This is a genomic window from Sphingopyxis indica, assembly GCF_032879645.1.
GTDB classification, from domain to species: Bacteria; Pseudomonadota; Alphaproteobacteria; order Sphingomonadales; family Sphingomonadaceae; genus Sphingopyxis; species Sphingopyxis indica.
On sequence record NZ_CP076394.1, the window covers coordinates 3831639 to 3941395 of the forward strand.

General features: G+C 63.9%; 121 protein-coding genes and 6 pseudogenes (2 of these 127 cut by a window edge). 64 read left to right on the forward strand and 63 right to left on the reverse strand.

The window, feature by feature from the left end; all coding sequences use genetic code 11:
* Nucleotides 1-478, forward strand: the 3' portion of a protein-coding gene (locus KNJ79_RS18020; protein ID WP_317152102.1) for an iron-containing alcohol dehydrogenase. 542 nt of this gene lie to the left of the window's left edge; the window shows 478 of its 1020 coding nt (coding positions 543-1020); the start codon falls outside the window, past its left edge; its stop codon occupies nt 476-478.
* A 51-nt stretch (nt 479-529) separates the two neighbouring features.
* Here KNJ79_RS18020 and KNJ79_RS18025 read toward each other — a convergent pair whose 3' ends face one another.
* On the reverse strand, nt 530-1378 hold the full coding sequence (locus KNJ79_RS18025) for a dioxygenase family protein (protein WP_317152103.1): 849 nt from the start codon (nt 1376-1378) through the stop codon (nt 530-532).
* A 69-nt stretch (nt 1379-1447) separates the two neighbouring features.
* On the reverse strand, nt 1448-2497 hold the full coding sequence (locus tag KNJ79_RS18030; protein WP_317152104.1) for a maleylacetate reductase: 1050 nt from the start codon (nt 2495-2497) through the stop codon (nt 1448-1450).
* Between the two features lie 177 nt (nt 2498-2674).
* On the opposite strand from KNJ79_RS18030, the gene KNJ79_RS18035 reads away from it, so the two are divergent.
* From KNJ79_RS18035 to pcaF, 3 genes are read left to right on the forward strand one after another with little or no spacing between them, the layout of a single operon-like run.
* Entirely contained in the window at nt 2675-3382 is a 708-nt protein-coding gene (locus KNJ79_RS18035) for a CoA transferase subunit A (protein WP_317152105.1), read from the forward strand.
* Nucleotides 3382-4041 (forward strand): 3-oxoacid CoA-transferase subunit B, encoded by a 660-nt coding sequence (locus tag KNJ79_RS18040; protein WP_317153948.1) that lies wholly within the window; start codon nt 3382-3384, stop codon nt 4039-4041. The genes KNJ79_RS18035 and KNJ79_RS18040 overlap by 1 nt, the downstream gene beginning before the upstream one ends.
* On the forward strand, nt 4038-5240 hold the full coding sequence (pcaF, locus tag KNJ79_RS18045) for a 3-oxoadipyl-CoA thiolase (protein ID WP_317152106.1): 1203 nt from the start codon (nt 4038-4040) through the stop codon (nt 5238-5240). The genes KNJ79_RS18040 and pcaF overlap by 4 nt, the downstream gene beginning before the upstream one ends.
* 6 nt (nt 5241-5246) lie before the next feature.
* Here the strand turns inward: pcaF and KNJ79_RS18050 are convergent, their stop codons facing one another.
* Both KNJ79_RS18050 and KNJ79_RS18055 read right to left on the reverse strand, forming a co-directional pair.
* The gene (locus tag KNJ79_RS18050) at nt 5247-6035 is read right to left on the reverse strand and encodes an IclR family transcriptional regulator domain-containing protein (protein WP_317152107.1); all 789 of its coding nucleotides are present in this window, start codon (nt 6033-6035) and stop codon (nt 5247-5249) included.
* 161 nt (nt 6036-6196) lie between these two features.
* Complete coding sequence (locus KNJ79_RS18055) at nt 6197-7171, reverse strand: glutathione S-transferase family protein (RefSeq protein WP_021319994.1); 975 nt, start codon at nt 7169-7171, stop codon at nt 6197-6199.
* A gap of 234 nt (nt 7172-7405) precedes the next feature.
* Between KNJ79_RS18055 and KNJ79_RS18060 the strand changes: the two genes are divergently transcribed.
* Nucleotides 7406-7828, forward strand: a complete 423-nt coding sequence (locus KNJ79_RS18060; RefSeq protein WP_317152108.1) for an OsmC family protein — start codon at nt 7406-7408, stop codon at nt 7826-7828.
* A 189-nt stretch (nt 7829-8017) separates the two neighbouring features.
* On the opposite strand, the gene KNJ79_RS18065 is transcribed toward KNJ79_RS18060, so the two are convergent.
* Nucleotides 8018-9106: an aromatic ring-hydroxylating dioxygenase subunit alpha gene (locus KNJ79_RS18065; protein ID WP_317152109.1), complete on the reverse strand. Its 1089-nt coding sequence runs from the start codon at nt 9104-9106 to the stop codon at nt 8018-8020.
* A gap of 9 nt (nt 9107-9115) precedes the next feature.
* Nucleotides 9116-9349 carry a TonB-dependent receptor gene (locus KNJ79_RS18070; RefSeq protein ID WP_317152110.1) on the reverse strand — a complete coding sequence of 78 codons (234 nt, stop codon included), beginning with the start codon at nt 9347-9349 and terminating at the stop codon, nt 9116-9118.
* A 28-nt stretch (nt 9350-9377) separates the two neighbouring features.
* On the opposite strand from KNJ79_RS18070, the gene KNJ79_RS18075 reads away from it, so the two are divergent.
* The 3 genes and pseudogenes from KNJ79_RS18075 to KNJ79_RS18085 all read left to right on the forward strand — a co-directional run bounded on the left by KNJ79_RS18075 (nt 9378) and on the right by KNJ79_RS18085 (nt 11874).
* Nucleotides 9378-10142, forward strand: coding sequence for an IS6-like element IS6100 family transposase (locus tag KNJ79_RS18075; protein WP_001389365.1), 765 nt, complete (start codon nt 9378-9380; stop codon nt 10140-10142).
* Between the two features lie 56 nt (nt 10143-10198).
* Nucleotides 10199-11329, forward strand: a pseudogene (gene groL, locus KNJ79_RS18080) (chaperonin GroEL); the annotation flags it as partial.
* A 188-nt stretch (nt 11330-11517) separates the two neighbouring features.
* The gene (locus KNJ79_RS18085) at nt 11518-11874 is read left to right on the forward strand and encodes a SpoIIAA family protein (protein ID WP_317152111.1); all 357 of its coding nucleotides are present in this window, start codon (nt 11518-11520) and stop codon (nt 11872-11874) included.
* A 46-nt stretch (nt 11875-11920) separates the two neighbouring features.
* Here KNJ79_RS18085 and KNJ79_RS18090 read toward each other — a convergent pair whose 3' ends face one another.
* Nucleotides 11921-12385, reverse strand: coding sequence for a hypothetical protein (locus tag KNJ79_RS18090; RefSeq protein ID WP_020818489.1), 465 nt, complete (start codon nt 12383-12385; stop codon nt 11921-11923).
* 99 nt (nt 12386-12484) lie between these two features.
* Between KNJ79_RS18090 and KNJ79_RS18095 the strand changes: the two genes are divergently transcribed.
* Nucleotides 12485-12691 (forward strand): hypothetical protein, encoded by a 207-nt coding sequence (locus tag KNJ79_RS18095; protein WP_020818490.1) that lies wholly within the window; start codon nt 12485-12487, stop codon nt 12689-12691.
* Between the two features lie 6 nt (nt 12692-12697).
* On the opposite strand, the gene KNJ79_RS18100 is transcribed toward KNJ79_RS18095, so the two are convergent.
* The 19 genes from KNJ79_RS18100 to KNJ79_RS18190 form a co-directional block, all read right to left on the reverse strand.
* Nucleotides 12698-15499, reverse strand: a complete 2802-nt coding sequence (locus tag KNJ79_RS18100; RefSeq protein WP_020818491.1) for a conjugal transfer protein TraG N-terminal domain-containing protein — start codon at nt 15497-15499, stop codon at nt 12698-12700.
* Between the two features lie 16 nt (nt 15500-15515).
* Nucleotides 15516-16982: a conjugal transfer protein TraH gene (locus tag KNJ79_RS18105; RefSeq protein ID WP_020818492.1), complete on the reverse strand. Its 1467-nt coding sequence runs from the start codon at nt 16980-16982 to the stop codon at nt 15516-15518.
* Nucleotides 16982-17803: a conjugal transfer protein TraF gene (locus KNJ79_RS18110; RefSeq protein WP_025160430.1), complete on the reverse strand. Its 822-nt coding sequence runs from the start codon at nt 17801-17803 to the stop codon at nt 16982-16984. The genes KNJ79_RS18105 and KNJ79_RS18110 overlap by 1 nt, the downstream gene beginning before the upstream one ends.
* A gap of 145 nt (nt 17804-17948) precedes the next feature.
* A complete protein-coding gene (locus tag KNJ79_RS18115) occupies nt 17949-19763 on the reverse strand; it encodes a conjugal transfer protein TraN (RefSeq protein ID WP_029986356.1) in 1815 nt (604 codons plus the stop codon).
* A gap of 17 nt (nt 19764-19780) precedes the next feature.
* On the reverse strand, nt 19781-20527 hold the full coding sequence (trbC, locus tag KNJ79_RS18120; RefSeq protein ID WP_020818495.1) for a type-F conjugative transfer system pilin assembly protein TrbC: 747 nt from the start codon (nt 20525-20527) through the stop codon (nt 19781-19783).
* An 11-nt stretch (nt 20528-20538) separates the two neighbouring features.
* Nucleotides 20539-21561, reverse strand: a complete 1023-nt coding sequence (gene traU, locus KNJ79_RS18125; protein ID WP_020818496.1) for a conjugal transfer pilus assembly protein TraU — start codon at nt 21559-21561, stop codon at nt 20539-20541.
* Nucleotides 21558-21827 (reverse strand): hypothetical protein, encoded by a 270-nt coding sequence (locus KNJ79_RS18130; protein WP_020818497.1) that lies wholly within the window; start codon nt 21825-21827, stop codon nt 21558-21560. Before KNJ79_RS18130 ends, traU begins: the two co-directional genes overlap by 4 nt.
* Nucleotides 21827-22432, reverse strand: coding sequence for a type-F conjugative transfer system protein TraW (gene traW / locus KNJ79_RS18135; protein WP_021223066.1), 606 nt, complete (start codon nt 22430-22432; stop codon nt 21827-21829). Before traW ends, KNJ79_RS18130 begins: the two co-directional genes overlap by 1 nt.
* Nucleotides 22433-22479: 47 nt before the next feature.
* On the reverse strand, nt 22480-23016 hold the full coding sequence (locus tag KNJ79_RS18140; RefSeq protein ID WP_020818499.1) for a S26 family signal peptidase: 537 nt from the start codon (nt 23014-23016) through the stop codon (nt 22480-22482).
* Nucleotides 22997-23650 carry a type-F conjugative transfer system protein TrbI gene (locus KNJ79_RS18145; RefSeq protein ID WP_020818500.1) on the reverse strand — a complete coding sequence of 218 codons (654 nt, stop codon included), beginning with the start codon at nt 23648-23650 and terminating at the stop codon, nt 22997-22999. The genes KNJ79_RS18140 and KNJ79_RS18145 overlap by 20 nt, the downstream gene beginning before the upstream one ends.
* On the reverse strand, nt 23643-24002 hold the full coding sequence (locus tag KNJ79_RS18150; protein WP_020818501.1) for a hypothetical protein: 360 nt from the start codon (nt 24000-24002) through the stop codon (nt 23643-23645). The genes KNJ79_RS18145 and KNJ79_RS18150 overlap by 8 nt, the downstream gene beginning before the upstream one ends.
* 3 nt (nt 24003-24005) lie before the next feature.
* Nucleotides 24006-26597, reverse strand: a complete 2592-nt coding sequence (gene traC / locus KNJ79_RS18155) for a type IV secretion system protein TraC (RefSeq protein WP_020818502.1) — start codon at nt 26595-26597, stop codon at nt 24006-24008.
* A gap of 1 nt (nt 26598) precedes the next feature.
* The gene (locus KNJ79_RS18160; RefSeq protein ID WP_048574957.1) at nt 26599-27579 is read right to left on the reverse strand and encodes a TraV family lipoprotein; all 981 of its coding nucleotides are present in this window, start codon (nt 27577-27579) and stop codon (nt 26599-26601) included.
* Nucleotides 27576-28448, reverse strand: a complete 873-nt coding sequence (locus KNJ79_RS18165) for a DsbC family protein (protein WP_020818504.1) — start codon at nt 28446-28448, stop codon at nt 27576-27578. The genes KNJ79_RS18160 and KNJ79_RS18165 overlap by 4 nt, the downstream gene beginning before the upstream one ends.
* Entirely contained in the window at nt 28435-29760 is a 1326-nt protein-coding gene (locus KNJ79_RS18170; RefSeq protein ID WP_020818505.1) for a TraB/VirB10 family protein, read from the reverse strand. Before KNJ79_RS18170 ends, KNJ79_RS18165 begins: the two co-directional genes overlap by 14 nt.
* Before the next feature lie 4 nt (nt 29761-29764).
* On the reverse strand, nt 29765-30565 hold the full coding sequence (locus KNJ79_RS18175; protein WP_021223067.1) for a type-F conjugative transfer system secretin TraK: 801 nt from the start codon (nt 30563-30565) through the stop codon (nt 29765-29767).
* Complete coding sequence (locus tag KNJ79_RS18180) at nt 30562-31128, reverse strand: type IV conjugative transfer system protein TraE (protein WP_020818507.1); 567 nt, start codon at nt 31126-31128, stop codon at nt 30562-30564. The genes KNJ79_RS18175 and KNJ79_RS18180 overlap by 4 nt, the downstream gene beginning before the upstream one ends.
* A 1-nt stretch (nt 31129) precedes the next feature.
* Nucleotides 31130-31420, reverse strand: a complete 291-nt coding sequence (traL, locus tag KNJ79_RS18185) for a type IV conjugative transfer system protein TraL (protein ID WP_020818508.1) — start codon at nt 31418-31420, stop codon at nt 31130-31132.
* Nucleotides 31421-31478: 58 nt separating this feature from the next.
* Nucleotides 31479-31799 carry a hypothetical protein gene (locus KNJ79_RS18190; protein ID WP_020818509.1) on the reverse strand — a complete coding sequence of 107 codons (321 nt, stop codon included), beginning with the start codon at nt 31797-31799 and terminating at the stop codon, nt 31479-31481.
* Nucleotides 31800-32148: 349 nt separating this feature from the next.
* Between KNJ79_RS18190 and KNJ79_RS18195 the strand changes: the two genes are divergently transcribed.
* Both KNJ79_RS18195 and KNJ79_RS18200 read left to right on the forward strand, forming a co-directional pair.
* A complete protein-coding gene (locus KNJ79_RS18195) occupies nt 32149-32598 on the forward strand; it encodes a hypothetical protein (RefSeq protein ID WP_020818510.1) in 450 nt (149 codons plus the stop codon).
* A gap of 167 nt (nt 32599-32765) precedes the next feature.
* The gene (locus KNJ79_RS18200; RefSeq protein ID WP_020818511.1) at nt 32766-33260 is read left to right on the forward strand and encodes a helix-turn-helix domain-containing protein; all 495 of its coding nucleotides are present in this window, start codon (nt 32766-32768) and stop codon (nt 33258-33260) included.
* A gap of 40 nt (nt 33261-33300) precedes the next feature.
* On the opposite strand, the gene KNJ79_RS18205 is transcribed toward KNJ79_RS18200, so the two are convergent.
* Entirely contained in the window at nt 33301-34254 is a 954-nt protein-coding gene (locus KNJ79_RS18205; RefSeq protein ID WP_021223069.1) for a lytic transglycosylase domain-containing protein, read from the reverse strand.
* A 110-nt stretch (nt 34255-34364) separates the two neighbouring features.
* Here KNJ79_RS18205 and KNJ79_RS18210 point away from each other — a divergent pair, with 110 nt between their 5' ends.
* From KNJ79_RS18210 to KNJ79_RS18255, 10 genes and pseudogenes are all read left to right on the forward strand, one after another.
* A complete protein-coding gene (locus tag KNJ79_RS18210) occupies nt 34365-35660 on the forward strand; it encodes a hypothetical protein (RefSeq protein WP_020818513.1) in 1296 nt (431 codons plus the stop codon).
* Nucleotides 35661-35733: 73 nt separating this feature from the next.
* Nucleotides 35734-36285, forward strand: a complete 552-nt coding sequence (locus KNJ79_RS18215; RefSeq protein WP_020818514.1) for a hypothetical protein — start codon at nt 35734-35736, stop codon at nt 36283-36285.
* Nucleotides 36286-36569: 284 nt separating this feature from the next.
* Nucleotides 36570-36641 (forward strand): annotated as a pseudogene (locus KNJ79_RS22575) (hypothetical protein); the annotation flags it as partial.
* 283 nt (nt 36642-36924) lie between these two features.
* The gene (locus KNJ79_RS18225) at nt 36925-37188 is read left to right on the forward strand and encodes a type II toxin-antitoxin system RelB/DinJ family antitoxin (RefSeq protein WP_021224639.1); all 264 of its coding nucleotides are present in this window, start codon (nt 36925-36927) and stop codon (nt 37186-37188) included.
* Nucleotides 37175-37456, forward strand: a complete 282-nt coding sequence (locus KNJ79_RS18230) for a type II toxin-antitoxin system YafQ family toxin (protein WP_020818517.1) — start codon at nt 37175-37177, stop codon at nt 37454-37456. Before KNJ79_RS18225 ends, KNJ79_RS18230 begins: the two co-directional genes overlap by 14 nt.
* Before the next feature lie 31 nt (nt 37457-37487).
* The gene (locus KNJ79_RS18235; RefSeq protein WP_020818518.1) at nt 37488-37670 is read left to right on the forward strand and encodes a hypothetical protein; all 183 of its coding nucleotides are present in this window, start codon (nt 37488-37490) and stop codon (nt 37668-37670) included.
* Nucleotides 37667-38035 (forward strand): DUF7673 family protein, encoded by a 369-nt coding sequence (locus KNJ79_RS18240; RefSeq protein ID WP_020818519.1) that lies wholly within the window; start codon nt 37667-37669, stop codon nt 38033-38035. Before KNJ79_RS18235 ends, KNJ79_RS18240 begins: the two co-directional genes overlap by 4 nt.
* A gap of 37 nt (nt 38036-38072) precedes the next feature.
* A complete protein-coding gene (locus tag KNJ79_RS18245; protein ID WP_020818520.1) occupies nt 38073-38444 on the forward strand; it encodes an antitoxin PaaA2 family protein in 372 nt (123 codons plus the stop codon).
* Nucleotides 38441-38701: a hypothetical protein gene (locus KNJ79_RS18250; protein ID WP_020818521.1), complete on the forward strand. Its 261-nt coding sequence runs from the start codon at nt 38441-38443 to the stop codon at nt 38699-38701. Before KNJ79_RS18245 ends, KNJ79_RS18250 begins: the two co-directional genes overlap by 4 nt.
* Nucleotides 38698-39671: pseudogene (locus tag KNJ79_RS18255) on the forward strand (tyrosine-type recombinase/integrase). Before KNJ79_RS18250 ends, KNJ79_RS18255 begins: the two are co-directional and overlap by 4 nt.
* 10 nt (nt 39672-39681) lie before the next feature.
* On the opposite strand, the gene KNJ79_RS18260 reads toward KNJ79_RS18255, so the two are convergent.
* The 6 genes and pseudogenes from KNJ79_RS18260 to KNJ79_RS18285 form a co-directional block, all read right to left on the reverse strand.
* Nucleotides 39682-40131, reverse strand: a complete 450-nt coding sequence (locus tag KNJ79_RS18260) for a hypothetical protein (protein ID WP_021224259.1) — start codon at nt 40129-40131, stop codon at nt 39682-39684.
* Nucleotides 40132-40637: 506 nt separating this feature from the next.
* Nucleotides 40638-40871 (reverse strand): annotated as a pseudogene (locus KNJ79_RS18265) (Tn3 family transposase); the annotation flags it as partial.
* Nucleotides 40872-41099: 228 nt separating this feature from the next.
* Entirely contained in the window at nt 41100-41669 is a 570-nt protein-coding gene (locus tag KNJ79_RS18270; protein WP_062121710.1) for a hypothetical protein, read from the reverse strand.
* Nucleotides 41670-41769: 100 nt separating this feature from the next.
* The gene (locus tag KNJ79_RS18275; protein ID WP_007685991.1) at nt 41770-42747 is read right to left on the reverse strand and encodes an ExeA family protein; all 978 of its coding nucleotides are present in this window, start codon (nt 42745-42747) and stop codon (nt 41770-41772) included.
* Nucleotides 42747-44399, reverse strand: coding sequence for an IS481 family transposase (locus KNJ79_RS18280; protein ID WP_007685992.1), 1653 nt, complete (start codon nt 44397-44399; stop codon nt 42747-42749). Before KNJ79_RS18280 ends, KNJ79_RS18275 begins: the two co-directional genes overlap by 1 nt.
* Entirely contained in the window at nt 44392-44988 is a 597-nt protein-coding gene (locus KNJ79_RS18285; protein WP_007685993.1) for a recombinase family protein, read from the reverse strand. Before KNJ79_RS18285 ends, KNJ79_RS18280 begins: the two co-directional genes overlap by 8 nt.
* 165 nt (nt 44989-45153) lie before the next feature.
* Here KNJ79_RS18285 and KNJ79_RS18290 point away from each other — a divergent pair, with 165 nt between their 5' ends.
* Complete coding sequence (locus KNJ79_RS18290) at nt 45154-45846, forward strand: hypothetical protein (protein WP_007685994.1); 693 nt, start codon at nt 45154-45156, stop codon at nt 45844-45846.
* Nucleotides 45847-46559: 713 nt separating this feature from the next.
* Here KNJ79_RS18290 and KNJ79_RS18295 read toward each other — a convergent pair.
* Nucleotides 46560-47324, reverse strand: a complete 765-nt coding sequence (locus tag KNJ79_RS18295) for an IS6-like element IS6100 family transposase (protein WP_001389365.1) — start codon at nt 47322-47324, stop codon at nt 46560-46562.
* An 80-nt stretch (nt 47325-47404) separates the two neighbouring features.
* Here KNJ79_RS18295 and KNJ79_RS18300 point away from each other — a divergent pair, with 80 nt between their 5' ends.
* Genes KNJ79_RS18300 through KNJ79_RS18310 form a run of 3 tightly spaced genes read left to right on the forward strand, consistent with a single transcriptional unit; the run spans nt 47405 to nt 49802 of the window.
* Entirely contained in the window at nt 47405-47590 is a 186-nt protein-coding gene (locus KNJ79_RS18300; protein ID WP_317152112.1) for a hypothetical protein, read from the forward strand.
* Nucleotides 47587-48900 carry an MFS transporter gene (locus KNJ79_RS18305; RefSeq protein ID WP_317152113.1) on the forward strand — a complete coding sequence of 438 codons (1314 nt, stop codon included), beginning with the start codon at nt 47587-47589 and terminating at the stop codon, nt 48898-48900. Before KNJ79_RS18300 ends, KNJ79_RS18305 begins: the two co-directional genes overlap by 4 nt.
* Nucleotides 48897-49802: a peptidylprolyl isomerase gene (locus tag KNJ79_RS18310; protein WP_317152114.1), complete on the forward strand. Its 906-nt coding sequence runs from the start codon at nt 48897-48899 to the stop codon at nt 49800-49802. Before KNJ79_RS18305 ends, KNJ79_RS18310 begins: the two co-directional genes overlap by 4 nt.
* A gap of 85 nt (nt 49803-49887) precedes the next feature.
* Here KNJ79_RS18310 and pcaDC read toward each other — a convergent pair whose 3' ends face one another.
* The 9 genes from pcaDC to KNJ79_RS18355 all read right to left on the reverse strand — a co-directional run bounded on the left by pcaDC (nt 49888) and on the right by KNJ79_RS18355 (nt 58932).
* Nucleotides 49888-51069 (reverse strand): bifunctional 3-oxoadipate enol-lactonase/4-carboxymuconolactone decarboxylase PcaDC, encoded by a 1182-nt coding sequence (gene pcaDC / locus KNJ79_RS18315; RefSeq protein ID WP_317152115.1) that lies wholly within the window; start codon nt 51067-51069, stop codon nt 49888-49890.
* Nucleotides 51070-51071: 2 nt separating this feature from the next.
* Complete coding sequence (locus KNJ79_RS18320) at nt 51072-52172, reverse strand: lyase family protein (RefSeq protein ID WP_317152116.1); 1101 nt, start codon at nt 52170-52172, stop codon at nt 51072-51074.
* 38 nt (nt 52173-52210) lie between these two features.
* Nucleotides 52211-52912, reverse strand: a complete 702-nt coding sequence (gene pcaG, locus KNJ79_RS18325; RefSeq protein WP_317152117.1) for a protocatechuate 3,4-dioxygenase subunit alpha — start codon at nt 52910-52912, stop codon at nt 52211-52213.
* On the reverse strand, nt 52902-53615 hold the full coding sequence (gene pcaH / locus KNJ79_RS18330; RefSeq protein WP_317152118.1) for a protocatechuate 3,4-dioxygenase subunit beta: 714 nt from the start codon (nt 53613-53615) through the stop codon (nt 52902-52904). Before pcaH ends, pcaG begins: the two co-directional genes overlap by 11 nt.
* Nucleotides 53612-53773, reverse strand: a complete 162-nt coding sequence (locus tag KNJ79_RS18335) for a hypothetical protein (RefSeq protein ID WP_317152119.1) — start codon at nt 53771-53773, stop codon at nt 53612-53614. The genes pcaH and KNJ79_RS18335 overlap by 4 nt, the downstream gene beginning before the upstream one ends.
* Nucleotides 53770-54813, reverse strand: a complete 1044-nt coding sequence (gene dmpG, locus KNJ79_RS18340) for a 4-hydroxy-2-oxovalerate aldolase (RefSeq protein ID WP_317152120.1) — start codon at nt 54811-54813, stop codon at nt 53770-53772. Before dmpG ends, KNJ79_RS18335 begins: the two co-directional genes overlap by 4 nt.
* The gene (locus KNJ79_RS18345; RefSeq protein WP_317152121.1) at nt 54810-55763 is read right to left on the reverse strand and encodes an acetaldehyde dehydrogenase (acetylating); all 954 of its coding nucleotides are present in this window, start codon (nt 55761-55763) and stop codon (nt 54810-54812) included. The genes dmpG and KNJ79_RS18345 overlap by 4 nt, the downstream gene beginning before the upstream one ends.
* Nucleotides 55764-55779: 16 nt before the next feature.
* Complete coding sequence (locus KNJ79_RS18350) at nt 55780-56565, reverse strand: 2-keto-4-pentenoate hydratase (RefSeq protein ID WP_317152122.1); 786 nt, start codon at nt 56563-56565, stop codon at nt 55780-55782.
* Between the two features lie 81 nt (nt 56566-56646).
* A complete protein-coding gene (locus tag KNJ79_RS18355; RefSeq protein WP_317152123.1) occupies nt 56647-58932 on the reverse strand; it encodes a TonB-dependent receptor in 2286 nt (761 codons plus the stop codon).
* A 316-nt stretch (nt 58933-59248) separates the two neighbouring features.
* Here KNJ79_RS18355 and KNJ79_RS18360 point away from each other — a divergent pair, with 316 nt between their 5' ends.
* The 5 genes from KNJ79_RS18360 to istB all read left to right on the forward strand — a co-directional run bounded on the left by KNJ79_RS18360 (nt 59249) and on the right by istB (nt 66088).
* On the forward strand, nt 59249-60043 hold the full coding sequence (locus KNJ79_RS18360) for a GntR family transcriptional regulator (RefSeq protein WP_317152124.1): 795 nt from the start codon (nt 59249-59251) through the stop codon (nt 60041-60043).
* Nucleotides 60044-60245: 202 nt separating this feature from the next.
* The gene (locus KNJ79_RS18365) at nt 60246-62339 is read left to right on the forward strand and encodes a hydantoinase/oxoprolinase family protein (RefSeq protein ID WP_317152125.1); all 2094 of its coding nucleotides are present in this window, start codon (nt 60246-60248) and stop codon (nt 62337-62339) included.
* Nucleotides 62340-62353: 14 nt separating this feature from the next.
* On the forward strand, nt 62354-63754 hold the full coding sequence (locus KNJ79_RS18370; RefSeq protein WP_317153949.1) for a hydantoinase B/oxoprolinase family protein: 1401 nt from the start codon (nt 62354-62356) through the stop codon (nt 63752-63754).
* A 76-nt stretch (nt 63755-63830) separates the two neighbouring features.
* A complete protein-coding gene (gene istA, locus KNJ79_RS18375; protein WP_031294232.1) occupies nt 63831-65324 on the forward strand; it encodes an IS21 family transposase in 1494 nt (497 codons plus the stop codon).
* Nucleotides 65321-66088 carry an IS21-like element ISSsp5 family helper ATPase IstB gene (gene istB / locus KNJ79_RS18380; protein ID WP_007686288.1) on the forward strand — a complete coding sequence of 256 codons (768 nt, stop codon included), beginning with the start codon at nt 65321-65323 and terminating at the stop codon, nt 66086-66088. The genes istA and istB overlap by 4 nt, the downstream gene beginning before the upstream one ends.
* A gap of 3 nt (nt 66089-66091) precedes the next feature.
* On the opposite strand, the gene KNJ79_RS18385 is transcribed toward istB, so the two are convergent.
* The 3 genes from KNJ79_RS18385 to KNJ79_RS18395 are packed head-to-tail and all read right to left on the reverse strand — an operon-like array spanning nt 66092 to nt 68712.
* Nucleotides 66092-67342, reverse strand: coding sequence for a TadE/TadG family type IV pilus assembly protein (locus KNJ79_RS18385; protein WP_317152126.1), 1251 nt, complete (start codon nt 67340-67342; stop codon nt 66092-66094).
* 21 nt (nt 67343-67363) lie between these two features.
* Complete coding sequence (locus KNJ79_RS18390; RefSeq protein ID WP_317152127.1) at nt 67364-67975, reverse strand: TadE/TadG family type IV pilus assembly protein; 612 nt, start codon at nt 67973-67975, stop codon at nt 67364-67366.
* On the reverse strand, nt 67969-68712 hold the full coding sequence (locus tag KNJ79_RS18395) for a TadE/TadG family type IV pilus assembly protein (RefSeq protein ID WP_317152128.1): 744 nt from the start codon (nt 68710-68712) through the stop codon (nt 67969-67971). The genes KNJ79_RS18390 and KNJ79_RS18395 overlap by 7 nt, the downstream gene beginning before the upstream one ends.
* 604 nt (nt 68713-69316) lie before the next feature.
* Here KNJ79_RS18395 and KNJ79_RS18400 point away from each other — a divergent pair.
* Complete coding sequence (locus KNJ79_RS18400; protein ID WP_317152129.1) at nt 69317-69595, forward strand: hypothetical protein; 279 nt, start codon at nt 69317-69319, stop codon at nt 69593-69595.
* Here KNJ79_RS18400 and KNJ79_RS18405 read toward each other — a convergent pair.
* The 5 genes from KNJ79_RS18405 to KNJ79_RS18425 all read right to left on the reverse strand — a co-directional run bounded on the left by KNJ79_RS18405 (nt 69586) and on the right by KNJ79_RS18425 (nt 74572).
* Nucleotides 69586-70038: an RES family NAD+ phosphorylase gene (locus KNJ79_RS18405; RefSeq protein ID WP_317152130.1), complete on the reverse strand. Its 453-nt coding sequence runs from the start codon at nt 70036-70038 to the stop codon at nt 69586-69588. The genes KNJ79_RS18400 and KNJ79_RS18405 overlap by 10 nt on opposite strands.
* A gap of 50 nt (nt 70039-70088) precedes the next feature.
* Nucleotides 70089-71177: a PIN domain-containing protein gene (locus KNJ79_RS18410; RefSeq protein ID WP_317152131.1), complete on the reverse strand. Its 1089-nt coding sequence runs from the start codon at nt 71175-71177 to the stop codon at nt 70089-70091.
* 72 nt (nt 71178-71249) lie between these two features.
* Entirely contained in the window at nt 71250-72668 is a 1419-nt protein-coding gene (locus KNJ79_RS18415) for an MFS transporter (protein WP_317152132.1), read from the reverse strand.
* A 58-nt stretch (nt 72669-72726) separates the two neighbouring features.
* The gene (locus KNJ79_RS18420) at nt 72727-74037 is read right to left on the reverse strand and encodes a hypothetical protein (protein WP_317152133.1); all 1311 of its coding nucleotides are present in this window, start codon (nt 74035-74037) and stop codon (nt 72727-72729) included.
* A 202-nt stretch (nt 74038-74239) separates the two neighbouring features.
* On the reverse strand, nt 74240-74572 hold the full coding sequence (locus KNJ79_RS18425) for a GNAT family N-acetyltransferase (protein WP_317152134.1): 333 nt from the start codon (nt 74570-74572) through the stop codon (nt 74240-74242).
* Nucleotides 74573-74766: 194 nt separating this feature from the next.
* Between KNJ79_RS18425 and KNJ79_RS18430 the strand changes: the two genes are divergently transcribed.
* Nucleotides 74767-75210 carry a PaaI family thioesterase gene (locus tag KNJ79_RS18430; RefSeq protein WP_317152135.1) on the forward strand — a complete coding sequence of 148 codons (444 nt, stop codon included), beginning with the start codon at nt 74767-74769 and terminating at the stop codon, nt 75208-75210.
* A gap of 11 nt (nt 75211-75221) precedes the next feature.
* On the opposite strand, the gene KNJ79_RS18435 is transcribed toward KNJ79_RS18430, so the two are convergent.
* Nucleotides 75222-76244: an LLM class flavin-dependent oxidoreductase gene (locus tag KNJ79_RS18435; RefSeq protein ID WP_317152136.1), complete on the reverse strand. Its 1023-nt coding sequence runs from the start codon at nt 76242-76244 to the stop codon at nt 75222-75224.
* A 194-nt stretch (nt 76245-76438) separates the two neighbouring features.
* On the opposite strand from KNJ79_RS18435, the gene KNJ79_RS18440 reads away from it, so the two are divergent.
* A complete protein-coding gene (locus KNJ79_RS18440; RefSeq protein WP_317152137.1) occupies nt 76439-77065 on the forward strand; it encodes a hypothetical protein in 627 nt (208 codons plus the stop codon).
* Between the two features lie 27 nt (nt 77066-77092).
* Here KNJ79_RS18440 and KNJ79_RS18445 read toward each other — a convergent pair whose 3' ends face one another.
* On the reverse strand, nt 77093-77605 hold the full coding sequence (locus KNJ79_RS18445; RefSeq protein ID WP_317152138.1) for a hypothetical protein: 513 nt from the start codon (nt 77603-77605) through the stop codon (nt 77093-77095).
* A 213-nt stretch (nt 77606-77818) separates the two neighbouring features.
* Between KNJ79_RS18445 and KNJ79_RS18450 the strand changes: the two genes are divergently transcribed.
* Nucleotides 77819-78874 (forward strand): hypothetical protein, encoded by a 1056-nt coding sequence (locus tag KNJ79_RS18450; protein ID WP_317152139.1) that lies wholly within the window; start codon nt 77819-77821, stop codon nt 78872-78874.
* An 87-nt stretch (nt 78875-78961) separates the two neighbouring features.
* Here KNJ79_RS18450 and KNJ79_RS18455 read toward each other — a convergent pair whose 3' ends face one another.
* The gene (locus KNJ79_RS18455) at nt 78962-79615 is read right to left on the reverse strand and encodes an HPP family protein (protein ID WP_317152140.1); all 654 of its coding nucleotides are present in this window, start codon (nt 79613-79615) and stop codon (nt 78962-78964) included.
* Between the two features lie 88 nt (nt 79616-79703).
* Nucleotides 79704-80666, reverse strand: coding sequence for a ring-cleaving dioxygenase (locus tag KNJ79_RS18460; RefSeq protein WP_317152141.1), 963 nt, complete (start codon nt 80664-80666; stop codon nt 79704-79706).
* A 216-nt stretch (nt 80667-80882) separates the two neighbouring features.
* Between KNJ79_RS18460 and KNJ79_RS18465 the strand changes: the two genes are divergently transcribed.
* On the forward strand, nt 80883-81521 hold the full coding sequence (locus tag KNJ79_RS18465) for a LysR family transcriptional regulator (RefSeq protein WP_317152142.1): 639 nt from the start codon (nt 80883-80885) through the stop codon (nt 81519-81521).
* Between the two features lie 8 nt (nt 81522-81529).
* Here the strand turns inward: KNJ79_RS18465 and KNJ79_RS18470 are convergent.
* Nucleotides 81530-82132 (reverse strand): annotated as a pseudogene (locus KNJ79_RS18470) (IS6-like element IS6100 family transposase); the annotation flags it as partial.
* 28 nt (nt 82133-82160) lie between these two features.
* Between KNJ79_RS18470 and KNJ79_RS18475 the strand changes: the two are divergent.
* A pseudogene (locus KNJ79_RS18475) lies at nt 82161-82673 on the forward strand (M23 family metallopeptidase); the annotation flags it as partial.
* Nucleotide 82674: 1 nt separating this feature from the next.
* Nucleotides 82675-83079 (forward strand): bactofilin family protein, encoded by a 405-nt coding sequence (locus KNJ79_RS18480; protein ID WP_317152143.1) that lies wholly within the window; start codon nt 82675-82677, stop codon nt 83077-83079.
* On the opposite strand, the gene KNJ79_RS18485 is transcribed toward KNJ79_RS18480, so the two are convergent.
* Nucleotides 83076-83681 (reverse strand): alpha/beta fold hydrolase, encoded by a 606-nt coding sequence (locus tag KNJ79_RS18485; RefSeq protein WP_317152144.1) that lies wholly within the window; start codon nt 83679-83681, stop codon nt 83076-83078. The genes KNJ79_RS18480 and KNJ79_RS18485 overlap by 4 nt on opposite strands.
* Nucleotides 83682-83698: 17 nt before the next feature.
* Nucleotides 83699-85207 carry a YifB family Mg chelatase-like AAA ATPase gene (locus tag KNJ79_RS18490; protein WP_317152145.1) on the reverse strand — a complete coding sequence of 503 codons (1509 nt, stop codon included), beginning with the start codon at nt 85205-85207 and terminating at the stop codon, nt 83699-83701.
* 224 nt (nt 85208-85431) lie between these two features.
* On the opposite strand from KNJ79_RS18490, the gene KNJ79_RS18495 reads away from it, so the two are divergent.
* The 22 genes from KNJ79_RS18495 (at nt 85432) to KNJ79_RS18600 (ending at nt 99381) form a co-directional block, all read left to right on the forward strand.
* The gene (locus KNJ79_RS18495; protein ID WP_089215795.1) at nt 85432-86103 is read left to right on the forward strand and encodes a TetR/AcrR family transcriptional regulator; all 672 of its coding nucleotides are present in this window, start codon (nt 85432-85434) and stop codon (nt 86101-86103) included.
* 28 nt (nt 86104-86131) lie between these two features.
* Nucleotides 86132-86572 carry a VOC family protein gene (locus KNJ79_RS18500; protein WP_212541913.1) on the forward strand — a complete coding sequence of 147 codons (441 nt, stop codon included), beginning with the start codon at nt 86132-86134 and terminating at the stop codon, nt 86570-86572.
* Nucleotides 86573-86596: 24 nt separating this feature from the next.
* Nucleotides 86597-87007, forward strand: a complete 411-nt coding sequence (locus KNJ79_RS18505) for a DoxX family protein (RefSeq protein ID WP_317152146.1) — start codon at nt 86597-86599, stop codon at nt 87005-87007.
* Nucleotides 87008-87038: 31 nt separating this feature from the next.
* Nucleotides 87039-87707, forward strand: coding sequence for a glutathione S-transferase family protein (locus tag KNJ79_RS18510; RefSeq protein WP_317152147.1), 669 nt, complete (start codon nt 87039-87041; stop codon nt 87705-87707).
* A gap of 217 nt (nt 87708-87924) precedes the next feature.
* Complete coding sequence (locus tag KNJ79_RS18515) at nt 87925-88644, forward strand: DUF1428 domain-containing protein (protein ID WP_317152148.1); 720 nt, start codon at nt 87925-87927, stop codon at nt 88642-88644.
* Between the two features lie 155 nt (nt 88645-88799).
* Nucleotides 88800-89534 (forward strand): DUF899 family protein, encoded by a 735-nt coding sequence (locus KNJ79_RS18520; protein WP_317152149.1) that lies wholly within the window; start codon nt 88800-88802, stop codon nt 89532-89534.
* Nucleotides 89531-90085 carry a GFA family protein gene (locus KNJ79_RS18525; RefSeq protein ID WP_317152150.1) on the forward strand — a complete coding sequence of 185 codons (555 nt, stop codon included), beginning with the start codon at nt 89531-89533 and terminating at the stop codon, nt 90083-90085. Before KNJ79_RS18520 ends, KNJ79_RS18525 begins: the two co-directional genes overlap by 4 nt.
* Nucleotides 90082-90387 carry a DUF6958 family protein gene (locus KNJ79_RS18530; RefSeq protein ID WP_089215802.1) on the forward strand — a complete coding sequence of 102 codons (306 nt, stop codon included), beginning with the start codon at nt 90082-90084 and terminating at the stop codon, nt 90385-90387. The genes KNJ79_RS18525 and KNJ79_RS18530 overlap by 4 nt, the downstream gene beginning before the upstream one ends.
* Nucleotides 90388-90416: 29 nt before the next feature.
* Nucleotides 90417-91235 (forward strand): VOC family protein, encoded by an 819-nt coding sequence (locus KNJ79_RS18535; RefSeq protein WP_245836679.1) that lies wholly within the window; start codon nt 90417-90419, stop codon nt 91233-91235.
* A gap of 54 nt (nt 91236-91289) precedes the next feature.
* Nucleotides 91290-91712, forward strand: coding sequence for a VOC family protein (locus tag KNJ79_RS18540; protein ID WP_089215803.1), 423 nt, complete (start codon nt 91290-91292; stop codon nt 91710-91712).
* Nucleotides 91712-92197, forward strand: a complete 486-nt coding sequence (locus KNJ79_RS18545; RefSeq protein ID WP_394357184.1) for a VOC family protein — start codon at nt 91712-91714, stop codon at nt 92195-92197. Before KNJ79_RS18540 ends, KNJ79_RS18545 begins: the two co-directional genes overlap by 1 nt.
* A 2-nt stretch (nt 92198-92199) precedes the next feature.
* On the forward strand, nt 92200-92655 hold the full coding sequence (locus KNJ79_RS18550; RefSeq protein WP_245836681.1) for a hypothetical protein: 456 nt from the start codon (nt 92200-92202) through the stop codon (nt 92653-92655).
* Nucleotides 92652-93308, forward strand: a complete 657-nt coding sequence (locus KNJ79_RS18555; protein WP_317152152.1) for a glutathione S-transferase family protein — start codon at nt 92652-92654, stop codon at nt 93306-93308. Before KNJ79_RS18550 ends, KNJ79_RS18555 begins: the two co-directional genes overlap by 4 nt.
* A gap of 74 nt (nt 93309-93382) precedes the next feature.
* Nucleotides 93383-94117, forward strand: coding sequence for an alpha/beta hydrolase (locus tag KNJ79_RS18560; RefSeq protein WP_317152153.1), 735 nt, complete (start codon nt 93383-93385; stop codon nt 94115-94117).
* Nucleotides 94118-94293: 176 nt separating this feature from the next.
* Nucleotides 94294-94602: a hypothetical protein gene (locus tag KNJ79_RS18565; RefSeq protein WP_089215807.1), complete on the forward strand. Its 309-nt coding sequence runs from the start codon at nt 94294-94296 to the stop codon at nt 94600-94602.
* Between the two features lie 101 nt (nt 94603-94703).
* Nucleotides 94704-94838, forward strand: a complete 135-nt coding sequence (gene rpmH, locus KNJ79_RS18570; protein ID WP_003046693.1) for a 50S ribosomal protein L34 — start codon at nt 94704-94706, stop codon at nt 94836-94838.
* Nucleotides 94839-94858: 20 nt separating this feature from the next.
* Entirely contained in the window at nt 94859-95197 is a 339-nt protein-coding gene (gene rnpA / locus KNJ79_RS18575; RefSeq protein WP_317152154.1) for a ribonuclease P protein component, read from the forward strand.
* Between the two features lie 157 nt (nt 95198-95354).
* A complete protein-coding gene (gene yidD, locus KNJ79_RS18580) occupies nt 95355-95567 on the forward strand; it encodes a membrane protein insertion efficiency factor YidD (protein ID WP_089215809.1) in 213 nt (70 codons plus the stop codon).
* 45 nt (nt 95568-95612) lie between these two features.
* Nucleotides 95613-97361: a membrane protein insertase YidC gene (yidC, locus tag KNJ79_RS18585; protein ID WP_317152155.1), complete on the forward strand. Its 1749-nt coding sequence runs from the start codon at nt 95613-95615 to the stop codon at nt 97359-97361.
* A gap of 109 nt (nt 97362-97470) precedes the next feature.
* On the forward strand, nt 97471-98118 hold the full coding sequence (gene yihA, locus KNJ79_RS18590) for a ribosome biogenesis GTP-binding protein YihA/YsxC (protein ID WP_317152156.1): 648 nt from the start codon (nt 97471-97473) through the stop codon (nt 98116-98118).
* A 156-nt stretch (nt 98119-98274) separates the two neighbouring features.
* Nucleotides 98275-98946 (forward strand): glutathione S-transferase family protein, encoded by a 672-nt coding sequence (locus KNJ79_RS18595; RefSeq protein ID WP_317152157.1) that lies wholly within the window; start codon nt 98275-98277, stop codon nt 98944-98946.
* A gap of 60 nt (nt 98947-99006) precedes the next feature.
* Entirely contained in the window at nt 99007-99381 is a 375-nt protein-coding gene (locus tag KNJ79_RS18600) for a hypothetical protein (protein WP_317152158.1), read from the forward strand.
* A 21-nt stretch (nt 99382-99402) separates the two neighbouring features.
* Here the strand turns inward: KNJ79_RS18600 and KNJ79_RS18605 are convergent, their stop codons facing one another.
* Complete coding sequence (locus KNJ79_RS18605; protein ID WP_317152159.1) at nt 99403-99870, reverse strand: cupin domain-containing protein; 468 nt, start codon at nt 99868-99870, stop codon at nt 99403-99405.
* A gap of 188 nt (nt 99871-100058) precedes the next feature.
* On the opposite strand from KNJ79_RS18605, the gene dapE reads away from it, so the two are divergent.
* Nucleotides 100059-101189 (forward strand): succinyl-diaminopimelate desuccinylase, encoded by a 1131-nt coding sequence (gene dapE / locus KNJ79_RS18610; RefSeq protein ID WP_317152160.1) that lies wholly within the window; start codon nt 100059-100061, stop codon nt 101187-101189.
* Between the two features lie 221 nt (nt 101190-101410).
* On the opposite strand, the gene KNJ79_RS18615 is transcribed toward dapE, so the two are convergent.
* The 3 genes from KNJ79_RS18615 to KNJ79_RS18625 form a co-directional block, all read right to left on the reverse strand.
* Nucleotides 101411-101983 carry a Smr/MutS family protein gene (locus KNJ79_RS18615; protein ID WP_317152161.1) on the reverse strand — a complete coding sequence of 191 codons (573 nt, stop codon included), beginning with the start codon at nt 101981-101983 and terminating at the stop codon, nt 101411-101413.
* Nucleotides 101984-101990: 7 nt separating this feature from the next.
* A complete protein-coding gene (gene mltA, locus KNJ79_RS18620) occupies nt 101991-103184 on the reverse strand; it encodes a murein transglycosylase A (protein ID WP_317152162.1) in 1194 nt (397 codons plus the stop codon).
* Between the two features lie 364 nt (nt 103185-103548).
* Entirely contained in the window at nt 103549-104187 is a 639-nt protein-coding gene (locus tag KNJ79_RS18625) for a Tim44/TimA family putative adaptor protein (RefSeq protein WP_317152163.1), read from the reverse strand.
* A gap of 286 nt (nt 104188-104473) precedes the next feature.
* Between KNJ79_RS18625 and secB the strand changes: the two genes are divergently transcribed.
* The 4 genes from secB (at nt 104474) to KNJ79_RS18645 (ending at nt 108566) form a co-directional block, all read left to right on the forward strand.
* Nucleotides 104474-104989 (forward strand): protein-export chaperone SecB, encoded by a 516-nt coding sequence (gene secB, locus KNJ79_RS18630; protein ID WP_317152164.1) that lies wholly within the window; start codon nt 104474-104476, stop codon nt 104987-104989.
* Between the two features lie 144 nt (nt 104990-105133).
* Nucleotides 105134-106726, forward strand: coding sequence for a murein biosynthesis integral membrane protein MurJ (murJ, locus tag KNJ79_RS18635; RefSeq protein WP_317152165.1), 1593 nt, complete (start codon nt 105134-105136; stop codon nt 106724-106726).
* Nucleotides 106727-106729: 3 nt separating this feature from the next.
* The gene (trpS, locus tag KNJ79_RS18640) at nt 106730-107746 is read left to right on the forward strand and encodes a tryptophan--tRNA ligase (protein WP_317152166.1); all 1017 of its coding nucleotides are present in this window, start codon (nt 106730-106732) and stop codon (nt 107744-107746) included.
* 130 nt (nt 107747-107876) lie between these two features.
* Entirely contained in the window at nt 107877-108566 is a 690-nt protein-coding gene (locus KNJ79_RS18645) for a DUF4136 domain-containing protein (protein ID WP_089215821.1), read from the forward strand.
* 195 nt (nt 108567-108761) lie between these two features.
* Here the strand turns inward: KNJ79_RS18645 and dnaA are convergent, their stop codons facing one another.
* Nucleotides 108762-109757, reverse strand: partial view of a chromosomal replication initiator protein DnaA gene (dnaA, locus tag KNJ79_RS18650; RefSeq protein WP_317152167.1) — the 3' portion only. The gene runs 363 nt beyond the window's last position; 996 of the gene's 1359 nt are visible here — the last part of the coding sequence; its start codon lies beyond the right edge, outside the window — the gene reads right to left on this strand; its stop codon occupies nt 108762-108764.

Below are 109757 nucleotides of genomic sequence, written 5' to 3' on the forward strand. Positions count from 1 at the left end.
GATCGGCATGAGGGTCCTTTTCGAGAACCTCCCCGTCGCCGTAAGGAACCCCACTTCCATCGCCGCTCGCGAGCAGCTCTGTTATGCCGCCTTCCTTGGAGGACACCTGGTAGCGATCGCGGGGATCGGCCTGCACCACAAGATCTGCCACCTTATTGGCGGCGTTACGCACATCAGTCACGGCGACAACAACAGCGTCGTATTGCCCCATGTCGTCGCGCTCAATGCGCCCTACCTCGGCCGCGAAGGGGCAATCCTGTACGAGCTCTTCGGTGAGCACCCTGGTTCCGGCCTCCGCGCATGGGCCATCGAACTCGGCGCGCCGTCGGCGCTCGCCTTGCTTGGCTTGCGCGAGGATGTGCTTCCGATGATCGTGGACCCGGTACTCGCCCACCCACCTGCCAACCCGGCGCCGCTCGATCGCGATGTTGTCACACGACTCGTCGAGGGCATACGGGCGGGCAAGATTCTCGTCTGACGACACCTTCCGTCGCCCGCGCCGCTTAGGCGTTCCTATCGCCCATGGAACTCACGAGGGGCGGTGCGGCACCGCCAATGCGAAGTCGTAGTCAATTCTGAACTCGCCGGGAGCAACACGTTCCGGCGACGCGATCAGGTCCGGTTTTACGCCGAAGACGGCATCGCTTTCGAGCCATTCGTCGCCGGCGATAAAGAGGTGCGTCACCAGCGTCTCGTAGCCCGGCGCGCTGATCATGAAATGAATATGAGCGGGTCGGTTGGGATGTCGACCAAGCGCGTCGAGAAGATCACCAACCGGTCCATCAACGGGAATGCCATAGCTCACCGGCATGACGGATGAGAACGCATAGGTCCCGTCAGCGCTGGTGATGAAGCTGGCGCGAAGATGTCCTTCGGGCTGCGACGGATCCTGGACATCGTAGAGTCCGGTTGGCGAGGTCTGCCAGACTTCAACAAGAGCACCTTCGATTGGTGCTCCGATGCTGTCGAGGATGCGCCCTTCGACCCGAACCGCATCGCCCTCTTCGTCACGCTTCAGGATCGACGCGCCCTTGGGAAGTACGTCCTGCCGGCCAGAATAAAAAGGCCCGAACACCGTGGACGGCGTCCCTGCCCCCTCGCCACCGTCGTCATGGTTGATCGCGTCGACCAGCATGGAGACGCCCAGCACATCCGACAGAAGGATGAACTCCTGTCGCTTGCCCGTGCACATGTGCCCAGTGCGGGTCAGAAACTCGATCGCTTGCTCCCACTCGCGGGTCGTAATTTTCGCTTCACGGGTCGCATCGTGCAGATGGGGGATGACGACGGAGAGGATCTCGGCAAGCCGTTTGTTGGGCGCATCCTTCATTCGCGCGAGCGCGTCTTCGGTGAGCTCGGGAAAAATGCGGTCGGTCACGATAATCCTCTCCAAAGTCACGGGGCTCCGCCGGGGCGGGCTCTAATGATCTGCGGCGCTGCCGGCCCCTCAAGCCGGGCGTTCGCCCGCCCACGCCCTGGCGATGAGCGCGCGAATTCCCTCCCGCTCAAGCGGGCGTGGGTTCCAATAGGCATTCTCGAGTGCCGCGGTCGTCACTGTTTCGATGTCGGCCTCCGCCATTCCCAGGTCACGCAGGCCCGCCGGCGCCTTGATTGCCCTTCCGAGATCGAAAAGGCGCTGCGCCGGATCGCCGCGCAGGATCCTCTCGAGTCGAGCTCCGACGTCAGGGATCGCCGGCAAATTATAGGCGAGCGCATGGGGCAGCACGATCGTGTGTGTTGTTGCGTGCGGCAGGTTCAGCGCGCCGCCCAATGTGTGGCAAAGCTTGTGATGAAGCGCCATTCCGACGGACCCAAGGACCGTCCCGCATAGCCAGGCCCCTTCCAGCGCTCTCTCACGCGCGGGAATATCGAGCGGATTTTCGATGATCGGAGGAAGCGCCTCTGCCAGAAGCCCGATCGCCCGTTCCGCGAGAACCGTCATCACCGGATTACCGTCGCGTGCATACATGCCTTCGACCGCATGCGCGATTGCGTTCACGCCGCTTGTTCCGGTTATGTCGGCTGGAAGGCCGAGCGTAAGGTCGACATCGTAGAGAACCTTTTCGGGCAGCACCGCAAGATCGCGCAGCGTGGTCTTGCGCCCATTCTCGGTCTGCCCAAGCACCGGCGTCATTTCTGAACCCGCATAGGTCGTGGGTATGGCGAGCTGCGGAAGATCGGTTCGAAGCGCCAGCGCCTTGGCAAGACCAATAGTCGACCCGCCGCCGAACGCGATCAGGCTGTCAATCGCTTCGCTCTTCACCAGCTCCAACGCCTGTTCAGTAACATTGGTCGGCGTGTGCATCGTCGCGCCATCGAAATGGGCTACGATCGCCTCGACCCCGGCAAGAGCCGTCCGCGCATCGTCTGCCTGGTTCGGCGTCGTGACGAGCAGGGCGCGCTTGCCCCCTAGCTCGCCGATCAGCTGCGCGGTTTGCGCAATCGAGCCGCGGCCGAAAATCACATGTGCCGGCAGGCCATTGTAGATAAATCCCATTTCGATGACCTCTCCAAGAGCGATGGTTTTCTAGCGATCCCTGACCTCGCTGTGTCAGCTTCGATCGAGCACTCAGTCACGGGGGCCGCGATTCGACATTGACTCGTTGAGCTGCAGCTATACCATAACCGATGTTCGATTCAACTAGCCGATAATCGGTCATTCGGAGAGACGGCCTTGACCAAGATCTATGAAGACCCGCGGGCCGCGCTGGAGGGCTTCCTCTTCGACGGCATGACGATCATGTCCGGTGGTTTTGGCCTTTCGGGTAATCCGGAAAGTCTCATTCCAGAGATCAAGGCGGCCGGGGTCCGCGACCTTACCGTCATCTCCAATAATGCCGGCGCTGACGGTTTTGGCCTGTGGATGCTGCTCGAAACGCGCCAGATCAGGAAAATGATCTCTTCCTATGTCGGCGAGAACAAACTTTTCGAGCAACAATATCTAAGCGGCGACCTCGAACTCGAACTGACGCCCCAAGGAACGCTGGCGGAGCGCATTCGCGCTGGCGGTGCGGGAATCCCTGCCTTCTACACCCGGACCGGAGTTGGGACGGTGGTGGCCGAAGGCAAGCCTGTCGAGGAATTCGACGGGGTGCTCTATGTTCGCGAGCGCTGGCTGCGCGCTGACCTCTCGCTCGTCAAGGCATGGCGGGCCGATCCTGAAGGCAACCTCCAGTTCCGCAAGACCGCGCGCAATTTCAATCCTGTCATGGCGACCGCGGGCAAGGCGACCGTGGTCGAAGTGGAGGAAATCGTCGAGGCGGGCGTCATCAGTGCGGACTGCGTTCACACGCCAGGCATCTACGTCGATCGTATTGTCAAAAGCACCATCAATGAGAAGCGCATCGAGAAGCTGACCGAGCGCGCCCGGGAGACCGCATGATGACCGGATGGACACGCGACCAGATGGCGCAGCGCGCCGCGCTGGAACTTCAGGACGGCTACTACGTCAACCTTGGCATCGGCATTCCAACGCTGGTCGCCAACTACATCCCTGACGGCGTCCACGTCACGTTGCAGAGCGAGAACGGGATGCTGGGCATGGGGCCCTTCCCCTATGTCGGGGAAGCCGATCCCGATCTCATCAACGCCGGCAAGCAGACCATCACGGAGCTGCCGACCTCGAGCTATTTCTCCTCGGCCGACAGCTTTGCGATGATCCGGGGCGGCCATATCGACATGGCGATCCTGGGGGCGATGGAGGTCGCAGCGAACGGCGATCTCGCCAATTGGACGATCCCGGGGAAGATGGTGAAGGGAATGGGCGGCGCCATGGACCTTGTCGCCGGCGTTCAAAGAGTGGTCGTCGTGATGGATCACACCAACAAGGCGGGCGAATCCAAGCTTCTGGAGCGCTGCGAGCTTCCGCTCACCGGCCAGGGCGTCGTCGATCTCGTCATTACCGACCTTTGCGTCCTCAAATGCGATCGGGAGGCGGGACGCTTCGTACTTGTCGAACTCGCACCCGGCATCACAGCCGGCTATGTGATCGAGCGCACCGGCGCACCTGTCGTCACCGAAACCGCGGGACAAGCCGCGTGAGCGCCGCCTTCATCTGCGACGCGGTCCGCACGCCGATCGGCCGCTATGGCGGCGCGCTCGCGGCCGTCCGTCCCGACGACCTTGCGGCGATCGCGATCCGCGAACTGGCCGGCCGCCATGCGCGACTCGATCTTCAGGCGATTGACGAGGTGATCCTCGGGAGCGCCAATCAGGCGGGCGAGGATAATCGGAATGTCGCCCGGATGAGCACGCTGCTCGCAGGTCTCCCGTCCGCTGTCCCCGGCGTCACGGTCAACCGCCTCTGCGCGAGCGGCGCGGAAGCCGTCGGCGCCGCGGCGCGGGCGATCGCGGCAGGGGAAGCCGGCCTCGTCATCGCCGGCGGGGTCGAGAGCATGTCGCGCGCGCCACTTGTCATGGGGAAGGCCGAAAGCGCCTGGCAGCGTAGCGCGCAGATCGAGGACAGCACGATCGGCTGGCGCTTCGTCAACCCGGCGATGCGCGCCGCCTACGGCGTCGATACAATGCCCGAGACCGCGGAGAATGTGGCGCAGGAGCACCCTGTCAGCCGGGAGGATCAGGATGCGTTCGCGCTGCGGAGCCAGCAGCGCACTGCGGCAGCGCAGGAGGCGGGCTATTTCGCGGAGGAGATCGTGCCTGTCACGATCAAGGGGCGCAAGGGCGACATCGTCGTCGCGCGCGATGAACATCCTCGCCCCGAAACCACGCCGGACGACCTTGCGAGGCTGAGACCGATCGTCCGCCCGGACGGGACCGTCACCGCCGGAAATGCGTCCGGCGTGAATGACGGCGCGGCGGCCCTGATCGTCGCGGGCGAGAGCGCCGCTGCCCGAAACGGTCTTGCCCCGCGCGCGCGGATCCTCGGCATGGCGAGCGCGGGGGTCCTGCCGCGCGTCATGGGCCTTGGCCCCGTTCCCGCGACGCGCAAATTGCTCGACCGGCTCAAGCTGTCGACCGATGATTTCGATGTGATCGAGCTCAACGAGGCCTTCGCCAGCCAGGTCATCGCGTCGCTTCGCACGCTCGGGGTCGACCCGCACGATGCGCGCGTCAACCCGAATGGCGGCGCGATCGCGCTCGGGCATCCGCTGGGGATGAGCGGCGCGCGACTGATGATGACCGCTGTCCACGCCCTCGAAAGACGAAATGGGCGCCGCGCGCTGATCACGATGTGCATCGGCGTCGGGCAGGGACTTGCGCTCGCCGTTGAGCGCGTCTGAGGACAATCAGGGCGCTAGCCGCGACAATTTGACAGCGCCGGCGCGCAGGACTGGCAAGAAAGTATCAAGGAGTTCGTCGGCCGACCGGTCGAATGCATTCGTCCCGGCATTGAGCGCGGCCACGGTCACGCCCGACTTGTCGACGACCGGTACCGCGATGGAGCGCAGTCCAAGCTCAAGCTCCTGGTCGACCACCGCATAACCCTGCCGCGCGACCGCGGTAATCTCCTTCAGGAGCTCCCCGCGGTCGGTCTGGGTATTCGGTGTCAGCGCGGCAAGGCAGGAAGGGACGAGCGCCTCACGCTGCTCCACCGGCAGTGAAGCGAGCAGAACGCGCCCCATGGACGTACACCAGGCCGGAAGACGGCTCCCCACATGCAGGCTGACGGCCATGATGCGCGACTGCGACGCGCGTGCCGCATAAATGATCTCGTCCCCTTCGAGGACACCGAGCGAGCAGGACTCGCTCAATTCGTCGCGCAGCTCCTCGAGGATCGGTTGCGCGATCGCCGGAAGGGATCGATCAGAGAGGAAGGCGTCGGCCAGCCTCAGCACACGTGGGCGCGGCCGGTAGGACTTCTCCTGCTGCTCCAGGTAGCCAAGCTGCACCAGTGTGTGCAGGCAGCGGACGACGACCGATCTGGGAAGCTGCGTGTGCTCTGTAAGGCGGCTGATGGTCTGATCCGACCCATGATCGGAAAAGGCCTCGAGCACGGCGAGCCCCCGCGCGAGCGATTGCATGAACTGTGGGTCGCTGCCTCCGTCGGGGAGCCTGGGAGTGCTGAGCATGGACATGGGCACAGACTATCGTCTTCGCCCAGCCAAGTGAAGGCCGTGTCGGTCAAAATATCCGGTAATCGGTCATCTCTCGCCCGCAGCAACCGTGCAACGCTACGCTTGCCCGTTCAGTTCATGAGAGGTTGCTTTCTTCCTATTTTTGACGGCCAACAGCAGGATCAGCCGCCGCGCCCATGCGGGGCGTCGAAATCAAGCACCGGGCCTGCAGGCACAATCCCGTGGGGATTTATCGACCGATGGCTCTCATAATAGTGCCGCTTGATATGCTCGAAATCGACCGTCTCGCGCACGCCGGGCCACTGATAGAGTTCGCGCGTGTAGCCCCACAGGTTGGGATAATCGATGATACGGCGCAGGTTGCACTTGAAGTGGCCGACATAGACGGGATCGAAGCGCACGAGTGTCGGAAACAGCCGCCAATCGGCTTCCGTGACGCTATCCCCGACAAGGTAGCGTTGCCGGGAGAGACGTTCCTCGAGCCAGTCCAGCGTCTCGAAGAGCGGGAACACCGCTTCCTCATATGCCTCTTGCGTGGTCGCGAAGCCGGACTTGTAAACCCCGTTGTTGAGGGTGTCGTAGATACGCGCGTTCAGGAGATCAATTTCGGCACGGTGTGCCTCGGGGTAATAGTCTCCTGGCGTAGCCCCGACACCGTCGAACGCAGTATTGAACATCCGGATGATTTCGGAGGACTCATTGCTCACAATCGTTCCACGATCGCGATCCCAAAGGATCGGGACGGTGAACCGGCCTTCATAGCCCGGTGCCGCTGCCTGATAGAGGTCGTATATGCGCCGGGCGCCATTGACCGTGTCGGGCACGACGCCCTCGCCTGGCTCGAACGTCCAGCCTTCCATTCCCATGAACCAATGGGTGATCGACATGGAGATCATCCCGTCGAGACCCTTCAGGTGCCGGTAGATGCGCGTCCGATGCGCCCAGGGACAGGCGGCCGAGATATAGAGATGATAGCGGCCGGCTTCGGCTTTAAAGCCGCCCTCGCCGCTCGGTCCTGGCGAACCGTCCGCCGTGATCCAGTTGCGAAATGCTGCGTCTCGCCGGACGAACCGGCCGCGCACGTCCTTCGCCCCATATTCATGAGCCTTAAGGCGGCCATCGGTCGTCGAAACCATCGTCTTGTCTCCTTGGCGGGTTTGCACCTCGCGCCAACTGCGCCGCCAGGCAGCGACATGGTGCTCGGCCCACGGATGGCAACCGACAATAACATCTCAGTGGCAGTCTCGACCGTTTCTCTGTCGCGAACACGGAGTTCGACAAGCGCCTCCATATAGATGTGTCTGCCAACGATGCGGGCGTGCAATGATCAGTGCTAACCAGGATCCAACTATCGAGCGTCTCCAGGACAAATGTCGAAACTCACGACCACCGCCATAGCGTCCGAGACGGGAGGCCTTCCATTCGCCGTCCGGATCTCGGTTGAGGGGCATATCTTTGCCGGAGACGAGCCGATCGAGGCAGGCGGAACCGGTCTTGGCCCGTCGCCCTATCAGCTGCTTACCTCCGCACTAGCGGAGTGCACGGCGATGACAGTTCGATGGTTCGCTCGCCAGCACGACGTTCCATTGGACCATGTAAGCGTCGAGGTCGTGCACAGCCGGGAAAAGGTCGAAGGCCGTGCTGGGCTGGTCGACACTTTCAACAAGACCATCAAAATCAAGGGCGACGCGCTAACCGAGGACCAACTCCAGCGCCTTCACGATGTCGCCTCCAAATGCCCGGTTCAGCGCACACTGGAAACTGGCTCGATCATCGTGACCAGACCTGGCTAAGAGCTTTCACCTGCTGACCGATGCTCATGAAGCTGCAGCGACATCGCACGTCGTCAATCCGCAGACCGATCCCATAGCCGCTGTTTCGTGAAGGCAGCGGACGGCAGCCTGGGGCTCGAGCGACCCCTCCCGGACCCCCCTCCGGATTGTTCGAGCCTCATTTTTTCAGCGCCCCAGAGGCCTCAATCGTCAGCGCGACGTGAGGGCTCCAACCCCATTTTCGTCGACGGGCCCCTCGGGTATCTCGCTCCGGGCTTCGGCCTTCAGCAACTTTTTAAGAATGGTCCGCGCACGGTTTGGCGCAAGATCGATCTCGAACAGCGCTGGCCGCATATCGTAGAGATCCTGATCGCCGAGCGCGACTTGCTGCGCCATCACCATCGGGGCGTCCTCGCCGACGAAGGCCATTTCGATGGCTCCTTCCCAGATCCGATCGACCGTCTCATCGTCTGTCTTCCAGTCGCGTGTCACACCCCAGAAATAGTGCGTGCTGGTTTCTGTCTCCGGCGTGAGGTTATGCGACACGAGCGCCCCGACTCCCGCGCTTCTGGGTTGGCCGGACGGTGTAATCCCGACATCGAGGAGCATCAGCGACGGCGCGGTCCAGCGCATTTCGAGCCAATGATCCACCGGACCCTCATGGTCGGGCATCTGCGCCCCCCATGCCGGCGGCGCGGCGCCGTCGGGGCACCAGCGGTCGGACCGGACCGTCAGACCATCGACATGGACGGCATGCTCGCCGCGCGCGATCGCCTCGCTAGCGAGCGTCGTCGGGTGCAGGAATTCGACATGGCTGAGGTCTAGGAGATTGTCATTGATGAGCCGGTAATTGGCTCCCATCGAAACAACCCCCTTCACGAGCCTCCGGTCGGGCGCGACGTGGCACTGAAAATCGGGAATGAGATCGGGGTCGGCGAGCTCGGCGTCGCCCATCCAGATCCATAATGCCGCATAGCGCTCGACGACCGGAAAGGTGCGGGCGACCGCGTGACTCGGGATCCGGGTACCCGCGTGCGGGTTGTGGACGCATGTCCCCGTCCGGTCGAAGCCGAGCCCGTGGTAAGGGCAATGGATTTGATCGCCAACCTGCCTTCCCTGGTGGAGCGGCGCGTAGCGGTGGGGACACCGATCCGCGAGGGCATTGACGCTGCCATCCTCGTAGCGGAGGAAGACGACCGGCTCGGCGAGGATCGTGCGCGCCATGGGGCGCCCGAACGCAACCTCGTCGGACCAGGCGCCCACGTACCAGCAGTTGCGGAGCAGCGAGGTTTTGATCACCCCCCCCTCCTAGAAGTTCCGGCGAACGGTCAGATACCATTCGCGCGGCCGCGCATAGGTTCCGTCGACAAAGCCGGTCGCCGGAAGGTCGGAGAATCCCCCGACGAGATAATGGCGGTTGGTGAGATTGGTGACGCCGAGGGCCACGCGCCATTTTTCGCTCGGGTCGACATAGGTGAGGTTCGCGTTCAGAAGATGATATCCCGGCTGGGCTCTGTTGCAAAAATCGTGAAGCTTGAGCATGCTTGGCGGAGATTGGACGGACGGAACGATGACGGATTTCAAGTGGCGCCATTTCCAGGGTGATGTGATCCTGTGGGCGGTGCGCTGGTATTGTCGCTATCCGATCAGCTATCGCGACCTTGAGGAAATGCTGGCGGAACGCGGCATTTCGGTCGACCATACGACGATCTATCGCTGGGTCCAGTGCTACGCCCCGGAGATGGAGAAGCGGCTGCGCTGGTTCTGGCGGCGTGGCTTTGATCCGAGCTGGCGCCTGGATGAAACCTACGTCAAGGTGCGGGGCAAGTGGACCTACCTGTACCGGGCAGTCGACAAGCGGGGCGACACGATCGATTTCTACCTGTCGCCGACCCGCAGCGCCAAGGCAGCGAAGCGGTTCCTGGGCAAGGCCCTGCGAGGCCTGAAGCACTGGGAAAAGCCTGCCACGCTCAATACCGACAAAGCGCCGAGCTATGGTGCAGCGATCACCGAATTGAAGCGCGAAGGAAAGCTGGACCGGGAGACGGCCCACCGGCAGGTGAAGTATCTCAATAACGTGATCGAGGCCGATCACGGAAAGCTCAAGATACTGATCAAGCCGGTGCGCGGTTTCAAATCGATCCCCACGGCCTATGCCACGATCAAGGGATTCGAAGTCATGCGAGCCCTGCGCAAAGGACAGGCTCGCCCCTGGTGCCTGCAGCCCGGCATCAGGGGCGAGGTGCGCCTTGTGGAGAGAGCTTTTGGCATTGGGCCCTCGGCGCTGACGGAGGCCATGGGCATGCTCAACCACCATTTCGCAGCAGCCGCCTGATCGGCGCAGAGCGACAGCCTACCTCTGACTGCCGCCAATCTTTGCAACAGAGCCCTGAAGCCATGGAGAAGGTCGGCAATGAGGGCGTCATCACAGTCGAGGAGGCGAAGAGCCTCGCGACCGAGCTCGAAACGGTCGAGGGCATGCAGTTCGATCGCGGCTATCTCTCGCCCTATTTCGTGACCAACGCCGAGAAGCTCAAGGTCGAGCTCGAGGACCCCTATATTCTCATCCACGAGAAGAAGCTGTCCAACCTGCAGGCCCTCATTCCGCTGCTGGAGCAGGTGGTTCAGTCGGGCCGGCCGCTTCTCATTATCGCCGAGGACGTCGAAGGCGAGGCGCTGGCCACGCTCGTCGTCAACAAGCTCCGCGGTGGGCTCAAGGTCGCGGCCGTCAAGGCGCCTGGCTTCGGCGATCGCCGCAAAGCGATGCTCGAGGATATCGCAATCCTCACCGCCGGCAATGTGGTCAGCGAGGAACTCGGCACGAAGCTGGAAAACGTAACGCTGGGGATGCTCGGCCGCGCCAAGAAGATCATCATCGACAAGGACAACACCACCGTCGTCGATGGCGCAGGCGCACGCTCGGACATCGATGCCCGGGTCGCGCAGATCCGTGCTCAGATCGAGACCACGACCAGCGACTATGACCGCGAAAAGCTGCAGGAGCGCGTAGCCAAGCTAGCAGGCGGCGTCGCGGTCATTCGCGTCGGCGGTGCGACCGAAGTCGAGGTCAAGGAAAAGAAGGATCGTGTCGATGACGCGCTCCACGCCACTCGCGCCGCGGTCGAGGAAGGCATCCTGCCGGGCGGCGGCATCGCTCTGCTCCGCGCGCTGAAGGCACTCGACGGTCTCAAGGCGGCCAACGACGACCAGCAGTCCGGCATCGACATCGTCAGGCGGGCTCTGCGCTCGCCGGCGCGGCAGATCGCCGACAATGCGGGCGAGGACGGCGCCTTCATCGTGGGCAAGCTTCTGGAAAGCAGCGACTACAACTGGGGCTTCAACGCCGCCACCGGCGAATATGAAGACCTGGTGAAGTCGGGCGTCATCGATCCGGCCAAGGTCGTGCGTACCGCCCTCCAGGACGCCGCCTCGGTCGCCTCGCTGCTCATCACTACCGAGGCGCTCGTGGCCGAGCTTCCAAAGGAAGATAAGGCCGCGCCGATGCCGGCGATGGATTACTGACCTCCTGGGCGGGAGGGCATGGCCTTCCCGCCCTTGCTCGCACATCTCTCGAATGCAAGCGGGCCTGCTACATCGACTATCTCCCATTTCTGACCGGACCGGAATCAGGGTAGCTTCGGTCGAGAAATTTCGTAGGATGGTGCTGGCAGGAGATCAGAATGCACGAGTTTATCGACAGTTCGGACGACGTGCTCGCCCTCGCAGTCTCAGGCAAGATCACCGGCTCGGATCTTGACGCGATCATGACCCGATTGGACAGCGCGATGGCGCGACACGAAAAGGTGCATATGTTCGTTGAGACGCGGACGATCGACGGCATCGAATTGTCGGGCTTGCCCGCTTACACCGCCCGGGCAATGCCCCTCTTCGGGAAGCTCAACCGCTTCGGACGCGTTGCCATCGTTGCAGATCAGGCCTGGATTCGCTTGGCCAGCCGCCTTGAAAGCGCAATTCTCCCGTTCATCAGCTACCGCGTGTTCGAGCCCGATCAGCGCGCCGAGGCACTCGCCTGGGTTGACCCTGCGAAGACGCAAAGCGGGGCCTGAACACGAGCTGCAGCACTGAGATCGGCCGCTTGGTCCACGATCCCTGCTATCTTGACGCGGGGCGATCAAGCACCGGACATCCCCTCGCAGCCTCGCGATGGATCGCGGCAACCATGGCATTTTGGCGGTCGCTTCTCTCCCGCTGAAAGCGGTCAACCGCCGCTTGCCGCGCCCGAGCCTCATCAACTGTGAGATCCGTCTTTCCCAGATCCGGCAATTCGCTTCCGGCTTTCGCGCTCTGCGCGCGATACCATTGAACGAATTCCTGGGTGAGCTCGGGCGAAAACGCCCCGCCGTGCCGCTCGGCATAAGCAGCCTCCGCTTCGATCGCAGAGGCCATATCCCGGAGTTTCATCGCCGCCGCCTGTGCCTTGGCGGCGCACTCCCGTGGTGGCAGCGCACTCTCCTTTGCCGTCGCAAGGCCACCTTGGGCCAGGAGGGCGCTACCGGCAATGACAACTGCCATCCATTTCATCTCGAACCCCCTCCGCGCAACCTTGCGTTTGACCATTCCTAATCGGGCAAAGCGGCGCGCCGTATGGCCGTTCGGACAGTGCCGCCCCTTGTGAACAAAGATTGAACATGCTAGTGAACTTCCTGGGAGTTCACCATGCGAACCGTGAAATTCGACATCGAAACCTATAATAGGACCAAGGCTTCGGGCACGCCGGTCTGCACGCATGTTGACGAGGAATATTGCGAAATAGGGACGGCTGTCGATCACGATGGCAATCCTACGCTCGGCGGTCGCATCGGCTATGCATTGGCCTATCTGCTCATGGCTGGCTGCGTCGGCTATTTCGTCCTGTTCGTCTAAAGCTCCTCATTCTCGCAGCTTGGGATCATGGAAGAAGCCATGGTCCCTGCCCCGGTTTACCTCGCTTTGAACATCGACCGCGCCTTGGATGCGTTGACCGCGCATGGATTGGGCAGCCTCACGCGTCAGGTCGATATCCGCCCTGCCCTCTTCGATTATGTCCGCTGCCGTCGATGACTGGCCGCCTCCGGGACCGGCCGGCACTCCGGCTAGCCCGCGAGGCTGGTAGGCCGCCCGAACGTCGGCAGCGCTATCGACGGAGGGATGGTGCACATCGACGAGATCGGGCGCATGGAGCCTGCCCTCGATCTCGGACCGGATCGACGCCTGCTTTTCGTCCATCCAGCGCGTGATCATCTCCTGCCGAACCGCTCGCTGCTGATCGGTCAAGTCGGTCGCCCAGAGCTCCGGCGCGTCGAGCCCCGGATTTGCGACCTGCTGGTGGCGATACCATTGGGCGAGATCCTGACTCAGGTTCTCGCTCAATTGCATTCCATGCGTCTCCGCATAGCTCGCGTCGCGCGAGAGCTGCTGCGACAGCTCATCGAGCCGTCGCGCGGTTTCCGAATAGGATTTCGCCAGAGCCAGGGAATCTTCGGTGCTGACCGACGACGAATCCGTCCTTGAGCCACGGGCGAAGACACCGCTCCGAGCATAGGTGCCTTCCGACGTCGAAGCGCCGCTACCGTTCGCATGCTCGTCACGAACCCCGCTTGACGAGGTGTTGCCGCTCTCACTGCTCCGAGAATCGTCCGTCGTCCAATTCATGGTGTCCATCTGGCTACCCGACTTGGACACATTGATTCCGAGCCCCGGCAGCCCGCGCCCACCCGAGCCTCCGTTGCCGCCACCGCGGCGGCCGCCAAGGCCGGCCGAAAGTGCTCCACCGATCTGATCGGATATCTGCGCTTGGCGATCGTGCCGCCCCGAAACGCGCTCGCTTTGCGAAATCGTCGATCGCTCTTCCAGGCCCTGGGTACTGCTGCCCGTGCGCCGATCGAACTGCTCTACAGAGGCATTCGCCTGATTGCCGCTGCTCGATTCCCAACCCCGCGTATGCTCGGTTGAGCTTCCGAACGTGCTGCGGTTCGCATGGGTCGCGGTCAGAATCTCGTTGGCGGCATTCTCATAGGCACGCGCCTGGCGATGCGCCTCGCTGGCCATTTCGCGCCATTCAGCGACCGATCCCGATGTCATCGTCGGCGTGAACCCAAGGCGCGAGATGGCCGCGGATGTATCATATACCTCCTGGCCGTTGCCGAACCCCGTCACCATGGCGCCATTGTCCTGACGCCACCCGAAGCTGGCGCCGCCGCCCATATAGGTGGGCGCCGTCGACCATTGATCGGCCTGCCGCATGTTCGACGTGGCATTCGCCCAGCTCACGTTGCCATACGAATAGTTGCCGGTCGTCTGTTCCAGCGCCGCCGCTTCCGCAGCGTTCTGCGCCGGCGCGAGCATGGACATGGAATGCCCGGCAATCGACATCGCGCCGCGCGCGAGGCCTGCCGCGAGAAAGGGCACGCTCATAAGCATGAAGCCAGCGATCGTGGCGGTCTCGCCATTCACCGCCCCGATCCCCGCATAGCTTGCGAGCGTAACGCCGCCTTCCGCGACGCCTGTCGCTGCCGACGTCGCCCGCGTCATGCAGATCATGTGAAGGATGACGTAAAGCGGCCCCCATGCGGCGAGATAGAAGAACCCTGTCACATAGCCCTTCAGCGTCGAGACGCCCGTCTGAGGCATCAGGAAGAGCGGGAAAACGACCGGGAACATGGCGAAGAAGACCACCGTCAGCACGATGTTCAAAATCGGAACCCATGCCATCGCCTGCTGAGCGATCGAATTATAGGTGTTGCGCGCCTGAATGTCGGCACGGGTCTGCGCGAAGGTGTCGATCTCTGCGGCGCCCGTCCCGCCGGACATCGAATTTCGGGCCTGCATGAAAGCATTGATTGCTGTGTTCTGGCGCATCACCTCAGCAAAGTTGTTGCTCGTGCCCGTGAAGGCCGCACTGACGATGGGAACGTCGTGTTTGAGCTTGTCCGCCGCCAGAGCGTTGCTGAGCTTGGGATAGACCTCCTTGCCCCAAAGAGGCGCGTTGGCCTCGATCATTGGACCCCATTGCGCGTCGAGCGCCTGGTACGCCTGCCGGCAAGTGATGATGAAGCTGTTAACCGTTCCGTCACCTTGTCGCTCAAGCCATTGCTGCGATCGGGCTTCCGAGCCCGGCCCGACCGCAGCCCAGAGATCGGGCGCCTTCGCAAGATTGGTCAGCGACTTCTGATAAAGCATCACATCGCCGAACAGGCAGTTCTTGAAATGGTTTTCGAGGTTGGTCGAGAACTCCGCATCGCGAATGATGAAGTTGCGCGTCGCATCGAACAGTCGCGCGCCATACACCATGCCGTTCGTCGAGTAGTTGAGCTCGCTCGGCATGACGAAGACGGTCTCGGCCGTCCGCGTCAGCCAATCGCCCACCTGTGTCGTGAAGCTCGCAAGCACCCCCAATCCCATCGGTACATTGTCGACCGTCGATGGCGTCAGGCCCGGGTTGATGCGATCCGTTACCTTGATGTCCACCGTCGGGACCATCAGGCAAAGATAAATGGCCGTCGCTTGCAGGAACCAGTTCAGCCACGCCTTATAGTTGAGCGTGAAGGCCACCACGAGCAGCGAATAGATGAGGCCCATGACCATGACGACGCGGATGAGCGAGCGATAGCCACCGCCTCCCGACCACGCCGCGACTGCGTTGAAGATGTTTACGAGATACTCGCCGCCACCAACCGTGAAGACCTCAAGCATCGGTCTGCCCCCGCGCCTAGTTCAGACCCTGTGCGTTGAGGCCGCGCGAAAAGTTCAGCGCGGCCGCCATACCGGGCGTCATGGAATTCTGGAGCGTCGATTCCAGCATAATGCTTCGGTTGATGATCTGCATCGTCACCTGGAGCTTGTTGTTCAGCCGGACGTCCCGTTGGCTGAATTTCGCCCGGGTAGACGCGATTTGCTGTTTCCACTGCGTCGCGGTCTCTTGATCGAAGGTCTGATAATGAACCTTCGCCTGCTCGACCCGGTCGAGCATATTGTCGAGCATCGCCGAAAGCAGGTCGACGGCGACGATCTCGGACAGCGTCTCGATCTCGCCTTCCGTCAACGCATAATGCGCATAGGCCTGAACTCCCAGGATCTTATAGATCGGAACCGTGGCGAGGTTGAGGAGCTGCTTCTCGGCGGCGTCCAGCGGAGTATCGGAGCGGATCTTGTCGCTCATCGACCTGATCATCGTGGCGATCCGCGGCCGCAGCGCGGACGAAGCGGGGACGGAGAGCGTCTGCTCCCCCACATCGTAGCAATTCTCGTCGTTGCACTTCAGTATCTTGACGGGCGGCGCGTCGGCCGTGCCATCGAGCAACGCAGTGACGACCGCTTCTTCGGCAGGTCCGAACATCACGACCTTCCCGCCCACGCTCGGATCGGTCGACGGCGTGGTCACGACCGTTCCCACCAGCGTCATGATATATTCGGAGAATGTCTTGTCGAATGCGCCGAACTTCGCCGATTTCTTAAGGGCCTCCCATGTGTAGTTATGCGGTTCTCCGACCAGCTGGTCTTTCATCGACGCGTCTGTGTTTCCCGCGATGGTCGAATCCCGCCTGTTGCCGTTGTTGCAACCCTGGCGGGCTGCCGCCCAGTCCGAGAATACGCCCTGGCTGTTGCCGACGGCTTCGCAGATCGTCGCGCGCGTGGTCTCCATCTGCGGCCAGATTCCGCCGACCAGCGCCTGCGCCGTCTCGCAGCTCGAGATGTTCATCTGATTGAGGAGCTGCGCCTTCTGGCTGAACTCGTCCATCACCTTGCCGATCTCCGGCGAAACAGAATCGATGGCGAGCTTGAAGGCAAAGCCGAGCGCATTGTTGGCGGTCGCCTTCAGCATCGCGATGATCTCGCTGGCATTGATGAAGGAGAAGCTCCCACTGAAGAGGTCGATACCTCCACATCCCGCACGCGCGCTCGGAAGCTGAAGATTGAACGGCTGGACGCTTTTCTGCGGGAAGCGGGTCCAGACATTACCCAGCGAGTAATAGCCCGCCGATTGACCCTGAAACGCCGATGGGCCGGTGACGTTCGCCGCGCCGCCCACGTCCGAAAAGAAGCTGTTCATCTCGGAGGCGACGTCGGCCCGGGCGGTCCCGGTGCACGCGAGATTGGCCATAGCCAATATTCCCGCCCAGGCAGCGGACGAGCGAAGCACACGGCCGATCAAGCCGCGACGGCGAACCTGTTCCATCAGAAGTCGCTCCCCACCTTGGTGTTCGTCAGCGCGAAAATGCGATCCATGATCTCGTCGGCGCTGAGAATCCCATATCCCACCGGAATCGTGCGTTTGGTGACGGTGTCGAACAGTACGAGCGCCGGCGTCTCGTTACCCGGGACGCCCATGCGCGCGCGCTGGCCCGCATCGACGACATAATTTGGAAAATCGCGGCTCGGCCCGCCGTCCATCGAAACCGCCATCACCGCCATGCCGTGACTGTCGGCCACCGATCGCAGGATCGGTGAAAACAGGTCGCATGCGCCGCAGCTCTGCGCATAAAAGTAGAAGAGCCCGTAGCGTTGGCTAAGGTTCGCCATAACCGCATCGCGATCGGCGCGCCGGTTATCGAGCCAGGCTCGCTTGCCCACCGTCGAAACAGGCCGCTGCAGCGTGTAGTCGAGATCGGGGTTCTGCCACAGCGCGCGCTGCCAGGTGTCTGAGAAGGTCGAAGCACGGTCGAGCTGCTCGCGCTGAAATCGGACGTAAGCGATGACATTTTCCTCGGTCGGATCGAGGATCGCCCGTGCCTTGAGCTCGTCGAGCTGGCGGGTGATGGCGGACATGCGCTCGACCGCGCTCGACGGGACCGGGACGGCTTGCTTCTCCGGCTCCGTCGCTCGCGGCTTGCTGCAATAGAACCATTGACCGAGCCTGCGTTCTGCACAGTAAAAGTCATCGCCGGCATCGGCCCGCTCGACGCCATCCGACGCTCCATCGCGCGGCTGGGCCGCCGCGGGAACAGCCAGGCCAGCGAGCGAAAGCGCCAGAAGCGGCGCCGCCATGATTGGATGCATGGACAAACTTCCTTTCTGATAGATGCTCTCACCCACGAGCCTCATGCGCGGGAGGGAACGGGAAAGGTCGGCCGCGGCGGAGACGTCCGTAGGCGCCGCGCCGGTCGATTCCACCGAAACGCTGCGCATCGCGTCCTTGACCATGCTATTTGCCGTGCAGGTCATAGTACCCCTGAATTTTCAGCTGGATCTGGGTCATCGTCTCGACTTCGTCCGGAAGCCGCGCGGCATCGACGAACTCGGCATAGACCTCGGTGAAATCCATGAGGGAAAGGTCGAGCCTGGCGAATTCCTCGATCGTAAAGCCAAGGCACTGCTCCTTCTTGGGAGCGCCCCAGGGCTTGCTGAGCTGAATTCGTCCCTGCTCCTGCAGGATGCGGCTGAGCTTGCTTTCAAAGCAGCAATAGGCCGTTCGCCGGGTCTTGCAGATTCCGAGAAAGCTCGACGAACAGTAAGTGCCGACCTTGTGGCAGAAGCCCATACGATCCTTGATGTCGAGCTTCATCTCGTCCTGAGAGCATGCGAAGAGCGCGAGGAACGGCGTGGCGAGGGCCGCGATCGCGCCTGGGCCGCCGGCAAGCGCGGCTGCGCCCGCGCCCACGCTCAACAAGCCGGACACCTTGCCGGCACAGCAGTTGATCAGCCCGAATACCGGCTTGTGGCAGGTCTCTCGCGTGCCCTGGAAAACCGTGAAGTTGTTCTCGTCGAACTCCTTGCCGGCCTGGTCGATGGAGTGAAGAGCGACCAGCGCATCCTTGAACTCGGTCGACGCCTCGCGCACGATCGGCTCGCAGTCGCCATTGATGCAATAGACGTCGTCTCCGCAGATATATTGCGGTGCATCGGTCACCGCGCTGCCGGGTGTCGGGCAGCGGTAGACCCGCTCCTCAACCTTGCAGGCGCCATCCCGCTCCTCGTCGAGGCATTCGGTGCGCAGAAAGGAGCAGCTTCCGTTCGCTTCTAGATCGCCGCAATCGTTTGCCGGCGTGAAGCGATGACACACATAGTCGCGTTTCCACGCCCAGCAGGCTTGCGTCACCGGAACGCCGTCGATGATCCGCGTTTCAGGTCCTTCCGTGCAAACATCCCCGCCAGGCTGCAACGAACACATCTCATCGCCGGCAAGACTGCCGCAGCTGTCGACCCTTCTTGTTACGACAGTGCTCGTGCTGCCCTTTGCATGCCACGACGCCCCGGTGAGCGGGCTGACGCTGAGCGCGACCGGCAAATCCGCCGTGCATTCATATTCCGTCGCATAATAATCATCGCAATATTTGTTGTCAGGCCAGGGCCAGCCATAGTCGCGATGGGCAGCGCAGGCCTGTTTCCGAACGCCTGTCGGCTTGCAGACTCCTGAGGAAATATGAGGGGCAATGGCGGCATAGCGCGCGAACGGGGTTCCATATGCGCTGTCGGGCACCACATAGTATTTGTAGCTATCGACGGTTTGCACCTCGGGCACCATGCGGATGGTGCAGGTCTCGGGCCTGTCCTCGACCTTGGTGCCGCTGTTGCAGGTCGCCTCGTAATAGCCCTCAGATCCTGAGCCCGGCGGGAGCGGGACGCACGAGCCGGAGCTGCCCCCCATGCTCTCCCCGGCGAGGTAGGCCGATGGATCATTCTCGACGGTCGTGGCGCGAGCGGTTGTCTCGAGGATCTCGGAATTGCTGAACGTCGGCCGTGTCCGGTCCGCGTCCGTGGTGATGCGATACTGCTCGTTCGACGCCTTTGTCGCCGCGGCTTCCGCTTCCATTCTTTCCGGATCGTCGAAATAGGCGCCTTGCGGCAGCGCCGTGCCGCCATAGCCCGGCACCGCTTCCGCGCGGGCATTGTCGGTCGGCACCAGCGTCGTATCCTGCCGTTTCTCATTGGCGAGCGAGCGCCCTTCCTGGCGGGCCTCCTCGACCGACATCTGGGCAGAAGCGGGGGAGGCGGCGGCAAGACCCGCGATAAGCAGCATCAGCGAGAAGCGGACGCTCACGGCAACGCTCTCCTTAGATTGGAGAGACCCACCGCCGCCACGCGCGCGCCCGGACCGTTGCCCTCGGCGAACGACGACAGCGCATATTCGACGGTCACATTGCCGATCATCCGGTCGTGAGGCGGGACCTTGGTTCGGCATGAAAAGCCGGCGCAAAGGTCGAAATCCGATGAGACCGCGACGTAGGTCGGCACCGCCTGTACGTCGAAGGCGCGGAACAGTCTCGGGTCGATGCCGATGTTGGCGAAATCGTCCTCCCGGTCGACGATCTTGCCCAGAGCCTGCGAGAACTCCTTCATCGAATTGTTCGGAAAGCCGCGGAAAACGACGACGCCCCCTGCCCTCGCCGTGTCCTCGATAAGCTGGCGAAGCGCCTTGGGGGGCATCGAGAGGCTGGCGAACGCGATGAGCTGCGGCGCCTCCCCGCCGCCGACTTTGGCGTTCGTCGCAGCACCCTGCACGATTTCATCGAAGTCGACAGCCCCTGCAGGTCCTTTCGGCAGATCCGTCGCCGCGACGCGCCGCATGTTTTCCATGCCGCTGTCACGAACGGTAACCGCCTCTTCCCGAAACGCGTCACCGCGGTCCTTGATCTGATCGACGAACGCCTCGGCATCCGCCTGAAGGTCCGCCGATCGCTTCTTGATGGCCTGAACATCGATGCCATCGACGGTCTGGGCCAGGAGAGCGGTCATGCTGGCGGCTGCGACGAGGCCAACGGCGCCCAAGATGAGAAGTCGCATCGCTCCCTCCTTCACAGCACGCAGCAGTTGCGCTTGCGCCAGACCAGATAGCCCATGTCCTCGCCCCCCGCGGGATAGGCACGACCGGCATCCGGCGGCATTGTCGAAGCTCCGATCGCCGAGCAGGCGAAGCGCCCGCTCACCGTCGGAATCGGATTGGTCATCTGAAACCGGTACTGCTGTTTGCGCATGACTGGCATGAGGTACTTCTTGCACAGCCCTTCCGAGCCCATCGTGCCCCAGGCGAGCGCCTGCCGGTGCATCTTGTAGGCAAAGCGCGACAATGCGAGCCGCGAGGACTGGACATGGCCGATCGACGCCGGGATGTTCCCGTTCAGGGGATACATGGACCCCTGACAACCTGCGCACCAGAATAGCTGGTCGAGCGGCAGGTTCACCGTGCCGGCGACGCAGTCGCCCGCACAGGCTGCCTTGGCGAGCGGATTTGCGAAAATGATCGCTTCGGGGTTGATGAGCGCCGCAAGCGAGTCATCCTGCCAGAGCGGATCGACCTCGGTCATATAGGCGATGTCGAAGCTCGCCTGCTCGAAGCAGACGAAATCCGTAAGGATCTCCATCCAGTAGAGCAGCGGATAGACATACCAATGCACATGCCATTTGGCCGTGCTCTGCGACCTGCCGCCGACCATCGAAGGGCCGGCCAGATAGCCCTGACCGATATCGAAGCCCGGAGCGATGCGCACTCCGCCAAGATTGGGAAAACACCAGGGCTTCATGGTGACGTCCGCCAGGCGGGCAGGCTCCCAGAAGCCCACGGAAATGCCGATGCGCGGTAGAGGATCTGCACAGGCGCATATGGGAGACGCCGGGTTCTTCGTGTCGGGTCGGCCGCTCGGCCAGATCTTCAATCCGCCCACCGACAGCGGAAACAGGCATGACCAGCAGACGTCGGTAATCGGGTTGACGAACTTCCCATTGCAGGTGGGACCGGCAGCCTCGGCGCGTGGCGCCAGCATGATGGCGAACAGGACGACGAGAAACGTGCCGAAAATCGGTCGAAGTCCGCGCATCATTCTCTCTCCGCCAGTTGATCGAGATACGCCGCGTCGGCGCGCCGCTTCGCCCGAAGGTAAAGGACCGTGACCACGAGCGCTGTGGCGAGCAGCACGGCGATCAAACAGGGCGCGGCTCGGCCGATGCGACCGCGCAGCTGGTCGAGAAGAGTCACTGCGCCGGCCAGGGTGACGCAGAGAGCGAGCCAGGACAGGCGCATGGTCCTTAGCCTCGCCGTCTCGGGCGCCGCCATCGGCGTTCGGAGCATGTCGAGCCACAGCGCCATCAGCCGGACTTCCCTGGCTTCAGCACGATCTCGGAAACGCGCATCGTCCTGCCGTTTTGGCTGACCACCGCAGGCGTATGCTCGATCCCGAACGTTGCAGTGAGCTTGCCTTCCTGGTCGAAATAGAAGCGCCGCTTCTTCGCCGTCATCGCATCGATCGGCGAACCGTTGACGAAGATGATCTTGGCCTTGAGATCCGTATAGCGCGAGGTCGCCCACGCGAGTTGCGTCGCATCGTCGCCGTCGACGAAGACGAGGTCCTGCTTTATCTCGACGAAATCGAGCGGATTGATGCGATGACCGGCACCCGCAATCAGATTACCCTTCTGGTCCCGAATGTCGCGCTCGATCGCGATGGTCGGATCATAATCCCAGCTTCGCGCCATGCGCGCCGGAGTGATCCCGTCGACAGGCTTGGGCCGGCGAACTCTCTGTTCGACCCTTCTGGCAAACTGCTCGTTCATGCGGGCAAGCTCGCCGCTGCCCTCCGCCCGCCGCAGCCGCGCCTCGATCGTCGCCAGCAGATCCGGCTCGATGATGGGAAAGACCTGGCCGACATGGCCATAATCCCTGGCTTCGCCAGGGATAGGGCCGATGAGGAGCATGGCCGCCGCGAATGAAGCGATGCCGGCACCGCTTGTCAGAACAGCTTTCACAGGATCGGCTCCCCGGTTCCGATGACTTGCCGGCCGCAAACAAAGCCGATCTCGGCATAGCGACTGTCGAAGCCGTCCTTGTGCGGCGTCGCCGCGAAATAGCAGCCTGGGGGCACGACCCCCGTCGCACCGGGCACAAGGCGTTCGCCCGCCTTGGTGAAGGGCTTCATGCGAACAGTCGGAACGCCGTTGATCGTTACCGTCATGCCGTCATGCGCGATCACGTCTCCCGCGACAGCATAGACCTTCTTTCCAAACATCCTTGGCCTGGCGCCAAAATGGCGGCGCAACAGCGCGCTCGCCGGCGGATCGAAAAATATGAACTCTCCCTTGGCAGGCAGGCGGCCCCGCTCGATGAGGAAGGCCCAGTTCGGCAGGGAGTCCGTCGTATTGACGAGGAAAAGGTGGTCGTCGCTCCAATCTGCCAGCCCTGTCAGGGCAACGCTTCCGCCGACGAAGGCGCCAAGCAGAAGCCAAAGCTTCGGGTTCGGTCGCCAGCCCCGCTTCGCCGCGTCATTGACCGCCGCTGCCATCGGGACCTCCAAAGGTTGAAACGGTGGCAGCCGGCGGCTCGTACTGGGGCGCTGACGCGGCCGGCGCCCCGGGCATCATAGGCGCCGGTGCCATGGGATCCGGGTATCCGACCGGCGCCGCGGGCTGCGCCGTCATGGGCTGCTGCGGCTGTGCCGCGAGCATGGCCTGCTGCTCGAGCTGCTGAAGCTCCAGAGCCGATGCTTGCTTCGGCCGAGCAACGCCGGATGCATAGACCGCCTCCTTCAGCTTGTCGGTGATGTCGGGGACATTCTTCGTGAGAACGGCTTCCCCGACGAGCACGATCTCACCGCCCGAGCTTCGCCGCTCGAGCTCCTTGTCCAGCGATGCCATGAACTTGCGCATCTCCGCCTCGACTTGCGCCGGCGGAGAGGTGGAGCGCGCTTGTGCCTGGACATACTCGCCGACGATCGAGGACAGCCGCGCGGAAACGATCCGCTCCTGCTTGGGCGTGATCAGCGCCTTTGTGACCCACATCCCCCATATCAGGACACCAATGACCAGAAGGCCCGCGACGATCTGAACGGACGAGAAGCCCGCGAAAATTGCGCGCTTCGCTGCGGCCGCCGGTTGGGGCGCAGGGGACGGCAGGTCGAGCTCGGTCTGTTCAGCCATGATCAGCTTTTCCTTCGGGCAGGGCCGCAGGCACGATCTTCTCGCGGCGCAGAACGATCAGTCCGGCGGCAATCAGGAGATGTGCGGCGATGAAGATGTTCTTGAATGACGCGATGCGGTCAGGAGACGCGGCGACGTAGCGGGCCGTCAAATTGTTGAGCTGGTGCATGAGCCCATCGAGCGAGAAACCCCCGAGCGCCACGAAGAAGAGCGCGAACAGCCCCCAGGTCAGCAAGAGCGTCGATGCCGTGAAGCCGATCAAGTGCAGATAGAAATGGAGCAAGCTCCGCAGGGCGGGCTGTCGCCCGACCGCGATGTCCGCGCCATTCCTCCTGTGCGCTGCGGCATCCATGGCCTACTCCGCCGCCTCGGCAACGTCGACTTGCTCGTGCGACGCCCACTTTTCCGGATTGCCGGGGAAGGCGACCCGTTCGATCGCCTCATCCATGCTTAGCCCTCGCGCGACCAGCGCCTCGATCGCCGCGTAGATAGCCGGGCTCGACGAATAGACGGTGGCCGAGAACGGATCGAGCACCAGCCTGCCGACGGCCAGGGTCTCGGGGCCCTTGATAAGGATGTCGGAATATTCGCGGCCGTTGATCTTCAAGGACCGCAGCAGCGCGTCGGTATAGTCGTCCATCTCAAAGCGGTCGTGCTTCTTGAAGTCCGCGATTGTCTCGGGCTTCTGCTGGAGAATGACGAACCAGTCGGAGTTCTCCAGCGCCGCGACGGACCCGGCCGACTTATAGTAATCGTTCAGGGACTGCGTCGCCGTCACCAGCGCCGCGCCATATTTCCGGCAGGTGCGAGCATAGGTCTCGATGAAATCGGCCATCGCACCGCCGCGCAGCATCTGCCACGCTTCATCCAGAAGCAGCGCCTTCGGGACCGAACGATCGACTTTGCGCATCATCTGCTGCGACATGAACATGATCGCGGTCAGCACGACGCTGCGCAGTTCCTCGCGGGATGAAAGGTCGGAGAGCTCGAACACCGTGAGCTGCGCCGACAGTTCGAACGATACCTCGCCCTGGAAAAATCGCCCGTACGTCCCTGCCGACGAAAAGGGGCGCATGGCGATGCCAAGATCCATGGCAAGGCCATTTCCGGTGGCTTCGAGCGCAGCGATCACGTCGTCGATCGAGCCCTGGCGTCCCTTTTCGCTCCAGACGCTGTTAACGGCCCCGTCGATGAGGCCACGCTCGGTATCGTTCAGCCGGTCGATGTGGCGCGACATCTGGTTCACGATGGCTTTGAGCATCGCCATGCAGTCGAGCAGGTAATCCTCGTCGCTGCGGGCCAGCTCCTCATCGATCATGCTGAAGGGGTTGAGGCAGAAGCCGGACGACATCGTAAATTCGACGAACGCGCCGCCCTGGAGCTTGGCGGAGTGCTCGAAGGAGCGACCGTCGTCGATCACGACGACGCGCGCGCCGGCACCGCAAAGGGAGGCACAGAGCTCCTGCAGCGTCACGGATTTGCCCGACCCCGATTTGCCGAAGACGGCGACATTGTGGTTGCCCGCCGCATTCTCGAACGGACTCCAGAAGAAGGGTTGTCCACGCCGACCGATGAGCATGAGATGCGGCACCTGGCCGCCGAGATACTCGCCCTGGATCGGGGCCAGGTTCGCCGCCGTTGTCGTGAGCAATGTGCGCATCCGCTTCATGCGCTCGAGGTCGCGTGCAAGCCCGTTCGCCATTGTCATGGGCATGGCGCACAAAAGGCCCATCACCTGCAGGTACCGATCGTCGAGCAGGTCCCAGCCCGCTGCGCGATAAACCGATTTGAGCACGCGTTCGTTGGCGTCCCCCCTGCCCTTCGGCGAGAAGGAGGTCACGCTGAAGAAGACACGCACCAGCTTGCGCCCCTGGCGCAGCTCGTCGTTGACGTAACGCCATTCCTGGCTTTGCTCGCGCAGCTGCGGCAGGAAGCGCGCCGACTTGGAGTCCGCAAGGCTCGTGGTGCGCATGAACTTGAAGCTCGCCTTGTTCGACGATGCCAGCGGATCGGGGAACTCGACGCACAGATTTGTCGCGACCGGACATGGCATCCTGAGCTTGTCGGTGAACATGTCGCCAATGAGCCGGGCGACATCCCACGGCGCCCAGCGGCTCGGCAGGTTCCGGACCGAGAATGAGCGAACGTCGAAGACGTCCGGCAGAATCTCACCGATCTCGGGCGCCTCGTCCACCGTCGCCCCGGTTGGCCGAAATCGCTCGGTTCTGAGCAGCATGCGATCGGGCTCGATGTGAAGCTCCACATCCCGGCGCACCGCCTGGTCCGCAATCGGATCGAGCGGATTGTAGTTGACGACGTCCTCCCCCGCCGCAGTGGTCGGCGAGGTTATGTCGTCGATCCACCCGATGAGGTCGGTCGGATCCATCTTGCGGGCCGGCACATTGATCGATGCGAGGGCCGAGATCAGACCGTCCATCACCGCCACGATTTCCTCGACAGACACGCTCGAGGATTCCGGGGTCGAGTAGGAGATCGCCACACGGTGGTTCCGCAGCGAGAATGGCGCATCCGCGGAGAGCGAGCGCCACACCCCGTCGGTCAGGAAGTCGATGCGGTGCTTCGCCATGCGCTCGTAGACGCCGCGAGCCGAGTAGCGCGGAAGATACCAGCGCGAGAGACGCTCGGACACGCGCGGACTCATCCACTGGTGGAATTGCAGGCATCCCGGCGCGGGGATCGCTTCGGAAAGGAACTGGGTGAGGATCTCCCCTGTCCGTTCGTCTGCACCGATCAAGGGAGCTGCCTCGATCACAAAGCCCCGCGACGCGCTGTTGTAGAACACGCCCGTCTTTGCGTCGAAGCTGCGATAAGGGAGCCAGTCGGCCAGCATGGGCACGCCAAGCTCCGGCCGATCCGCATCGGGACGCTGGCTGTCGCCGAGGATCCCTGAAAGAAGGCTCTCGAAGAAGCCGCCCTTCCCCGCCATCTCAATGATCCTCCGGCACTGAGGCGGGGAAGTCCGCGGCGCGAACGGTCGGCGCAGATAGGTTCGGCTTCGAGGCGACGGGAGTGCCATCAGCGGCGGCATCACGCGCATCCTTCGCAGCGGACCCGGCAATCTGCCGATAGGCGGGATCGCTTTTCACCCGTTCGACGGCCTTTTCGCCCGCCGCAGAGATCGTCGTCGGCGGCGCCGCAGAAGCCGCCGGCTCCCTCGCATGGCCGCCCGCCGGCGCCCCAGAGGGGGACAAGGGCGCCGGCGAGGCGGTTACGGATGGTGCGTGGGCAACACCATCCGCGGGGGCTGCGGCTGCTGGGCTTTTTTGCTTTTGCGCGAGCCGCGCGGCGACATCCGCCTTGATTGTCTCGAGCGGGTCGCCTCTCCTCGCACGCGCGGCAGCGACGGCATCGGGATCCGGCGCAGCAGGATCCCCAACACCAGGCGACCCACCCGGCGGGTCGACGCGGTCGACGGCATCGGCCAGACTCTCCGGGACCCCTAGCGCGTAGTCCAGACGCGCATTGGATGGGACGGTCTGCGCAAGGCTCTGCTGCCATTCACCGCTCGCGACGACCGCATGTATGGCGCTTTTCTCATGCAGGCGGCCGCGCTCGTCGATGTAGGGCTGGAAGACGATCCTGAGCACCTTCTCGCGCGTCCGGGCTGGATCGGCGGGGACAGTGGCGGCGGTCCGCCTCGATGAGCCAAGACGGCTCCGATCCCTGGTGGAACGCGGGGCAGCGTCAGCCGGAAGCGCGACCCCTTCAGCTGCATCTGCCGTAATCATGGCAAGCGCGCGGTCATCGATCGTTGCGCTCGGCGCGCAGACGCCATCAGGAGCAGCGCAGGAAAAGTCGCCGCGCACATTTCCGCCGAGCGCTGCGCAACCTCCAAGCGCAAGAGCGGTCGAAAGCAGCAGCGGCGCGCCGAGACGGCGCCAGGGGCTATGCAACGCAGCGTTTCTCATGACCGCGCCTCCCGAAGCCATGCTTCAAGGAAAGCCCGGGGGCGATATCCTTCGATCATCGCGCCATCGCTACGCACGATGACGGGAGTGCCATTGAGGCCGTTCCGCTGCGCGAAGGCCTCGTTCGCATCGAGGCCGGCCGTGTTGCACGAAGCCTCGCCCTTTATCGGCTGCCCGGCATAGGCGGCATGGAGCGCAGCCTCGCGGTTCTTGGCGCAGTAAACCCGGTCGGCGAGATCCCGGCTTCCCAGCACCGAGATCGGCCGCTCGACCACGCGCACGTTCATGTCCTTGAGAACGCCAGTCAGCGCCCGGCAATAGCCGCAGCGAAAATCCGAAAAGACCGTGACGGTCGGGCCCGCCGGATTCCCCCAGACGATCGCGCCATCCTTCGGCAGGCTCGAGAGCGAAAGCGTTCGCGCCTTGGCGGGACTTGCCGGCCGCTCGAGCCGTGCAGGTGCTGCCGCCAGCTGCTGGCCCGCCTCCTCCTCGCCGCCGGCGGCAAGCGCGTTTGCCCGCGCGGAGGAGCCGACCAGCATGTCGGGGTTCATCTCGAGCAGGCGCGCCGCCGTTATGTCCTGACGGGTCTGCATGTCATAGACGCGCCCGATCACCAGATAGCGGGCGCTGGTGTCGACATAGAATAGGTTCTCGCCCGCGGTGATCTCGCACAGGCCCGCAATTTTGCCGCAGTCGATCGCACTCACGGCAGTCTTGGGTAACCGCGCCTTCAGGAGCGCCTGCACCTGGCTTTCGGCGCTGCCCACATCTGCGGCCAGCGCGATGCCCGCGACGCTCAGGGCCGCGCCGGTCGCAACCAGAAGGCGCGATCGCCGAGTGAGCGAGCGGACACGATCAATTGCGGACATAGACACCCTCCAAGAAAACAATTTCGACATCGATCCCGGTCGGCATTTCGATCACCGGCTGATATTGCTCGGCGCGCTCGATCAGATATTTCGACACCATGTCGCCCGACTGCGCGACGCCTTCGCCAAAGCCGCCTTCGAGGATTTCGCCCGTCGAAAGCTTGTCGCGCTGCCCGTTCGTGGTGATGTTCGTTCCCTGGAACACGCTGTTGGCATTCGCGGAGAAGCCGCGGCCGAAGCCGCCGGCGAGCCCGGCCAGGAACGCCTGGGTGACGAGCGAGCCCTCGCGGGACACCACCCTTCCCCGCACGCCGGTCTTGCCGCCGAAGGCAATGAATCCCTTCACCTCCGACACGGCGTAGCGGCCGCCCGGCTGCGGGCAGGTCATCTTTTGCAGCTTGACGTAGACTTTCTCGCTCGAAAGATCGCCGCGCGCCGCGCCGTTGATGAGACAGCCTTCGATCTTGGTCGTAAGCAGCCGGCCGTTCTGATAGACCGAACGCGCGGGCCCCGTAACGCGGAGCACCACCGGAAGCGGGTCGGTCTGGCTGTTCACGCCGGCGCTCGCGTCGACGCCGACGATCACCTTCGCCCTCGCGAAGCTGTTCGGCGGCAAATAATTGACGCTGTCCGTGTAGGTGGTGTTGCCTTTGGCGACCCGCGTGGCGTTCCCCGTCTCCGCCGTGTTGAAGCTGACAAGCTTCACCTCGCTTGCGGTGCCCACCGGTCCGCGCGCCGCGGCGCCTGGGGCACCGTCGGGACGCTGGTAAGCCTGCGGTCCGTTCGGGCCGTAGAGCGCCGCCGGGCCGGGCGCGGGCGGCGTGGCGGCCGGGCGCGCATTGATCTGCCGCCGCAGCTGCTCGTTCTCGGCTTGATAGGCCGACAGCACGCGCTGGCCGTCGGCCTGCATTGCCTGGTTCTGGCCCTTGAGCGCCTCCACCTGGGCGGTCAGCATCTCCAGCCGGCGGTTCTGGCCGTCGATCGACTTCAACTGATTTTCGGTGGACTGGAAGCGGTTCTCCGAGAGCGCCATCCACTCCTGCTGCGAGAGATTGCGGTTCACCAGGTCCTTGGTCGAAACGGTGACCTCGCTCGTGCCGTCGTCGGCGAGCTTGTCGCCCTTCTCATCGCCGCTGAAGATCCAGAACGAGGAGAGGATCAGGCCGGCGCCCGCCACCCCGGCCAGCAGCAGGCGCTGCTTGCGGCGAACGGCTTCGTTCGCGGTGAGATCGCTGGCGACAGGAGATACGCCCTCGTCCGAAGCCCCATCAAGAGCGGGACGCTTGCGATTCAGGAAATCGAATAATGCCATGTCCTCACCTTCCGTTCTGGGACACGAGGTAGGCGGTGGTGACCTTGCCCGGAGCGAGCTTGCTCTCGGCGATCGACACGGCCAGGGCGCTCGCTGGAGCGACCATCGCTTCGGTCAGCTCGACCTCTGACGGACCCTTGTTCTCGATGCGCAGGACCTTGCCGCTGAGCTCCGAACCGCGATATTCCGCGATCATCTGCACCTTGAGGGTGCCAACATAGACCGGCCGCAAGGCGCGCTGGCGCATCTCGTAGCCGTCGGCGACCGCATTCGAATACATCGCCTGCACCAGCTCGACCGCGGCATCGTGGGTCCCGAGCCTCTCGGCCGGACCGTTCTCCGCTGCGCGTTCGTTTGCGATCGCCGGATTGGAGACGAAGACCTGGGCGGCCTGGTCGCCGCCGATCCGGCAGACGAACTTGTAGACATAGCCGCGCTTGCTCGTGGCGAAGAAGGAGAGCGCCGGGCGGGCAAATCCGTCGGGAACGGACAGGTAGATGTCGCCGCGGACCGGCTCGTTGACGACCGAGAAGTCATCGGTCGGATTGCCGGTGGAGATCTTGGAGACCGACGCGAACTCGTCTTCGACCAGGCTGATACGCGTCAGGTCCTTGGCGGACGCCTGGCAGTCGACCTGGCTGCTGTCCGCCGCCATGATGGTCTGATCGGCCCAGGCGGGCTGCGCGCTCAGCAGAACGGCAATGCCTATCAGCGCAGCGCCCGTGCAACGGCTCAGATGACAGTTGACGCGCGAGAGGAAGGCGGTGCCCGCAGCGGCACTGCCGACGACATAGACGGACATCATTGATCCTTCCCCTGCTCGGCCGTCACCATGCCGAAGCCGATCAGCTTCAGGGACAGGCCGGAATATTCCCAGTCGTACCGAAAGGTCCGCCGCTCGTTCGAGATGACCCGATTGCCGACGATCGTATGCAGACTGCCCGTCACCTCCGAGCGCAGCCCCTTCGTGTCGAGCTCCATCTTTTCGATCGTGAAGAACTGCGAAATCGAAGATCCACGCTGTTCGTTCACGATCTTGAGCAGGTCCGCCTTGACCTTGCCCTGGGAGGCCGGCGCCGTGATATCGAGCACCGCGTTCATCCAGTATTCGAGGTTCTGCGGGCTGCGATTGAGGGTGAGCACCACCGTGTCGCGCGTGATCATCTCGAGATATTCGCGGCTGACCCCGGCGGAGCTTACCGTGACCGGCGATCGCAGGATCGGCTGCAGCACGATTTCGCGGTCCCGCGACACCGTGAAGATAAGCAGCAGGATCGTCAGTGCGCAGAGGCCGACGGCGACGATCGCGAGCAGATTCCGCTGCCGCAAGACCCGCTGGCTGTGCGAATGGCTGTAGGAAAGTTCCATATCACCCCGCCATCAATCGAAGGTACGAGGGTGGCGTGGCTCTCAGACCGGTGAAGCCGGCCGGAAGAAACCAGTAGGCCAGATGGAGAAGCCATGACGTCGCCCGGCCTGCCTTCGCTTTTCTGAGACCCCACCAGCCCGCACCCGAAAGCAACATGCCGATGAGGATGTGCTGAGACAGAATCCCCCAGACGAAGGGGATGACCATCGCCAGGAACTCATCCAGGGTCCACAGCCCGATCAGCTCGGGATCATCCAGATGAGTCGGGATGACGTACTTATCCGCCGCCATTGCACCACCCTCTCCTTGGGTCGGTCAAAGCTGCTACTTCGCCCGACCGCAGGAATGATCAGATCGTCGCGGTGACCGTCGACGTGACGATGGGAATGCCCGTGCCGGCGCCGACGCCGACACCGACCGGGATGGCGATCTGGCCCATGGAGAAGCGACCGGAGGCGAGCGCGACGATGCCGCCCGCGAGCGAAAGCACCGTGATGATCTTGCCGCCCGAGCCCTCGAGGAAATCGGTGAACTTGTTGAGCGCCGTGTCGAAGGTCGTGTCGGCGCCGGCGAATGCCGGACCGGCGAACCAGAAGGAGGCGAACAGGAGGGCGGCGATCACGACGATCGCCAACTCTGCGCGCCCGGTCTCTTTCAGGACTGACTGCATGTTGGGTTCCCTTCAATTGGAGACGCGACGAGAACCGCGCCCAGGGAAAGCTGACCAACCCGCGGCCGGGTCGTCACGGGCAGCCGGGGTGACGGGGGAAGAATCTTTCGCCGATCGAGGCCCTGCCCCCGAACGCCGGGCGGCCTGCCCGCTCATTCGGGGCATGGCGCCCCGGATTACGGGGCAGACTGGCCCGGAATGCGGGACAACTTGCCCCGGAAATTGCGGCGCTGGTGGCGTCCCGGTAGACTCGGGGCTACGACTCAGCAGATATTAACCATCGAGACTCCAGGCTCCGTCGCAGTAGTCAGCGCCATGCTGCCTTTCAGGAAGAAGGATTCATCTCGACGTGGGGACGACGGCCGCCGAACACGAAGGCTTTGTGCTCGATGTCTCCGGATATCTCTTTCGGCTGACCACCGAGTGCCTGCGCCTATTCTCCAATGAGACGAACGAGCATCAGACGCTCGTATCGCTGGTCGCGGCGCGGCTCGCCGAACCGGGTGCCGCGGGCAGGCATGAAGTGCGCACGATGCGCGAGCATTTCGCGGCGATTCCGACCCATGGCGACGTGAAAATCCGGCTTCCGCTCTCTGATGCGAATGCCCAGGCGCTTGAGGAAATGCGGCAGGCTCTCGGCCGCCGCCTCGACACCACACTGACGATCGGCGACGCGCTTTCGGCGCTGCTGTTCGACTATGTCGTCGAGCTCAAGACCTCGCAGATACTGGACCGGTTGTCGCTTGAGCAGCGCCTTGACGGGGGCGAACCGGGGCGCACGAGCACGCGGCTAAACTAGGAAATCGCCCGATCTTCGCGAGCTATATCGCGGTATCTGCGCTGGAATATTGCGCTCACTCTGGCTCCAACGACGCTTGCAAAGCGGGATTCACCGTGTTTGCCTTGTCCCCTAACGGGGAGGTTCGGGGGCTAATGTCGTCTCGCGCCACAGCTGGATCATAGTTCGTGCTCGAGCCGGATGACGAAACGATCCTGCGCGATTTCGTACCGCTCATTCGGTGCATGATGGACCGAAAGGACATCCCGCAACGCAAGCTCGCCGCCCTCACCGGCATCAGCAAGACGCGCCTGGGACTGCTGCTGCACAGCGACCCCACGAAGCGGTCGCCCATGACTGTGGACGAGCTTCAGATCATCCTGCACGCGCTCGGAACCGACATCGTCGCGGCCTATGTGCGCATCAAGGCAAGCGGGACGATCCCGCAGCCCCTGATCGAGCGCCATGACGTGCTCTTCACAATGATCTGCGACGCATTCGTCGACATGCCGGAAGGCCTGATCGTTCTGCTCGAAGAACTCGAAGGCATCGATGGCTCGGAAGTCCGCCCGGAATGGGCGGTGCCGGTCAGGCGAGCCGTCGTCCGGAAACTGCTGGACGAGGTGAGCGCCAAGCTGGCCCGCCGTGCACGCCTGGCCGAGAGCGATGACTTCCGGATCTAGCCCGACCGGATTCGGCGCCGGGCCCTTCCCCGCCGCGCTCCTAGAAGAGCGAGACGCTCGCGACGCGCGCGGGCGGCACCGACCGAGGCGGGAAGACGCTTGCGGTCTGGCGCGGCAGCACGGTTGCTTGCCGGTAGACGCCGCTCAAGCGCGCCCAGTTCATGAGGACATTGTCGACATAGGCCTGCGTCTCGGCGATGCGCGGCACGAGCCCGCCACGGACGCGGCCAGGCCCGGCATTGTATGCGGCAAGCGCCAGATGATAATGGCCGAACCTGTCGAGTTGCTGGCGAAGATATCTCGCTCCGCCGCGCAGATTATCCTCGACGCTATAGCGGTTCACTCCCAGCGAGGCAGCCGTCCCGGGCATCAGCTGGGTCAGGCCGAAGGCGTTCTTGGGCGACAGCGCATCGGTGCGATAGCGGCTTTCGCGAATGATCATCGCATCGAACAACCCGACCGGAATGCCGTATTCGCACGCGATCCCGCTCATCAGCTGATAATAGCTGGCGCGCCTGCTCTCAGCGTCCGCCCTCAAGAATCCTGTCGGCCGATAGGGAAGGACGCCGCAGCCTGGCTCGAAGCGATTGGCCGCGAAATCGAAGCTCGCGCCGCCGCGCATCCACGCAGGAACGGGGATGGCAGGCGCCGGCGGCAACCATTCGGCGGAGGCGGCCGAGCCTTCACTCCCGGCGCTTCCGCTTGCTGCCTGCTCGAGCGCAACGCCGCTGTTCGTGAAGCTGTTCGCCATCTGGAATTCCACCCACCGGCGGCTGAGGTCATGCACCCGAAAGTCCGGCGGACGGGCACCGGTCGACACCGGGTTGGGCACGCTCGGGGGTTCGGCGGCTGCATCCGGCCGGCTCTCCGGCCCGGGCGCGGTCATCGTGATGAGCTGCACTCTGCGCGCGGGCTTGGCCTCTTTCCCCTGGGCTGCCGCGCCCCCCGACACGACCAGCGCCACAATGCCGAAACCGATCCCCAACGCCCTCATTGCACCCTCCCTGCTACCGAAACAGGCCAAGGGAAGATCAGCGGCCGCCGGGTTGTCAATCCGCGTGCCCGAGCAGTGTCAGCCTCAAAAATCAAGATCAGGAGGCGCCGATGTGGCTGATCCCGCGCAATACGGACGGGACCCGCGCAGGGAGAATTGCGCTTCCCGCGCCCGTCCGAGAGGCTCTCGTCCGCTGGTATGTCGGACAGGGTTCGCGCGCCGACGAGGAAGCGGGGATCATGCTTGTCCAGCAGGCGCGCATCGGCGAGAGGTGGATCGCCTGCGACTGTTTGTCGGCCGACGCTCCGCCCCCGATCCTGACGCCGGCGTTCCTGTCGGAAGCAGAAACCTACTATCTGCGCCGTCTCACCAGCGTTAACCGTCCCGAACACAGGGCGGACTGCCCGTTCTTCCGCGATCAGGCCACCAACCGGCTGAGCGAAGTGCGAACGCAGGAGAGCCCGGCCGATCCGCCGACCGGCTATTTCGAGGTGCTGCGCCCGGCGCCCGAGAAGCTGGCGCAGCGTCCCGAAGAGGAAAGCAGCGACGACAGAACGCGCCAGGCCTCGGTGCCAAGGCTCGCCCGATTGCTCTGGCGTCTTATCAACCTCTCCGGTCTCAATCGTACGCTCTGCCTCTCCGACGAGAACCCGGAACATTCGATCAGCGACGAGTTCAAGACGCTGGCCATCGCGGCGCAGCGCGTCGAAATCGCACCGGGCATCGAGCTCGGCCGTGCCCTCTGGACGCATGCACAGGCGCTCCACAGCAAGCGCATCTATGCCCGCTTGCGCGAGCTCTCCCGAGTCTGGCCGCCCGGGCATGCGCCCCAGGGCTTCCTCGCGCTCTTCACGCAGAAGTTCGAAGGTTCGACGATCCATGTCGCCGGGAGCGATCCTGTCGTGCTGGCGAACCGCGTCCAGTCCCCCTCGATCCGCGGGAACACGATCAAGGGCCCCTATCTGACGATCGTCGTGGCGGGCCAATATCCCGAAGCGCATGGCTATGCGCCGCTTCGCGGCTATGCCCAGCCGATCTACTCGGGAAAGCGCTTCATCCCTGTCGATTCCGAGTTCGAGCGCGCGGTGCTGCGTGACCTGCTGCGGCTGCGCTGGTCCTTCGATCGCGCAGGGCTCGACCTTCTCCTCGAAAAGCCCGTGTTCGACACGCTCACGCCAATCGGATCATGCCGCCCGGATTTTCTGTTGGAAGCGCGCTCGCGCAGCACCGGCGAAACGCGGGAGATCATCGTCGAGGCAATGGGATCCACCGATGAAACCTATCTCGCCGCGAAAGCCGTGACCCACCCCCGCATGCAGCAGATCGCCCCGGTTCTGTGCGTCTCTCCGGACGACGTGGAAGAGGCGCGGATCGCGCCGCTCGTGCGGAAGGCGTTCGGCTTGTGACCGGCCCCTCTCGTTCCGTTTCGAGAGAGCGGCCTCGGACCGATGGCGCCTGCCGCTTTCTCATCGCCCGTTCATGGCATTCTGTCTGGAGGATAACGCTGTGCAGGACCGGTCCGCCGATTATGCGGCGCTCGCCGCTCACCTCAATCCCGACGATCCTGGCGACGGCGCCCGCCAGATCGATGCCACCATCATCGCCTATCAGCGTGCCCGATGCCGGCCCGGCAACCACGGACAGCTCGTGCGGCACCTCGGCATGCTGCTCATGCTGATCGCTGAAACGATCGCCGTGTTTCATGGGATGCTATGGCTCGAGCCGACCGCGCTCGCGCCCTATTTGGGCTTCATCCTAGAGGTTCCGCTTTGGACCGCGGCTCCTGTTGCGGCCATAGCCATCTGGCTCGCCTTTTTCCTGTCCTACCGCATCGAAGAGAAATCTGGTCAGGAGCTGCCGGAGCCGCCCGCCGCGATCCGCGACTGGCTCGAGGCGCACGACCATCGCCACGGAATTGCCTGGTGGCACGAGACGAGATGGCCTTGGCCCAAGCTGCGCGCCCACCGGCGCGAAATATTCGGCTATGTGATCTGGCGCAGAACGCCTCTGCCCTTGCGAGCTGCACCTTGAGGGTTGGCGGGCGTCGGCAGCTTAGGGAAGGGGCGCGGAGAGTGGCGCAAAGCTATCACCCTCGGTGGGCACGAATTCCGCAAACGTGCTCGCCTTCTGGGAATGTGGTCCGAAAAGCATCCGAAATCCCCGGCCCTAACATCCTGACGAAGCCTGACAGCGGACATAGCCAGACTGACGCGGACACATCGAACTCGCCGTCGCGGTCGACGCTAGAATTGGTCGGCGCAGCCCAGATAAGGTAGCTTAGCGCAAGGTATGCCTGGTGCTACGGAGGTCGCGCTATGGTGGCGCCAACATCAATCATACTCGATGACGCCCTTAAGGGGCGCGTCCAGCACCTGGCCGAAGTGCGTCGACGCAGCTCGCATTGGATCATGCGCGAAGCCATCGCACAGTATGTCGAACGTGAGGAAAAGCGCGAGGCATTCCGCCAGGACGCCATACGGGTGTGGGACGAATATCAGCAGACGGGCCTGCATCTGACGCTTGAGGAAGCCGATGCCTGGTTGGCGAAGCTCGAAGCCGGCGAGGACGCCTCTCAATGTCAGGGTGCGATGCAGCAACCGGATTCACCTCTAGCAATTTCACCCAAAGTGTATTACACTGAAATACAGATTTCAGATGCAGGAGTTTATCATGGCGGCAAGCCGTATGGTGCAGGCTCGCGTTCCTGGCGACATTCAGGATGCGGCCAGTCAGGTTATTCGGGCTTCGGGCCTGACGGTCAGCGACGTGGTGCGCGTGTTGATGACCCGGATCGCGCAGGACAAGGAGATTCCGGCGGCGCTGTTCCAGCCCAACGCGGAAACGCTGGCCGCCTTCGCCGAGGTCGAGCGCGGCGGCCTCGAGCGGTTTGCGTCCGTGGATGCGCTGTTCGCCGATCTTCATGCGGACGATTGAGCGCACCACGGCGTTTCGCCGGGACTTCAAGCGCGAGGCGAAAGGGCCGCGCCGCAATGTGCTGGATACCGATTTGCGGCGGATTATCGAGGCGCTGGCTACGGATGCGCCGCTGGAAGCGCGGCACCGGGATCATGCCTTGACCGGCAACTGGAAGGACTATCGGGACTGCCATGTAAAGCCCGACCTGGTGTTGATCTACCGGCTCATTGACGATGACCGGCTGATCCTCGCCCGTCTCGGCTCCCATTCGCAGCTCGATCTGTAGGCAGATGGCTTGCCGCCGATATGGAGGCCCTATGACCGATGAACTACCCGACAATCCGCCGATGGACGAAGCGTTCATGGCTGGCATGAGGCCATCCCGGCGTGGGCGCAGCGCCGAGCTGCTGACTATCGCCGACCGCGCCGCGGCGCATGTGAAGCGTCCCTATGTTGACCATGCCGAATTGCTCTACGACGAAAACGGGTTACCGAAATGATCCCCGGCACTTCGGCCACGACACCCCCGCAGCGCCGCCCAGTCATTCTGCACGTCAGCTTCGATGAGGCCGGCGCGGCGATCGGCCGCTTGCTCGCCATCGCCATGCCGCCGACGCGCGCGGCCGAGACCGGCGCATCATGGAAGGTCGCGGATTTTCTCCTGGCCTGGTGGAACGGCGACGAGTGCGGGCATTTCCCGATCATCCACTTGTGCAACGTCGATGCCGTTATTGCCGAGGATATGCTTACGATCATGGCCTATCTGGCGCAGGAGTCGACGACCTACGCCGATGCCTGGGGCTACCGCGACGCGATGGGCGACCTTTGGGTGCGCTATCGTGGCGACCCGGCCGAGGCCGTTTAAACGTGCCGGAGATCCACCGCCATCAATGGGAGGCGATATGACCGACGACGAGCTTCTGGACGACAACGCGGCCGAGCGCGCCCAAGCGGCGGCGCTGCGCGACCAGGCCCGCGCCGGGGGCTTGCGCTTCGAGGCGTATCTTACCAAAGATCAGGCCGACTGGCTGTTGGAGCAGATCGAACGGGGCAGGTTTGCCGATCCTTCCGAGGCGGTGTTCCTGACCGTCCAGAACTTCATCGAAATGGAGCCGCACGGCGATCTACGCGACGAGTTGCTGCGGCGTCGTATTCAGGCCGCGATAGATGATCCGCGGCCGGGGATTCCGCACGAAGAAGTCTGCGCCAAAATAGAGCAATGGATCGCCAAGCCGCGTCCCGAACCGGCGCGGTGGCAGAGGGCGGCGCAATGACCGCGCCCTCCCCTGCCCGGTTCAGCGCCGAGGACCGCGCCGTGCTGCTGGCCGTGAAAGGCGTCGGCCCCACGGTTCTTGAGCGCCTGGAAACGCTTGGCATCGCCAGCATGGAAGCCCTGGCGTGCCAGGGCGCGGACGAGGTGTGCCGGCGCATCGCGGCGATGCTGGGCGCAAGCTGCTGGTCGAACAGTCCGATGGCGCGCGGCGCGATCGAGCGGGCGATCGACGCGGCCCGCCAGGAGCGCGCGCGATGAATCAGCTCGCCCCCCTGGCCTCGCCTGCATCGTCGCTGCGCTGGCGCTGCCGGCGTTGATCGCGGCGGCCGACGAGCGCGCGCAGCTTCGATTCCTTGAGTTCTTCGCCGTTGCGATCCGCAATCCCCACACGCGCCGCGCCTATATGCGCGCGGCGGGCGAGTTCCTGGCCTGGTGTGAGGCGCGCGGTGTCGCCTCGCTCGCCCAGGTGCAGCCGCTCCACTTCGCGGACTGGATCGAGGCGCTAGGCGGCGAGCTGGCCCCGCCCAGCGTCAAGCAGCAGCTCGCCGGCGTGCGCCGCCTGTTCGACTGGCTGGTGACAGGCCAGGCCGTGCCGGTGAACCCCGCCGCGTCGGTGCGCGGGCCGGCGCACAGCGCGCGGCGCGGCAAGACGCCCGTTCTCGCCCCCGACGAGGCGCGCCAGATACTCGACACCATAGACGTTGCCACCCATGCCGGCTTGCGCGACCGCGCGCTTATCGGCCTCATGGTCTATAGCTTCGCGCGGATCGGCGCGGCCGTCGCCATGACCGTTGACGATGCTTTCGTCCAGAACCGCCGCCTATGGGTCCGCCTGCACGAAAAGGGCGGCAAGCGGCACGAAATGCCGTGCCACCACAACCTTGAGGAATATCTGCTCGCCTATATCGACGGCTGCGGCTTGCGCGAGCGCGCCAGGGGGCCGCTGTTCCGCACGATCGCGCGCGGCACTAAGCGCCTAAGCGATGCCCCCCTCGCCCAAGCCAATGCTTTCTTGATGGTGCGCCGCCGCGCGACCGCGGCGGGCATCGGCACCGCGATCGGCAACCACTCGTTCCGCGCGACCGGCATCACGACCTATTTGAAGAACGGCGGCACCTTGGAGACGGCCGCGACTATGGCGAACCACAGCTCCACCCGCACGACGCAGCTCTACCACCGGCGATCCGATGACGTGACGCTGGACGAAGTGGAGCGGGTGTTGATTTGAGCCGGCAGGATCAGGCGTGGCGGCTGATATTCGCGCCGTGGTCGCCTTGCATCATCTGCATGGCGCTCTGTAGCATCGCCAGGGTCATGGCGTCGTTTCGGGATTGGGCGCCTGCAATGCCGTCCCGCGCGAGCTGCACGAAGTTGACCCGTTCCCAATCATCGAGCGCGATCGGTGCGCCCTGCCCTGTCCCAACGGGTATCTTCACCGTCATTCCGAGAAACGCCGAGCTGTCATCCAGCGACATTTCGCCTCTTTTGATCTTGCCGTTCATCCAGTCGAACAGCTCCTGGCGCGTCATGCTGGTGAAATCAGGCGGCGCGGCGCTGCCTGGCCCGGTTTGAGCGGTGCTTGCCGGCGCGGTGGAGAGAGCCGCCGAGAATGAGGACGAGCTGGTGCGATCGGCCGATGATGGACGCTGACTCGCGGCCAGATAGTTGTTCGCTGTTTCAATTCGCACGAGAACGCCCTTTCCGCCAAGCCAATCGCGGACGATTGCAGGACATGGTTAATTTCAGGTGAAACGGCGTGGGATTTGAGCCGGCGAGAGACCGGACCTTAAGTATCGCCCCGCGCGGTCGCATTGTTCACGGGTAGACTATTTTCGCCGGGGGCCTTGAAGTGACGACGATCGGTGCAGCTACCAGCGCGATGCCCTATATAAAATCGCGCCGCCCAGATTGAATTATCGGTCAAGGCATCAAATGGACGCTTCACCGCTGAGGAAGTTACCGCAAGGCTTGAGGCGCGCGACGTCAGACAGCTTCGCCACGCGCAGAGCTATGAAAACCTCCTTGATGGCAAGGGGACGTATTTCGGCCACTCCGTTGGCAATAAGACCGTTTGGAAGCCGGAACTGGCGGCGCAGCAGATCAACGCTGCCCGCGCCGCTCGCGTAAAGCCTTATCTGGGGTCACTACACGAAAGTGACGTATCTGCACGCTAAGGGAGAACGGAGGGCGAACATCACGCGGCGAGCAGGGAACTGACGGCGCGCAGGGGGCGCAGGGCATCCGGATCAGGCCGATCTTCGACATTCCAGCTATAGTCGCCGGTCAGCGAGATATGCTCCCAGCCCAATGGCGCGATGTGGCGTGCAATCTCGTCGGGCGTTGCGATGTCAGCCAACGCCATTTCGAGATAGCGGGTGTTCCACAGGATGATGGCGGCGACGAGCAGGTTGAGGCCGGATGCGCGATAGGTGTAGGCGATTGCAAAGATACTGGCCTCTGCTCGCAAACAGCGCGGATTTCTGCTCAGATTTGCTGACAGCAGGTGGGCCATGCTGCTCACGCTATGCGACAATGTGCTCGCCATCATCCGCGCCTGCTCGCAAACGGAGAAGGCCTGTTCTCGCTTTCTGCCAATAGCGAGGAGTGCCGGTGAGCGGTCTGGCAGCGATCGTTCCCGCCGGGTTTGCCGTAAGCATCAGCGCTCCCACTTCCTCAGGCTAGCAACGGATTGATCGTATAATGCCTGGAGCGAGCCGACCTGATTGTCTCGGAAGTGAATCGTCAGCACGAGATTGTCATACGGCAGATTGGCCGTGCAGAGCCCCGGCCGCGAGCCTCCGCCCATGGCGGAGCAACTCGCCAGCGATGGAGGACGCTTCTGACCTGCTTCGGCTGGCAACTGGTATGTCCAGAAAACACCATCACTTACCTTGCGCAGTGTTCGGCCGCGCCATGAAAGCGGGCGACTTGCGCAGACAGTCGAGTTGACAAGCGCCTCTGTTCCCGCTGCGCGGGCACACATCCGCTTCTTGCTTGCCACGCCCACCAAGTTTCGCTCCGGCAAGCTTGCGCTCGGATTTAGGTAGAACGAGAACCCGTCGCTGGGATCGAGCGCTGGTAGAAAGAACGGCTTATCATTGTCGGATATGTCGTTGGCTCTCGGGATGTCGAAGACTCGTCCCTCCAACCTCCTCTCGGCCGAGGCCGAGCACGCGCTGAGCAAGCTGACGATCGATAAAGAAGCTGCGGTAAGATGCCTGTTCATGCCGGCAGGCTATGAGAGAAGCGCAACGTCCACAATCGGTGGCACAGACGACATGCGTTGCGTCCGCGTGCGGGAGATACCAAGGCGAGGACAGCCAGTATCATATCGGCACACCGGCTTCGCGGAGCCGCTCGGTCAGGTCGCGGGTGTGTTCGGCGTCCAGCGTTCCGGCGAGGAACGCGCGTATGTCGGACGGCCGGGTGTTGAGCTGGCTGGCGAGCGCGCCCGCATCGTAACCGTTGCGCGTCAGCGTGGGTTCGAGGTCGTCAATCGCCCGCGACAGCACCTGCTCGACGATCTCGGCCGTGACGGGCTTGGCAGCGAAGCGGAAGCCCTGCTCGAAGGCGAGTGTCAGGTGCATCTCGATCTGGAGCGGGGTGCGCAGGCGCTCGGCGATGAGGTCGATCGCGTCCTCGTTCATCAAGTCGGCAACCTTGACCCCCTCGGCCGCACAGGCGCCGAGCAGCCAGGCAACATAGTCGCGGCGTTCGGCGCCGATGCCCTCATAGTCGAAGGTGGTCGTGCGGTAGCCGATCTCTTCCATTTGCGGGCGGCGCAGGTCGTTGCGTAGCCGAGGATGGCCGACCAGAAGGACCGACAGCAGCACGCCGGCATCAGCCACCACCTCCATCAACCGCTTGAGGCCGGTCAGCGTCTTGTGGTGCAGGTCATGCGCCTCGTCGACCACCAGTACGACCGGGCGCTTGCCCTTGCGCATGATGTCGCGCAGGTCGCGCTCGCGGCGCTCGGCCTGCTTGGGAATCTTCACCTGGGCACGGTCACCGGGCGAGAGATCGTAGAACAGCGCCTCGATCAGCGAGGGCAACGAGGTGCGGCGCTTGTCGACCGCAAGCGACTTGGCGACGGCGACCTTGCCCGCCCGGGCCAGCTCGTCCTCGATGCGGCGCAGCAGGTGCGTCTTGCCCGATCCGACCAGGCCGGAGACGACGATCAACCTGCCGGTCTGCACGGCCGCACAGACCTCGCGCACGAGGTTGCGCTGATGCTCTGTCTCGAAGTTGCCGACGCCTTGGAACGGGCGGGCGAGCCCGTAGCTGGATTGAACGTCGGCGAGCATCAGCTTGTCCCCCGTCTTGACTGGAACCGCTCTCGGATGCGGTCAGCGATGATGGTCTTGTCGAGCGTTTCGCCCAGCAGCGCGTCGATGAAGGCGCGGTCTGCCTCAGGCAGCGAGCCGAGCGGTCGCCGGAGCTGGTCGACGATGGCGTGGCGCGCCGCGAGCCCGGTCGGGTATGCCGTCTCGACCGCCGGCTCCGGAAAAGGTGTTTGCCGCACCGCGAGCCCTGCGGTGGAGGGCGGCAGCGACGGCAGCGGCCGGTCGCCGCCCGTCACGGTCGCGCGGGGCAGCCCCAGCTGGTCAGCGAGCCGGACCACCTTGTCGAGCCGCTCCTCGGCGCGGCTCTTCTGATACTTGCGATAGCGGTAGAGCGGCACGGCGCCGCGCGACGGCTCGTAAGGGCCATGCCGCTTGCCGTCATGCTCCACGAAGAGCTGCTGGTCGAACAGCCCCCAGAGCAGCGTCACCGTCTCGCCGGCGAGCTCGGGCTCGACCTCGTAGGAAGCGCCCTCAACCGAGACGGTCGCGTCGCCCGCAACGGTGCGCCGCTCGGGCTCACGAGCGAAGGCGCAGAACCGCTCCCATGAACACATGGCCCGCACGCCATCGCCGGGCAGGTGCCGCAGCCAGTGCTCGATCCGCGCGTGTGGCTCGGAACGATGGTCGCCGTTGTTGTAGGTGACCAGCGCACGCCGCATCCACAGATTGGCTTCCGCCTCGTCCTTGGGTTTGTGGAAGTGGTACAACGTCTCGTGCACCTCCTTCACCGTGCGGAACGGCCGCTCGACCTTGCCCTTGGCGCGGGCCGCGGTGTGCCGGTCGTCGGCCTTCGGCGGCAGATGGGTGAGGACGCGCACGCCGAGGCTGCCCATCACCGACTGGAACACGCGCGACCGGCTGACCGGGCCGTTGTCCATGTAGATCGTGACCGGCAGGCCCTGGAACGGCAGTTCGGGCTCAGGCTTGGCGGCGAAGGCGTTGAATAGAAAGCGCAGCGCGGACTCGGCATCCTCGCCATAGACGCTGCGATATTCCTGGTAGACCACGCCCGAGCAGTCATCGACGGCCGAGAACAGCATCAGCGTGGGTTTGCCGCGACCCTGCTCGATCCAGAGCGGCGCCTCGACCTGCTTGAGGTCGGACGGGCTCATGTCGAAGTGCCACAGCTCGTTGGATCGCCGCGCCTGAAAACGAACGGCTGCGTGGGGGCGGGTCACGCGGGCATAGTCCAGCCCTGATGAGCGGAGCAGCCGGTCGATGGTCGCCCGCTTCAGCAGGCCGGGTGCTACCTTGACCAGGCCCTCCGGCGTCTCGACGCCATCGGTTTCCAGGAACTCGATGGCGCGGGCGGTCGAAACGTGCCGGCCCTTCTTGTTGGTGGTCCTGATCTTCAGTGCGGCGACGATCTCGGCGTAGCGCTCCATCTCGGCCTGCGGGGCAACCCGCGTCGCACCATGGTCGGACCGGCGCACCGACTTGGGGCGGTTCAGCTCGCGCAACGCCCGGTAAAGGGTCCAGATGGAGATGCCATAGGCCTCGGCCGCACGGGCGATGATCTCGGTGCGACCGGGGTCGCGTGGGGGCAACAGCGACAACCGTCGGCGAAGATCGATCAGCGCCTCTCCAGGCGGTCGCTTCGCCCGGTCAGCCATGGGCTGTTGCAGCCTCCTTGATCGATGCACCGCTGCCGCGCTTGCCTGCATAGCGATAGAGGGTCGCGACCGACACGCCCATGCGCTTGGCGATGTCGCGCACCGGCAACGTGCCCTCCTTCATCATCGCCCGTGCCGCGGCGACGTCGCTCGGGCGCATTGCCGATGGGCGGCCACCCTTGCGACCCTGCCGGCGCGCCTCCACTAGCCCCGCGGTAGTTCGCTCGCGGATCAGGGCACGCTCGAACTGCGCGATGGCGCCGAACACGTGAAAGGTGAGCATGCCACCCGGCGTTGTCGTGTCGATGCTCTCGGTCAGCGACACCAGCCCGATCTTCTCGCGCTCCAGATCCTCGGCCGTGGCGATCAACTTCTTGAGCGAGCGGGCGAGGCGGTCGAGCTTCCAAACAACCAGCGTGTCGCCTGCGCGCAGCACGTCTTCCAGAATGCGCGCCAGTTCGGGCCGGTCATCGCGCGCGCCCGACGCCTTTTCGGTGAACACCCGCTCGCAGCCGGCCCGCCGCAGCGCATCGAGCTGGAGCTCGGGGTTCTGGTCGCTGGTGCTGACCCTGGCATAGCCGACCCGCATGAGCGTCTGATCTTCTCCAAACTCGTGCGGGGCATACCGTTTTGCGACGCGGGTTTCCAGAACAGTTTTGACAAAGTGCGGCCCGCAGATTTACGTTGCCGGCCCAGCAAGGCGATCGGCTCGTCAGAAACGGTCGTTTTGCAGAACCGCTGAGGAGCCGGGTTCATGCAGGTGCTCGATACGGTTGGCTGGGTCGGTGATGGCGACGACACCGACTTCTTCCTCGCAATCGAGCGCACCTTCGATCTGCGCCTGCGCTCGAACCTGCCTTGGACAACGTTCGGCGAGGTGCGTGACCATGTCGTCGCGCATGTCGCAGCCTACAGCGGGGGCGGCACGACATGCGCCACGCAGATGACGTTCTACAGGCTTCGACGCGCGCTCGGGCTTGGCCGGCACGTCGGGCCGGATGCGCCGTTGGCGCCGCTGATCGGTGGGAAGCTGCGCCAAGCGTTCAGCGACCTGGAAGCCGATACCGACCTCAAGATGCCGGCGACGCGAGCCGGATGGCTTGGGATTGTCAGTGGTCTCTGCTTCGCTGTCGCGGTCGCGATCCTCGCCTTCACGACGCTGGCACCTCCCCTTCGCATCTTCGCTGCTGGAGCGAGCGCCTACGCGGGGCTATGGTTACGGCACCTCGACCGCCGGCGATTACCTCGGAGGTGCGACACTATCGGCGATCTCGCCCGACTGGTCACGGAGCAGAACCGTGGCAGGCTTGCCCGCGACGGCGCGCGCCTCACCGCCCCCGAGATTTGGCGGATCATCCAGCAACTGGCCGCCGAGGAGAGCGGGATCGACCCCGATCTGATTGGGTCGGAAACGACCTTCTTCCGAGCCAAAGTGCGAGCAGCCTGATCAATGGCTTACTGGATTGCATAGATTGATGCCGAGACACGGGACATTGCGTGGCGTCGGACTGACGGCTTTGGGTGCCGTTGTCGTCGCAGGCTCTTTCGTCGCTCTCGGATTGCGACCGGATGGGATCGCCAGCTACTATCGCGATACGCTGACTCCGGCAGGGTTTGCCATTTGGTTCTGCGGCTTCGTAGCCGCCACACTCGCTCCACCCGCCATAGCTGTACTCTGCTGGTTTGGCGCCATGCGGTTCCGCTACGGGTGGCTTCTCCACATCCTGCTTGTTCCTGCCACCTACGCCGCTGTGCGAGGATCAATCGCGCTCATGCTCGCGGTAGCAAGTGAGCCGGACAGCGATGGCCCAACGAGATGGGCTACCGATCCAGCAGTGATGCTGATGGTGGTTTGCCCCATCGTGTACTTTCTGATCTTGGGTTCCACAAAGCTGCGTGAGCATCGCGCATCAGCAAATGACTGCTAATCTCGACTTTGTAGTTGGCAGATACCATGAGCGGCCCTTTGCCGTTTGCGAGCAGACGCGGATGATGGCGAGCACATTGTCGGATAGCGTGAGCAGCATAGTCGGCTCGTTGTCAGGTAATCTGGGCAGGAAAAGGCGCTGTTTGCGAGCAGAAGCTGCTACGGTTGCAAGCGCCTACGGCTCTGTTGCAAAGATTGGCGGCAGTCAGAGGTAGGCTGTCGCTCTGCGCCGATCAGGCGGCTGCTGCGAAATGGTGGTTGAGCATGCCCATGGCCTCCGTCAGCGCCGAGGGCCCAATGCCAAAAGCTCTCTCCACAAGGCGCACCTCGCCCCTGATGCCGGGCTGCAGGCACCAGGGGCGAGCCTGTCCTTTGCGCAGGGCTCGCATGACTTCGAATCCCTTGATCGTGGCATAGGCCGTGGGGATCGATTTGAAACCGCGCACCGGCTTGATCAGTATCTTGAGCTTTCCGTGATCGGCCTCGATCACGTTATTGAGATACTTCACCTGCCGGTGGGCCGTCTCCCGGTCCAGCTTTCCTTCGCGCTTCAATTCGGTGATCGCTGCACCATAGCTCGGCGCTTTGTCGGTATTGAGCGTGGCAGGCTTTTCCCAGTGCTTCAGGCCTCGCAGGGCCTTGCCCAGGAACCGCTTCGCTGCCTTGGCGCTGCGGGTCGGCGACAGGTAGAAATCGATCGTGTCGCCCCGCTTGTCGACTGCCCGGTACAGGTAGGTCCACTTGCCCCGCACCTTGACGTAGGTTTCATCCAGGCGCCAGCTCGGATCAAAGCCACGCCGCCAGAACCAGCGCAGCCGCTTCTCCATCTCCGGGGCGTAGCACTGGACCCAGCGATAGATCGTCGTATGGTCGACCGAAATGCCGCGTTCCGCCAGCATTTCCTCAAGGTCGCGATAGCTGATCGGATAGCGACAATACCAGCGCACCGCCCACAGGATCACATCACCCTGGAAATGGCGCCACTTGAAATCCGTCATCGTTCCGTCCGTCCAATCTCCGCCAAGCATGCTCAAGCTTCACGATTTTTGCAACAGAGCCTCTTGCCGGCTATACCGCCATGTTCCCCGAGGCGGGCAGCGAACGCCAGCGGCAGATCACGGTCTCGATGATCGTGGCCATGCTCCGTGGCCTCGCGATCGAAGAGATGATATCGGCCCAGCCGGTCGACGAGCATTTCGACCTCTTCGCCGATATGGTCGTTCGATACCTCGAAACCGGCGCTCCCGAACCAGCGGCCCGATGACGCACGCGCATGGCCTCCGGCGGTGGCAGGTCATAGCCTATTGCGCCCCGGCCGTGCCGTTCGCCATGCTGTCGGCCCCCGCGCTCACCATCATCCCCGCGCTGTATCTTTCGTGGAGCGACATCGGCACGAAAACCCTTGCGGCCGGGCTCCTTGTCACCAACATCGCGCACGCCGCCGCCCTGCCTGCGGCCGGAATGATCTCGGATCGCTTTTCCGCCAATCCGCATAATCGGGTGATTCTGCTTTGCTGCGCCATGGCGCTGGCCGGGGTCGCATGGTGGCAATGGCTTGCGATCGACGCCCATGAGGCCGCCGCAGCATTCATCGGCTGGTCCCTGCTCCTGGTTACCGCCGATGCGGTTTTCGAAACCAACCATCCCGCTCTCGCCGCGGATTTGGCACCTCGGGATGATGGCCGCCTTCTCCTTCTGAGCGCCCGCTCGATCGGATCCGTGGCAGGCTATTTCTGCTGTTTCGCGCTCCTCGAATGGCAGCGCGGCGCGGACCGGATCGGCAGAGCGGCGGTGCAATGGCTGACCCGGTCGACGATCGTCCTGCTTGCCGCGGCAGCCGCTGCCCTCTGCCTGCTCGCCGTTCGGAGCGCCAATTCCTCGACGAAGGTCACGGCAGTCTCTCGCAATCCTGTTGGCGGGCGCTTCGCGCGGACAAGGCAGATCCTGTTGAACCATGGCGTGCGGTCGCTGCTCGCTGTCACGGGGGCGCAGAGCCTGGCAAGCGGCATGACCGCGGGCCTGATCTACGCCTTCATGGATCGCGCGCTCGGCATCGCCTGGGCCGCGCCCCAGATCTTCATGGCAGGCGCCGCGGTCAGCATCCTCACCGCGATGGCATGCCCGGCGCTTGCCCGGCGCTTTTCCTTTCGGGCCATCATCGCCGGCAGCGCCACGGTCGCCGCGTCGGTGAACGTCGCCATGGGGCTTTTGCCCTTCGTCGGTGGCGGCCGCGAAGCCGTCATGATCCTGTTCGGGATTGCCGCCCTTGCCAATACGCCGAGCACGATCGCTGTCTCTACGCTGATGGCCCGCTTCGTGCGCCCTTCGGAAGAGAGCGGGACCGGAAGCCTGCTCGGCACGGCCTACGGACTGTCGGCGGCGACCAATCTTGTCGCGACCGCGGTCGGCGCCGCACTCACGGTCCATCTGCTCCCCGAGAAAGGCACCTCCTCCCCGGCCTTCTTTCTGGCGACGATCGGCCTCGCCCCCGCGGGATGCCTCGTTATCGCTGCCCTGCTTGCGAACCGCCTATTGCCCCGTGAAATTCCAGATCCCGCGGAACGGAACCCATGACGAATGCCCTTCGAATCGTCGCCGCAATGATTCTCTTCTCGCTCGCCGACCCGCTCGCCGCGCAGGAGGCGTCCTCCCCGGGAGAGATAATCGAGAAATCGCCAGCCGATGCCTGGCGTTCGATACCGGCCGAGAATCTCCTGGTCGGCACATTGATGTCAGGCGACCATGTTGTGATCGAGCTCGCGCCGCAGTTCGCGCCTCGTCACGTCGAAAATGTTCGCAGCCTGGCGCTTGCCGGTTGGTGGGACGGCACTGCCATCAACCGCGTGCAGGACAATTTCGTCGTCCAATGGGGCGGCGCGACGATCGAGCTCCCGCCACCCGCTGGCGTGCCGACGACGCTTCCCGCCGAATATGAGATCCAATCCGGCGCGCCGATGACGAAAATCACCGAAGTGCATGATGCCTCATCGGCAAGCAGCGGCTTCGTCGATGGCTGGCCCGTGAGCGAATATGCGGGCAAGCTGGCCCCAGTGCATTGCTATGGCACCCTTGGCGCGGGACGCGAGAATCCACCCGATACCGGTTGGGGTAGCGAACTATATGTCGTGATCGGCCAGCCTCCGCGCCAGCTCGATCGCAACATGGCCGTCGTCGGCCGCGTTGTCGAAGGCATGGAATTCCTCTCCGGTCTGCCGCGCGGTCGCGGCGCCGGCGGGGAACTCGCCAGCGACCAGGCCCCGGCGCGCTGGAGGAGCCTCGTTCGCGCCGATCGCCTGCCCGCCCGCGAACGGCCGTCGTTCGAATTTCTCGACACCGCATCGCCAACCTTTGCCCGGTACGCGACAGCGCGCACCACCTATCGCAATCCCTTCTACCTCACTCCCCCCGGAATGGTCGACATTTGCAGTGTCCCAGTTCCGGTCCGGCGACGCGAAACAGCGGGACCGAACCGGTAGTTGCCACGGACTGCCAATTTCGTCCCCACCACTCGCAAGCGGCCGCGATCGGATAGGGAGCGGCCGCAGCCGAACGCGTCGACAATCAGGCTTCCACCTCGAGATCGGATATGATGCGTTGCGCTTCGGCAAACCCCGTATTGGCCGCCGGAACACCTGCGTAAACCGCGGTTTGCATCAGCACCTCCTTGAGGTCATCTCGGCTAAAGCCGCCATGGCTAAGGCCTGCGCGAACGTGCAAAGCGAACTCCTCCCACCGGCCCAGGCTGGCGGTGATGGCGAGCACTAGAAGGCGGCGCGTGCGATCATCGAGCCCGGGCCGCCCCCATATCTCGTGCCACGCGATACGCGTGATCATCGCTTGGAAATCCGCATTGAATGACGTGCGATTGGCGAGCGACTTGGCAACCCATGCATCCCCAAGCACCCGGCGGCGATTGATCAATCCGGCCTCGAACAGCGTGTCCGCTGCGTCGGAAATTTTCGGCGCGCCAAGCAGGAAGGACCTCAAGACGCCAGCAACAGCGGCGGGCTCCTCGATCGGCGGTAAGTGCGCTCCCGCGACCTCTACATGGACCGCACCGGGTATGGCCGAGACCAGGCGGTCGCCATGACCGGTGTAGGGCGTCGAGATGTCCACCGCACCTGTCAGCACTAACGTTGGCACATTGATAAACGCGAGGCGATCGCTCAAGGCCATGTCGCGGATCGCTGCTCCCGCGCCGGCGTAACCGGCGTCGGCTTGGGCAATGATGGCATCCTTCATAGCATCGACAATTTCGGGATGGCGTGAAACGAATGGCGCGGACAGGAAGCGACCGATCGCCACCTCCGCGATGGCGGCGGTTCCCACTTTGCGAACCGTTTCGATCCTCGCCGCCCAAGCCGCCTTATCCATTGCGGCGGAAGTGCAGATGAGGCCCAGGGCCGAAACCCGCGATTCATGGTCAAGCGCCAATTGCATCGCCACGATTCCACCCAGGGACACGCCGGCGATAGCGGCGCGGTCGATCCCAGCATCATCCATGATCGCTGCGACGTCCGCAGCCAGCATCGCAAGGCAATAGTCGCCACTCGGGGCATCCGACGCACCCGACCCACGCGTGTCCATGCGGAGCAGGCGAAAAGCCGGCAGGAGATAAGGCAATGCCCGATCCCACATGCCCATATCCGTGCCGATCGAGTTGAGCAGCACCAGCGGCGGCCGGTTCGCAGCACCTTCGACTTTCCAATAGAGGCGCACGCCGTCGCGAGTCGTGAAGGGCATGGTCAGTCTCTGTGGTGGGTGAGAATTTCAGCGACGATAGCCACGCTTTCGCCGATGTCGGTCCCGACACCGGCTGCTTTGAGATTGCGGGCGACGGCAGCCTTGTCGATCTCCAGCCCCTCGGCAACGGTGGCCATCGCGGACGCACAACCGGCGGCAAGGAGAAACAGGTCAGCGAGCGCGGGAGCCTCAGCCTGCCAGCCGCCTAAACCTCGTTCCTCTTCCTGCGGGAGTCCGCCAAGCATCGCCGCGACCAGCCCAGGCGCGCGCGTTGCGGCCGAGAGCGCCACCTGGCAGCCGGCCGGATTGCGCTTGTGCGCCATCGCCGAGGAGCCGCCGCGGCCCGCGATTGCAGGCTCGCGGGCCTCGCCGACGGCATTCTGTGCGAGCAGCGAAACGTCGCGAGCGAACTTGCCCAGGGCTCCGATCAATATACCGATCGCCGCGGCAATCCCCACCACGCCTTCGCGCCGAGCGTGCCAGGGTGCGCCTGCAGCGAGACCCAGATCGTCAGCCATCCGTGCTGCGATCGCCGCGCCTTTGCCATCCAGCCCGGCGCGGGTGCCGGCAGCGCCTCCGAGCTGAATCTTCGCATTTGCGGCGACCTCTGCGTGAAGCCGGCGCGCCGCACTGTCGATCCCGGCGGCGGCCTGCGACAGCCGTAATCCGAAGCCGACTGGCGCCGCGTCCTGGAGCAATGTGCGCCCAATCGCAGGCGTCCCTGCATGGCGCTCCGCGACCTCATAAAGAGCTGTGCAAACGCGCCTGGCGTCGCCGAGAAGAAGCTGGGTTCCCGCAACGCACTGCCGCATCAGGACGGTGTCTGCGATATCTTGGCTCGTTGCACCGCGGTGAAGGGCCTCCGCCGCATCGCCGGACAGGGAAGCGCGCAACCGCTTGACCAAGGGAATAGCCAGCGTCCCGGCCAATGTCGCCTCCTCGGCGAGTTCGGTGGGGTCGATCTCGTGTGCACTGCTCGCTGCAGAGATCGCCTCTGCGGTTTCCATTGCGATCAATCCCTCGGCCGCGGTCGCACGCGACAGCGCCCTCTCGAAAGCAAGCGCGTGGCGGATCGTCGCGCGATCGGAGAAGATCTCGATCATCTCAGTGGTTGATACGGGACGGGTGCGCAGCAAGTCGCTCACAGGTCGAAGAAGACGGTCTCGCCTTCACCCCCGAAGCGGATGTCGAGCCACCAGACTCTGTCTCGCAAGCGTGCGATTAGCGTGTCTCGCCGCGCATCTGAGACAAGAGAAAGGATAGGATCGACGTCGTTCCCTTCGCCATCGGCGAAGTAGAGGCGCGTCACCAAGCGCTTGAGCACGCCACGCGCGAACACCGACAGGGCAATGTGCGGCGCCTGCAGACTGTTGCCAGGCCCCGGGACGCGGCCCGGCCGGATCGTTCGGAAGCGATAGACGCCCTCGGTCGTGGTCGCAGACCGGCCGAAGCCGATGAAATGAGGATCGAGCGGCACGTTTTCGCGCGCGTCCTCACGGCTTGCATAACGGCCGGCCGCGTTGGCCTGCCAGATCTCGATCATTGCATCGGGCACGATCCTACCTTGAGCATCATAAACGCAGCCCGCGACCTCAATCGCCTCGCCCTGCGGAATCCCCGTCGGAGACGAGCGATTGAGGACATAATGCGCCTCGGGGAAAAGGTCCGGCCTTGCCCCGGCGTCGGATTTCCCCATGAGATCCGCGCCGCCCTTCCAGGGAAGACCATAGTGGAAGAACGGGCCGACCGTCTGTGGCGGCGTCTGGCCGAACAACGCCGGATCGAGGTTGTCCTGCCGCGGCGCCGGATTTCGCGTTTCCAGGTCGGGGGATTCAGCGATCATGGTGCCCCTCAAAGGGAGTTTGGTCACGGCCCCGAAGGACCACGTCGAAACTATAACCGAGCGCCCAATTGGGCTGCGTCGTTTTCATATCGAACCGTGCAACCATGCGCTGGCGATAGGGTAGCGGAACGGCATTGGCGATCGGATCGATCTCGATCAGCGGGTCGTCGGGGAAATAGAGCTGGGTAACCAGCCGCGTCGCGAAAGCCGGACCAAGAAGCGACAGGTGGATGTGCGCTGGGCGCCAGGCGTTCCTATGGTTCCCCCAAGGATAGGCCCCAGGACGGATTGTAACATAGCGATAGCGGCCTTGTTCGTCGGTAACGACGCGACCTGCGCCCGTGAAATTGGGATCGAGCGGCGCGTCCCAGTTATCCTTGCTGTGAATGTAGCGGCCAGCCGAATTCGCCTGCCAAATCTCCATCACGGTGTTGGGCACCGGTCGCCCGTGCTCGTCCAACACCCGGCCCGACACGATGATTCGTTGACCAAGCGGCGAGCCCTTATGGTGTGCGGTGAGATCCGCCATCGCGGACCCCATTAGTCGATCCCAGCAGCCGGCAGGCCCGGTCATCTCGGTGAGTGTTTGGGGAATCCGGACAAGGGGCTGTGAAGGCGCGCGCTGGATGCTCGAACGATAGTCAGGAAAGAGCGACGGAGGCGCGCCCGCGTCCTCATGATTATAGGGGAGCATATCGGTCATACAGCCACGCCTTCAAGCGCGATCTGAAAGTGCGCACTGGTTTTCGCGCCGATTTCGTCCTCGTTCTCGCCACGCGCCAGCGCGATCGGCTTGATCGCGCTGCCACCATCGAGTTGCCTCGGCACACAGCGAGCGGTGATAATGGAATCCGCCGTCATAGAGCTTCTCGAGCAGCCTTCTGGGACGACAGATCGATAGCGATATCGACGATCATATCCTCCTGTCCGCCGACCATCTTTCGGCGGCCCGCTTCGACGAGAATCGACCGGGTATCGACGCCATAGTCGTTGCCTGCCTTTTCCGCATGGCGCAGGAAGCTCGAATAAACGCCGGCATATCCAAGGCTCAATGTCTCTCGATCGACGCGAACCGGACGATCCTGAAGCGGACGGACGAGCTCTTCGGCAGCATCCATGAGCGCATACAGATCGCAACCATGGTGCCATCCCATGCGATCCGCGGCAGCGATTAAAACCTCCAACGGAGCGTTTCCCGCGCCGGCACCCATCCCCGCCAGGCTGGCGTCAACGCGCACCGCTCCATTCTGCACAGCGACAATCGAATTCGCGACACCCAGGCTTAGATTGTGATGCGCATGGACGCCCCGTTCCGTTTCCGGCTTCAATACGGCATCATAGGCGCGGAGCCGGGCAGCGTAGTCATCCATGCTCATGGCGCCGCCGCTGTCGGTCACATATACGCATTGGGCACCATAGTCCTCCATGAGCTTGGCCTGGCCAGCAAGCGCCTCCGGGCTCGTCATGTGGCTCATCATGAGGAATCCGGACACATCCATGCCGAGCCCCCGTGCCGCCTCGATGTGCTGTCGCGATACGTCAGCTTCGGTACAGTGCGTCGCGATCCGTACCGAGCGAACACCCATCTCATAAGCGTGCTTTAGATCATGGGCCGTGCCTATGCCGGGCAGCAAAAGAGTCGTCAGCACGGCCTTTTCCAGCACCTGCCCAACCGCTCCGATCCAATCCCAATCGGTGCATGCGCCAAATCCATAGTTGAACGAGGAGCCGCTGAGCCCATCCCCATGTGCGACCTCTATAGCGTCGACGCCCGCTCGTTCGAGCGCCATCGCAATTCGCGCTACATGGTCGGGCCGGTATTGATGGCGGATGGCGTGCATGCCGTCCCGGAGGGTGACGTCCTGGATATAGAGCTTTCGCTTGGTCGGATCGAAGGTCATACGCCAACACCACCGTAGTGACGCGCGGCGATCTTCTCGGCCGTCCGCAGCGCGGCCGATGTCATGATGTCGAGGTTTCCAGCGAAGGCCGGGAGGTAGTGAGCAGCCCCCTCGATCTCCAGGAAGACGCTGACCTTCAGCCCAGTGAATTCCATCCGGCCGGTTGAAGCCATCTCGGGGATGCGAAGCGGTGCATTCGAGCCGATGCGCTCAAACTGCACCTCCTGTTTCAAGCGGTATCCCGGCACATAGTCCTGCACCTTTGCGATCATGGCCTCGATACTTCGTCTCACTGGCTCCTCTGGCGTCTCATCGATCAGGCAATAGACAGTGTCCCGCATGATCAATGGTGGCTCCGCCGGATTGAGAATGATGATGGCCTTCCCGCGCGTGGCGCCCCCGACCGTCTCGATCGCGGCGCTCGTTGTTTCGGTGAATTCATCGATGTTCGCGCGGGTGCCAGGCCCGGCCGACTTCGAGGCAATTGACGCCACAATCTCCCCATAATGCACTTTTGATATCTGGCTGATCGCCGCGACGATCGGAATGGTAGCCTGTCCGCCGCAGGTGACCATGTTCACATTGGTCGCGTCGAGATTTGCCTCACCATTGACCGGCGGGATCGTATAGGGACCGATGGCGGCAGGAGTCAGGTCGATTACACGCTTTCCGTGCGCCTGAAGGATCGCGTCATGGCGTCTGTGTGCACCGGCACTCGTCGCATCGAATATGAGGTCGATCCCGGCAAATTCCGAGTGCGACACCAGCCCGTCTATCCCTTCATGCGACGTGGCTACGCCCATCCGGGCTGCACGAGCCAGTCCATCGGAGTGCGCATCTATGCCGACCATGACGCCCATCTCGAGTATTTTCGAGAGGCGCAGGACTTTGACCATCAGATCGGTGCCGATGTTGCCCGATCCGATAATGGCTACCTTGGTTCTGTTCATGCTGATGCCCTGCCCTTCACGCGGCAGAAAAGGTGAAGCTGCAGGTTCCAAGCCCGCCGACCCGCGCCACCACATGGTCACCCGCTTCGAGAGCGACCATCGGCCCGAGCGCTCCGGCCAGCAATATGTCACCGCGACGCAACGGCTCGCCTCTCTCGGCAAGCGTGCATGCGAGCCATCTTGCAGCCTTGAGAGGGTGACCGAAGGCCGCGGCCCCGGCACCTAGCGATACAATCTCGCCGTTGACCTCCATCACCATTCCCGCGGTGTAGAGGTCCGCACCGACAATCGAGTGAGCCTCCTGCGATAGAACGAAGAAGGCCGACGATCCGTTATCGGCGACGGTATCAGCAAAACCGATACGCCAATCTTCGATCCGGCTGTCGACAATCTCGATCGCGGCATGGACAGTGTCGATCGCTGCAGCGACCTGGTCGAGGGGCGTTTCAACGTCCGGTAAATCGGAACGCAGAATGAACGCTATCTCCGCTTCGGCTTTGGGCTGAATGCAGCGCCTAGGATCCAGGTGTCCACCATCGTCGATGCGCATATCTTCAAACAACACACCGAAATCGGGCTGATCGACGCCCAACTGCGCTTGCACTGCGCGCGCAGTCAGGCCCGCCTTCCGTCCCACGACCCGGCGCCCCTGGCTCTCCCAAAAACGCGTATTGATCGTCTGGACCGCGTAAGCGCCGTGAGCGTCCAGGATGTCCAGGCCGTCCCGCAAGGGGGGGATGGCTCCCGCGCTATAGGCGTTGCGGAGCCTCTCGGCTAACTCGTCATAGGTGATACGCGTCATGTCCCGTCCTGCCCGGTCGGTGTAGAATGCGGCGGGGACTTGCCCCCGGATGACGTCGCGAACGCCTGTCACCCGTGCCGCTCAAAAATCGAAACCCAAGGTCGCGCCATAGGTGCGAGGCGGAGCGAGGCTGCCGCTATCGCCATAATTGCTCGTACTCAGCTGGTTGTAATAGAGGTCGTCGGTCAGGTTCTTCCCCCAGACCCGGAAGAAGATGTTCCCCGCATCCGGCCGCCAGGTCAGCGACGCGTCGAGTGTATTGTAACTTGCCTGTCGCAGCCTGGCATCCGGCGTGGCGACGAAGCCATCATTGTAATAATATTGGGCGGAAAGCGAGAATGTGCCGATGCTGGTCGGCAGATCGTAGTTTCCGCCGACCGAGAAGGTAAATTTGGGCGTGTTCTGAAGTGGATTGCCGCTTGCGGCGCCGTTCAGCAGGCAGTTGCCCCCGATCTGGCCGAGTGCAACCTGTAACGGGTCGCGGCCGGGCGGCACGAACGTGCCGAGGCATGCGGTGTTGTTTCCCGGGAATTTGAAGCCGGCGGGCAAAGGATAGGGCACTGTCACGATCGCGTCCGGGAAGCTCCTGTACTTGGCGTCTGTGTAGTTCACGCCAGCCGTCAGCCGCATGTCGCGCGTGGCCTGGATAGTTACGTCAGCATCGATGCCGTAGATGTTCGCGCCATTGGCGTTGTAGACATTCTGGACGCCCGAGATGATCTGCGTCACCTGGACGTTTTGCTGGTCGTAGTAATATCCCGCGACATTCAGACGAACCTTGCGGTCGAAAAGATCCGACTTCAGTCCAACCTCATAAGCATCCACGATTTCGGGCCGCAGAATGCTGACCGGAAACTTCTGCGGCACATAGGTACCGCTCCGAAAGCCGCGATTGTAGCTCGCGTACATCATGAGTTCGTCGGAAAAGCGATGGTCGATCGAAAAGCGCCATGTGAGCTTGTTGAACACTTTCGACTCGTTGACGGGAACGCCCAACGAGGTGGTCGCTCCCGTAGTCGAATTGTAGACCAGTCGCGACGCATCGATGCTGCGATGATCGCTGGTGTATCTGATCCCGGCGGTGATCTTCGTTGCTTTGGAGATGTCGTAGGATGCCTGGGCGAATCCGGCGTAGGAATCGAGGGAGACGTCGGTGAGGGTGTCGGTATAGCCTGACGACCCAACAAGCGATGCAAGCGCAAATCCGGACGTGCGGAAGGGAGCAAATGAGCTCTTGCCCCACATGTAGAAGCCGCCGAACATCCACTCGAAGGGCCCCGAACCTGTAGATTGCAGCTGAAGTTCCTGCGTGAACTGCTTGTCTTGGGTGGTGCTGTCTACGATCGTGTTGCGAACGTTGCTTCCATCAGGGTCGAGCACCACATGGAGATTCGATTCCCTGTAGGCGCTGATGCTCATCAGCTCGACATCACCCAACCCCTGCTTGATGGTCAGGCTGCCGCCATATTGTTCCGATGCGAGCGAGGGGTCGGTATCCGCCCGAATGTTGCGCGGATCAGCCAGAGGGGGCTGTCCTACGGAGTTGATCCCGAACTGGGCGAAGGCAGGATCGGCGGCGCTGCGCTTGGCATAGTCGCCCGATAGGGTAACCGTGGTTCGGCTTGTCGGTTCCCAGAGCAATTTCGCCCGGCCACCGTAGCTCCGCTCCGTTTGAACGTCATGACCGGTGGCGACGTTCACACCATAGCCCTCGTCCCGATTCTGGTAATCGCCCGCGACGCTGACGGCGAGCGTATCGGTAAGGCCCCCGGAGACATATGCACTCGACGTGACGGTGCCATAATTGCCGTAGCCAAACTGCGCCTTGCCCGTGAGCTCATGGCTCGGTTTGCGGGTCGTCACCTGGATAAGGCCGCCAGTTGCGTTGCGACCGAAGAGAGTACCTTGCGGTCCTTTGAGCACCGCGACTTGCTCGACGTCGTCGAGGCCAAGCAGCGTTGCAGTTGCGGACATGATATAGACGCCATCGATATAGACGGCGACGGGATTTTCGATCCCGGGTCCCTGACCGGTCGACCCGAGTCCTCGGATACGGGGCAACCCGAAGCCACCAAGTCCAGTCGTAAAATTCAGCGAAGGCACCGCAGCTTTAAGATCGAGTGTGCTAGTGACGCCGGACTTGGCGACATCATCGCCGCTCAATGCAGTGATAGCGACGGGCACGTCCTGCATATTTTCGGCGCGCTTCTGCGCGGTGACGACGATGTCGGCAACGCCGGAAGACTGGTCCGATTGGCCATCCTGGGCCCACGCCTGAGACGAGGCCAGCGCGGCCCCACAAACGCCACATACGGTCAGGATCTTCGCGAGCTGAAACGGCGTGTGCATCCGCCTACCCATCGTCATTAGCCTCTCCCTAAGTCTGGATGACCCCAATCTTTTTCTATGGGCCTGCGGGCGTCTCTATCGAAACAAAGATACTATGTATAGTATGTTAGTATCAATGCGGCTCAAATTCCTTGCATCCGCCTGATATTGCGGGAGAGTTTCTCCCACGCCGGTGGCGACGATTTCGACGCCGGGGGGTCTAATTGGAACTGCAGAGACAAGCGCGAGAGCCGGCGGGAGGCTCTGAGTCGGACAAGATAGTTACCATGTATGGAACGATGGTATATGCGGGGACTGGCTCGGGAATAGCGGGGATTATGGCCTGCCCGAGGCGATGCACAAAAAGGAGCGTTATGTTGGAGCGATTGATATGAGTGCTGCGAAGGCCAAGAGGGATGCCGTTGGACAGAACCTGCAGAGTAGAGGCGGCATGCCGATGTATGCGCTGCTTCTCTCTGTGTTTCGCCAGCGGATCGAGAATGGCGATTGGGCACTCGATGAGCAGATCCCGACCCTGGACGAATTATGTGTGGAGTTCGGCGCCGCTCGCGTCACTGTGCGGCACGCGATCGGCTTGCTCGAGGCCGAGGGACTGATCGGCCGCTATCGCGGCCGGGGGACGTTCGTACTCAAGAAGCCCGAGTCCGCCATCTGGTACCAAGTTCCGATGACCTGGGCTGACAATGTCGGTCAGGAACCCGATATCGAGTTCGACCTGCTCGAAAGTCGGGTCGCGGATGGCGCTCCCTTCCATTTTCGCGAGGTAGGATCTCCGGCGCCGTCCTACCATCTGTTGCGACGGCTGCTGCTGCGCCATCACGTCCCCTATTGTGTCGGTACGACCTATATCGAAAAGGATCTCTTCGACAGGATCGGCGGCGAACGCTTCGACGTTCCGGTGCCCCTCAAGATCATCGATCAATCCATTCGCGGCGGCATTGCCCACGCCGAACAGACCATACGTGTCGTTGCCGCCGAACTGCAGACGGCCAAATGGCTCGATCTTCCACCGGGCGCGCCCTTGCTCGCGGTTGTTCGATCGGTGGTCGATCAGAATGGCACCCTCATATACGAGTCGCTGGGTCATTTTCGCGGTGACTTTGTGGAAATCCACAGCGATCTGCGATAATTTTGAACGTTAAATCAGTCATTTATTAGATTTTCCAGGAAACAAGGTCCTAACGTTCTATACATAGAACCTATTTCATGGTTTAACGGCTCTCGGAACGACAACGAGGCTAGCGCCGACAACCGACAGGAGAGAGTTCCAGCCCGCAATCCCTCGGATTGCGGCTGCTTCCTCCTGCCGGGAAACCGAGAGAGGGAAGAACTTGGCCTATATTGGCACCGACATTGGTGGAACCTTCACCGACCTTATCCTGATGAAGGACGACGGGTCGGTCCGCATCTTCAAAGCCCTGACGACGCCGGAGAACAGGACACGCGGCGTCCTTGACGCCATGGAGCTCGCCGCCGAAGCAACCGGTGTAGCGCCGGAACAGCTCGTGAGCGAGCTGCAATATTTCTCCCACGGAACCACGGCAGCGACAAACGCCTTCATTGAACGCAAGGGTGCGCGCACGGGCCTCCTGACGACGAGGGGCTTTGAGGACACGTTGCGCATCCAGCGTGCAATGGCCGGCTGGGTCGGCATGCCGGCACATGAAATCTCCCATTTCTCAATTCGCAAGGTCCCCGAGCCGATCATCGAGCCCGGGGATACGATCGGCGTAGTCGAGCGCGTCGATTACAAAGGCGACGTCATCGTGCCGCTCGATGAAGCGCAGGCCCGCATCGCCATCCAGACGCTCGTTGACCGCGGCGTGGAAGCAATCGCCATCAGCCTGCTGTGGTCCTTCCGCAACCCCGCGCATGAGACACGGCTCGCCGAGCTGATCGAGGAGATCGCTCCGGGCATGTTTGTCACGGCCTCTTCCCGTCTCGTGCCGATCATCGGCGAGTATGAGCGCACCTCCACGACCTCGATCAATGCCTATCTCGGCCCGGTCATCCATCGATACATCAACGGTCTGGAAAGCGCGGTCCGCGATTTCGGTTATAACGGGCCGATATCGATCATGGAGTCGGGGGGCGGCGTTCTTCCCGCGTCCGAGGCCGCCTTCCAGGCCGCCAATCTGCTGACTTCCGGTCCCGCGGGCGGCGTTCTAGCTTCGCAGAAGCTCGGCGAACAGCTCGGCTATCGCAATGTTCTGACCGCCGACATGGGCGGGACCAGCTTCGACGTCGGACTCATCGTGGACGGACAGCCGCTCCTCGAGACGGTGCGCGAGGTCGGCCGCTTCCACGTGGCGCTGCCCTCGATCAAGGTGACTGCGATCGGCGCCGGCGGCGGTTCGATCGCGCGCGTGGTCGATGGCCACCTGACTGTCGGGCCGGAAAGCGCCGGGTCGACCCCAGGGCCCGCCTGCTATGGTCGAGGCGGCGTCGAGCCCACTATTACCGATGCCGACGTCGTGCTTGGGATCATCGACGCCAAGTATTTCCTTGGCGGCAAAATGAACCTCGATGTCGAGGCCGCTCGCGAAGCGGTTCGAAAATATGTCGCCGAGCCGCTGGGGTTGACAATCGCCGAGGCGGCCGCCGGTATCCGGGAGGTCGCCAACAACCAGATGGCGGACCTCTTACGGAGCGTCACATTGCGTGCCGGGTTCGATCCGCGCGACTTTGCCCTTATGGCCTATGGCGGCGCCGGAGCGACGCACGCCCACCAATATTCCGAGGTTGCCGGGATCGGCACCGTCATCGTTCCTAATACGGGGCCCGCTCACTCCGCCTTCGGGACGGTAACAGGCGACAGACACCGCTCCTTTTCGCAGGCCTTCGGCCAGCACGCCCCTGCCCGCTTCAAGAAGGCGTCGGACCATATCGATCTCTCGGTGCTCAACCGGTCGTTCGGTATCCTCGAACAGCAGGCCATCGACGCGCTGGGCGAGAAAGTGGAGATCCACCGCTTCATCGGCATGCGGTTTCGCCAGCAGGTGCACGAAATCGCGGTGGAAGTACCCGAGGGCGAGATCGACGGCGCCGCCGTCGACGCGCTCGTCGATCGTTTCGAGGTCCAATATGAGCGGATCTACGGCAAGAACACCGCGCTCCGGATCTCTGGCGTCGAATTCACCGCCCTGCGGGTGGAAGGAACCTCGCCAGTCGTCAAGCCACAGCCCCAAAAGGTCGATGGATCGGGTCGCTCCAATCGGCCGATCGAACAGCGGGACGTCTACTTCTACGGTTCCGGCTTCGTCCACGCAAACATCTACCGCAGCGAGGACATAGGCCCAGGATTTCCGATCGAGGGTCCTTGCATCATCGAACGCCCCGACACGACGATCGTCGTGGGACCTGGGCAGACCGCCGAAATGGAGCCTTTCGGCAACATCATCATCACCATTCCCGTCGCCGACTAAGGGGGAAACCCGTCATGAGCACCATCTTTGAATATACGCCGGTCGAGGTCGATCCCATCACCTTCGAGGTGATCAGGCATCGCCTTCTTTCCATCACCGATGAGCAAGCTTCGACACTCGCCTCGGTATCGGGCTCCGCCCTCGTCAATGAAGCGACCGACTTCAATACCGGCCTTTACCGGGCTTTCGGCGAGGTGGTCACGATGGGAAAGACCGTCACCTTCCACGCCGCTTCGCTGTCCTTGATGGTCAAGCATGTGATCGAGGATTGCGAGGAGAGCATCGGGATCAATCCGGGCGACATGTTCATCGTGAACCATCCCCACAAGGGCGCATTGCACTGTCCCGATATCGGCGTCCTCGCGCCGATTTTCTTCGAGGGCAAGCGCATTGGATGGACCGGCGGCTGCGCACACCAGCTGGATGTCGGCGGCATGGTGCCCGGCAGCTTCGCATCGATGGCCAAGGACATCCGTCAGGAGGGCATGCTCATCCCGCCTGTGAAAATCGTCGATCGCGGAGAATTGCGAGGCGATGTTCTCAACTTCATCACCGGCATGTCGCGCCTGCCCACCAACATCAGCCTCGACCTCAAGGGCCTGATGGCGGCGAACAATGTCGGCGTCAAAGGCGTGCTCGACACCATCGCCAAATATGGCGCCCAGACCGTGCTGACGGTCATGGACGGCATGATGGACCTGTCGGAAACCAAGATGCGCAACCGCCTGCGGGAACTGCCCGACGGCGTGTTCCGTGCGCAAGCCTTCCTCGACCATGACGGCTTCGAGAACAAGATCTACAAGATCCATGTCGAACTGCGGAAGAGTGGCGACCGGTTGATCTTCGACTATTCGGGCTCGGATGACGAAGCGCCTGGCTTCATCAATGCGACGCGAACCGGATTGCTGGCCGGCATCTATGCCGGGATCCTGCCGGTGATCGCGTTCGACCTTCCCTGGAATGCCGGCTTGCTTCGGCCGGTCGAAGTGGTTTCGCGCGAAGGGTCAGTCGTCTCCTGCAAATTCCCGGCCCCCTGCAGCCAGGGACCATTAGGGGCGATGTGGCTTGTCGAAGTCACAACGACGGAAGTCATTTCCAAGCTGATGGCGTCGCATCCGGACTATGTCGCAGAAGCCCAGGCAGCGCCGGCGAGCGGGCCCGACCTCTTCCATATTCATGGGAAGAACCAATATGGCGAGCCGGCGACGGCTCCGATCCTGGAGGTGATGCTTTCGGGAGGCGGCGCTTATGCGCACCGCGACGGCATCACCGTCTCGGGCCAGCGGAACATCACCGCCGGCAAAGCTCCCAATGTGGAGGCGACCGAACTCAAGCTGCCGGTACTCTACATGTATCGCCGGATCGTGAAGGTGAGAACGGCGGAGCAATATTCGACCACGGTAGCGGCGGGATAGTCCTGCTGCGGGCGGCGTAAAAGTCGTCCACCTTGAAGCCTTTCTGCCGAGTCAGGGAGGTGTGGGGATCTACAGCGTGGAACTTTATCTTCAGGTCCGTCTGGCTTGCGCGGATGGCATGAGCCAACGGGCGGCGGCGAAGCGTTTCAATGTGTCGCGCGATACGGTACGCAAGATGCTGTCGTTTTCATCGCCGCCGGGTTACCGGCGCCAGTCCGTACCGCAGCGCCCGAAGCTGGACGGGTTTGTGGCGATCATTGATGGATGGCTTGAGGGTGACCGCAGTGTCCCGCGCAAGCAACGCCATACGGCGAAGCGGGTATTCGACCGTTTGCGCACCGAGCATGGTTTCACCGGCGGCTATACGATCATCAAGGATTACATCCGGGAGCGCGAACAGCGCAGCCGGGAGATGTTCGTGCCGCTGGCGCACCCTGCGGGAGATGCGCAGGCCGATTTCGGGGAAGCGCTGGTGGAGATCGGCGGGGTGGAGCAGAAGGCCTACTTCTTCGCGCTCGATCTGCCGCACAGTGATGCCTGCTATGTGCGGGCCTATCCGGCGGCGGTGGCGGAGGCCTGGGTGGACGGACACGTGCATGCCTTCGCGTTTTTCGGCGCGGTACCGCGCTCGATCGTCTATGACAACGATCGCTGCCTTGTGGCGAAGATCCTGCCCGACGGCACGCGGCAGCGTGCAACATTGTTCAGCGCTTTCCTGTCACATTACGTGATCCGCGACCGCTATGCTCGCCCGGGCAAGGGGAACGAGAAGGGCAATGTGGAGGGGCTGGTAGGCTATTGCCGGCGCAACTTCATGGTGCCGATCCCGAAGTTCCCGACCTGGGAGGCGTTCAACCTGTGGCTGGAGGAGCAATGCCGCGAGCGCCAGCAGGACAAGGTGCGCGGGCAGAGCGAGACGATCGGTGAGCGGCTGCAGCGCGATCTCGCGGCCATGCAGCCTCTGCCCGCTACACCCTTCGAGGCCTGCGATCAGAAAGGCGGGCGGGTCTCCTCGCAATCCCTGGTGCGCTACAGGACCAACGATTATTCGGTTCCGGTGGCCTGGGGCCATCAGGAGGTCTGGATCAGGGCCTATGTCGATGAGGTGGTGATCGGCTGCCGCAGCGAAGTCATCGCCCGTCATCCTCGTTGCTATGCCCGCGAGGAGGTTGCCTTCGACCCGCTCCATTATCTCCCGCTGATCGAGCAGAAGATCAACGCATTCGACCAGGCTGCGCCTTTGCAGGGCTGGGACCTGCCCGAAGCGTTCACGACACTGCAGCGGTTGATGGAAGGGCGCATGCACAAACATGGCAAGCGCGAATATGTGCAGGTACTGCGCCTGCTGGAAACGTTCACCCTCGCCGATCTCCAGGCGGCGGTCGAACAGGCCATCGATCTTGGCGCCATCGGCTTCGATGCCGTCAAGCACCTCGTCCTGTGCCGGATCGAACGCGTACCGCCCAGGCTGGACCTGGACGTCTATCCCTTCCTGCCACGCACCACGGTCGAGAAGACCTTTGCCAGAGCCTATCTGAGCCTGCTCTCCGACCGGCAGGAGGCCGCATGAGCGATCAGGCCCCGGAGATCCTTCTCGCTCACCATCTCAAGGCGCTCAAGCTGCCTACGTGCCTGCGTGAGCATCACAAGCTCGCGCGGCAATGTGCCGCTGAAGGCGTCGATCATATCCGCTTCCTCGCCCGCCTCGTCGAGATGGAAATGATCGACAGGGAGCGTCGCATGGTCGAGCGGCGCATCAAGGCCGCGCGCTTCCCCGCCGTCAAAAGCCTCGACAGCTTCGACTTCGCCGCCATCCCCAGGCTCAACAAGATGCAGGTGCTCGAGATGGCGCGCTGCGAGTGGATCGAGCGGCGTGAGAACGCCATCGCTCTGGGGCCATCAGGCACCGGAAAGACGCACGTAGCGTTGGGGCTCGGACTGGCAGCATGCCAGAAAGGACTGTCGGTGGGCTTCACCACCGCGGCAGCGCTGGTCAGCGAAATGATGGAGGCCCGCGACGAGCGCCGTCTTCTGCGCTTCCAGAAGCAGATGGCCGGATACAAGCTGCTCATCATCGACGAACTGGGCTTTGTGCCGCTCTCCAAGACCGGCGCCGAACTGTTGTTCGAGCTGATCTCCCAGCGTTACGAACGCGGCTCCACCTTCATCACCAGCAACCTGCCCTTCGACGAATGGACCGAAACCTTCGGATCTGAGCGTCTCACAGGCGCGCTCCTCGATCGCCTGACCCATCACGTCAGCATCCTCGAGATGAACGGCGAAAGCTATCGCCTCGCGCACAGCCGGGCCCGCAAGGCCAAAACCAGACCCTGAAAATTACACCAATGCCGGGGGGAGTGGCCCTCGGGCTACGCCCTCACGCCACTCCCCCCGGCATGTAACACGATGGCCTGGTTTTACGCCGCCGAATGGCCGACTTTTGCTCCGCCGTTGACACATTGCGCCAAATGGAGAGACATCGAGCGCGGCTGGACTGCCAATATTGAATGTAAAGAACTGCATTTTGTAGACAGGCGGCACGGTCGCGCCGGCATATTGCCGCTGCAACGTGTACGCATATTGGATCACGCCTGCCGCAGCGCTGCTCTCCGCGTCAGTCCGCAATGTAATCTGAGAGCTCCCAGGGTTTACGAGGCCGTAGTTGCGCGCGAGCCACCACGTGTCGGGAAAATTGACGGAGACGGACGTGTACGAGCCGGTCCCACCCGGGCGATAGCGCAATATCACGGGATTCGAAGCGGGGGAATAACCTGAGCAATAATTATCCGACGTGCCACCATTTTCCGATACACGAATCTGCGCATATCCACCGATTATGGTTCCATTGTTGTCGAAGACCGTTCCGTCACACGATACCCGGAAGAACGGCATCGATCCGGCGTTCGCCCCGTTGTTCAAGTAGATAGCGTTCTTGTGCGAATCCACGACATATGTGCCGTTATTCCACTGCTGCATATTGCCCGAATGGCAGGCAAAGGCACAGCCATCCGCTCTTCCGAAACGAACGAGCTCACCATTCCAGCGAGCGCCGGCAATAAGGTTGTCGATGCCGGCACTGGTGGTCGGCAGAAGCATCGAAGGGGAGGTGTCGAGTGCAATGTAGAAATTCATGCTCGGAGGCTGCGACGAGTTTGCCGACGCCGTCCCATGAATTGACAAGGTGGGCATCCCGAGAATGCTGGCGAAATAGTTGCTCGAAGTACCGTTGTAGCTCACGCGGGCAGTCCGCAATGTGCCAAGGCTGCCTGATGAGGCATCGTCAATGATGACGACCCGGCTGCTCACCTTGACGCCCGTTAAACCGCTTACCTGCTGGTCGAACATCTTCTCCGCCGCTTCTTTGGCGACAGCGCTGCTTTGACCGAGCATGGTCGGGTCAACGGCCGCAAGTGCTGCGGCGTCGGCGACCGCGTTGAGTTTGCTCTGCAAGCGTTCGGCGTTGCTATAGTCGATGCAAAAGCCAATGGCGAAAAGCAGCAACGGAATCCCGGCCGCGGCAAGGAGCAGGATATTTCCGCGCTTTTCCGAGGCGAGGCGCCTGAGGGTCCTGGAAAACGAAATTCGCATGTAAGGTGACCTCTCGATCCCTCAGTTTTGGCGGGGGCTCATGTAAAGCTTATCAGCAAGTGCGATTGTGCCGGATTGCCCGTAACTAATTGCTGGCGTGTAGACGTAGACGACCTGGCCGAAGAACAGATACCCGCCCGCCGTACCAACTTGGGTCACCGTTGCGCTGCCTGTCGCATTGTTGCAGACGTTCGAGCCATCAGGCGACGACGGTATCATTGGGCCTGTAATGAGGTCCGGAGGAATCACGACGACGGTGCCAGCGACCTGCGACGGGGTTGTTGGCGCTGTGCCAGTTTGTGCGTGGCTCCAGATCACGAAAGCGTGCGTCGCATCGCAGACTCGCAATTCCGAGATCTGGAGTGTCGCATTCGCCCGATCGAAGGGCGCAAGGACAAGCTGCGCCCCGCCAATATATGCTGCAATCACCTCGTTCGCAGCTGGCCGGGAGGGCGACACGCCTGTGCTGACGAGATCCGTCAGCGCCCGCGTCGCAATCGTTACTTTCTGGTAGCAGGCGACCATGTCCGCAATGACGTAGGCGCTCACAAACAGGATCAGCATTATGGGGAGGACGATCGCGAATTCGACCATCGCGATGCCTGTCGTCTCTTTGGAGAACCGCTTCAGCATACCTGCACCCCGGTGGCACAGCCATAATTTTCGACGGTTACGACATAGGTTGCCACGACGAGGCGTTCGCCGTTTGGACTAGTGATAAAGTTGAACCCGAGCGGGGCCGCCAACGCAGGCAACAAGTAGGAAAGCTGCACGATGACAAGTCGCCCCTGCGTGCCAACCAGCCCATCGTTCGCATGGCTCGTCCCCGCACAATCCGAGCTCCCATATCCGCCGCCCGTACTGATAAGCACGCCATTTGAGTAGGCGTAGGTCGGAGCGGAGAGGTTTGGGGAAGTGCACCCTACCGGCATCACTGCGACATTGATCGCAACGCGGCTACAACTGAGGAACGGCGGAAGTGCGCGCGGGACGGTCAGCGGTTTGCCATTAACATCGGACCCGGAAATGCCGATGCAAACCGCATCCTTGAAATCGGCAGCGCTCATGCCGGACTGACCCGTAGAATTGCCCGCCGGCGACATCGTTTGCGCGACACCTGTCATAATTAGCCGCGCCGAGCTTTGGACAGCTGTCTCGAGCCCGGTCTGCACAAGGTAGATCAGGCCGATTTGGAGTGCTCCAAGCAGCAGAGCGATGAATGCCGGGGCGACGATCGCGAATTCAAGCGCCGCGCTTCCTCTGGCGCTGCGCCCTACCGCCGAGAGCACGCCAAGGATGCCACCGTCCGGAGCATCTGGAGGGCTCGGCAATTCATGATCGGCAACGGATTTTCTTGGAACACGGCGCATGGAAACCTCACGCTGCGTAGGCGACGACGTTGGTTGCGAGCTCCCCCGGCGACGTGTGATCGACCTGACCGATACGCTGGCCCGAACCCTTGACAGCGGATCGGGCCTCATGACGGCCAGGCGTCTAACTCGTAAAATAGCAATTCCGTTATTTCAGGCGCTGCCCAGTGCTCCGAACCAACGAGCGCAATACCGGCGAATGAGGCTCGCCACCTCGTTCGTCATTATTTACCGCCACAATAAGCGATATTGTTGCGCAGTCCCCGTGTAGGCTAAAACAGGCCCGCCCCGCGTAGTGGGATTTGGCATTCTCCCTTATTACTACGCGGTTTTACTATCGCGGTACATATATCACAGCAATCGCGAAGGCTTTTCGATTGTTCCGTTGGCGCGAACGCCGAGTTCGGCGCAAACGCCTACCCAACCGATCCTTCAACGAATGCCGGATCCGAGCAGCGCTGATCCCTGGCTCGCCGAACAACCACCCTTTCCCAAGGTTGGCCGGGCCATTGGGCACTGCCCCGGAGCACATCCCATCCAACTCGAAGAAGCGTGCCTCAAGCTACTTCCGCGAGCCCATAGCCATAGCGCCGCAGGCCTCGGATTGACGCGCACGGCCCAGCGCTCCGCTATTTGTAGTGATCGGGTGGATAGAGCGATAGAGCGCGACATACTGAAAGTTGCTGACCTTATCGACGGTGCGGATTTCGGCGAGTTGCTCGGGCTGCTGGCGGTAACGGACATCGACCTCGCACCTGCGCAGAGTCACATTCTTGCAGTCTGGGCCTCGATCTTCAGGGAAGTGCCGTTCGACGCGAAGAACCGTTCCATCCTCAATGGCCCCATTCATTGCCTGACACGCCATCCGCCATGTCAGCGATAATGGTCCAGCATAGGCGGTCGGTGAAGACATTGGGCAAACGAGAATGGGCGCACGGTCAGAGGCGGAACGCGCATCGCTTCGGAATGAAGCGGATTCATGAGGATGATGTCCGCCTCGGGCAACACCGCGGAACTCAACGCCGCGAATAGGGTCCGGCGGGATTCAGCCCATTCGTCAACGAGGGATTTCTTCACAGCATCATCGCCCTGGTCGGGGATCCGGACCGGTTCACTATCGATCTCGGTCCAGCCAAGGAAATATTGCACGCGCATCGCATCGTCCGAGGTCGGCAGGTACCGTAGCGCTATCAGAACCGCGAGCGCCGCCTCGCTCGCGAAATTCACGATCGGCCGCCCGGGGGACGAATATCGCCCTCCAAACTTCATCGTCCCAGAGCCATCGAGGTCCTCATGGCCCTCGCGTACCAAACGCCAAATCTTCATAGCGAACCATCAAACCTGGGCCGCGTGCGTGCGGAAATCATCAACATGACCTACTTGTACATGTCCGGCGGATACAGCGTGACATATTGGAAATCGCCGTTGCGAAATCGAAGGGCTTCGATCTCTTCGGGGTCTCCGTCGTCATCGAGCGCAATTGACATCGCCACGTCGATCGAAAGCAAGATTTCTGCTTCGCCGCTTGCGTCTTCAAAGGGGATAAGGACCTTGTCCTCGGAGTCGTACATCGCCTCATCCCAGTTCGGATGGGTGAAGGAAATAAGCGCCTGTACCTCTAGCGTCCCCACGACCAAGATCGGCCGGCCACCTTCGCTCGGCTTAAACGCGGTGAGCTTCTTGATTTCCGCCGAATTGACCGTGATCTCGTCGATCTCGGCGTCCATCACGTCGTTCGCCTCCAGGCCCCAGGAATTGAGCTCTTGGTCGACCTTCTTGACCAGCTCGTCATCATGATCGCTGAAAAACGTGTCGAGCTCGGGCGCCGCCATTTCGAGGCCAAGCGCCTTGAACAGTTCAGGGAACGATTTCACCAACGAGATGTGGCTCGCTCCCTTCACCGGACCCTCGAAATCGCCGTCGTTTGAAACGATGATCACTGGGTGCCTCTTCGATGCTTCGTTCTTGAGGCACTCGAAGGCAAACGCATCGGGGAATTGGTCCTTCTTGCTGTCACCGGCGAAGAAGCCCTCGCCCGCCGCATACGCGTCGAAAACGACCGATGGCTTCACGTCATCAATCGCGAGCGTGGTGGCCCCGAGTGCCTTGAACATCTCGGCAGTCGCCTTGTCGTATTTCGCTTTGAGCTTCTGACGCAGCTCGGGCCGCTTGATAGCGGGCAACGCGATCCCGGTCGCACCCTCGACGATCTGCCGGAAATGAGGCTGGCTGATCTCCCTGATTGCATCGAAGTCATTCTGCACGTGCTTCTTCGCGACCTCGCCCATTGTGAGGTCGGTGGTCAGCACGGTGACAAGGCCAGCCTCGACCAGATCGATAACGCGCGCGATTTCGGGGCCACCAGGAGGCTTTCCGGCGCTTATCACGACATTTGCGTCAAGGAAGGCCTTCGGCGTTGGCTTCGGACTTTTCTTCACCGGCAATTTGAACTTCTTATCGGTCATTGCCAGCCACCAAATGGCGAGGACCTGCGCATCGCTACTCCTCGCTCTTCGTCGCCATTATTTGGAGCGCGACTATGCGGGCTCCATCCGCTCCGGCTCAAGAAGGAGAAGCGCCGCACATCCTGCCGCAGCGCTCATCGCTGCGGCGACCAGGCTCGCAACCGCCACTTCATGCACCAGAACGGCCCCGCGCGAGGCGATCACGCTTCCCACTAAAGCGGTTGCGACGAGGCCACCTGTCCGAGCAAGCGCGCTATTCGCTCCGTTCGCGGCACCGACGTGCCGTTCGTCGACCGAATTCATGACCGCGGTCGTCAGTGGGGCGGCCGCGCCTGCCATACCGATCGCCACCACGAGAAGACCTGGCATGACACTCGTCCAATATGAACCGTTTGGATCGACGCGGCTCAGAAGCAGGAAGCCGCCCGCGACAATGAGGGGACCGATCGTCAGAGGCAAACGCGGGCCTATGCGTGCAGCGAGGGTTCCCATCGCCCGCGAGGCGAGACCGATCACGATCGAGAGCGGCAGCAGAGCCGCGCCCGCTTGAACGGCTGAATAACCGCCCGCTTCTATCAGCAGGAATGGCAGGAGAACGAACAACCCTCCCAGCGCGCCGTATAACAGCAGCGTGAGAATCGAGAGGCCGATATAGGATCGCGTGGCAAACAAGCCGAGGGGCATCATCGCGCGATCGCCGCGCTTGCGCTCAGCCCAAATGAAAAGCAAAAGTGCGGTCGCTCCGATTGCGACCGCCCAGCCGCCGCCGCGCATCGCAGCTTGGCCCGACAATATGGTGAGGCCCCATGTGAGAGCACCGAGGCCGATCGTCGCGAGAATGGCTCCGGGCCAATCGAGCTTGCTGCCACCCTCACCATGGCTTTCCGGGAGATAGCGCGCGCCAAGCCACAAGGCTCCGAGGACAAGCGGCAGATTCACCAGGAAGATCGCGCGCCAGCCGACCAGGTCGATCAACGCTCCGCCGACGAGTGGACCGATTGCACCGGCCGCGGCGCCGGCCGCCGCCCAGGTACCGATCGCCTTGCCTCGCTCTTCGCCGGTGAACGCCGCCCCTAGACTGGCCAGGCTATTCGGCAACAGCATCGCGGCGCTGATACCCTGAACAGCCCTCCCGACGATGAGCCACCCAAGGCTAGGGGCCGCCGCGCACAGGATCGATGCTACGCCGAAGGCGCCCACGCCCCACAGGAACATGCGCCGACGCCCGTAGAGATCGCCGGCGGCGCCTCCTAGTAGCAGCAAGGCGGAAAGCGGGAGCAGGTAGGCGTTCACCACCCATTGGAGATCAGCTGGAGAGGCGCGGAGTTCGTTTCCGATAGCGGCGAGCCCGACATTCACCACCGACCCGTCTACGAACGACAGACTCGACGCCAATATGGTCGCAACCAGGATGGCACCGGAATGCCGGGTGGCCTTCCGCGCCGCAGTCGCGGCCATGGCTGCGTCGCACGGGGCAGGGATGCTGGTCATCGCAGTGCCTTTATCGAGGTGCGAATAGCGTATGATGGTTGGGGTTGCGCCATGGGTATCACCGGATCATGGGCGGCACCTCGGCAGCCCGCTCAAAGTCGCCCATCGACATGGGCGGTCGACCGTATGCGTCCAGAAGCTCGTTCCAGAAGCTCAAGAGAAGCGCGCGCCGCTCCGCTGTTGTCCAGGCTTCGCTTTGCCCCTCCACCGCGGCGGCGCTGGCTACTGCCTCGACGAACTGCGAACTATACGCGCCGGGAAAGACCGTGTCCGAGAGGTCGGTCGCCCCGAGCTTGATCGCGATGGGCCCCTTGCCGCCCATCTCGCGGATGCCGGCGATCGCCTTTTCAAGAAAGGCATCAAGCGGACCGAACGGTATTGCGCTCGACAGCCAGAGTCGCCCTTTATGCTCGGTGAAGCTGTTGGTGTTCACCGCCCAGATCTCGCCGGTTCTCTGGAACCACTGCGTGGCGTTCCAGACCGCCATGGCATTTCGGTCGCCGTCGATGCGGCCCCATACGGAAAGGGCCCCATCACCGTTCAATCCCCAGTCGCCATCCTTGCTACGGATCTCAAGACCAATCTTCGATATCCGGAGCTCAAGGTCACTGCGCGGCGGGGCCGACCATTCCGATGGCGCGAGGCGGGCATAAATCCGCCGACCAGCGTTGAGCTTCACCCCCCGTTGGGGCTCCTCCATGGAGGCGTTCCGAAAACTGAGCGCTTCGTCAGCACCTTTCCAGACGGCAACATCCGTCTCGCTCGACGGATGCCACACGATTTCCGGTGGGGGCGCCATTGCTGGTGTTTGTGCCGCCAGAATAGTCAGGATGCAGCTCTTCATGACCTGCGCGAAGCGCTTCCGTTCCGCTGCGATCTCCTCCTTGGTCGCACCGTCCGGCAGGAGATAGGTCTTCGCGCCGCTGCGATGACGCCAGTCAAACGGCAGCGCCTCCTCTCCGGGATAGTGCGCGGCATTCGCAACGAGGATGATCCGACCCTGCGTGAGAGCACGTTCCGCATAGCCGAGCTCGGACATCACGTTCGGGTTCTGGAGAAACTTGGGTTTTGAACGTTTTTGCGGCGGCACGGCAGGCTGCAGGATTGCGGGATCGGTGACGCCGACCGGGGTCATATCGGCCACAAAGACGTTCGCCGCCGCGATCTTGCCCAGAATCGTTGAGGTGATGTCCGGCGTGCCCCCTACATTCTTCGTGTCATGGTCGACCTCGGGCCGGTCGGCCTCCTCATAGTCGGGATCACTCGCAATGAGCTTGCAGGCTTCCTTCAATGCGTCGCGAACGAAATAATGGTGTAACGCGGGATCGCGATCACTCTGCCAGGACCAGAAAACCTTCATACCAAACATACTCTCCGGAGGAGGTCGCCCCCCTCATAGCCGCGCCAAGGTCGGCAGGGATTTGACTATCTCATTTCCGACCAGATTCACCGCTAGGTGCCGTTTCAACGGGCAGTGAACCCGGCGGTGGTGGTGGAATCTCGACCCGGGGACGCCATTCCCTGCCGCCGGACACGCTCGAACCCCCGCCTGTCGCAGCGCACGATCGGGTTCAGCCGAACAAGGCGCTTTGGTCCTCGCCTGGCGCGATCGTCATGACATCGGCCCACTCAGGATGCTTCTGGTACTGGGCAAACACATAGGGACAGAGCGGCATGATCTTGAAGCCGTGTTTCCTGGCGTCCTCAACCATATAGACGACCAAAGCGGCGGCGGCGCCGGTGCCCTTCATGCTTTCCGTCGCCTCGGTGTGATCCGCGCTGATAAGGTCCGGCCCACGCTGGGTGTAGACGATCTCGGCTGCGCCATCGATCCCGTCGATGCGTCCGAGATAACGCCAGTAGCGGCCCTCGATATGCTCCTTGGTAATGCTGAGTTCCGTCATGCCTGCTCCATTCCTCGTCGCGAGCCCGGCGATTTTGCCGATCTCGTCACAGCCTCATAGTCGCTGCTTACACAGGGTTCAGTCCGTGCGCCCTCATGAACGCCCCCTCTTTGTTCGACGTGAGAGAACGCGGCGTTCGCGATCCTGACAACCCGGCTCCGTCGCCAGTCCGGTCGACCGCGCTATGAGATGGCATGGTCGATCGATATAATCAGTCCACGCTTAGCCTGCGCCTCACGATCGACGAGGTGTCGAGTTTCCTCGACCGTGCGTTCCCGGCTGACACCCGGTCAAGTTACGGCGTCGTCGAAAGCCTCAGCCTCAACAGCCTGCGCATGCGCCTCGTGCCGAACCGGTCGATGATACGGCCCGGCGGGATCGTTTCAGGCCCTACTCTGATGGCGCTGGTCGACGTCGCGGCCTATGCAATCATCGCCGCTCATCACGGTCCGGAAGCAATGGCCGTCACGAACGCGCTATCGATTTCATTCCTGCGCGCCTGCCAGCTAGATACCGTATTTGCCGACGCGACCATTCTGAAACTCGGCCGGCGCCTTGCGACCGTCGATGTGCGCATTTGGCAGGGAACGGTCGATCACATGATCGCGCTGTCGACCGTCGGCTACACGCTACCCTGAGCCGAGCACGGCTAGCGCCATCCCAAACCCGGCGCGACATGCGTCAGAATGGCGTCAATTATGTGAGCGTTATATTCGACGCCCAACTGGTTCGGAACCGTCAGGAGAAGCGTGTCGGCCTCGGCGATCGCCTCATCTTTTTTGAGTTGTTCGACCAACTTGTCCGGCTCAGCCGTGTAGCCCCTGCCGAAAATCGCACGCTTCGTTTCATGGATCAGGCCGATCTGGTCCGCATCTTCGCCCCCATTCCCGAAATAATCCCGGTCGCGGTCATCGACCAAAGCGAAGATGCTCCGACTCACCGAAACCCGCGGTTGCCTCGTGTGCCCGGCCTCCTTCCAGGCTTCTCGATAGGCGCGGATCTGCTTGGCTTGCTGGATGTGGAATGGCTCGCCGGTCTCGTCATCCTTCAGCGTCGAGCTCTGCAGGTTCATCCCGCGCTTCGCCGCCCAGATCGCGGTCGCATTGGAGGCGGCACCCCACCAGATGCGGTCGCGAAGGCCTTCAGAATGCGGCTCGACCCGCAGAAGGCCTGGCGGGTTCGGAAACATCGGGCGCGGATTGGGCTGCGCGAACCCCTCGCCCTTCAGCGCCTCGAGGAAAGCTTCGCCATGCCGGCGCCCCATATCGGCTTCCGACTGGCCGTCCTCGGGCTGAAAGCCGAAATAACGCCATCCGTCGATAACCTGCTCTGGAGAACCCCTGCTGATCCCAAGCTGCAGCCTCCCGCCGGCGATCAGATCGGCCGCGCCGGCGTCCTCCGCCATATAGAGCGGGTTTTCGTAGCGCATGTCGATCACCGCCGTGCCGATCTCGATGCGGCTTGTGCGCGCGCCGATGGCAGCAAGGAGCGGAAAAGGCGACGCGAGCTGCCGCGCGAAATGGTGAACGCGAAAATAGGCTCCGTCGGCTCCAAGGCGCTCTGCCTCTATCGCGAGGTCAATCGACTGAAGGAGCACATCCGAAGCTGACCGCGCCTGCGAATAAGGTGATGCGCCCCAGTGGCCGAACGAAAGGAACCCGATTTTCTTCATTCTCGAACGTACCCGGCTGCGATGACTCCGTCACCATATCGGTTCGGGCGCCTGGGGGGACAACCGTGACTGTTCGGCACAGCCTGACACCGGGTTCACACCGGCAATCAAGGAAAGCAAAAGCGGCCGGCGTCATAGCCGATGCCGATCTGAAACCCTCGATCGCCACACTCGGCACGTGTAGGACCCCCTTCATGCTCGTCTACTTCGACAAAGAACAGAACGCCGTCGCCCAAACTATGGGGCGCTATCATCCCTGGACGGTAACGACAGCCACTCCAGATGGGCGTTATATCGATTTCAAGGCCAATCCTGGCGAGATACGCACGGGGTTGGAGGATCTGCGGTACGTCGAAGGAACGGCAATCGAGGACGCAATCGTGGACTTCATCGCGTGGGCCAATGGCCCGGCGAGCCCCTTTGAAACCAATGATTTTGGCCTCCGCCCCCTTCGCTCCAATGGGTCCGGGGTCTCGTCAAAGGCGCTCGAACAGATGTGCCGGGTCACGGTCTTCTTCCGCGAACTTCGTCGGAACACCCTCGGGGGCGATCTCACTCCATTCGCGCGGCGGCTGGAGCGCGCATTGAAGCGGATCGCACCCCAGTTCGACCAAGCTTGCTGGGGTTGGGCACTTTGGCCTCATTTGTTCCTCGCGCTCGGCGACGAGGATGACCCCGACGCCGAAGGCAACGTTATCCAGCTGCAGCTCTGGGGCTGGGGCGATACGGCACAGGAGGTTCACAGCAACATGATCCGCGCATTCGCTGTCCTTCGCACGGCCCTCGAGGAAACGGAGACGGGGGGAGAGGCGCCCGCTTGAGCCAGCGCTGCTGAAGATGCAGAGCGCCTACGAATCGGGCGTCATAGCCCTTCGGATGAAGCCCAAATCCTCGGCTAAATCCACCCCGACGAGGAAAGTCATGACCCGCAGAACGCTGTCAGCGGGAGGAAGGCTGAATTCCCCAGCATAGCCGTTCGACGTCAGGAGAAAGACGCTCGCTCCGGTTGCCGCCGCCATCAGCCCCCCGCCGCTGACCAGCAATGCGGCCGGAATAACCTTTAGCCGCAGCGCAGGGCGGTCAGCGCCCACGACAGGGTAGCCGGCCCTCTCCGCGAAAATGATCAAGGCGCAGGCGACGAGAATGCCGAGGGCGAGAACGAGCGCGATGGAATCGCGTATCATGGCGAGGCCATCGCCCGCGGTTGACGATTTCGCGAGCTCCGACCCAAGGCTTGCGATCAAAAGGCACGCGAACGGCACCTTGAGGCGCGATAGCGCCCCTCTGGAGGAGTCTGGGATGATACGCCTGAACAGGTCTCCGGCGATCAATGCCAGGAGCATTGGCATCACATTGGTCAACTTGCGGCTCTCCGTCTACCGCACGGTAGCGCGGCCCCTATCCGTACACTGGCAGGATGCGCTGTACGACCGGTGCTGCGCGAACACAGGGTCAGGCAAGGGGAAACAATCCGACTCGGGCAATCGGCGGCATGACCTTTGAACAGCCTGTGCACCGCCTTCCGCCGCGAAGATTTCGTGATACTGCGGTCGCCTGCACCAAGGGGGGAATGAATGGGCAAAGCGAAGGACCTGCACATTGAGACGATGAACCTTGCCTCGGAATGGACCTCGTTGGTGGGCTCGATCCTGAACCAGCCGCACGTCGGACAAGCATTCCAGCAGCGCCCCGATGAATCGCCTTCCGACGAAGAGGAGTGGAAAGCGTATCAGTTCGCCCCGGATTTTGTTTTCACACCCGCTGGGATGACCGAGATCACCGCGATCGAGATCAAAATGATCCGCTGGCGCAATAACTGGCTCGGTAGGGTCAGCGACGCGGTTTCCTTTATGGAGCAGGTTATCGCCCACAACAGCCTGCATCGCGGCGTGATCATTTTTACCGTGCCAATTGCACCCGTTCTCTTGATCGAGTTGAACGCCGCAGCCGGCGATCGGATCAGAATCTGGGACCTCGACAAGCTGCGCGAGCTGGCATCGACCAACGAACTTTCAGATGCGCTCGAGGGCCTCGCGGCCGAGACGATGATCGACGGGCCTACGGCGGAGCCGCAAACCATCCCGTCCGACGAAAAGCCTGGCAGACGGATCGCCGACAAACTGAGGGCGACCCCTGCAGGCACTGATGGGTGGCCGGCGTTCGAAGCTGGCTGTCACGAAGCGATCCAATTTCTTTTCGGCAAGGAGCTGCATAACCTGGTAACCCAGCAACGCACAGATGATGGACTCAATCGACTGGACCTGATCGGGCGCATCCGGCCAGGCTGGGAGTCTTTCTGGGGGATGATCGCAACGGACTTTGCCACACGCTACGTCGTCTTCGATGCCAAAAACTACGCCGAGCCTGTAGGACAGGCACCTATCTACACGACGGCCAAATACCTGATGCGTAGAGGGCTGCGGGCCTTTGCGATTATCATCGCACGCGAGGGGGCCTCGCCCCAGGCGTTCCAGGTTGCAGCGGGAGATCTACGCGAAACCGGAAAATTCATCCTCATCATCAGCATGGCGGATCTGTGCCTTATGCTTGACGACGCTGACCGCGGCGACCCGCCGGAAAATCGCCTGTTCGATCGATTGGACGAGGTGCTGATGACTATCGGACGGTAGCTGGAGTGCGCGCCATGGCCCGACGTGCAGCCCATAGTGTTCGGCCGCCGCATCCCCCTTTTAAGTCTGCGACGGCCGAACCAGCGCTCAACGGCGCCGTCTCCACCAGAACTGCGACAGGGACATTGATCGCCCCGGTATCGCGCTCGCAAGGCCCGCGGCCGCCACCGCGGCGCCGGCAAGCAGGAAAGAAGTCACCGCCACAAGCGACAGAAGCTCGGAAATGCTCTCCGGCGCGACCAATCCTATACCGGCATTCGCAATCGCGGGGGGATGGAGCGCGTCAAACACCAGCACCAGGCAGAGCGCAACGCTGACCGACATCGCAATGGTAAGCGGCGTCGCAGGCACGACCATCCGCGCGACCAAACCGACCCCCATCGATCCGATATGACTCGTGAGGATGCGCGCGGGATGGCACTGCCGCAGCGTCGGTGCCGTCGCGACGAGAACGGCACTCGAGAACAAGGACGCCAAATACAGCCGGCCGCCTGAGGTCCATTCGCCCCCTTGAATGGCGACATATGTGACGGCCCCGCAGGCAACAGAGCAGACCAGACCGCGCTCAATTCGCCGCATCGGTCGACGGTCCGCCGCTGATTGAGCAGCGGCGTCTCCGGCTTCCTTCGCGCCGCCATTGATAACGAGCGGCGTGTGATCGCCGCCGTCGCCGCCAAATGGGTGCGCGGCCGAGGGCAAGCTGGGGCCGGCGACAGTCGAGGTCGAGGAATGCTCGCTCATGCCTGTACACTTCCTGCCGCCGGCCACATGCTTCCGGATGCTCCCGCATCCGGCTGCCTCTGGTGATTCTGTTCGCCTGGACCAGACCTCAAACCACGATCGGATCGTCGGTCATCGCCTGCTGGATCAGGTGCTTGCGATCGTCGAATTGCGGCGAAACCTTGAGGTCCATCCCGAGCGATGCCTCATCTTCGTCATGGGTGAATCCCAGGCTATGGGTCGCCTCGAAGAGCACCCCGCCCGGCGTCCGCACGTAGATCGACTCGAAATAGCCGCGGTTCTTCCGGTCGGAAAAATCGGTGAACCCCATGCCTTCAGTCTCAAATTTTATGCGTGCCTGCACGTCCATGTCGGGGACAGCGAAGGCGCCGTGGTGGATGATGCCTTCGGCGATCGTCCAGCTGCCCTGCCGCAGGTCGGGCTCGTGGACGAGGTCGATGATCTTGCCCGGTGCGGCGTCACCCTTCACGCGGTAGCGGTGCCGATTGCCCTCCTCGCCGATCTTCTCGAAGTTCCAGCAGCTGTTCATGAAGACGTCCATGTCCTCGATCTCGCGGACCGACGCGGTCCAGCTATGGAAGCCGCGCTGCGCGTGCGCGAGCGGCACATAGGGGGATTCGAACGGCTCGCGGTCGTCATGTTCGTCTTCGAGGACCTCGAAGTCGATCCCGCAGTCGGGGTGCTGGAAGCCCACGAAGCGCTGACCGAAGCGCACGCCGGGCTCGCTTGTCGCGATCCCGTTCGCGTTGAGGTGCGTGACCCACCATTCTAGCGACCCTTTCGGAATGGCGTAGGTGCAGACGGTGAACTGGTTCGAGCCCTTGCGGCCCTTCTGACCGGTGCGCCGCGTCGGAAAGGTCGTCATGACCGTGCCGGGCGTGCCCATCTTGTCGGCGAAATAGAGGTGATAGATCGGGATGCTGCCATCGTAGAACAGCGTCCGCTTGACGAAGCGCTGGCCCAACACTTTCACGAAGAAGTCGATATCGCCCTGCGCCGTGCCCGTGCAGATGGTGATGTGATGAAGGCCTGAGATATGATTGGTTTCCACGATCGCTCTCCGATTTTTTTTGCTTGGAATTTGAAAATCGCTCCCGCCGGAGCGGGACTCCGACGCGACGCCATGGGCCCGGATTAACACCGGCCCGCGCTGGTCACTACGTCACTTACCGAATATGCAGGATCGAAATTTCGAATATTCATCGCGTTCAAACGGTGCTTGCCGTATCGATGTCGATCGAGAGATCCAGCACGTCGGGGAGCATTGATGCTGTCATTTACGCACCTCACGGTGTTCGAGGCGATCATTCGAACAAAAAGCGTCAGCCTCGCTGCCGAGACGCTCGAAATGCCGCAGCCGACGGTCAGCCGCTACCTCAAGCAGCTACGCGACCATTTCGACAATCAGCTTTTTGTGCGGACGCGGGTCGGCCTTGAGCCAACATCGCTTGCAATCACGGCGGCACCGGCGGTCGCCCAAGCGCTCGAGCTTTACCGAACGCGGCTGAGCGGCGCGCTTGAGTTTGACCCGAAAACGGCCGATCGAGACTTCCATCTCGCGGCATCCGACATCGGTCATCTGCTCATCCTTCCAAGACTCGTCGAATGGGCAAAGCAGGAAGCGCCTGGCGTGCGCTTCAAAGCCGTGCCGCTCGGCGGCGAGAAGCTGGCTCTGTTGCAAAGATTGGCGGCAGTCAGAGGTAGGCTGTCGCTCTGCGCCGATCAGGCGGCTGCTGCGAAATGGTGGTTGAGCATGCCCATGGCCTCCGTCAGCGCCGAGGGCCCAATGCCAAAAGCTCTCTCCACAAGGCGCACCTCGCCCCTGATGCCGGGCTGCAGGCACCAGGGGCGAGCCTGTCCTTTGCGCAGGGCTCGCATGACTTCGAATCCCTTGATCGTGGCATAGGCCGTGGGGATCGATTTGAAACCGCGCACCGGCTTGATCAGTATCTTGAGCTTTCCGTGATCGGCCTCGATCACGTTATTGAGATACTTCACCTGCCGGTGGGCCGTCTCCCGGTCCAGCTTTCCTTCGCGCTTCAATTCGGTGATCGCTGCACCATAGCTCGGCGCTTTGTCGGTATTGAGCGTGGCAGGCTTTTCCCAGTGCTTCAGGCCTCGCAGGGCCTTGCCCAGGAACCGCTTCGCTGCCTTGGCGCTGCGGGTCGGCGACAGGTAGAAATCGATCGTGTCGCCCCGCTTGTCGACTGCCCGGTACAGGTAGGTCCACTTGCCCCGCACCTTGACGTAGGTTTCATCCAGGCGCCAGCTCGGATCAAAGCCACGCCGCCAGAACCAGCGCAGCCGCTTCTCCATCTCCGGGGCGTAGCACTGGACCCAGCGATAGATCGTCGTATGGTCGACCGAAATGCCGCGTTCCGCCAGCATTTCCTCAAGGTCGCGATAGCTGATCGGATAGCGACAATACCAGCGCACCGCCCACAGGATCACATCACCCTGGAAATGGCGCCACTTGAAATCCGTCATCGTTCCGTCCGTCCAATCTCCGCCAAGCATGCTCAAGCTTCACGATTTTTGCAACAGAGCCCTCTTCCGCATGGAGGTGCTCGAACGCACGCTCGTCGCCATCCCCTCGGGTCAGCCCGCGCATGTGCTGATGCTCTCGTCGAGCTATGGCTATCGCCGCGATCCCTTCACGGGGCAGAGCGCGATGCATTCGGGGCTCGACTTCCCCGGACCGCTCGGCACGCCGATCCTCGCCGCCGCGCCGGGCAAGGTCGTGTTCGTCGGCCGCCGCTCGGGCTATGGCAATGTCGTCGAGGTCGATCACGGCCAGGGCATCCTGACCCGCTACGCTCACCTGTCGGGCTTCACCGCCAAGGTGGGCGCGCAGGTGACGGCGGGTCAGCAGATCGCCAAGATGGGCTCGACCGGCCGTTCGACCGGCAGCCATCTTCATTTCGAAGTCCGTTTGAACGGCGTCGCGGTCAACCCGCGCCGCTTCCTGGAGGCCAAAGCCGATGTTCTCGAAGTCAAAGCCGACGCCCGACAGCGTGTCCACGCCCTCGCCGCAGCCGCCCGCGCAGGTGCCCGCTAAGATGGCGACCGGCGCGCGTCACACGACCTTTTCGATCATCGGATCGGACGTCGTCATCACCGGCAATGTCGCCGCGAGCGTCGACCTGCACGTCGACGGCAAGATCGAGGGCGACCTCAAATGCGCGAACCTCGTCCAGGGCGAGGCGAGCGAAATCAAGGGCGCGGTCGCTGCCGACACCGCGAAGCTCGCAGGACTGCTCGACGGGTCGATCGAGGCGAAGACGCTGATCGTCCACGCGAGCGCGCGGATCACCGGCGACGTCGTCTATGAAACGATCACGATCGAAAATGGCGGCAAGGTCGACGGCAAGCTGACCCACCGCCGCGCCGGCGCCCCCGGCATGACCAAGGCCCCGCCGCCGCTCGAGGTGGTGGAGAATAAGAGTGCATCGGCGGGCGTCTAGCCCTCGACCACCGGTGCCAGATGAGCCGCGATCAGCCTGCCGACCCGTTCGGCATGGCTTAGCGCCAGATCGTGATCGGCCTCGCGAATTACGTGCAGCGTCGCGTTGGGCAGCAAATCGTGCAAACGCTGCCCCACCGCTACCGGGCTGATTGGGTCGCACCCACCCCAGAGCAACAGCGTTGGCGCAGCAACCGCAGGCAATTGGCTCGACAGATCGGGCACAGGGTCGGCGATCCATTGGGCAGCAGACGGGAAACGCCGACGATAGTTGGTGCGCCATTCGCTCCCGCCCAGATCCACCATCGGCAACCCTCCCGAGGTGACGGCCAGCGCGAGTCGCGAAACCATCGCGGGCCTCGCGAGCGCCGCCATCACCGCGACGACCCCGCCCATCGATTGCGCGACAATATTTACAGGTTCGTACATTTGATCGAGCACTAGCGCGACCAAATCTCCGATGCCGTTCACATCGGGATCGGGGGTTTCGTCGCCAAGCCCCGGCCAAGCGATGAACAGGCCGTCGATGCCCGCATACGCAGCGGCGGGTTTCCAAAAGGACGCATTGCCGGTTGCGCCGGGGAGAAATAGCGTCTTGGTCATCGGTATCTCCCGCCCCTTCAATTCCGCGGCGCCTGCCGCCGATAGCTGAGCGCTTCGGCGATATGGATGCGACCGACGGCTTCGGCGCCAGCGAGGTCGGCGATCGTGCGGGCGACGCGCAAGATGCGGGTGTAGCCGCGCGCCGAGAGGCGCATCGCCTCGGCCGCCTGCGCGAGCAGCTTGCGGCCGGGTTCGTCGGGGGTCGCGACCGCTTCGAGCAGTTCGCCGTCGATTTCGGTGTTGGTGCGTGCCTTTTGCTTTGCATAGCGTTCGGTCTGGATCGCGCGCGCCGCGGCGACGCGCGCCGCGACTTCGGCGCTGCCTTCGGCGGGCGGCGGCAGGACGAGGTCGGCGGCGCTCACCGCTTCGACCTCGACGTGGAGGTCGATGCGGTCGAGCAGCGGTCCCGACAGCTTCGCCTGATAGTCGGCGGCGCAGCGCGGCGCGCGGCTGCACGCGAGCGCCGGGTCGCCGAGGTGGCCGCAGCGGCAGGGGTTCATCGCCGCGATCAGTTGGACCCGCGCCGGAAAGGTGACATGCGCATTGGCGCGCGCGACGCTGACCTCGCCCGTTTCGAGCGGCTGGCGCAGCGAATCGAGCACCCCGCGCTGAAATTCGGGCAGTTCGTCGAGGAACAGCACGCCGAGATGCGCAAGGCTGACCTCGCCCGGCCGCACGCGCAGCCCGCCGCCGACGAGCGCGGGCATCGACGCCGAATGATGGGGCGCGCGGAACGGGCGCGCGCGGACGAGCCGCCCGCCCTCGAGATGTCCGGCGACCGAGGCGATCATCGACACTTCGAGCGCTTCGGCGGGCGTCAGCTCGGGCAGGATGCCGGGAAGGCACGCCGCCATCAGCGACTTGCCCGCACCCGGCGGCCCCGACATCAGCAGATTATGTCCGCCCGCGGCGGCGATTTCGAGCGCGCGCTTCGCGGTTTCCTGCCCCTTCACCTGCGCGAGATCGGCGGCGCGCACCGGCTCTTCGACGGTGCCGGGCTGCGGCGCGGCGAGCAGCGCCGTGCCCTTGAAATGATTGAGGAGCGCGAGCAGGTCGGGCGCCGCGAGCACCTCGACATTGCCCGCCCATGCCGCCTCCGGCCCCTGCGCGACGGGGCAGACGAGCCCGCGTTCGATGCTGCCCGCATGGAGCGCGGCGAGGAGGACGCCGGGCGACGGCGCGACGCGCCCGTCGAGACCGAGTTCGCCGACGACCACGTAGGACGCGAGCGTTTCGGGATCGACCACCCCCATCGCACCGAGCAGCGCGAGCGCGATCGGCAGGTCGTAGTGCGAGCCTTCCTTGGGCAAATCGGCGGGCGAAAGGTTGACGGTGATCCGCTTGGGCGGCAGCGCGAGGCCGATCGCCGAGAGCGCGGCGCGGACGCGCTCGCGGCTTTCGGCGACCGCCTTGTCGGGGAGGCCGACGACCGCGAAGCCGGGGACGCCCGGCGCGATCTGGCACTGCACCTCGACCGCGCGCGCGTCGAGCCCGAGATAGGCGACGGTGGATACGATCGCGACCAATGAAATCCCCCCTGCGGCGAGCGCCCGCTCGGCCGCGTGCCCGCTTTGTTCCCATCTCCTTGTAGGGCAAGCGGCGGAGAGGTCGAGTCTTTTTCCGCGCTTCGGCAAAGTCGCGAAGGTCGCCCAGCGCGCAATCGGACTTGCACATTTGACAACATACCGACTGGTTGGTATGTAGAGTCGCATGACGACGAATCGCCCCTCGACTTCAAGAGCCTCGTGACATGAGCTCAAACCCCTCCCCCGCGAGCGCCGCCGCCCGTGCAGTCCCCCCGGCGGGCGGCGGTAGCGCGCGTCGGGCGCCGCGCGGCAGCGCGCGCGCCAAGCTGATCGCCGCCGCGCATCAGACGGTGCGCCGCAAGGGCTATGCCGCAACGAGCGTCGACGAGATCTGCGCCGCGGCGGGCGTCACCAAGGGCGCCTTTTTCCACCATTTCGATTCGAAGGACGCGCTCGCGGTCGCGGCGGCCGAGGGCTGGACCGAACGCGCGCGCCCGATGTTCGAGCTGCCGCCGCACACCCGGCTCGAAGACCCGCTCGACCGGCTGCTCGGCCATATCGACTTCCGCCTCGCCATGCTCGAAGGCCCGGTCGAGGATTTCACCTGCTTCGTCGGGACGATGGTGCAGGAAGCCTATGCGACCAACGACGCGATCCGCGCCGCGTGCGAGGCGAGCATCAACGCCTATTGCGAGGCGCTGACCCCCGACATCGAGGCGGCGATCGCGCGCCACGGCATCGCCCACGGCGTCGGCGCGATGAGCCTCGCGCGCCATATCCAGGCGGTGCTGCAGGGCGCGTTCATCATGGCGAAGACCGCGAACGACGCCGGAATCGCGCGCGACAGCGTCACCCATCTGAAGCGTTACATCCTCATGCTGTTCGGCAGAGGCTGATCCCCCGAGACGAGAGAGGAATTTCCCCATGTCCGATACCCCCAGAATGATTTTCGTGAACCTGCCCGTCGCCGACCTCGAAAAGTCGAAGGCCTTTTACGAAGCGATCGGCTTCACCAACGAGCCGCGCTTCACCGACGAGACCGCCGCCGCGATGGTCTGGTCCGAAACGATCTTCGTGATGATCCTGACCCACGACAAGTGGAAGAGCTTCACCGACCGGCCGATCGCCGATCGCGGGTCGAGCGAGGTGTCGCTGGCGCTGGCGCTGGGAAGCAAGGAAGCGGTCGATGCGATGGTCGAAGCCGCGGCCGCCGCCGGCGGCACCGCCGACGTCAATCCGGTGCAGGATCACGGCTTCATGTACGGCCGCGACATCCTCGACCCCGACGGCCATGTCTGGGGCCCCTTCTGGATGGACCCCGCGGTCGCAAGCGGCGAGGCGCCGCTGCCCGAAGTCGCGGCCTGACGCGCGGGCCAAGGAGACGTAGCGATGACGACGACCACCCCCTCCCCCAAGGCGCTGATCGCCGGCCGCGTGCTGAGCGGCCTCGTCATCGCCTTTCTGCTGTTCGATGCGGGCATCAAGATTGCGCGGCTGGGAATCGTCGGCGAGACTGCGGTGCAGCTCGGCTGGCCCGGCGACCCCGGCTTCTGGGCGGGGCTCGGCTGGCTGCTGCTCGCCTGCACTGCGCTTTATGCCTGGCCGCGCACCGCCTTCCTCGGCGCGATCCTGCTGACCGCGTGGATCGGCGGCGCGGTCGCGACGCATGTCCGCATCGGCAACCCGCTGTTCAGTCATACGTTATTCGGCGTCTATCTGGCGCTGATGCTTTGGGCGGGCCTGTGGCTGCGTTCGCCCGCGCTGCGCTTGCTGGTCGCGCCACGGCCGTCACGAGACTGACCCCACCCCCCCCGATCCAAGGAGAGGATCCATGTCCGTCAATCCCGATGCCCCCACCCAGATCACGTCGTTCGACTGGGTTCCCGATTTCGCACGCGGTTTCGTCCGCGACCTCCGGCCGCGCTGGGCGTGCGAGGAAATGGGCCGCGACTATTGCGAGAAGCTGATCAGCGCGACGCAGCGCCCCGCCGACCATTATCTCGACCAGCCATGGGGCCAGGTGCCCGTGCTGCGCGACGGCGAGATCCAATTGTTCGAAAGCGGCGCGATCCTGCTCCACCTCGCCGAACAGGACGAGCGGCTGTTGCCGAGCGATCCGCAGGAGCGCGCGACGGTGCTGAGCTGGCTGTTCGCCGCCTATAACAGCGTCGAGCCGATGCTGTTCGAGCTCGGCAATGTGGACATATTTTCCGCCGGCGAGGAATGGGCGAAGCTGCGCCGCCCCGGGCTGATCGAGTTCATCCGCGGCCGGCTGTCGCGGCTCGCCGACGCGCTCGGCGACAATCCCTATCTGGCGGGCGAGTTCAGCGTCGCCGACATCGCGATGGCGACGGTGCTGCGCGAAGCGGTCGAGGCAGGCCTGATCGCCGAACAGCCGCGGCTCGCCGCCTATCTGGAGCGCTGCACGGCGCGGCCCGCCTTCGGTCGCGCGCTCGCCGCGCAGCTGGCATCGTTCAGCGACGAGCCGGTGGCGGCGTGACGATTGAAGCCCCTCCTCTGAAGAGGAGGGGGGTGTCGGGTCGGTCGGTCCCCCGGACCGACCTGAACAGTCCGGGGGACTGTTCACCCGACGCCGGTGGTGGCGCGCGGCAGCGCGCAAGACGTCCAGCACCACCCCGCTGCGACTAGCGGGCAAGCCCCGCAAGTCTCGCTGCCCCTCCTCTGAAGAGGAGGGGAAGGAAATGAGGAGAGAGACGATGACCTATGTCGAAGGATTTGTCCTCGCGGTGCCCGCCGCGAACAAGGACGCATATCGCAAGCACGCCGCCGATGCGGTGGCTTTGTTCAAGGAATTCGGCGTGCGCCGCCACGTCGAGGCGTGGGGCGACGACGTCCCCGAAGGCAAGCTCAACGATTTCCGCACCGCGGTCGCGGCGAAGGAAGGCGAGGAGATCGTCTTCAGCTGGTTCGAATATCCCGACCGGGCGACGCGCGACGCCGCGAACGCGAAGATGATGAGCGACCCGCGCATGGCGGAAATGGGCGCGTCGATGCCCTTCGACGGTCAGCGCATGATCGTATCGGGGTTCGACTCGATCGTCGAGGAAGGGCTTGGCGGGCCGATGGGCTATACCGACGGTTTCCTGGTCGCGGTGCCCGAGGCCAACAAGGCGAAATATCGCGACATGGCCGACAAGGCCGCGATCGTCTTCCTCGACCATGGCGCGACGCGGGTGCTCGAATGCTGGGGCGACGATGTGATGGACGGCAAGGTCACCGACTATAGACGCGCGACGCACGCCGAGCCGGGCGAGAGCGTCGTGTTCAGCTGGGTCGAATGGCCGAACAAGGAAGCGCGCGTCGCGGGCTGGGACAAGATCATGGCCGACGAGCGGATGAAGCACGACCCCGACGACCAGAGCTTCGACGGCAAGCGCATGATCTATGGCGGTTTCACGCCGATATTGGATGCCTGAGGCTGAAGTGGCCCCTCCCCTTCAGGGGAGGGGTTGGGGTGGGGCCGTCGGCGTTGAGCAAACGTCGCTGAGCCCACCCCGCTGCGACTAGGCAGCAAGCTGCCAAGTCTCGCTGCCCCTCCCCTGAAGGGGAGGGGCGAAAAGGGAGAAAGACGATGCAACAGCTCTCCTTCCCGAACGAAAGCGCCGCCTATCGCGACGCGCGCGCGGCGCTGCTCGATGCCGAGATCGACCTGAGGCGCCGGATCGAGGCGGTCGCGGCGCAGCGGCGCGCGCTGCCGCCGGGCGGTGCAGTGCCCGAGGATTATGTGTTCGAGCGGATCGGCGTTCATCACCGGCCCGAACCGGTGAAGCTGTCCCAATTGTTCGGCGGCTTCCCCAGCATCATCCTTTACAGCTTCATGTTCGGCGCCGAGCGCGACAATCCGTGCCCCGGCTGCACCCATATACTCGACGCGATCGACGGCAGCGCGCGTCACGTCGGGCAGCGCGCGCCGCTCTATATCGTCGCCAAGTCGCCGATCGCGCGGCTCGAGGCGTGGGCGAAGGAACGGCGCCGGCCGCACCTCATCTTTCTGTCGGACGTCGAAGGCCGCTATTCGGCCGACTATTATGGCGACACCTCGAAGCTGACCGCGGCGAAGCGCGCCGAGCGCGGCATGGCCGAGGGTGAGGATTGGGACGAGACGATCTTCAACGTCTTCCGGAAGGACGGCGATACCGTCCGCCACCATTGGGCGAGCGAGATGAGCTACGGCCCGTCCGACCCCGGCGAGCATCACCGCGCCGGCGACCTCGTCGATCCGCTGTGGGGCCTGCTCGACATGACCCCCGAGGGGCGCGGCAATTTCTTCCCCAGCCTGTCCTATGCGGGGGACGGTCGAGGATGACGCAGCCCCGCCAACAATCGCCTGCGCACCGCCGCGTCGCATCCTGCGCCTGCGGCGCGGTGGCGATCGAGCTTCGCCGGGAACCGATTCTGACCGTGACCTGCCATTGCCATAGCTGCCAGACAGCAGGCGCACGGTTTGCGGCCGAAGGCGCGGAGACGCTCGACCGCGACGGCGGCACCCCCTATGTCGTGTTCCGCAAGGACCGCGTCCATTGTATCAAGGGCGCAGCGCGGCTGGAGGACTATCGGCTGAGCCCCGACGCGCCGACCCGGCGCATGGTCGCCGCCTGCTGCCGCACCCCGATGTTTCTGGAATTCCTCAAAGGGCATTGGCTCAGCATCTATCGCGACCGCCTGCCGCCCGAGGACCGGCCGCCGGTCGAAATGCGGACGATGACCGCCGATCGGCGCGAAGGCGTCGAATTGCCCGACGATATACCCAATCTTGCCCGCCATTCGGGCAAATTCATGTGGCGACTGCTCGCCGCCTGGGCCGCGATGGGGTTTCGTACGCCGCCCATGGCGCGCGTGCTGGGGGAAGAGGCATGAGCAAGGCCAGAAGCGAAGACCGCGTCGAAATGCTGAACGTCAACAGCCCCGGCCATGTCGTACGGGTCGAACGCGCCAAATATGAAGCGATGCGCGACGCGATGCTGGCGGTGATCCCCGCCTCCGCTCCCGGCCTGACCGCGGCCGAGATCAAGGCCGGGCTGTTGCCCCTGTTGCCCGAAGAGCTTTTCCCCGGCGGCGCCAAGGCGGGCTGGTGGCAAAAAGGCGTCCAGCTCGACCTTGAGGCGCGCGGCGTGGTGGCGCGCGCCGACACCAAGCCGCTACGTTTTCACCGCCGCTGACCACGGCCTTCCTTTCGGAGAGGAGAAGGATGATGAACAGTTCGACGACGACCAATCCCAAGGGCAGTTTCATCTGGTACGAGCTGATGACGAGCGACCCCGACGGCGCGGCGCGCTTTTACGGCGCGGTCGTCGGCTGGACGATCGCGGCGCATAGCGACCCCGCGGCGTCCGGCGGCGTCGATTATCGCATGATCGTGCGCGGCGACGGCGGCCACGCGGGCGGCGTGCTCGCCCTCAATGCCGACATGCTCGCGGGCGGCGCGCGGCCCGCGTGGATGGGCTATCTCTATACCCCCGATGTCGACGGCACGATCGCGGCGATCGAAGCCGACGGCGGCAAGCTGCACATGCCCGCGACCGACCTGCCCGTCGGGCGCATCGCGATGGTGACGGACCCGCAGGGCGCGCCCTTCTATATCATGAACCCGATCCCGCCCGCGGGTAAGGAGGACATGGACAGCGATGCTTTTTCGGTGACCGAGGCGCAGCATGTGCGCTGGAACGAATTGTCGACGAGCGATCCCGAAGCGGCGATCGCTTTCTATCGCAAGCATTTCGGCTGGGGGCAGGAAGGCGCGATGGATATGGGCGCGATGGGCCAATATCGCTTCCTGCAGGTCGGCGAGGTCGGGATCGGCGCGGTGATGCCGATGATGCCCGATATGCCCGCGCCCGCCTGGACTTTCTACATCGGCGTCGACGACATCGACCGCGCGAAGGCGGCGATCGAGGCCGAAGGCGGGACGCTGGTCAACGGGCCGATGGAAATCCCCGGCGGCGAATATGCGATGAACGGTATCGACCCGCAGGGCGCTGCGTTCGGGCTGGTCGGGCCGCGGAAATAATCAACAGCCCCTCCCCTGAAGGGGAGGGGCTGAGAAAAGGAGAGGAGAAGGACGATGACCATACCCGCGAACCAGGCTCCGACCGGCGGCCTGACCCCGCACATCACGATCCGCGACAAGCGCGCGGCCGAGGCGATCGACTTTTACGCCAGGGCGTTCGGCGCGACCGAGGTGGTGCGCGTGCCCGCCGACGACGGCGTGCGGCTGATGCACGCGCATATGCACGTCAATGGCGCATCGCTGATGATGCACGACGACTTCCCCGAATATAGCGGCAATCCGGCGCCGGCACCGGCGGGGGTCGTGCTGCATCTGCAGGTCGACGACACCGACCGCTGGTACGGCCGCGCGGTCGAGGCCGGCGCGGAGAGCGTGATGGCGCCCGAGGACATGTTCTGGGGCGACCGCTATGCGCAGGTCAAGGACCCCTTCGGCCATCTGTGGTCGATCGGCACCCCGCTGAAAGGAGAGAAATGATGGCGAAGACCCCCGTGACGCTGTGCCTGTGGTATGATGACGATGCCGAAGAAGCGGCGAATTTCTATGCCGCGACCTTCCCGAACAGCAAGGTCGGCGCGGTTCACCGCTCGCCCAGCGACAATCCGAGCGGCAAGGAAGGCGACGTATTGACCGTCGACTTCACCATCCTCGGCATTCCGTGCGTCGGCCTCAACGGCGGTCCCGCCTTCAAGCATAGCGAGGCCTTCAGCTTTCAGGTCCACACCGACACGCAGGAGGAAACCGACCGCTATTGGAACGCGATCGTCGAAGGCGGCGGTCAGGAAAGCATGTGCGGCTGGTGCAAGGACAAATGGGGCTTGAGCTGGCAGATCACTCCGCGCGTGCTGCTCGACGCGACGACGGGCGACGACAAGGCGGCGGCGAAGCGCGCGTTCGAGGCGATGATGGGCATGAAGAAGATCGACGTCGCCGCGATCGAGGCCGCGGTCAAGGGGGGCTGAGAGTGGCGGCGCGACCTTCGCCGCTCCGCGCGTGGCTGCTCTGCGGGACGCTCGACATCGCCTATGCCGCGCTGTGGAGCATCGCCGCCGGCGGCACCGTCGGCGGGATGCTGCGCGGAGTGGCGAAAGGCCCCTTCGGCGACGGCGCCGCCGGCTGGGGGCCCGGCGGCGCGGTCGCGGGGCTTGCCACCCATTATGCGATCATGGGCGCGATGGTCGCGGCCTTTGTGGGCTTCGCGCCGCGCTGGTCGGCGCGGACGGGCTGGCCGTGGTGGCTGACCGGCACGCTTTACGGGCTGCTGCTTTACCTCATCATGAACGCAGCCGTGCTGCCGCTGCGTTTCGGCGCGCCCTTTCCGCCCGCCGATCCGGTCAAGGGCCTCGTCGCGCTGTTTCCGCATATCGCCTTCGTCGGGCTGCCGCTCGCCTGGCTCTATCTTCGGGGGGACAAGCAATGATCCCGACTTTCTATGGCCACCCCTTCTCCTCCTATACGTGGAAGGCGCTGATCGCGCTCTACGAGAAGGGTGTCCGTTTCGACTATCGCGTCATCGAGCCCGATCGGCCGCAGCATGGCGAAGAGCTGCGCGCGCATTGGCCGGTGGGGAAATTCCCGCTGCTCGTCGATGGCGAGCGGGCGCTGTTCGAGGCGAGCATCATCATCGAATATCTCGACGCGCACTATCCGAAGCCGCGGCTGATCCCCGCCGACGCGGACGCGGCGCTGGAGGTGCGATTGTTCGACCGGGTGTTCGACAATCATGTGATGACGCCGATGCAGGAGGTCGTGGCCGACGCGCTGCGCGGGCCGGAAAACCACATGCCGATGATCGTCGACAAGGCGAAGGCGGCGCTCGAGACCGTCTATGGCTGGCTCGACAAGACGCTCGCGGGGCGCGAGTGGGCGACGCCTTACGGCTTTTCACTCGCCGATTGCGCGGCGGCACCGTCGCTCTTCTATGCCGACTGGGTGCATGAAATCGCGCCCGGCTATGCGGCGCTGCGCGCCTATCGCGCGCGGCTGCTCGCGCATCCATCGGTCAAGCGCTGCGTCGACGATGCGCGGCCGTACCGCGCCTATTTCCCCTTGGGGGCGCCCGACCGCGACTGACCCATTATGCGGTTAACGGCGCGCTGACCGCACTTCTTTGCACTTTGCTAGCCGCGCGCGCGCGAGGACGGGGCATGGTTTCGCCAGCCGCCCTCGCCCGCCTCGCCGTCGTCGCTCTCGCGGCCGCCGTGCTGGCGCTCGCGCCGGCGCACGCGCAGCGCGTGGTCACCGTCACCACGACAACGACCGTCACCACCTGGACGTGGGAAGCGGACGACAGCGACGTCGCGGCAGACGATGCGGCGGCGACGCGGCGCTATGCGCCGTCGGGCGCGCTGGCGGCGCTCGGCGAGGCAAAGGCGCGCTTCGGTCCGTTCGCGGTCATCGACGCCGCGACCGCGCGCATGGCGGGCGACGTCACCAGCGCGACGCCGCGCCAGTTCGCGACGATGCTCGCGGCCTTTCCGGGGCTCAAACGCATCGAGATGGTCGATTGCCCGGGGAGCCTCGACGAGGAGGCGAATCTGATCCTCGCGCGCGCGATCCGGCGCGCAGGGCTGGAGACCGAGGTGCCGAGCGGCGGGTCGGTGCGATCCGGCGCGGTCGAGCTGTGGCTCGCGGGCGTCCATCGCCGCGCCGCCCCCGACGCCGAATTCGGGGTGCATAGCTGGATCGACGAATATGGCCGCGAGGCGCGCGACTATCCGGCGAGCGATCCCGTCCACGCCGAATATCTTTCCTATTACCGCGAAATGGGCATGGACGATGCGAAGGCGCGCGCCTTTTACGCGCTGACCAACAGCACGCCGTTCGACGACGTCCGCTATCTGACGCGCGACGACATGGCGCGCTTCGTCGCGCTGAACTGAGCCGCGGCGGGGGGCGGAGCGGGCGGTCGCTGCCATTATAAGCCCCTCCTCTGAAGAGGAGGGGTCGGTCGAACGTCCGCTCCCCACCCCAATGCCGCCGCGCGCCGCCAGCCAACGGTGCGCTCCCAACTGCCCTATGCTTGCAACACGCCTGCCGCCTCCCCACATCGCGGGCTATGGCGAAGCCCGGCCTCTATCAGCGATTGCGCGCGAATGCGCAGGTGCGGTTCGCGCTGTTCGTGACGGGCATCGTGCTGATGATCGCGGCGCCGATCGTCGGGGTGCTGCCGGGGCCGGGGTTCATCATCCTGTTCCCGATCGGGCTGATGCTGAGCCTTCAGAACAGCCTGTGGGCGAAGCGGCGCTATGTCGACTTCAAGCGGCGCCATCCGCGCTACGGCGCGTGGACCGACCGCGTCATGCGCCGGGTCAGCGCCGCGCGGCGGCGGGCGCGCGGCGCCTTGGAAAAGCCAGATGGCGATTGACTTTCCGCCGACTCTTGCTTATCCGCGCCCCCAACGGTGGCCGCCCACGCTTGGCGGCCCTTTTCTGTTCGAGCTTTTGACAAGATTTAGGGAAAACCGCGATGAAGCGCACCTATCAACCGAGCCGCCTCGTGCGCAAGCGCCGTCACGGCTTCCGTGCCCGCAAGGCCACCGTCGGCGGCCGCAAGGTTCTGGCCGCCCGCCGCGCCCGCGGCCGCAAGAAGCTGTCGGCCTGAGCGCCGCCGGTGCGCCGCCCGTGCGCACCCTCAGCAAAAGAAGCGAATTTCTGGCCGCGAATCGCGGCCTTCGCTTTCCCGTGCCCGGCTTCGTCCTGCTCGTCCGCCCGCGCGGCGACGGCGATGCAGGCATTGGCATCGGCTATACCGTCAGCAAGAAGGTCGGCAACGCCGTCACGCGCAACCGGATGAAGCGCCGGCTGCGCGCGCTGGCGCGCGCCGCGCTGCCGCAAGCGGGAATCGCAGGCGCCGACCATGTGCTGATCGGCCGCGCGGGCGGCAACGACATCGCCTTTTCCGACCTTGGCGAACATCTCGATTCGGCGCTGCAGCGCGCCGCGAAAAAGCTGGCGCGATGAGGCGCCCGGGCTTCGCCGCCCCTTCGCGTCACCCCGGACTTGATCCGGGGTCCACGCCTCCGGCGTCGCGTGAATGGATCCCGGATCAAGTCCGGGATGACGAAGGAAGGGGCGTGCGAATCGCGCGTGACGTTGCTCGGTTTTCGGGGCTTTCGGCATGATCGCCAGGCTGCTCATTCTGCTCGCGCGCGGCTGGCAGATCGGCCCGTCGCGCATCCTGCCGCCGACGTGCCGCTATGCCCCGTCGTGCAGCGAATATGCGATCACCGCCCTCTCGCGCTATGGCGCGATCAAGGGTGGCTGGATTGCGGCAAAGCGGCTATTGCGCTGCCATCCCTGGGGCGGCCACGGCTACGACCCGGTTCCGTAGGCGCATTTCCCCCGACCAATTAGAGACGAAGAGAGACTGAACAGCGTGGACGACAAGCGGAACCTGATCGCGGCGATTTTATTGTCGGTGGCCATCCTGCTCGGATGGAATTTCGTCGCCGACAAATTCTTTCCGACGCCCGACAAGCCCGATGTGACCACGACGGTCGCCGGAAGCGACGGTGCGGCGCCGAAAGCGCAGGGCGAGCCCAACGGCCTGCCCGAGGCCGGGACGGCGGTGCCCGCGGCAAAGCCCGCGACGCAGGCGATCCGCCCTGTCGAGGCGGTGCTCGGCGGCGGACAGCGCATCGGAATCGAAACCCCGGCGCTGTCGGGTTCGATCAACCTCGTCGGCGCGCGCATCGACGACATCACGCTGACCAAATATCGCCAGACGGTCGAGAAGAATTCGCCCCCCGTCCGCCTGTTCGCCCCCGCGGGCACCAAGGCCGCATATTTCGCGAGCATCGGCTGGTCGGCGCAGGGGATCGCAACCCCCGGCGCCGATACGGTCTGGACGGCGAGCGGCGACAAGCTGACCCCCGAAACGCCGGTGACGCTGAGCTGGTCGAACGGCAGCGGCCAGAGTTTTCGTATCGAATATAGCATCGACAAAAATTACCTGATCACCGCGAAGCAGACGATCGCCAACAGCGGCAGCGCGCCGGTGACCGCGAGCAGCTATGCGCTGATCGACCGCCTCGGCAAACCGACCGATCCGCACGAGAAGGACAGCTATACGATCCACGTCGGTCCGACCGGCTATCTCGACGGCAAATCGGTATTCGACGTCGACTACGACGATCTCGACGAGAGCGGCGCGGTCAAATATGCGAGTGCGGGCTGGCTGGGCTTCACCGACAAATATTGGCTAGCCGCGATCATCCCCGCCAAGGGCGAGCGCGTCACCGCGTCGATCAGCACGCCGTCGGCGGACAATTACCAGACGCTGTTCGCGCGGCCCTTCACACAGGTCGCGCCGGGCCGGCAGGTCACGACGACGAGCCGCATCTTTGCCGGCGCGAAGGAAGTGAGCATCCTGTCGGCCTATCAGAACAAGCAGGACATCACCCGCCTGTCGAACGCGATCGACTGGGGCTGGTTCGAATTTTTCGAGGTGCCGATCTTCAAGCTGCTCGACTGGCTGTTCCGCATGGTCGGCAATTTCGGCGTCGCGATCATGCTGCTGACCCTGATCATTCGCGCCGCGATGTTCCCGGTCGCGCAGCGGCAGTTCCGGTCGATGGCGCAGATGCGGCTCGTCCAGCCGAAGATGAAGGCGCTGCAGGAGCGGCACAAGGACGACAAGCCGAAGATGCAGCAGGAGCTGATGAAGCTCTATAAGGACGAGAAGATCAATCCGCTCGCCGGCTGCCTGCCGATCGTCATCCAGATCCCGATCTTCTATGCGCTCTACAAGGTGCTGATGCTGACGATCGAGATGCGCCACCAGCCCTTCATCCTGTGGATCAAGGATCTGTCGGCGCCCGATCCGCTGCACATATTGAACCTGTTCGGCCTCTTGCCCTTCACGCCGCCGTCCTTCCTCGGCATCGGCCTGCTCGCGCTGATCCTGGGCGTCACCATGTGGCTGCAGTTCCGCCTGAACCCGCAGGCGACCGACCCGGTGCAGCAGCAGGTGTTCAAGATCATGCCGTGGCTGTTCATGTTCATCATGGCGCCCTTCGCGGCGGGCCTCCTGCTCTACTGGATCACCAACAACTGCCTGTCGATCGCGCAGCAGCAGTGGATGTACCGCAAATATCCGCAGCTGAAGGCGGTGGCGGCGAAATAGCATACCGACCCTGTCGGCGTGTGTCCCCGCGAAGGCGGGGACCCATCTCCGACAGGTACGGATTTGAACGACAGGAGATGGACCCCCGCCTTCGCGGGGGTACACGACAATGACCGATAACGAGATCGACCCCACCCTTGCCGAGCGTGCGCGCAAGCTGTTCGCTGGCCCGATCGCCTTTCTGAAATCGGCGCCCGCGCTCCAGCATCTGCCGGCGCCGAGCGTGCCCGAGATCGCCTTTGCGGGGCGGTCGAACGTCGGCAAATCGTCGCTGCTCAACGCGCTGACGAACCGCAACGGGCTCGCGCGCACCTCGGTCACGCCGGGGCGCACGCAGGAGCTCAACTATTTCGACGTCGGCGAACCGCTGGCCTTCCGCCTCGTCGACATGCCCGGCTATGGCTTTGCCAAGGCGCCGAAGGATGTCGTCAGGAAATGGCGCTTCCTGGTGAATGATTATCTGCGCGGGCGCGCGGTGCTCAAGCGGACGCTGGTGCTGATCGACAGCCGCCACGGGCTGAAGGATGTCGACCGCGAGGTGCTGGAGATGCTCGACGTCGCGGCGGTCAGCTATCGGCTCGTCCTCACCAAGACCGACAAGATCAAGGCGAGCGACCTCGCCGCGGTGCAGGCGGCAACCGAGGCCGAAGCGCGCAAGCATCCCGCCGCGCACCCGCAGGTGATCGCGACGAGCAGCGAAAAGGGCATGGGGATCGCCGAACTGAGGACGGCGGTGCTGGAGGCGGTGGAGAGTTGACGAAGTGACGCCCCTCCCGCAAGCGGGAGGGGCAGTGAGACTTGCGAGCTTGCTCGCTAGTCGCAGCGGGGTGGGCGATTTCGAGGCCGAAGCTCGCTACGCTCGCGCCCACCCCTAACCCCTCCCGCAAGCGGGAGGGGGACAAAAGGACGACGCATGAAACTCTTCATCGGCAACAAGGCCTATTCGAGCTGGAGCCTGCGCGGCTGGCTCGCGGTCAAGCACAGCGGCCTCGCTTTCGAGGAGGTGACCGTCCCGCTTTACGACGAGGATTGGTCGAACCGCCGCGAGGGCGACGAGTTCGCGCCGTCGGGCGGCAAGGTGCCGATCCTGTGGGACGGCGAGGACATCGTCGTGTGGGACAGCCTCGCGATCATCGACTATCTCAACGAAAAGACCGGCGGCGCGCGCGGCTATTGGCCCGACGACTGGGCCGCGCGCGCGATGGCGCGGTCGATGGCGGCCGAAATGCATTCGAGCTTTGCAGCGCTGCGCCGCCATCACAGCATGAACATCCGCCGCATCTACCCCACCGCCGAGCTGTTGCCCGAGGTCGAAGCCGATGTGATGCGGATCTTGCAGATCTGGGCCGAAGCGCGGGCGCGCTTCGGCGACGGCGGCGATTATCTGTTCGGCGACTGGTCGGCCGCCGACATGATGTTCGCGCCCGTCGTCACGCGCTTCCTGACCTATTCGATTCCCTTGCCGCGCTTTGCCATCCCCTATTGCCAGGCGGTGATCAGCCACCCGTGCATGCAGGAATGGATCGGCGGCGCACAGGCCGAGGACTGGGTGATCGAACAGTTCGAGGGCACCGAACAGGGGTGAGGGGCGCGAGGCGGGAGACGACCCCATTGCGGACATCGTGGAACCGGGTAAATTCGTGCGATGAAACTCGTCCGCTCTTACAACCTTTTACTGGGCGTAACGCTGTGTCTTACTGCGCTACTTGCAATCGGTTCAATGGCGCAGTCAATGAGCCGTTACGCCGAAGAGCCGGAAGATGTTTGGCTCTTGGCCTTCTGGGCTGCATTTCTTACGCCTCTCGCAGCATTGTGTCTGGCGAACGGACTTGGTCGCAGGCTGGCTGGATCGATCTGGCTCAGGGGCGGCAACATGCTCGCCGTATCAGTCATCTGGTTGTTAGTAATCATCGGAAAAGACGATCCTTTCATCGTTGTTGCGGGTGCGTTGGCCGTTCTCGGGCCTCTTCTCGCACTGCTCTTTTCACAAACTCGGGCTCCTGCTGAACACGGCAGCTAACCACCCCAAAGCCGCCCATCGTCACGGCACCCGCGTCGTCGGATAGGGCGTGCCGTCCTTGTGCGTATAGCCTTCGGGGGTGAAGAGCATATCGATGTCCGAATAGCCGCCGCCGGTGTCATACTTCTTTCCTCCCCCCAAGGCGACGAAGACGCAGTCGGCGTCCGATTCATTCACCAGATGATGGCCGTTGGTGCTGCCCTTCGGCCAGACGGCGATGTCGCCCGCGGCCATCGGTGTGCGGCCGTCGTCCTCGATCAGCACCGCCTCACCCGAGATCATGACCAGCATCTCGTCCTCGCCGTCGTGCCAGTGGCGCTGCGACGACCAGGCACCGGGTTTCAGCACGACATGGCTCGCGGCAAAATCCGAAAGCCCCGTCGCGGGGGCGAGGCGGCGATACCAGCGCCCCTGCACCGGCTGGTCGAAGGGCGCGGGATAGCCGGTGGCGTTGGTCTGTTCGATCGTGTCGAGGTCGAGTTTGGGCATGGGGCAGTCCTCTTGCGTTGGTTCCTCTTTTGTTTCGCACAAAGGCACGAAGACACAAAGAGGCTGTATGCGGGACCGGCGACTCTTGCCGATCGCGCGAAGCGCACCCCCTTTGTGTCTTCGTGTCTTTGTGCGAGCTCCTTTCTGCCATCTCGACTTCACCCGGCGCCAGCGGGTAAGGGGCGATCATGACCATCGACCCCATTGATCTCGCAAAAGCGCTGATCGCCGCGCCGAGCGTCACCCCCGCCACCGGCGCCGTGTTCGGCGTGCTCGAGGCGGCGCTCGTCCCGCTCGGCTTTACCGTCGAGCGCTTCATCGACGGGATCGAGCCCGACGGGCCGGTCGAAAATCTGCTCGCGGTGCGGCGGGGAGCGGGGCCGGTGCATTTCGGCTTTGCCGGCCATCTCGACGTCGTGCCGCCGGGAGTGGGCTGGGCAAGCGACGCGTTCGTGCCCGAAATCCGCGGCAATCTGCTCTACGGGCGCGGCGCGGTCGACATGAAGGGCGCGATCGCCGCCTTCGTCGCCGCGGCGGCCGCAACGCCGGTCGAGGCGGGAACGATCAGCCTGATCGTCACCGGCGACGAGGAAGGCGCGGCGATCTTCGGCACCCGCGCGCTGATGGAGCATATGGATGCGCGCGGCGTCCGCCCCGACATGATCCTGGTCGGCGAACCGACGTCGGTGAACCGGCTCGGCGACATGATGAAGATCGGGCGGCGCGGATCGGTCAACATCTGGATCGACGTGCCGGGGGTGCAGGGACATGTCGCCTATCCGCACCTTGCCGACAATCCGATTCCCAAACTGGTGCGGATCCTCGCGGCGATCGACGGGGTGACGCTCGACGAGGGAACCGACTGGTTTCAGCCGTCGAACATCGAATTCACCGATATCGAGGTCGGCAATGGCGCGACCAACGTCATCCCCGCCTCGGCGCGCGCGCGGCTGTCGATCCGCTTCAACGACCAGCAGACGGGCGCCGAACTGGTCGAGATGATCGAGCGCATCGCGCACGACGTCGAGCCGCGCGCGAAGGTGGTGGGCAAGATTTCGGGCGAAGCCTTTCTGACCCCGCCCGGCGACCTGTCGGCGCTGGTCGCCGAAGCGGTTCATGCCGAAACCGACCTGATGCCCGAGCTGTCGACGACGGGGGGCACGTCCGACGCGCGCTTCCTCCACGCGCTGTGCCCGGTGGTCGAATTCGGGCTGCCCAATGCGACGATGCACAAGCTCGACGAGGCGGTCGCGGTCGCCGATCTGCACAAACTCGCCGCCATCTATCGCGGGGTGTTGATGCGCGCGCTGCTCGATTGATTCTGATTCACACGCGGGCGCAGAGACAGTTTCTCGCACAAAGGCACGAAGGCACAAAGTCGCGCCACTTTGCCATGCGGGAGCATTGTATAAACGATCAGGGAGAAGAGCGCTTCGCGCGCTCCTGAAACAGCCGAGCCGGCGCCCGCCCTCTTTGTGCCTTCGTGCCTTTGTGCGAGCGTCCTTCTTTCCTTCTTCTCCGCATCTTGGCGCAAACCCCCTCAATCGCGCCCGCGCCGCAAAATCACATAGACCGCGCCCGCGCCGCCGTGGCTGATGTGCGCGGGGCGGAGCGCGACGATGCGGCCGGCGTGGGGCGAGGCGGCGAGCCAGTCGGCGAGCGAGGCGCGGATTGCGCCGCGCGGGCGGGGTTCGCCGTGCATTTGCGGCAGGCGGTCGGCGCCGGGACGCAGCCGCCCCGCGACCACGAGCAGCACGCGCGCGCCGCGGATCAGCGCACGGCCGATCGCATCGTCGAGCAGCGCCTGCGCCGAGGCGAGGCTGTGGCCGTGGAGGTCGATCGAAAGGTCGGGGCGCACGAGCCCCTTGCGGAGGCGCCGGTCCCAATGGCTGTCGAGCGTCGCCTGGCTGTGGGTGCGGTGCGGCGGCGGCAGCGGGGCGGGCCGCAGCGGCGCGGCGGGCGCTGCGGTGCTGCGCGGCGTCGCTTTGGGGGGGCGGACGGTCGGCGGCGCTTTCGGCGGCACGGTCTCGGCGGGCCGCTTGTGGAGCGGCTGAACCGTCGCAGCGACCTTTTTCCAGAGCGCCGCTTCTTCAGGGTCGAGGCGCCGCGGCATTGCGGCCTCAGCGCCCGGTCAGCCGGGCAACGCTGGCGCGCGGGAGCAGCAGCAAGGCCGAACCGCGCGCCGCCATGCCGCCGGCAATCGCGCGCGCCCTATCGCCCGCACCCCAGAAGCTGTCGAAGCGGTTCGCACCCTTGATCGCGCCGCCGGTATCCTGCGCGATCCACAGCCCGTTCGGTTCGGCGCGGTCGAGCGAGAGGAAGACGGGTGCGCCGAGCGGGACATATTTGGGGTCGGCGGCGAGGCTGACGCGCCCCGTCACCGGCACGCCGAGCGCGCCAAGCGGGCCGGGTCCGGTCAGTTCGCGAAAGAAGACCCAGCTGGGGTTTTCGTTCATCACCGCCGCGCCGCGCACCGGGTCGGCGCGCAGATAGTCGAGGATGCCCTGCATCGACGCCTGCCCCGGCTGGAGTTCGCCGCGGTCGCGCAGCAGCTTGCCGATGCCGACATAATCGCGCCCGTTCTGGCTGTCGTAGCCGATCCGCATCACCGACCCGTCGGGAAGGCGCAGGCGGCCCGATCCCTGCACCTGCAGGAAGAAGAATTCGGCGGCATCGGCGGCCCAGGCGAGTTCGAGCCCGCGGTTCGCGAGCGCCCCGGCCTCGATCGCCGCGCGGTCGTAATAGGGCACGAAATTGCTGCCCTCGACACGGCCCCGAATCTTCTTGCCCTTGAGCGCGTCGGAGAAAAGGCCGAGATCGACGTCGATCAGGTCGGCGGGGCGGCGATAGATGGGAATCTCATAGCCCGGTCGCCGCGTGCGCGATGCCGCGATCTCGGGCTCGTAATAGCCGGTGACGAAGGCGCTGCCCGCGCCGACCTGCACCGTGCCGAAATAGCGGCTGAAGAAATTGCCCGCATCGCGATCGGGCCAGCTCGCGGCAGCGGCGCAGCTTTCGGCCCATTCGCCGCCTTGGGTGAGTCCGCTCGCGTCGGTCCGGCGCAGAAGCGCGGGGCAGCTCAGCCGGAACGCCTTGAGCGCGGCCGTCGCCTGTTCGGGGGCGACGCCGAGTTCATTATATTCGGGGCCGCGCACGACCCCCGCCTCGACCGCGGTGGTCGCACTTTCAGGCGCCGGAGACGCAGCGAGCGGCGGGTTGGGAGTGGCGGGAACGGGCTGCGCCGGGCCCGGCGATGGCAAAGGGCGCGGTGCCGGCGCGGGCCGTGCGGCCGGCGCTTCGGCGGGCGGAATCAACGACGCGCAGGCAGAGAGCAGCGGCAGAATGACGAACAGTGCGTAGCGCGACCTCGAAGGGCGGTGCCTTGCGGGGTTCACGCGGAGACGCGGAGACGCGGAGATGTCGCCTTTCCCGCGAAGCGGCTTATCCTCGCCCACGTCGCGCCACAATGCCGGGTCGGGAACGAAAGGGGCCTTCCGGCCCAAGGCTTTTTCTCCGCGTCTCCGCGTCTCCGCGTGAACCGGATTCGCTGCGGCCTCTGCGCCTCTGCGCGAATATTTTTCCCGCGCAGAAGCGCAGAGATAGGACGCGAGTTTCGGAAATGCGCTTCGCGCAGCAGCCGGGCGGCTCCGCTCGCTCCCCCCGCTGCCCGGCATGGGATCAGGCCGATTCGGCTTCGTCGAGCACCCAGTTCGGGTCGCTGCTGCCGACCGCGCGGCGGAAGGTCCAGAGGTCGGTGGCCGGCACCGCGTCGCTGAGCGAGCCCGCGATCACCTTGCCCTCGGCATCGCGCGTCACCGCGCTGATGTCGGCCTGATAGCGCACGGTGATGCGCGCGTCGCTGCGTCCGACCTCTACCGCGGTGATCTTGGTCGCCTCGATGCCGACAAGGCGGTTGTCGAGCGTTTCACCGCGCGCCTCACGCGCGTCGATCGCGTCCGCGAACGCCTGATAGCTGTCGTCGTCGCACAGGTCGCGCAGCGTGTCGCGGTCGCCCGCCCAATAGGCTTCGAGAATCATGCGATAGGCGGCGTTCGCGCCCTCGACGAAGCGGCCGGCGTCGAAATGGCGGTCGGCGGCAAGCAGGGTGCGCAGCCCGGCCTCGGCGGCGGGTTCGTATACGAGGCCCGCGGCGTCGGTCGCGGCGGTCGCCGGCGGCGGCAGCGCATCGCCCTCATCGACGCGCACCGGCGCCAGCGCGGTGCGCTCCTCGCGGCGCGGCAGCACCGGTTCCTGCTCATGTCCCGTGCGCTTGCCGAGCACCGAATAGAGCCGCATGCCGAGGAAAGCGGCAATCATGGCGAGCAATACGATCGAGAATGCGGTCACGGGCAAAGGTCCAATGCGTGCGAAATATCCCCACCAACATAGGCGATGGGCGGCCATGTTTCAAATGCCATGGCGTCTGGGCGCTGACAGGTCAACGCTTTGCCCGCGTCCGGGTTGCGACGCACCGTGCGCGGTGCGCGGCGGGCAGCCCCATTGTGCTGGCGGCGGCGCGCTGCTAAGCGCGCCCGCAACGCCCGTGCGGCCGGCCCGCGGCGCGCGCGGCTTCCGTTCGAATTTCCAGTGAAAGCTTGATTCCATGGCCGACGACACCACCCCCGACTTCACGCCCGAAACGCTGACCAACGGCGAGGACAACAGCCCCGCGATCGGCCTGATCTCGCAATATGTGAAGGATCTGTCGTTCGAGAATCCGAACGCCCCCGCGGTCTATCAGTGGCAGTCGGCCCCGCAGATGGACGTTCAGTTCAACATCGGCGCCGAGGGCGTCGGCGAGAATCTGTTCGAAGTCACGCTGAAGATCGACGTGACCGCGAAGAATGAAGAAGGCACCGGCTTCGTCGTCGAGCTGAAATATGCCGGCCTGTTCGGCGTCCGCAACATTCCCGAGGACCAGCTTCAGCCCTTCTTCCTCGCCGAAGCGCCGCGCATCCTGTTCCCCTTTGCGCGCCGCGTCGTCGCCGACGCCGTGCGCGACGGCGGTTTCCCGCCCTTCCTGCTCGAGCCGATCGACTTCCACGGCCTGTTTCAGCAGCAGCTGCAGGCGCAGCAGGGCGACGGCCAGGGCATGGCCGCGCCGGCCGGCGAGGCCTGACCCGAAGCGCGATCGGACGCATTTGGCTTCCGTCGTCATTGCGAGGGCCGGAGGCCCGTGGCAATCCAGGGTGGATGAAACCGTTCTGGATTGCTTCGCTTCGCTCGCAATGACGCATTGTCTTGACCCCATCATGCTCCGCCGATGAGCAGCCTGGTCAAAAATGTCGGGACGATCGGCGGGCTGACGCTGGTCAGCCGCATTTTCGGCTTCGTGCGCGACATGCTGCTCGCGCGCGTGCTCGGCGCGGGGCTCGCGGCCGACGCCTTCCAGCTCGCCTTCATCCTGCCCAACACTTTTCGCCGCCTGTTCGCCGAGGGTGCCTTTTCGGTCGCCTTCGTGCCGATGTACAGCCGCGCGCTGCACGGGGAAGGCGGCGAAGGCGCCGCCGACCGCTTCGCCAACGACGTGCTGTCGGTGTTCCTCTGGGCGCTGCTCGTTTTTTCGGGCGTCATGATGGCGGCGATGCCGGGGGTCGTGTGGGTGCTCGCGCGCGATTATCAGGACGTGCCCGGCAAATTCGAGCTCGCGGTGTTTCTGAGCCGCGTCACCTTTCCCTATCTCGCGCTGATCAGCCTCGTCGCGATGCTCTCGGGCCTGCTCAACGCGCGGTCGCGCTTCGCGCCGGGCGCCTTTGCCCCGGTGCTGCTCAACATCGTGCTGATCGGCGGCATATTGACCGGCGCCTGGCTGCGCGGCGACAGCCATAACGACCGCATCGTCGCGCTCGCTCTTGCCATCTCGGTCAGCCTCGCCGGGGTCGCGCAGCTCGCCTATCTCTGGTGGGCGGTGCGCCGCGCCGGGCTGAAGCTCCATATCCGCGTGCCGAAGCTGACCCCCGAGGTGCGGCGGCTCGGCATGCTGATCCTGCCCGCAACCTTCGGCGCCGGAATCTATCAGGTCAGCCAGTTCGTCGACACCTTCTTCGCGACTTCCTTGCCGCAGGGATCGCTGACCCTGCTCAAGCTCGCCGACCGCCTCAACCAGATGCCGCTCGGCATCGTCGGCATCGCGCTCGGCACCGCGATCCTGCCGATGCTGTCGCGCCATATCCATTCGGGCGATGCCGCCGAGGCGCAGCGGTTGCAGAGCAACGCCTTCGAAATGGCGACCCTGCTCACCCTGCCCGCCGCCGCGGCGCTCGCGATCTGCGCCCCCGCCTTCACCGCCGCCTTCTTCGTCGGGGGCAAGTTCACCGCCGCCGACGGCGCGATCATGGCGAACATCGTCGTCGCGCTCGTCGCGGGGCTGCCCGCCTATGTGATCGTCAAAATCCTGAACCCGGGCTTTTTCGCGCGCGAGGATACGCGGACGCCGGTGTGGACCGCGCTCGCGGCGCTGATCGTCAACATCGCGATCAACCTCTATGTCGTTCGCCGCTTCGGCATCGTCGGCCTTGCGGGCGCGACCGCGGCGTCGGCGACGATCAACTGCCTCCTGCTCTACGCGATCCTGCACCGGCGCGGCTGGTTCCGCTTCACCGCGAAGCTCGGGCTTCGCATTTTGCGCCAGCTCGTCGCGGTCGCCGCGATGTCGGCGCTGCTCTGGTGGCTGATGCCATTGCTTGCCGCTCACTATAGCGGCGGCGCGTTCGAGCGCGCCTGGTCGCTTTCGGCGCTCGTCGCGGCGGGCGGAACCAGCTTCTTTGCAGCTGCCTGGGTGGTCGGCGCGCTTGACAAGGATCTCCTCGCCATGCTGACGCGGCGGCGCGCCAGGCCGGCGCCGGCACAGGAGTAGACCATGCGGATCGTATCGGGCATCCAGCCCACCGGACAATTGCACCTCGGCAACTATCTGGGCGCGATCCGCAACTGGGTGCGGATGCAGGACGAGGCCGCGGTGGCGGGGGGCGAATGCCTGTTCTTCCTTGCCGACCTGCACGCCATCTCGATGCCGCACGTCCCCGCCGAGCTGACCGCGAGCACGCGCGCGATGACCGCCGCGCTGGTCGCCTGCGGGATCGACCCCGACCGCTCGACGCTGTTCAACCAGGCGCGCGTCCCCGCGCACGCCGAGCTGCAATGGCTGCTGAACGGCACCGCGCGCATGGGCTGGCTGAACCGGATGACGCAGTGGAAGGACAAGGCGGGCAAGAACCGCGAGAGCGCGTCGGCGGCGCTCTTCACCTATCCGGTGCTGCAGGCGGCCGACGTACTGCTCTATCAGGCAACGCACGTCCCGGTCGGCGAGGACCAGAAACAGCATCTCGAGCTCGCGCGCGACATCGCGCAGAAGTTCAACAATGATTTTGCGAGCGAGGATCGTCCGGTCTTCACCCTGCCCGAACCGATCATCCCGCCGGGCGCGGCGCGGATCATGAGCCTGCGCGACGGCAGCGCGAAGATGTCAAAGTCCGACCCGTCGGACATGAGCCGCATCAACCTGACCGACGATGCCGACACGATGATGCAGAAGGTGAAGAAGGCGCGCACCGACCCCGAGGTGCTGCCGTCCGAAGCCGCGGGACTCGAGGGGCGGGCCGAGGCGCGGAACCTGGTCGGCATCTATGCGACGCTCGCCGACACCAGCGTCGATGCGGTGCTCGGCCAATTCGCCGGGCAGGGGTTCGGCGCGTTCAAACCGGCGCTCGGCGAGCTGCTCGTCGAAAAGCTGGCGCCAATCACCGCGCGCTTCGTCGCCTTGAAGGACGATCAGGCCGCGCTCGACGCGATCCTCGACAAGGGGGCGGCGAAGGCGCGGGCGCTTGCAAAACCGACGCTCGACACCACCTATCAGGCATTGGGATTGTGCCGCTGATTCAGGCACAAGCGGATTTTGGCGCGAACGAAGCTGCGACGAGCCGAGTTCAACCAAGGTTAAGTCGCATTGGTGTAGTCATGGTATAAAGCGCGCGGGCAAAGCGCGCACCGAATCACGGAGCAGAACCATGAGCAAGACGAATTTCCGGCGGCTGGGTCTCGCCGTCCTCACCGGGGCGGCGCTCGCGCTCGCGGGCTGCGCCACCCCCTTCAAGGCCGACGTCGCGCGCTTCCAGGCGCAGCTGCCCGCGCCGCAGGGTCAGAGCTTCGTCGTCGAGGCGTCGAATCCGGCGCTCGAAGGCGGGATCGAGTTCGGCCAATATGCCAATCTCGTCGCGGGCGAGCTGACCCGCTATGGCTATCGCCCCGCCGCGCCGGGGGAAAACGCCGACATGGTCGTGCATATGGACTATGGCATCGACAAGGGCCGCGAACGCGTCGTGAGCACGCCGGGCTTTCGCGATCCGTGGTACGGCGGCTGGTACGGCCCGGGCTTCTATACCCCGGTCGTCGTGCGCGGGCGCCACGGGCGCCGCTATATCGCCGGCTATTACGACCCCTTTCTGTGGGGCGGTTATGGGGCGGGCTGGGGCTATGACGACGTCAGCAGCTACACCGTCTATACGAGCGACCTCAACCTGACGATCGACCGCAAGTCGACCGGCGAGCGATTGTTCGAAGGCCGCGCGCAGGCGCAGTCGCGCGACAACGACCTGACCGCAATCGTCCCCAATCTGGTGCAGGCGATGTTCACCGGCTTCCCCGGCAATTCGGGCGAGCGCGTCCGCATCACGGTGGCGCCGCCCGAAAAGGGCTGAGTCCGGTCGAAGCGAAAGAAGAGGCCCGCTTTCCGGCATGGAAGGCGGGCTTTTTTGCGGATGTTTGCCTTCTTCGTCATCCCGGACTTGATCCGGGATCCATTTCTCCAGCGCTGCCCCAAGTGGACCCCGGATCAAGTCCGGGGTGACGATGTCGGATGGGTCTGCTTCCGCCCGAAAGCGGCCGCCCCGATTTCAGCTGTTCAGGCTGCGCCGGATCGCGGCGATTTCGGCGTCGAGTTCGCTGTCGCTGACGCGCAGCGCCTCGACCGTGCGGACCGCATGGATCACCGTCGAATGGTCGCGCCCGCCGAAGCGGCGGCCGATTTCGGGGTAGGAGCGCGGGGTCAGTTCCTTCGCGAGATACATGGCGACCTGACGCGGGCGCGCGATCGCGCGGACGCGGCGTTTCGACGCCATTTCGGCCTTGTCGAGCTTGTAATGCGCGCACACCGCGCGCTGAATCTCGTCGATCGTGATCCGCGGGCGCGCGCAGCGGACATTTTCGGCGAGCCGGTCCTCGGCGAGCGCGAGGTCGACGCGCACCCCGGTGAGCGCCGCATAGGCGAGCAGCTTGTTGAGCGCGCCCTCGAGCTCACGGATGTTGCGGGTGAAATGCTTGACCAGCCAGGCGACGACCTCATCGGGCACCTCGACCATCGGCATCGCGGCGAGCCGCTGGCGGATGATGCGCTCGCGCAGATCGTCCTCGGGCGCCTCGATGTCGGCGACGAGCCCGCCCGCCAGCCGCGACAAAAGCCGCGCCTCGACCCCGTCGAGCATCGCAGGCGGCCGGTCGGCGGTGACGACGAGGCGCTTGCCCGAGCACATCAGATCGTCGATCGTGTGAAGCAATTCTTCCTGTGTCGAATTCTTGCCGATCACGAATTGCAGATCGTCGAGCAGCAACAGGTCGGCGGCGCGCAGCCGCGCCTTGAATGCCATCATGTCGCCGCCGCGCATCGCGCCGACGAATTCGAGCATGAATTTTTCCGCCGACATCAGGATGATCGTCGCAGCCGGATGCTCGGTCTCATAAGCCTGCGCGATCGCGTGGAGCAGGTGCGTCTTGCCCTGCCCGGTGCCCGAGCAGAGGTAGAGCGGGTTGAACTGCGGCGCCTCGACCATCGCCATGCGGCGCGCGGCGTTGGCGGCGAGGATATTGCTGCGCGCGACGACGAAGCGTTCGAA

What these genes read in the sequence shown, in the direction of transcription:
- KNJ79_RS18235 (WP_020818518.1), top strand. Translation starts at nt 37,488, where the DNA reads ATGACCGATGAACTACCCGACAATCCGCCGATGGACGAAGCGTTCATG.
- KNJ79_RS18600 (WP_317152158.1), top strand. Translation starts at nt 99,007, where the DNA reads ATGAAACTCGTCCGCTCTTACAACCTTTTACTGGGCGTAACGCTGTGT.
- KNJ79_RS18150 (WP_020818501.1), bottom strand. Translation starts at nt 24,002, where the DNA reads ATGGATGCCGCAGCGCACAGGAGGAATGGCGCGGACATCGCGGTCGGG.
- KNJ79_RS18225 (WP_021224639.1), top strand. Translation starts at nt 36,925, where the DNA reads ATGGCGGCAAGCCGTATGGTGCAGGCTCGCGTTCCTGGCGACATTCAG.
- KNJ79_RS18115 (WP_029986356.1), bottom strand. Translation starts at nt 19,763, where the DNA reads ATGCTGCTTATCGCGGGTCTTGCCGCCGCCTCCCCCGCTTCTGCCCAG.
- KNJ79_RS18500 (WP_212541913.1), top strand. Translation starts at nt 86,132, where the DNA reads ATGTCCGATACCCCCAGAATGATTTTCGTGAACCTGCCCGTCGCCGAC.
- murJ (WP_317152165.1), top strand. Translation starts at nt 105,134, where the DNA reads ATGAGCAGCCTGGTCAAAAATGTCGGGACGATCGGCGGGCTGACGCTG.
- KNJ79_RS18595 (WP_317152157.1), top strand. Translation starts at nt 98,275, where the DNA reads ATGAAACTCTTCATCGGCAACAAGGCCTATTCGAGCTGGAGCCTGCGC.
- dmpG (WP_317152120.1), bottom strand. Translation starts at nt 54,813, where the DNA reads ATGACCTTCGATCCGACCAAGCGAAAGCTCTATATCCAGGACGTCACC.
- KNJ79_RS18430 (WP_317152135.1), top strand. Translation starts at nt 74,767, where the DNA reads ATGGTCGATCGATATAATCAGTCCACGCTTAGCCTGCGCCTCACGATC.
- KNJ79_RS18070 (WP_317152110.1), bottom strand. Translation starts at nt 9,349, where the DNA reads ATGCTCAAGCTTCACGATTTTTGCAACAGAGCCCAGCCGGGATATCAT.
- KNJ79_RS18515 (WP_317152148.1), top strand. Translation starts at nt 87,925, where the DNA reads ATGACCTATGTCGAAGGATTTGTCCTCGCGGTGCCCGCCGCGAACAAG.
- trbC (WP_020818495.1), bottom strand. Translation starts at nt 20,527, where the DNA reads ATGCGACTTCTCATCTTGGGCGCCGTTGGCCTCGTCGCAGCCGCCAGC.
- KNJ79_RS18615 (WP_317152161.1), bottom strand. Translation starts at nt 101,983, where the DNA reads ATGCCGCGGCGCCTCGACCCTGAAGAAGCGGCGCTCTGGAAAAAGGTC.
- KNJ79_RS18360 (WP_317152124.1), top strand. Translation starts at nt 59,249, where the DNA reads ATGCACAAAAAGGAGCGTTATGTTGGAGCGATTGATATGAGTGCTGCG.
- KNJ79_RS18170 (WP_020818505.1), bottom strand. Translation starts at nt 29,760, where the DNA reads ATGGCATTATTCGATTTCCTGAATCGCAAGCGTCCCGCTCTTGATGGG.
- KNJ79_RS18395 (WP_317152128.1), bottom strand. Translation starts at nt 68,712, where the DNA reads ATGCGCCGTGTTCCAAGAAAATCCGTTGCCGATCATGAATTGCCGAGC.
- secB (WP_317152164.1), top strand. Translation starts at nt 104,474, where the DNA reads ATGGCCGACGACACCACCCCCGACTTCACGCCCGAAACGCTGACCAAC.
- pcaH (WP_317152118.1), bottom strand. Translation starts at nt 53,615, where the DNA reads ATGACCGATATGCTCCCCTATAATCATGAGGACGCGGGCGCGCCTCCG.
- traL (WP_020818508.1), bottom strand. Translation starts at nt 31,420, where the DNA reads ATGGCGGCGGATAAGTACGTCATCCCGACTCATCTGGATGATCCCGAG.
- KNJ79_RS18530 (WP_089215802.1), top strand. Translation starts at nt 90,082, where the DNA reads ATGAGCAAGGCCAGAAGCGAAGACCGCGTCGAAATGCTGAACGTCAAC.
- traW (WP_021223066.1), bottom strand. Translation starts at nt 22,432, where the DNA reads ATGCTCCTCATCGGCCCTATCCCTGGCGAAGCCAGGGATTATGGCCAT.
- KNJ79_RS18480 (WP_317152143.1), top strand. Translation starts at nt 82,675, where the DNA reads ATGGCGACCGGCGCGCGTCACACGACCTTTTCGATCATCGGATCGGAC.
- KNJ79_RS18230 (WP_020818517.1), top strand. Translation starts at nt 37,175, where the DNA reads ATGCGGACGATTGAGCGCACCACGGCGTTTCGCCGGGACTTCAAGCGC.
- KNJ79_RS18290 (WP_007685994.1), top strand. Translation starts at nt 45,154, where the DNA reads ATGCAGGTGCTCGATACGGTTGGCTGGGTCGGTGATGGCGACGACACC.
- KNJ79_RS18425 (WP_317152134.1), bottom strand. Translation starts at nt 74,572, where the DNA reads ATGACGGAACTCAGCATTACCAAGGAGCATATCGAGGGCCGCTACTGG.
- KNJ79_RS18100 (WP_020818491.1), bottom strand. Translation starts at nt 15,499, where the DNA reads ATGCTTGAGGTCTTCACGGTTGGTGGCGGCGAGTATCTCGTAAACATC.
- KNJ79_RS18405 (WP_317152130.1), bottom strand. Translation starts at nt 70,038, where the DNA reads ATGAAGATTTGGCGTTTGGTACGCGAGGGCCATGAGGACCTCGATGGC.
- KNJ79_RS18140 (WP_020818499.1), bottom strand. Translation starts at nt 23,016, where the DNA reads ATGGCAGCGGCGGTCAATGACGCGGCGAAGCGGGGCTGGCGACCGAAC.
- KNJ79_RS18370 (WP_317153949.1), top strand. Translation starts at nt 62,354, where the DNA reads ATGAGCACCATCTTTGAATATACGCCGGTCGAGGTCGATCCCATCACC.
- KNJ79_RS18540 (WP_089215803.1), top strand. Translation starts at nt 91,290, where the DNA reads ATGACCATACCCGCGAACCAGGCTCCGACCGGCGGCCTGACCCCGCAC.
- KNJ79_RS18075 (WP_001389365.1), top strand. Translation starts at nt 9,378, where the DNA reads ATGACGGATTTCAAGTGGCGCCATTTCCAGGGTGATGTGATCCTGTGG.
- KNJ79_RS18295 (WP_001389365.1), bottom strand. Translation starts at nt 47,324, where the DNA reads ATGACGGATTTCAAGTGGCGCCATTTCCAGGGTGATGTGATCCTGTGG.
- traU (WP_020818496.1), bottom strand. Translation starts at nt 21,561, where the DNA reads ATGATGCGCGGACTTCGACCGATTTTCGGCACGTTTCTCGTCGTCCTG.
- KNJ79_RS18205 (WP_021223069.1), bottom strand. Translation starts at nt 34,254, where the DNA reads ATGAGGGCGTTGGGGATCGGTTTCGGCATTGTGGCGCTGGTCGTGTCG.
- KNJ79_RS18145 (WP_020818500.1), bottom strand. Translation starts at nt 23,650, where the DNA reads ATGGCTGAACAGACCGAGCTCGACCTGCCGTCCCCTGCGCCCCAACCG.
- KNJ79_RS18285 (WP_007685993.1), bottom strand. Translation starts at nt 44,988, where the DNA reads ATGCGGGTCGGCTATGCCAGGGTCAGCACCAGCGACCAGAACCCCGAG.
- KNJ79_RS18105 (WP_020818492.1), bottom strand. Translation starts at nt 16,982, where the DNA reads ATGGAACAGGTTCGCCGTCGCGGCTTGATCGGCCGTGTGCTTCGCTCG.
- KNJ79_RS18410 (WP_317152131.1), bottom strand. Translation starts at nt 71,177, where the DNA reads ATGACCGATAAGAAGTTCAAATTGCCGGTGAAGAAAAGTCCGAAGCCA.
- KNJ79_RS18160 (WP_048574957.1), bottom strand. Translation starts at nt 27,579, where the DNA reads ATGAGAAACGCTGCGTTGCATAGCCCCTGGCGCCGTCTCGGCGCGCCG.
- KNJ79_RS18350 (WP_317152122.1), bottom strand. Translation starts at nt 56,565, where the DNA reads ATGACGCGTATCACCTATGACGAGTTAGCCGAGAGGCTCCGCAACGCC.
- rpmH (WP_003046693.1), top strand. Translation starts at nt 94,704, where the DNA reads ATGAAGCGCACCTATCAACCGAGCCGCCTCGTGCGCAAGCGCCGTCAC.
- KNJ79_RS18450 (WP_317152139.1), top strand. Translation starts at nt 77,819, where the DNA reads ATGGGCAAAGCGAAGGACCTGCACATTGAGACGATGAACCTTGCCTCG.
- KNJ79_RS18130 (WP_020818497.1), bottom strand. Translation starts at nt 21,827, where the DNA reads ATGGCGCTGTGGCTCGACATGCTCCGAACGCCGATGGCGGCGCCCGAG.
- KNJ79_RS18335 (WP_317152119.1), bottom strand. Translation starts at nt 53,773, where the DNA reads ATGACGGCGGATTCCATTATCACCGCTCGCTGTGTGCCGAGGCAACTC.
- traC (WP_020818502.1), bottom strand. Translation starts at nt 26,597, where the DNA reads ATGGCGGGGAAGGGCGGCTTCTTCGAGAGCCTTCTTTCAGGGATCCTC.
- KNJ79_RS18605 (WP_317152159.1), bottom strand. Translation starts at nt 99,870, where the DNA reads ATGCCCAAACTCGACCTCGACACGATCGAACAGACCAACGCCACCGGC.
- KNJ79_RS18625 (WP_317152163.1), bottom strand. Translation starts at nt 104,187, where the DNA reads ATGATTGCCGCTTTCCTCGGCATGCGGCTCTATTCGGTGCTCGGCAAG.
- KNJ79_RS18535 (WP_245836679.1), top strand. Translation starts at nt 90,417, where the DNA reads ATGATGAACAGTTCGACGACGACCAATCCCAAGGGCAGTTTCATCTGG.
- KNJ79_RS18270 (WP_062121710.1), bottom strand. Translation starts at nt 41,669, where the DNA reads ATGAACAGGCATCTTACCGCAGCTTCTTTATCGATCGTCAGCTTGCTC.
- KNJ79_RS18240 (WP_020818519.1), top strand. Translation starts at nt 37,667, where the DNA reads ATGATCCCCGGCACTTCGGCCACGACACCCCCGCAGCGCCGCCCAGTC.
- KNJ79_RS18095 (WP_020818490.1), top strand. Translation starts at nt 12,485, where the DNA reads ATGCGAACCGTGAAATTCGACATCGAAACCTATAATAGGACCAAGGCT.
- KNJ79_RS18455 (WP_317152140.1), bottom strand. Translation starts at nt 79,615, where the DNA reads ATGAGCGAGCATTCCTCGACCTCGACTGTCGCCGGCCCCAGCTTGCCC.
- KNJ79_RS18520 (WP_317152149.1), top strand. Translation starts at nt 88,800, where the DNA reads ATGCAACAGCTCTCCTTCCCGAACGAAAGCGCCGCCTATCGCGACGCG.
- KNJ79_RS18060 (WP_317152108.1), top strand. Translation starts at nt 7,406, where the DNA reads ATGTCGAAACTCACGACCACCGCCATAGCGTCCGAGACGGGAGGCCTT.
- KNJ79_RS18190 (WP_020818509.1), bottom strand. Translation starts at nt 31,799, where the DNA reads ATGCAGTCAGTCCTGAAAGAGACCGGGCGCGCAGAGTTGGCGATCGTC.
- KNJ79_RS18440 (WP_317152137.1), top strand. Translation starts at nt 76,439, where the DNA reads ATGCTCGTCTACTTCGACAAAGAACAGAACGCCGTCGCCCAAACTATG.
- KNJ79_RS18545 (WP_394357184.1), top strand. Translation starts at nt 91,712, where the DNA reads ATGGCGAAGACCCCCGTGACGCTGTGCCTGTGGTATGATGACGATGCC.
- KNJ79_RS18320 (WP_317152116.1), bottom strand. Translation starts at nt 52,172, where the DNA reads ATGATCGAGATCTTCTCCGATCGCGCGACGATCCGCCACGCGCTTGCT.
- yihA (WP_317152156.1), top strand. Translation starts at nt 97,471, where the DNA reads ATGACCGATAACGAGATCGACCCCACCCTTGCCGAGCGTGCGCGCAAG.
- KNJ79_RS18435 (WP_317152136.1), bottom strand. Translation starts at nt 76,244, where the DNA reads ATGAAGAAAATCGGGTTCCTTTCGTTCGGCCACTGGGGCGCATCACCT.
- KNJ79_RS18355 (WP_317152123.1), bottom strand. Translation starts at nt 58,932, where the DNA reads ATGACGATGGGTAGGCGGATGCACACGCCGTTTCAGCTCGCGAAGATC.
- KNJ79_RS18175 (WP_021223067.1), bottom strand. Translation starts at nt 30,565, where the DNA reads ATGATGTCCGTCTATGTCGTCGGCAGTGCCGCTGCGGGCACCGCCTTC.
- KNJ79_RS18055 (WP_021319994.1), bottom strand. Translation starts at nt 7,171, where the DNA reads ATGGTTTCGACGACCGATGGCCGCCTTAAGGCTCATGAATATGGGGCG.
- yidD (WP_089215809.1), top strand. Translation starts at nt 95,355, where the DNA reads ATGATCGCCAGGCTGCTCATTCTGCTCGCGCGCGGCTGGCAGATCGGC.
- KNJ79_RS18565 (WP_089215807.1), top strand. Translation starts at nt 94,294, where the DNA reads ATGGCGAAGCCCGGCCTCTATCAGCGATTGCGCGCGAATGCGCAGGTG.
- KNJ79_RS18165 (WP_020818504.1), bottom strand. Translation starts at nt 28,448, where the DNA reads ATGTCCGCAATTGATCGTGTCCGCTCGCTCACTCGGCGATCGCGCCTT.
- KNJ79_RS18525 (WP_317152150.1), top strand. Translation starts at nt 89,531, where the DNA reads ATGACGCAGCCCCGCCAACAATCGCCTGCGCACCGCCGCGTCGCATCC.
- KNJ79_RS18345 (WP_317152121.1), bottom strand. Translation starts at nt 55,763, where the DNA reads ATGAACAGAACCAAGGTAGCCATTATCGGATCGGGCAACATCGGCACC.
- KNJ79_RS18210 (WP_020818513.1), top strand. Translation starts at nt 34,365, where the DNA reads ATGTGGCTGATCCCGCGCAATACGGACGGGACCCGCGCAGGGAGAATT.
- KNJ79_RS18215 (WP_020818514.1), top strand. Translation starts at nt 35,734, where the DNA reads ATGGCATTCTGTCTGGAGGATAACGCTGTGCAGGACCGGTCCGCCGAT.
- trpS (WP_317152166.1), top strand. Translation starts at nt 106,730, where the DNA reads ATGCGGATCGTATCGGGCATCCAGCCCACCGGACAATTGCACCTCGGC.
- KNJ79_RS18495 (WP_089215795.1), top strand. Translation starts at nt 85,432, where the DNA reads ATGAGCTCAAACCCCTCCCCCGCGAGCGCCGCCGCCCGTGCAGTCCCC.
- KNJ79_RS18305 (WP_317152113.1), top strand. Translation starts at nt 47,587, where the DNA reads ATGACGCACGCGCATGGCCTCCGGCGGTGGCAGGTCATAGCCTATTGC.
- KNJ79_RS18250 (WP_020818521.1), top strand. Translation starts at nt 38,441, where the DNA reads ATGACCGCGCCCTCCCCTGCCCGGTTCAGCGCCGAGGACCGCGCCGTG.
- KNJ79_RS18420 (WP_317152133.1), bottom strand. Translation starts at nt 74,037, where the DNA reads ATGTTTGGTATGAAGGTTTTCTGGTCCTGGCAGAGTGATCGCGATCCC.
- KNJ79_RS18560 (WP_317152153.1), top strand. Translation starts at nt 93,383, where the DNA reads ATGGTTTCGCCAGCCGCCCTCGCCCGCCTCGCCGTCGTCGCTCTCGCG.
- KNJ79_RS18275 (WP_007685991.1), bottom strand. Translation starts at nt 42,747, where the DNA reads ATGCTCGCCGACGTTCAATCCAGCTACGGGCTCGCCCGCCCGTTCCAA.
- dapE (WP_317152160.1), top strand. Translation starts at nt 100,059, where the DNA reads ATGACCATCGACCCCATTGATCTCGCAAAAGCGCTGATCGCCGCGCCG.
- KNJ79_RS18300 (WP_317152112.1), top strand. Translation starts at nt 47,405, where the DNA reads ATGTTCCCCGAGGCGGGCAGCGAACGCCAGCGGCAGATCACGGTCTCG.
- KNJ79_RS18090 (WP_020818489.1), bottom strand. Translation starts at nt 12,385, where the DNA reads ATGGTCAAACGCAAGGTTGCGCGGAGGGGGTTCGAGATGAAATGGATG.
- KNJ79_RS18030 (WP_317152104.1), bottom strand. Translation starts at nt 2,497, where the DNA reads ATGGGATTTATCTACAATGGCCTGCCGGCACATGTGATTTTCGGCCGC.
- istB (WP_007686288.1), top strand. Translation starts at nt 65,321, where the DNA reads ATGAGCGATCAGGCCCCGGAGATCCTTCTCGCTCACCATCTCAAGGCG.
- KNJ79_RS18390 (WP_317152127.1), bottom strand. Translation starts at nt 67,975, where the DNA reads ATGCTGAAGCGGTTCTCCAAAGAGACGACAGGCATCGCGATGGTCGAA.
- KNJ79_RS18465 (WP_317152142.1), top strand. Translation starts at nt 80,883, where the DNA reads ATGCTGTCATTTACGCACCTCACGGTGTTCGAGGCGATCATTCGAACA.
- KNJ79_RS18510 (WP_317152147.1), top strand. Translation starts at nt 87,039, where the DNA reads ATGTCCGTCAATCCCGATGCCCCCACCCAGATCACGTCGTTCGACTGG.
- KNJ79_RS18485 (WP_317152144.1), bottom strand. Translation starts at nt 83,681, where the DNA reads ATGACCAAGACGCTATTTCTCCCCGGCGCAACCGGCAATGCGTCCTTT.
- KNJ79_RS18645 (WP_089215821.1), top strand. Translation starts at nt 107,877, where the DNA reads ATGAGCAAGACGAATTTCCGGCGGCTGGGTCTCGCCGTCCTCACCGGG.
- KNJ79_RS18050 (WP_317152107.1), bottom strand. Translation starts at nt 6,035, where the DNA reads ATGTCCATGCTCAGCACTCCCAGGCTCCCCGACGGAGGCAGCGACCCA.
- KNJ79_RS18180 (WP_020818507.1), bottom strand. Translation starts at nt 31,128, where the DNA reads ATGGAACTTTCCTACAGCCATTCGCACAGCCAGCGGGTCTTGCGGCAG.
- KNJ79_RS18245 (WP_020818520.1), top strand. Translation starts at nt 38,073, where the DNA reads ATGACCGACGACGAGCTTCTGGACGACAACGCGGCCGAGCGCGCCCAA.
- KNJ79_RS18110 (WP_025160430.1), bottom strand. Translation starts at nt 17,803, where the DNA reads ATGCATCCAATCATGGCGGCGCCGCTTCTGGCGCTTTCGCTCGCTGGC.
- KNJ79_RS18505 (WP_317152146.1), top strand. Translation starts at nt 86,597, where the DNA reads ATGACGACGACCACCCCCTCCCCCAAGGCGCTGATCGCCGGCCGCGTG.
- pcaG (WP_317152117.1), bottom strand. Translation starts at nt 52,912, where the DNA reads ATGATCGCTGAATCCCCCGACCTGGAAACGCGAAATCCGGCGCCGCGG.
- KNJ79_RS18415 (WP_317152132.1), bottom strand. Translation starts at nt 72,668, where the DNA reads ATGACCAGCATCCCTGCCCCGTGCGACGCAGCCATGGCCGCGACTGCG.
- pcaDC (WP_317152115.1), bottom strand. Translation starts at nt 51,069, where the DNA reads ATGCCCTTCACGACTCGCGACGGCGTGCGCCTCTATTGGAAAGTCGAA.
- KNJ79_RS18555 (WP_317152152.1), top strand. Translation starts at nt 92,652, where the DNA reads ATGATCCCGACTTTCTATGGCCACCCCTTCTCCTCCTATACGTGGAAG.
- KNJ79_RS18385 (WP_317152126.1), bottom strand. Translation starts at nt 67,342, where the DNA reads ATGCGAATTTCGTTTTCCAGGACCCTCAGGCGCCTCGCCTCGGAAAAG.
- KNJ79_RS18310 (WP_317152114.1), top strand. Translation starts at nt 48,897, where the DNA reads ATGACGAATGCCCTTCGAATCGTCGCCGCAATGATTCTCTTCTCGCTC.
- KNJ79_RS18040 (WP_317153948.1), top strand. Translation starts at nt 3,382, where the DNA reads ATGACCGGATGGACACGCGACCAGATGGCGCAGCGCGCCGCGCTGGAA.
- KNJ79_RS18280 (WP_007685992.1), bottom strand. Translation starts at nt 44,399, where the DNA reads ATGGCTGACCGGGCGAAGCGACCGCCTGGAGAGGCGCTGATCGATCTT.